Origin of the sequence: Daejeonella sp., assembly GCF_030684675.1 — a bacterium.
Classification (GTDB): domain Bacteria; phylum Bacteroidota; class Bacteroidia; order Sphingobacteriales; family Sphingobacteriaceae; genus Daejeonella.
On the sequence record NZ_JAUXXZ010000064.1, the window covers coordinates 1 to 86,011 of the forward strand.

At 38.7% G+C, this 86,011-nt stretch carries 77 protein-coding genes; 38 read left to right on the plus strand and 39 right to left on the minus strand.

Going from position 1 to position 86,011, the window contains the following annotated elements:
* Positions 1-181: 181 nt before the first annotated feature.
* The 5 genes from Q8M41_RS13825 to Q8M41_RS13845 form a co-directional block, all read right to left on the minus strand.
* Entirely contained in the window at positions 182-1,621 is a 1,440-nt protein-coding gene (locus Q8M41_RS13825; protein WP_305365870.1) for a sulfatase, read from the minus strand.
* Positions 1,622-1,695: 74 nt separating this feature from the next.
* Positions 1,696-3,582: a hypothetical protein gene (locus Q8M41_RS13830; protein WP_305365871.1), complete on the minus strand. Its 1,887-nt coding sequence runs from the start codon at positions 3,580-3,582 to the stop codon at positions 1,696-1,698.
* Between the two features lie 15 nt (positions 3,583-3,597).
* Positions 3,598-4,182: an LUD domain-containing protein gene (locus tag Q8M41_RS13835; protein WP_305365872.1), complete on the minus strand. Its 585-nt coding sequence runs from the start codon at positions 4,180-4,182 to the stop codon at positions 3,598-3,600.
* 16 nt (positions 4,183-4,198) lie between these two features.
* On the minus strand, positions 4,199-5,575 hold the full coding sequence (locus tag Q8M41_RS13840) for a lactate utilization protein B (protein ID WP_305365873.1): 1,377 nt from the start codon (positions 5,573-5,575) through the stop codon (positions 4,199-4,201).
* On the minus strand, positions 5,572-6,318 hold the full coding sequence (locus tag Q8M41_RS13845) for a (Fe-S)-binding protein (protein WP_305365874.1): 747 nt from the start codon (positions 6,316-6,318) through the stop codon (positions 5,572-5,574). Before Q8M41_RS13845 ends, Q8M41_RS13840 begins: the two co-directional genes overlap by 4 nt.
* Positions 6,319-6,537: 219 nt before the next feature.
* Between Q8M41_RS13845 and Q8M41_RS13850 the strand changes: the two genes are divergently transcribed.
* The 3 genes from Q8M41_RS13850 to Q8M41_RS13860 all read left to right on the plus strand — a co-directional run bounded on the left by Q8M41_RS13850 (position 6,538) and on the right by Q8M41_RS13860 (position 9,350).
* Positions 6,538-7,455: a PHB depolymerase family esterase gene (locus Q8M41_RS13850; RefSeq protein WP_305365875.1), complete on the plus strand. Its 918-nt coding sequence runs from the start codon at positions 6,538-6,540 to the stop codon at positions 7,453-7,455.
* Positions 7,456-7,599: 144 nt separating this feature from the next.
* Entirely contained in the window at positions 7,600-8,556 is a 957-nt protein-coding gene (gene moaCB, locus Q8M41_RS13855) for a bifunctional molybdenum cofactor biosynthesis protein MoaC/MoaB (protein ID WP_305365876.1), read from the plus strand.
* 368 nt (positions 8,557-8,924) lie between these two features.
* Complete coding sequence (locus tag Q8M41_RS13860) at positions 8,925-9,350, plus strand: nuclear transport factor 2 family protein (RefSeq protein ID WP_305365877.1); 426 nt, start codon at positions 8,925-8,927, stop codon at positions 9,348-9,350.
* Between the two features lie 51 nt (positions 9,351-9,401).
* Here the strand turns inward: Q8M41_RS13860 and Q8M41_RS13865 are convergent, their stop codons facing one another.
* From Q8M41_RS13865 to Q8M41_RS13895, 7 genes are all read right to left on the minus strand, one after another.
* The gene (locus Q8M41_RS13865; RefSeq protein WP_305365878.1) at positions 9,402-9,752 is read right to left on the minus strand and encodes an MmcQ/YjbR family DNA-binding protein; all 351 of its coding nucleotides are present in this window, start codon (positions 9,750-9,752) and stop codon (positions 9,402-9,404) included.
* Positions 9,749-10,261: a DUF4251 domain-containing protein gene (locus Q8M41_RS13870; RefSeq protein WP_305365879.1), complete on the minus strand. Its 513-nt coding sequence runs from the start codon at positions 10,259-10,261 to the stop codon at positions 9,749-9,751. The genes Q8M41_RS13865 and Q8M41_RS13870 overlap by 4 nt, the downstream gene beginning before the upstream one ends.
* 90 nt (positions 10,262-10,351) lie before the next feature.
* Entirely contained in the window at positions 10,352-10,801 is a 450-nt protein-coding gene (locus Q8M41_RS13875) for a KTSC domain-containing protein (protein ID WP_305365880.1), read from the minus strand.
* Positions 10,802-11,176: 375 nt separating this feature from the next.
* Positions 11,177-11,440 (minus strand): zf-TFIIB domain-containing protein, encoded by a 264-nt coding sequence (locus Q8M41_RS13880; protein ID WP_305365881.1) that lies wholly within the window; start codon positions 11,438-11,440, stop codon positions 11,177-11,179.
* A 14-nt stretch (positions 11,441-11,454) separates the two neighbouring features.
* A complete protein-coding gene (locus tag Q8M41_RS13885; RefSeq protein WP_305365882.1) occupies positions 11,455-13,599 on the minus strand; it encodes a xanthine dehydrogenase family protein molybdopterin-binding subunit in 2,145 nt (714 codons plus the stop codon).
* A 5-nt stretch (positions 13,600-13,604) separates the two neighbouring features.
* Positions 13,605-14,057 carry a (2Fe-2S)-binding protein gene (locus Q8M41_RS13890; protein ID WP_370870514.1) on the minus strand — a complete coding sequence of 151 codons (453 nt, stop codon included), beginning with the start codon at positions 14,055-14,057 and terminating at the stop codon, positions 13,605-13,607.
* A gap of 202 nt (positions 14,058-14,259) precedes the next feature.
* A complete protein-coding gene (locus Q8M41_RS13895) occupies positions 14,260-15,336 on the minus strand; it encodes an exo-alpha-sialidase (RefSeq protein ID WP_305365884.1) in 1,077 nt (358 codons plus the stop codon).
* Between the two features lie 187 nt (positions 15,337-15,523).
* Here Q8M41_RS13895 and Q8M41_RS13900 point away from each other — a divergent pair, with 187 nt between their 5' ends.
* The 26 genes from Q8M41_RS13900 (at position 15,524) to Q8M41_RS14025 (ending at position 41,244) form a co-directional block, all read left to right on the plus strand.
* The gene (locus Q8M41_RS13900) at positions 15,524-16,804 is read left to right on the plus strand and encodes an amidohydrolase/deacetylase family metallohydrolase (RefSeq protein ID WP_305365885.1); all 1,281 of its coding nucleotides are present in this window, start codon (positions 15,524-15,526) and stop codon (positions 16,802-16,804) included.
* Positions 16,805-16,833: 29 nt separating this feature from the next.
* Complete coding sequence (locus tag Q8M41_RS13905; protein ID WP_305365886.1) at positions 16,834-18,120, plus strand: amidohydrolase/deacetylase family metallohydrolase; 1,287 nt, start codon at positions 16,834-16,836, stop codon at positions 18,118-18,120.
* An 8-nt stretch (positions 18,121-18,128) separates the two neighbouring features.
* Positions 18,129-19,382 carry an amidohydrolase/deacetylase family metallohydrolase gene (locus Q8M41_RS13910; protein ID WP_305365887.1) on the plus strand — a complete coding sequence of 418 codons (1,254 nt, stop codon included), beginning with the start codon at positions 18,129-18,131 and terminating at the stop codon, positions 19,380-19,382.
* Positions 19,383-19,580: 198 nt separating this feature from the next.
* Complete coding sequence (locus Q8M41_RS13915) at positions 19,581-19,874, plus strand: type II toxin-antitoxin system HigB family toxin (protein WP_305365888.1); 294 nt, start codon at positions 19,581-19,583, stop codon at positions 19,872-19,874.
* Between the two features lie 5 nt (positions 19,875-19,879).
* Positions 19,880-20,239, plus strand: coding sequence for a type II toxin-antitoxin system HigA family antitoxin (locus Q8M41_RS13920; RefSeq protein ID WP_305365889.1), 360 nt, complete (start codon positions 19,880-19,882; stop codon positions 20,237-20,239).
* A gap of 374 nt (positions 20,240-20,613) precedes the next feature.
* Positions 20,614-21,216, plus strand: a complete 603-nt coding sequence (locus Q8M41_RS13925; RefSeq protein ID WP_305365890.1) for a TetR/AcrR family transcriptional regulator — start codon at positions 20,614-20,616, stop codon at positions 21,214-21,216.
* An 83-nt stretch (positions 21,217-21,299) separates the two neighbouring features.
* Positions 21,300-21,815: a thioesterase family protein gene (locus tag Q8M41_RS13930; RefSeq protein ID WP_305365891.1), complete on the plus strand. Its 516-nt coding sequence runs from the start codon at positions 21,300-21,302 to the stop codon at positions 21,813-21,815.
* On the plus strand, positions 21,797-22,378 hold the full coding sequence (locus Q8M41_RS13935) for a DUF1572 family protein (RefSeq protein WP_305365892.1): 582 nt from the start codon (positions 21,797-21,799) through the stop codon (positions 22,376-22,378). The genes Q8M41_RS13930 and Q8M41_RS13935 overlap by 19 nt, the downstream gene beginning before the upstream one ends.
* A gap of 37 nt (positions 22,379-22,415) precedes the next feature.
* A complete protein-coding gene (locus Q8M41_RS13940; RefSeq protein ID WP_305365893.1) occupies positions 22,416-22,937 on the plus strand; it encodes a DinB family protein in 522 nt (173 codons plus the stop codon).
* A 279-nt stretch (positions 22,938-23,216) separates the two neighbouring features.
* Positions 23,217-23,594, plus strand: coding sequence for a DoxX family membrane protein (locus Q8M41_RS13945; protein ID WP_305365894.1), 378 nt, complete (start codon positions 23,217-23,219; stop codon positions 23,592-23,594).
* 70 nt (positions 23,595-23,664) lie between these two features.
* Positions 23,665-24,108 carry a DMT family transporter gene (locus Q8M41_RS13950; protein WP_305365895.1) on the plus strand — a complete coding sequence of 148 codons (444 nt, stop codon included), beginning with the start codon at positions 23,665-23,667 and terminating at the stop codon, positions 24,106-24,108.
* Between the two features lie 81 nt (positions 24,109-24,189).
* Entirely contained in the window at positions 24,190-24,876 is a 687-nt protein-coding gene (locus Q8M41_RS13955) for a class I SAM-dependent methyltransferase (protein WP_305365896.1), read from the plus strand.
* Positions 24,877-25,063: 187 nt separating this feature from the next.
* A complete protein-coding gene (locus Q8M41_RS13960) occupies positions 25,064-25,528 on the plus strand; it encodes a MepB family protein (protein ID WP_305365897.1) in 465 nt (154 codons plus the stop codon).
* Positions 25,529-26,126: 598 nt separating this feature from the next.
* Complete coding sequence (locus tag Q8M41_RS13965) at positions 26,127-26,999, plus strand: S9 family peptidase (RefSeq protein ID WP_305365898.1); 873 nt, start codon at positions 26,127-26,129, stop codon at positions 26,997-26,999.
* Between the two features lie 236 nt (positions 27,000-27,235).
* A complete protein-coding gene (locus Q8M41_RS13970) occupies positions 27,236-27,577 on the plus strand; it encodes a zinc ribbon domain-containing protein YjdM (RefSeq protein WP_305365899.1) in 342 nt (113 codons plus the stop codon).
* Positions 27,578-27,592: 15 nt separating this feature from the next.
* Positions 27,593-29,125, plus strand: a complete 1,533-nt coding sequence (locus Q8M41_RS13975; protein ID WP_305365900.1) for a glycosyltransferase family 39 protein — start codon at positions 27,593-27,595, stop codon at positions 29,123-29,125.
* A 128-nt stretch (positions 29,126-29,253) separates the two neighbouring features.
* Positions 29,254-29,676 carry a hypothetical protein gene (locus Q8M41_RS13980; protein ID WP_305365901.1) on the plus strand — a complete coding sequence of 141 codons (423 nt, stop codon included), beginning with the start codon at positions 29,254-29,256 and terminating at the stop codon, positions 29,674-29,676.
* Positions 29,677-29,832: 156 nt separating this feature from the next.
* The gene (locus Q8M41_RS13985) at positions 29,833-31,329 is read left to right on the plus strand and encodes an amidohydrolase family protein (RefSeq protein ID WP_305365902.1); all 1,497 of its coding nucleotides are present in this window, start codon (positions 29,833-29,835) and stop codon (positions 31,327-31,329) included.
* 139 nt (positions 31,330-31,468) lie between these two features.
* Positions 31,469-32,101, plus strand: a complete 633-nt coding sequence (locus Q8M41_RS13990; protein WP_305365903.1) for a pyridoxamine 5'-phosphate oxidase family protein — start codon at positions 31,469-31,471, stop codon at positions 32,099-32,101.
* Positions 32,102-32,117: 16 nt separating this feature from the next.
* On the plus strand, positions 32,118-33,257 hold the full coding sequence (locus tag Q8M41_RS13995; protein ID WP_305365904.1) for a DUF3179 domain-containing (seleno)protein: 1,140 nt from the start codon (positions 32,118-32,120) through the stop codon (positions 33,255-33,257).
* Between the two features lie 86 nt (positions 33,258-33,343).
* Positions 33,344-34,678: a Gfo/Idh/MocA family protein gene (locus tag Q8M41_RS14000; protein WP_305365905.1), complete on the plus strand. Its 1,335-nt coding sequence runs from the start codon at positions 33,344-33,346 to the stop codon at positions 34,676-34,678.
* A gap of 83 nt (positions 34,679-34,761) precedes the next feature.
* A complete protein-coding gene (locus Q8M41_RS14005) occupies positions 34,762-36,294 on the plus strand; it encodes a M20/M25/M40 family metallo-hydrolase (RefSeq protein WP_305365906.1) in 1,533 nt (510 codons plus the stop codon).
* A gap of 176 nt (positions 36,295-36,470) precedes the next feature.
* Complete coding sequence (locus Q8M41_RS14010; protein ID WP_305365907.1) at positions 36,471-37,082, plus strand: FMN-binding negative transcriptional regulator; 612 nt, start codon at positions 36,471-36,473, stop codon at positions 37,080-37,082.
* A 108-nt stretch (positions 37,083-37,190) separates the two neighbouring features.
* Complete coding sequence (locus Q8M41_RS14015; protein WP_305365908.1) at positions 37,191-37,643, plus strand: GNAT family N-acetyltransferase; 453 nt, start codon at positions 37,191-37,193, stop codon at positions 37,641-37,643.
* Between the two features lie 28 nt (positions 37,644-37,671).
* Positions 37,672-39,441, plus strand: a complete 1,770-nt coding sequence (locus tag Q8M41_RS14020) for a c-type cytochrome (RefSeq protein WP_305365909.1) — start codon at positions 37,672-37,674, stop codon at positions 39,439-39,441.
* A gap of 129 nt (positions 39,442-39,570) precedes the next feature.
* Positions 39,571-41,244 carry a PLP-dependent transferase gene (locus tag Q8M41_RS14025; RefSeq protein WP_305365910.1) on the plus strand — a complete coding sequence of 558 codons (1,674 nt, stop codon included), beginning with the start codon at positions 39,571-39,573 and terminating at the stop codon, positions 41,242-41,244.
* Positions 41,245-41,300: 56 nt separating this feature from the next.
* Here the strand turns inward: Q8M41_RS14025 and Q8M41_RS14030 are convergent, their stop codons facing one another.
* Positions 41,301-43,079, minus strand: coding sequence for an ATP-binding protein (locus tag Q8M41_RS14030; protein WP_305365911.1), 1,779 nt, complete (start codon positions 43,077-43,079; stop codon positions 41,301-41,303).
* Between the two features lie 145 nt (positions 43,080-43,224).
* Here Q8M41_RS14030 and Q8M41_RS14035 point away from each other — a divergent pair, with 145 nt between their 5' ends.
* A complete protein-coding gene (locus Q8M41_RS14035; protein ID WP_305365912.1) occupies positions 43,225-43,800 on the plus strand; it encodes a Crp/Fnr family transcriptional regulator in 576 nt (191 codons plus the stop codon).
* A gap of 87 nt (positions 43,801-43,887) precedes the next feature.
* On the opposite strand, the gene Q8M41_RS14040 is transcribed toward Q8M41_RS14035, so the two are convergent.
* The 9 genes from Q8M41_RS14040 to Q8M41_RS14080 all read right to left on the minus strand — a co-directional run bounded on the left by Q8M41_RS14040 (position 43,888) and on the right by Q8M41_RS14080 (position 54,557).
* Entirely contained in the window at positions 43,888-44,463 is a 576-nt protein-coding gene (locus tag Q8M41_RS14040; RefSeq protein ID WP_305365913.1) for a YceI family protein, read from the minus strand.
* A 32-nt stretch (positions 44,464-44,495) separates the two neighbouring features.
* Positions 44,496-44,990 carry a hypothetical protein gene (locus tag Q8M41_RS14045; RefSeq protein WP_305365914.1) on the minus strand — a complete coding sequence of 165 codons (495 nt, stop codon included), beginning with the start codon at positions 44,988-44,990 and terminating at the stop codon, positions 44,496-44,498.
* Positions 44,991-45,125: 135 nt separating this feature from the next.
* Positions 45,126-45,617 carry a RidA family protein gene (locus tag Q8M41_RS14050; protein WP_305365915.1) on the minus strand — a complete coding sequence of 164 codons (492 nt, stop codon included), beginning with the start codon at positions 45,615-45,617 and terminating at the stop codon, positions 45,126-45,128.
* A gap of 66 nt (positions 45,618-45,683) precedes the next feature.
* Positions 45,684-46,718, minus strand: coding sequence for an exo-alpha-sialidase (locus tag Q8M41_RS14055; RefSeq protein ID WP_305365916.1), 1,035 nt, complete (start codon positions 46,716-46,718; stop codon positions 45,684-45,686).
* Positions 46,719-46,862: 144 nt separating this feature from the next.
* Complete coding sequence (locus Q8M41_RS14060) at positions 46,863-48,575, minus strand: FAD-dependent oxidoreductase (protein ID WP_305365917.1); 1,713 nt, start codon at positions 48,573-48,575, stop codon at positions 46,863-46,865.
* Positions 48,572-49,819, minus strand: a complete 1,248-nt coding sequence (locus Q8M41_RS14065) for a sugar MFS transporter (RefSeq protein WP_305365918.1) — start codon at positions 49,817-49,819, stop codon at positions 48,572-48,574. The genes Q8M41_RS14060 and Q8M41_RS14065 overlap by 4 nt, the downstream gene beginning before the upstream one ends.
* Before the next feature lie 71 nt (positions 49,820-49,890).
* Entirely contained in the window at positions 49,891-51,069 is a 1,179-nt protein-coding gene (locus Q8M41_RS14070; RefSeq protein ID WP_305365919.1) for an AGE family epimerase/isomerase, read from the minus strand.
* Between the two features lie 223 nt (positions 51,070-51,292).
* Positions 51,293-52,561: an NRAMP family divalent metal transporter gene (locus tag Q8M41_RS14075; protein ID WP_305365920.1), complete on the minus strand. Its 1,269-nt coding sequence runs from the start codon at positions 52,559-52,561 to the stop codon at positions 51,293-51,295.
* Between the two features lie 472 nt (positions 52,562-53,033).
* Complete coding sequence (locus Q8M41_RS14080; RefSeq protein ID WP_305365921.1) at positions 53,034-54,557, minus strand: PQQ-dependent sugar dehydrogenase; 1,524 nt, start codon at positions 54,555-54,557, stop codon at positions 53,034-53,036.
* A gap of 584 nt (positions 54,558-55,141) precedes the next feature.
* On the opposite strand from Q8M41_RS14080, the gene Q8M41_RS14085 reads away from it, so the two are divergent.
* The 3 genes from Q8M41_RS14085 to Q8M41_RS14095 all read left to right on the plus strand — a co-directional run bounded on the left by Q8M41_RS14085 (position 55,142) and on the right by Q8M41_RS14095 (position 58,687).
* The gene (locus Q8M41_RS14085; protein ID WP_305365922.1) at positions 55,142-55,300 is read left to right on the plus strand and encodes a hypothetical protein; all 159 of its coding nucleotides are present in this window, start codon (positions 55,142-55,144) and stop codon (positions 55,298-55,300) included.
* A 157-nt stretch (positions 55,301-55,457) separates the two neighbouring features.
* Entirely contained in the window at positions 55,458-57,098 is a 1,641-nt protein-coding gene (locus tag Q8M41_RS14090; RefSeq protein WP_305365923.1) for a DUF1800 family protein, read from the plus strand.
* The gene (locus tag Q8M41_RS14095) at positions 57,095-58,687 is read left to right on the plus strand and encodes a DUF1501 domain-containing protein (RefSeq protein ID WP_305365924.1); all 1,593 of its coding nucleotides are present in this window, start codon (positions 57,095-57,097) and stop codon (positions 58,685-58,687) included. Before Q8M41_RS14090 ends, Q8M41_RS14095 begins: the two co-directional genes overlap by 4 nt.
* A gap of 4 nt (positions 58,688-58,691) precedes the next feature.
* Here the strand turns inward: Q8M41_RS14095 and Q8M41_RS14100 are convergent, their stop codons facing one another.
* The 4 genes from Q8M41_RS14100 to Q8M41_RS14115 form a co-directional block, all read right to left on the minus strand.
* Positions 58,692-59,072, minus strand: a complete 381-nt coding sequence (locus Q8M41_RS14100) for a two-component system response regulator (protein WP_305365925.1) — start codon at positions 59,070-59,072, stop codon at positions 58,692-58,694.
* Complete coding sequence (locus Q8M41_RS14105) at positions 59,047-60,099, minus strand: PAS domain S-box protein (RefSeq protein WP_305365926.1); 1,053 nt, start codon at positions 60,097-60,099, stop codon at positions 59,047-59,049. Before Q8M41_RS14105 ends, Q8M41_RS14100 begins: the two co-directional genes overlap by 26 nt.
* On the minus strand, positions 60,099-60,524 hold the full coding sequence (locus tag Q8M41_RS14110) for a response regulator (RefSeq protein WP_305365927.1): 426 nt from the start codon (positions 60,522-60,524) through the stop codon (positions 60,099-60,101). The genes Q8M41_RS14105 and Q8M41_RS14110 overlap by 1 nt, the downstream gene beginning before the upstream one ends.
* 131 nt (positions 60,525-60,655) lie before the next feature.
* Complete coding sequence (locus Q8M41_RS14115; protein WP_305365928.1) at positions 60,656-65,221, minus strand: PAS domain S-box protein; 4,566 nt, start codon at positions 65,219-65,221, stop codon at positions 60,656-60,658.
* A 229-nt stretch (positions 65,222-65,450) separates the two neighbouring features.
* Here Q8M41_RS14115 and Q8M41_RS14120 point away from each other — a divergent pair, with 229 nt between their 5' ends.
* A complete protein-coding gene (locus Q8M41_RS14120) occupies positions 65,451-66,701 on the plus strand; it encodes a YaiO family outer membrane beta-barrel protein (RefSeq protein WP_305365929.1) in 1,251 nt (416 codons plus the stop codon).
* A 1-nt stretch (position 66,702) separates the two neighbouring features.
* A complete protein-coding gene (locus Q8M41_RS14125; RefSeq protein ID WP_305365930.1) occupies positions 66,703-67,857 on the plus strand; it encodes a hypothetical protein in 1,155 nt (384 codons plus the stop codon).
* Positions 67,858-67,859: 2 nt separating this feature from the next.
* On the opposite strand, the gene Q8M41_RS14130 is transcribed toward Q8M41_RS14125, so the two are convergent.
* Genes Q8M41_RS14130 through Q8M41_RS14145 form a run of 4 tightly spaced genes read right to left on the minus strand, consistent with a single transcriptional unit; the run spans position 67,860 to position 72,858 of the window.
* Complete coding sequence (locus Q8M41_RS14130; RefSeq protein WP_305365931.1) at positions 67,860-69,905, minus strand: LTA synthase family protein; 2,046 nt, start codon at positions 69,903-69,905, stop codon at positions 67,860-67,862.
* A 6-nt stretch (positions 69,906-69,911) separates the two neighbouring features.
* Positions 69,912-71,336 carry a glycosyltransferase gene (locus Q8M41_RS14135; RefSeq protein WP_305365932.1) on the minus strand — a complete coding sequence of 475 codons (1,425 nt, stop codon included), beginning with the start codon at positions 71,334-71,336 and terminating at the stop codon, positions 69,912-69,914.
* Positions 71,333-72,436 (minus strand): HEAT repeat domain-containing protein, encoded by a 1,104-nt coding sequence (locus tag Q8M41_RS14140; RefSeq protein ID WP_305365933.1) that lies wholly within the window; start codon positions 72,434-72,436, stop codon positions 71,333-71,335. The genes Q8M41_RS14135 and Q8M41_RS14140 overlap by 4 nt, the downstream gene beginning before the upstream one ends.
* Positions 72,437-72,489: 53 nt before the next feature.
* Positions 72,490-72,858 (minus strand): response regulator transcription factor, encoded by a 369-nt coding sequence (locus Q8M41_RS14145; RefSeq protein ID WP_305365934.1) that lies wholly within the window; start codon positions 72,856-72,858, stop codon positions 72,490-72,492.
* A 172-nt stretch (positions 72,859-73,030) separates the two neighbouring features.
* Between Q8M41_RS14145 and Q8M41_RS14150 the strand changes: the two genes are divergently transcribed.
* Positions 73,031-74,167: a GAF domain-containing sensor histidine kinase gene (locus tag Q8M41_RS14150; protein ID WP_305365935.1), complete on the plus strand. Its 1,137-nt coding sequence runs from the start codon at positions 73,031-73,033 to the stop codon at positions 74,165-74,167.
* A gap of 8 nt (positions 74,168-74,175) precedes the next feature.
* On the opposite strand, the gene Q8M41_RS14155 is transcribed toward Q8M41_RS14150, so the two are convergent.
* The 6 genes from Q8M41_RS14155 to Q8M41_RS14180 all read right to left on the minus strand — a co-directional run bounded on the left by Q8M41_RS14155 (position 74,176) and on the right by Q8M41_RS14180 (position 80,555).
* Positions 74,176-76,356 carry a DUF4838 domain-containing protein gene (locus tag Q8M41_RS14155; RefSeq protein WP_305365936.1) on the minus strand — a complete coding sequence of 727 codons (2,181 nt, stop codon included), beginning with the start codon at positions 76,354-76,356 and terminating at the stop codon, positions 74,176-74,178.
* A 215-nt stretch (positions 76,357-76,571) separates the two neighbouring features.
* On the minus strand, positions 76,572-77,252 hold the full coding sequence (locus Q8M41_RS14160) for a MarR family winged helix-turn-helix transcriptional regulator (protein ID WP_305365937.1): 681 nt from the start codon (positions 77,250-77,252) through the stop codon (positions 76,572-76,574).
* A 68-nt stretch (positions 77,253-77,320) separates the two neighbouring features.
* Positions 77,321-77,932 (minus strand): flavin reductase family protein, encoded by a 612-nt coding sequence (locus tag Q8M41_RS14165; RefSeq protein ID WP_305365938.1) that lies wholly within the window; start codon positions 77,930-77,932, stop codon positions 77,321-77,323.
* 2 nt (positions 77,933-77,934) lie between these two features.
* A complete protein-coding gene (locus Q8M41_RS14170) occupies positions 77,935-78,507 on the minus strand; it encodes an SDR family NAD(P)-dependent oxidoreductase (RefSeq protein WP_305365939.1) in 573 nt (190 codons plus the stop codon).
* Positions 78,507-79,193, minus strand: coding sequence for a GTP cyclohydrolase I FolE (gene folE, locus Q8M41_RS14175; RefSeq protein ID WP_305365940.1), 687 nt, complete (start codon positions 79,191-79,193; stop codon positions 78,507-78,509). Before folE ends, Q8M41_RS14170 begins: the two co-directional genes overlap by 1 nt.
* Positions 79,194-79,346: 153 nt before the next feature.
* A complete protein-coding gene (locus tag Q8M41_RS14180; protein WP_305365941.1) occupies positions 79,347-80,555 on the minus strand; it encodes a GAF domain-containing sensor histidine kinase in 1,209 nt (402 codons plus the stop codon).
* 311 nt (positions 80,556-80,866) lie between these two features.
* Here Q8M41_RS14180 and Q8M41_RS14185 point away from each other — a divergent pair, with 311 nt between their 5' ends.
* Both Q8M41_RS14185 and Q8M41_RS14190 read left to right on the plus strand, forming a co-directional pair.
* Positions 80,867-82,159, plus strand: coding sequence for a M20/M25/M40 family metallo-hydrolase (locus Q8M41_RS14185; protein ID WP_305365942.1), 1,293 nt, complete (start codon positions 80,867-80,869; stop codon positions 82,157-82,159).
* Between the two features lie 100 nt (positions 82,160-82,259).
* Positions 82,260-82,445: a twin-arginine translocase TatA/TatE family subunit gene (locus tag Q8M41_RS14190; protein WP_305365943.1), complete on the plus strand. Its 186-nt coding sequence runs from the start codon at positions 82,260-82,262 to the stop codon at positions 82,443-82,445.
* Between the two features lie 68 nt (positions 82,446-82,513).
* Here the strand turns inward: Q8M41_RS14190 and bcp are convergent, their stop codons facing one another.
* The 3 genes from bcp to Q8M41_RS14205 all read right to left on the minus strand — a co-directional run bounded on the left by bcp (position 82,514) and on the right by Q8M41_RS14205 (position 85,752).
* Complete coding sequence (gene bcp, locus Q8M41_RS14195; RefSeq protein ID WP_305365944.1) at positions 82,514-83,041, minus strand: thioredoxin-dependent thiol peroxidase; 528 nt, start codon at positions 83,039-83,041, stop codon at positions 82,514-82,516.
* 180 nt (positions 83,042-83,221) lie between these two features.
* On the minus strand, positions 83,222-84,487 hold the full coding sequence (locus tag Q8M41_RS14200) for a beta-galactosidase (protein WP_305365945.1): 1,266 nt from the start codon (positions 84,485-84,487) through the stop codon (positions 83,222-83,224).
* Between the two features lie 197 nt (positions 84,488-84,684).
* Complete coding sequence (locus Q8M41_RS14205; RefSeq protein WP_304758849.1) at positions 84,685-85,752, minus strand: IS110 family transposase; 1,068 nt, start codon at positions 85,750-85,752, stop codon at positions 84,685-84,687.
* Positions 85,753-86,011 lie beyond the last annotated feature (259 nt).

The following is an 86,011-nucleotide window of genomic DNA, read 5'->3' on the forward strand; positions in this document are numbered from 1 at the left end:
TCCTATATTTTATCGGACAAACCAAATGGTACAACAGCAAATTCTTATTATGACGTTTATGAATATGTTCACTCATAAAACAAATATAAGATTAGGCCAGAACCCCGAAGCAGAGCTTCGAGGAATTCTTTTGATTAAATCATCCTGGTTTAATCAAAGATTCAAACGAAAGCGATTACCATCAAAATTTCATTTCAGCAACTTCCTGCTCATCCGGAACAAGTTTTTCTGAGCTATATTTTTCTGAACGGGTATTTAATTGCTTCTTTAATTGATTTATAACCTTTGAATACCGGATGTCCCCCGCCAGATTAATTGTTTCAAGAGGATCATTGCGTAGGTCATACAATTCTTCAGGTGCCTTAATTAGCCTATAGCGGAAAAACTTCCAGCGAGCGGTGCGAACACCTTCGCTTGATGGAATTTCAGGTAACTTCCAAAGGTGTTCAATCAAAATAGATTTTCTGGCAGAATGGTAAGAATTCCCCTTAAAAAGAAATGGATTGAGACTCATTCCCTGATAATTTCTTGGTGCTTTCAAACCTGCAAATTCAAGAATAGACTTGGATACATCAATATTCAAAACCATCGCATCAATGGATGCCGGATTCCTTTTTCTTGGATCATAAATGATAAGAGGAATGCGAATGGAGGCATCGTACATCAGCCATTTATCGGCCAATTGGCGATCACCGGTAAAATATCCATTATCTCCCATCACAATGATAATAGTATTGTCAGCTAAACCCCTTTCTTTCAATAATTTACGAAGCATCCCTATTTCATCATCTATTTCACTAATCATCCGATAATACCCTTTAATACTATTTTGGTACTTATCCGGGGTATCAAATCGCCATTTCCATCTTGTTCTGTTAAAACCATTCTTTACCTCTAATGGCAATTGATTGAAGTATTTCTCATCAGACAAAACTGGTGATGGTATCAGTGCATCCTTATAAAGATCATCCGACTTTGCCTGCCAAAAATATTGCTCTTTTGCAGAGTCATGTGCATGCGGTGCACTAAAAAACACAGATAAACAAAATGGCTTATCCTTTGGAGCATTGATGATGAAATCCTGTGCCTGAAAACCGCTGTATCTGGTCAGATGTACCGTATCCTTGTTAATAGTTTTATAAAAATATCCTCCTTTGTCTGGTTTAGTACCCCGATCGTAAAAATCACTCTGATCAAAATATTGCTCCGGATTATCAATATTCACTCCTAATTTCCCAAAAAAACCAATATGGTAGCCATTATCCTTCAATATTTTAGGATACATCATTTCAGCATATGGACCTTGAAGTTTAGGTTTTTGAAAGGTGTATCCATGTGTACGTTCATACAATCCAGTAAGGATAGAGGCCCTGCTTGCTGCGCAAATAGGTGTAGTTGAAAAGGCATTCTTGAAATACGTTCCGGATTTTGCCAGTGCATCCATTTCCGGAGTCTTAATGATTGGATTTCCGGCAAAGCCTAAAGCATCCCAACGTTGATCATCCGTTAAAATAAATATGATATTTGGCCTGTTAGTTTGAGAAAAGCCCCAAAAAGGACCAATAAGAATGAGTGTGAAAAAACAAAAATTCTTAACTAAATGACAATCATAACGAAACATAATTGACTAATTATTAAATTAATTTCGATTTAGTTATATTAAATTAAATTTCAAAAAATTATTCTATCCTGAATTTATAATACAAAATCAGGATTTTCAGTGATACGTTTGCCTTCGTTTTTAAAGGCTAGAATGTAATCTGATATTCTTTTCTTAGCTTCCTGCAGATTCTCATTATTCAGGTTGATATTGAGCAGGTCAATGAACCATGGAATTTTAAATTCATTGAAAACATAGATCTCAGCAATCTCTCTTGCAATCGGCAAGGTCGTTGTTTTTGAAGCATCATACACATCCTTATTATTCGCTTTCAGCAATTTCCCATACTCCTCATCCATCAGTCTTCTGAGCAGCTCTTTTGTGAATATATCACCAGTCCTGACACCCGTTGCAGAATCATCTTCAGTAAATTTAGCTCCCTTGTGCACCCATTCCCAAACAATGCTTAATCTGATCTCTCCGGTTGCCATATCCTCCATCAGATAGAGTATATCATCATTCCCAAAATCATCTGCTGCCTTGAGAGCAGCCGCCTGCATACCCTGTGCGAAGGCATTTCCATACTGAATGGCTACACTCAGCAAATTTCTGGCTCCCCTGATTGTTATCGGTGCCGGTTGGAGTAAAATTAATCCGTCGGCATCCTGCTGAGTATAAGTCAGAGCCGGGAATTTTCGCCCAACCTGATTTGCTTCCCCAATCTTTTCCCATACAGGCCTTACAATATTCACCATTTTCCAATGAGCCACCCATTTGCCGCTTGCACCTTCACGCTGTTCCCGTTCTGCACCAGCTAAGGCTTTTTTCATACTTGCGGCAACACCTTCTGCCGATCCTACCGGGATATTGGGTTCCATTCCTCCCTGCCAAATTGCGCAGTTTCCATTGATATCCGGCGTGTTTACTGCCCGGCGAACCCGATCTTCATAATTCCGCATATAGCCGTAGGTCATGGTCACAGATTCAATATTTGGATTTATAAAGCTTTTATCCCAGGCCATCGCATCAGAAACGCTGTTAATATAATCCCAGCGACCGGTATTATAACCTACGAAATGCTTGCCCAGAACCGCTCTGATCTCCATCAGCTGATAGGTGGCTTCAAGCTGCTCTACCAGCAGATATACTTTAATCGTTCCGTTTTCAAGACCCAGATGGTCTTCCAGTGCACTTAGCATGCTATTCCATAAAGAAGCCTCTCCGGCAGTCTGTATTTTAGGTAAATACAACACTATAGAGGAGCCTGATTTCCGCAATTGTCTGTAATTATTCACAACATAGAGACAAAGGTCGGCTATTGAGGCAGCCAGAGCCACACCATCCGCATCACGAATATGCCTGTCATCTAAATGAAGTCCGCGACAGCGGAATATCTTTGTCGTAAAATCAAGCTGACTTTTCCAGTCCTTTACAATTTCCTGGCCCAGAAATCCTTCCGACCATCGGTTCATCTCAGCGGCAACCTGCTCAGCCACTTTTAAGAAAACCGGATCTTTGGAAATGGCAAGCTTTAGATTTCGCTGGTTATCGAGTGACATACTGTCGATCTGTCCTAAAGCATCTTCCCCGTCAAACATCCAGCCATCAGCACCGGATAAGAGCGCATACGCTGCATTCCTGATGCTGCTTTCCAGACTTGCATTTGGCTTCGCTGCCGGACCTGTTCCCTGAATCCATTGTCGCTGAAGATCATGTGGAATCACAGATCCTTCGAACCTTCCCTCCCGGGCATCTTTTACCTTTATTGAAGAGCCTGGGATCAGACTTTCAGGATCGTAAAATTCAATTCTTTTACTGTTTGCATGACGATCATTGCGGCGTTTGATACGCTCATTCATCAAACGCTTCACTGATTTATTGAAATGAGCCATTGTGTTTAATGCCAGCAAAACTTCATCAGTGTATATATCTCTGTACTGCTCTTTTAAATTATCACGAATGATGATTGAATCGTTTTTCATTTGTATTGATGTAAATTATTTAATTAGATAAACGGTCATGCTTAAGGGACCATGAGCACCAAGCACCAAAGCCTGCTCAATATCGGCTGTTTTAGAAGGCCCACCAATGAAGCCTCCAAATCCATAATCTTCTGAAGCTATTTTTGAATAAGCGTCATGCATGGTTGAAACAATGCTTTCTTCCCGAACAATCACTGCAAGATGCTGGGTAATGTATGGTAATACGCGATGCCCCATAACATCCTCTGTTAACCATACTGCACCATTTTCTGCAACGCCCAAATGTGCTTCTATTATAGCTAATTCAACATCCTCCAGTGTGTGAGGATCAGCATCAGGGTCAGACAGCTCTGCTACATCAGTCAAGTCCGGTAGAGTAGTTAAAATTCGCTTGTTTTGATCAAAATCTTTTCTGATAAGATCCTTTACATTCTCAAGACTTCCTGCCGAAACAAGCAATCCACCAATACCTGCAAACACATCACTGTACTTTTTAACTACATCTTCCTCATGCACTTTAAAAACCGATATATCCGGAAGTGCTGAAAGTGCTGGCTGATTCTTTTTTACCGCCGCCAGTATATTTTCTCTAGTGCTCATTCAAAATTCATTTTAATCATTTCTTCGAACCATTCTTTGCATACCATTCCCCGAAGGATTGCTGCGAGCTATCTGGCATATCGCGTTGCTTATACCATGGATTAAACTTATTGTTGATAGCAAATGGTGCATTATTCAATAACCAGCGTCCCGTTTTTCCGGCTGTCTTGTAAATTTCGGGAGAAGAAAGCGTTAATGCCATCGCCTTCATACTGAAGGTTTTACGGCTTGCAGAATATCCTTGTTTCACAATCTCCTGACGCCATTTATAGAGCTGATCATGGATCGGAATTTTAACAGGACATACATTGGAACAAGATCCGCAAAGTGTTGAAGCAAAGGGTAGATCTGCATGCTGTTTCATATCCAGATTTGGCGCCAGAATTGCCCCAATAGGCCCGGAAATCGTATTATGATAGCTTAAACCACCGCTTTTACGGTAAACCGGACAAGTATTCATACAGCCTCCGCATTTAATACATTTCAGTGACTCCCTGAAATCAGGACGGGCCAATAAATTGCTTCTGCCCTTATCAACCAGGATCAGGTGCATCTCCTGCCCCGGACGAGGTTTTTTATAGTGACTAGAGTAAATGGTTATGGGTTGTCCTATTGCACTGCGGGCCAGTAATCTCAAAAATACCCCAAGATGCTTGCGCTCAGGGATAATCTTCTCAAGCCCCATAGAAGCAATCTGAACTTCAGAAAGATGAGCACCCATATCCGCATTTCCTTCATTAGTACAAACCACATACTCCCCGGTTTCAGCAACAGCAAAATTCACACCTGTGAGTGCTGCACGTCGGGTAAGGAATACATTGCGAAGGTGCTTACGTGCCACGCGGGTCAGTAAAGTAGGATCTGAAAGGCCTTTCTCGGTACCAAGATGCTCATGAAACAGTTCTCCAATCTCTTCCTTGCGCTTGTGAATACAAGGCAATACAATATGACTAGGTGGCTCATTATCAATCTGTTGTATATATTCCCCCAAATCAGAATTGATTACCTCAATGCCCCGTTCTTCCAAAAATTCATTCAAATGACATTCTTCAGTAAGCATAGACTTACTTTTGACCATTTGTTTAATCTCTTTTGCTTTCAGGATCGAATAAACAATCTGATTATGCTCTTCCGCATCTGATGCCCAGTAAACCTTAACACCATTTTTCTTCAGATTCTCCTCAAACTGAATCAAATAATCGTGAAGATTCGAAATCACATTAGATTTAATTGCTGAGGCCGCTTCCCGCAATTCCTCCCATTGAGGAGTTTGGTGAGCAGAGCGGTCACGCTTTTGTCTGATCCACCAGAGTGCACCATCATGCCAGTCGACACGTTCTTCATCTTTATTAAATTCTTCTGCTAATGCTGCGTGATCTAAAGTACTTTTCATGCCTTTATGGATGAACTATTTAATATTTCTGCTATATGTATGATCTTAACTTTGCTTTTGTTTCGCTGAAGAATTCCTTCCATGTGCATCAGACAGGAGAGATCGGGCGAAGTAATGTACTCGGCTCCATGCTTGGTATGATCTGTAATACGGTCTTTACCCATTTTTACAGATACGGCTTCCTCTGCAATACAGAAAAGCCCTCCAAAGCCACAACACTCATCTACCCGGTCGAGTTCTGTTAACTCCAACCCGGATACCATGTTCAGCAAATGACGTGGCTTTGAAAAGTCTGGTGCGATCAGCTCAGACATCTGCGCCAGATGAAGTCCTCTTAATCCATGGCAACTTTGATGAATCCCAACTTTATGTGGAAAATGGGCATCCAGTTTCTCAATCTTTAAAACATCAGTCAGAAATTCTACCAGTTCGTAGATCTTTCCCCGAATCTCTGTTGCCGCAGCTTCATCAGCATGTGAATGCAAATGATCTTTGACATGGAGCACACAACTCGCAGATGGTGCTACGATATAGTCAAATTTCGAAAAATTTTCTACGAAAAGATCATTACAGGATTGAGTAAGGTGTTCGTAACCCGAATTTGCCATTGGCTGCCCGCAGCAGGTTTGTTTAGCAGGATAAGTAACATCAGCACCAAACTTCTGAAGTAACTCGAGTGTAGCTATGGCAGCATTTGGATATAACTGGTTGACATAACAGGGTATAAAAAGACCAATATTCATCTGTATATTATGTTTTTGAATTTATTTATCGGATGGGGGGCCTTTTAGATTAAATTTCGATTCCAGGAATTAATCAGACACACAATCATTCGCAGAACAAAATACACATTTTTTGGAAAGTTAAAACAGATAAAAGTCGATTTCTATCAGTTAAACGAAGAAAATTTCATAAATTTTCCTGATACTTGATTATCAAAGCCCCTAATGATTTTTAGCACCATGAAAATTAAATTTATTTGCCTTTTTATCTGCCTATACTGTAGCCAATTTAGTTTTGGTCAATCGCGATCAGGACAGGGTCTGCATACCGATTCCATGAGTTATGACGGCCTGCAGCGTAAATACATGTATTATATTCCATCAGGGATTGAAAACTTAGAGAAAGTACCGGTGGTATTTTTTCTTCATGGGATGGGGGCAAGTGCCCAGATTGGTGTAAATGTTCTGGGGCCACAATACCATGCACGCGCAGAGCGGGATAAGGCAATAGTTGTTTATCCGGATGCAACCTCAAAACACTGGAATGATAAATTGGGCGGCAGCTATCCTCTAACCGACAATATCAATGATGTGGGCTATTTAAGCTCTTTAATAGACCTCTTCATCAGGGATTTTAAAGGAGACCCAAAACGGGTTTATTTCTCAGGCAGTTCGAATGGTGGAATGATGACCTACCGATTAAGCTGTGATCTTCCTGAGAAGATCAGGGCAATTGCTCCTTTTGTTTCGACAATAAGTCCGGGCGTAGCCCGGGAGTTTGCAAATGCAAAACCAATACCTATCATAATTACAAGTGGAACTGCAGATTCTGTAATTAAATGGAACGGTGGTACAATTAAAGTAACACGTACTCCTGTAATTTTATCCGGAGATGAAAACGTAGCCTATTGGGTAGCCAGAAACGGAGCAAAGAAAAAAGCGAAAATCACATATCTGCCAGATGTTGAACCCGGCGATAACTCTACCGTTGAAATCCAGCATTATAAAGGCAAAAATGATGTGATCCTTTATAAAATCATTGGTGGCGCACATACCCATCCAACCCTCCGGGCTCCGGGAAAGGCATTGGTTAAGGGACTGAACATGGATTATAATTCTTTTGAAAGAGTATGGGATTTTATGATGTCCTATAAATAGTATCAAGGATCAAAGAGCCAAGAACCAGGAACCAAGACAAAATCCTGGTTCATTTGAAATTTGTACTCAAGGATTTTTAACTATTAGTAATACATTTCTAAACAACGGTAAATTACTAACCAACTAACAACTAACAACCCGAAAATGCGCGATATCAGTCATAAACAGATCACACTCCGTACGGCCAGGGCGGTGGGTATCATATTTTGTTCAGAAAAAAGCATAGATCTGATCAACTCAAATAAGCTTCCCAAAGGCAATCTGTTTGATGTGGCTCGTGCAGCCGGCTTTTTGGGTGCAAAACTGACTCCACAGCTCCTACCCCATTGTCATCCGGTTACCATCGATGGCATGGATTTCACTTTTGAATTCCTTGGCAGAAAGCTGCATTCTGACTTGTTCAATGATGACATCCTTAACCGCACAGGAATAGTCATTCAGGGTGAGGCTAAATCCATAGGCCGTACCGGGATTGAAATGGAAACACTTACCGCTGTTTCAGTTGCGGCACTGGAAATTTACGATATGCTGAAACCTGTTGATACTAGCCTGGAGATCGGGCATATCAGGCTTCTGGAAAAGAAAGGTGGAAAAAGTGACCGTAGCCGGTACACTGAAAGCTCAGCTGTATGCGCCGTTTTGGTTTGTTCTGATTCAACGGCGAGTGGTGATCGTGAAGATAAGAGCGGAAAACTTATTTGCAATATGCTCGAGAATTCAAATGCCAAAGTATGGCATTACAAAGTACTCCCTGACGATAAAGATGCTATACAAAAACAGATTTTGGATTGGGTGAAAGAAGATATACAGTTCATATTTACTACAGGAGGCACCGGACTTGGCCCAAGGGATAACACGGTCAGTGCCGTAAAAGAGATTCTTGAAAGAGATGCAGACGGTATTACTGAAGCAATACGCAGCTTCGGACAAATGCGTACCCCACTTGCGATGATGAGCCGCTCGGTCGCCGGATCCATCGGTAAAACATTAATCGTCACCCTTCCCGGAAGCACCAATGGAGCACGGGAATCCCTGGAAGCTATCCTCCCCGGCGTATTTCATGCCCGGAATATGCTTGAAGGGGAAGGACATGGGTGTTAGTTGCCTGTTATCTGTTGTCAGTTATCAGTTTGTCAGTTATCTGTTACCAGTTACCAGTTTAGGGGTAGCTGCAGTAATAATATTACCTTGAAACTTTATCATTCAATTTACATCCTGCTTTAAGCTTTCGCCTTTTAGCTTTTAGCCTATTGCTTTATGCTTTCGCCTTTTAGCTGCTAGCTTTATCGGTAAAAATCCCACCCCAACCTTTCACCTACCATTTACCGCCGTTTACCGAGAACTTACCAGCATCCGCCTAATTGCTATAGACCGGCTTTGAAATCCATTATACATTTGATCAAGAAAACAAACAAAAAAAATATTAACACACACCTAAACAAAAAAATTAAAACTAAAAAACAATTATTATGAAAGCTTTAAAAACTATCGCCGCAGCATTATTAGTAGTATTATCAACAAGTGCATTTGCATCAGATGATACCAAAAGTGAAAAATTAAACATCAACTATGCTCTTAAGGCTTACATTGATGCAGTAGCACACGGAAAAATCAATGGACTAAATGAAGTGATGGACAAAGACGTAAAATTCACTTCGACTCGTGGACAGCAGATCATTAATCATGACAGAAATCAGATGCTTAATTCATTGAAAAATCTTCAGAATGTTGAGCAAAACTGCACCACTGAGTTCAGTATTGTTGAATCAACTCCTACTCAAAGTGTTGTTAAAGTAACCATGAAATATGACGGATTTTCTAAAATAAATTACCTGAACATGTCAAATACAGGTAAGGGATGGAAAATTGTTAGTGTTGCAACTTCGTACATTTAATCAGTATTCCCCACAAACGAAAAAAGGCCTGCTTTGCAGGCCTTTTTTCGTTTAATCATTTCCGCGCTGCCCAACCTGTTCAGCAAGCTTCCGCGGGGCAACTGTACAATAGCCACAACTAAGAATATCCCTGAACAAATCTTCTCTGACCTTGTTCAATTCAACCAAAGTCCAGCCTTGTTTTCCCCATTTATTGGCAGGGGGATAAATAATCTGCTTATCAAAAGTCGTAAAAACATCCTGGTCAATGGGTGATAACCTGATACAGGCCAGATTATTCTTCAAATCCAGTGTAGCAAATATTTTATTTTTAACCCTGAAAGAAGTCTTTTCAAAATGCGGAGCTTCAGTTGCTTCAGGAAAGGAAAGTGCAAGCTCCCGAAAAATTGACTCCTTTATCATCTATTACTCTTTCGGGGAGGCCGGGGAGCATCAATATCTCCATAAAATGATATGGGTTGCCGCATATTACTGGTTACCCGTAACGTTGCATAACCAGAAGTAGAAATAGAAAAATTAAGCTGATCCGGATCACTGGGATCGTTCAAGCGGATTGTAATATCATAACTACCATTCTTCATGGTCTTGATCTCATAATCAAAATCATAGGAAGTGAATTCTAATGGCCTATCTGCGATTCCAAAGCTCGGCTGGTTGTTTACTCCATAATAGGGCAAATTACTCTCAAGCGTATCCTGACTAATCTTAAGGAAGAATTCTGAGGTTAATTGGATCATGCCCCCAGAACTTGGAGTAGCTGATTGCGGACTAAAAACAAAAACCTTGCTTTCAAGCAGTTTTTTGATTTGTTCCTGTTTCTCCAGTTTGTTTTTTTGCCCAAAGGCGCTAATGCTGAACAGAGCCAGTAGGCTCAAAAGGATAAATCCTTTTCCTAATCTGTTGACTTTCATAGTATTAATTTATGAATATTATTGATAAACAATACTATATACGATCGAAAATAATAAATCGTTAAAGCTAAACTTAAAAAGAAAAGACTATCAGGCCATAGCTACACGCTTGCTGGTACTCCTGTAGACATAGTTATTGTAAATATGTCTGCGCGCAAACCTGCCTGGAGAATCGGCATTGATCAGTTTGATGTAAACAGCACGGGGAACATCAAAATACTCGTATTCATTCCCATCGCCAAACTTTACAGTTAAAACCTGTCCCTGATATTCAAAATCAGCGATTCCAACACTGGATGTGGTCAGATTATAATCATCCAGAGTTTGCAAACGTGTTTCAGGTGCAATGCTTACCAGGAAATGATAGGCTTCAATAATGCTTTTGCTTTTTTCTTCGGCTTCAAGCTTACTTTCTGCAGATTCAGTAAATTTATCCGGGTGCCAGTTCTTCATTAGAGTACGGTAAACCGTCTTTAACTGCTGCAATTCAGCATTTTTGTCAACTCCTAAAACCTTTCTGTAATCAACGATCTTTCTCATAATTTAAGTTTAAATAATTGCGAAAGATTACAGGTGTATTGGCTGGACTTCCGGAAAATAATTTTGCAAAGGTATGCTTTTAAAAATAGGTTATGCTATATCCCTTGAAAATGAAGATTAAAAGAAAAGCCTTTATACTTTTGATGGTAAAAGGCTTAATAATTTAACGTGATTTCAATAAATAAATATCTATAGATCAATATCTAACCACATAGATTGTCTTATATTATGCTATAAATGACACATATATTGAAGTGAAGCTTCAAGGCTATCTGTGTCTAAAATGAAGGTTGGCAGCTATAAAATGCTATGTTTCTATGTGGTTTTTAAATATTATGTCGCGTTCAGGTTAATTTAACATTAAAGTACCCAGGATTAAAAATCAAAAATATCATCTAAAAAAGATTTTTTCTTCCGCTGAGGATGGCTTTTATGGTAATCATCATCCTGATCATACTGGTATTTTTTATAATCGGAATCGTAATTACTTCTGCTTGAATAATGTTCTACTGAACGTTCAAGAATCTTTTCCAATTCACCACGATCAAGCCAGATACCACGGCAATCCGGACAATAATCAATCTCTACTCCTTTTTTATCTGCAATCAGTAAGGTAGTCAGACAATTTGGACATTTCATAATTCATTATAATTTTATGAAACTGTTTTAAAGACATCCTCCTCAATAAAAGGCTGATTTCTCAAACGTTTACCTGTAGCCTTGAATATTGCATTTGCAACGGCTCCCCCTGTTGGCGGAAGAGCAGGCTCACCCAAACCGGTAGGATCAATTCCATTATCCACAAAATGTGTCTCAATTTCAGGAACTTCCTTCATTTTAATCAGGCGGTAAGTATTATAATTATTCTGATCGACTGCACCATCTCTGAAACTTAACTTACTATACATTGCATGTCCCAATCCGTCGACGATACCACCCATTACCTGATGGCTGGCACCATTCATACTAACAACCTGACCGCAATCAGAAACCGCACAAATCTTTTTAACCACCGGCAATCCGTTACGCATAATCACATCAGCAACCTGGGCAACATAAGAAGCGTGGGAGAAATAAACACTGAACCCTTGCGATACATCCTTCTTCTTACCCCAACCAGATTTCTCGGCCGCCATTTTAATTACACCTTCCATTCTGCTGATATCATAGCGAATATCTCCAACAGGTGATTTCTTAGCTTTTGCAAGAAGGTCGAGCCTGAACTGAACAGGATCTTTACCAGCTGCCTGAGCTACTTCATCAATAAAGGCCTGCTCTGCAAAAGCAAGAAAATTAGTAATCGGAGCACGCCAGGCACCAGTTGTGATTGGCGATTTATGCTCAACTGAATCAATTAACACATTATCAACTGCTCCTGATGGGAAATTATGTTCCCTTGTTGGATTACCTGAATTGATACCTACTCCTCTCAATTTATACCCAGTAAGGTTACCTGCAGCATCCAATGCAGCCTCAAAACGATAACGACATGCGGGGCGATAGGTTCCAGCAGTCATATCATCTTCTTTGGACCAGATCAACTTTACTGGTGCCTTGATTATACTTGACAATTCAGCAGCCTCAGTTGCAAAATCATTTTTTAATCTTCTTCCGAAACCCCCACCTAAACGGGTAAGCTGCAGGGTAATTTTATCTTCCGGAATTTTTAATAATTGAGAGACTTCTGCGCGTGCTCTGGCCGGGGTTTGTGTCGGACCAACAAGCTCAACTCCATCCTGACGGACATGAGCGAAAAAGTTCATTGGCTCCATCGGACTGTGGGAAATAAACGGACACTGATACTCACCTTTTATCACCTTAGCGGCATTTTTAAATGCAGCATCAACATCTCCATCCTTACGCCTGACAGTCGCCTGACCGTTATCCATTAAGTTCAGGAATAATTTATCATGATCTTCAGTGCTTTCCAGATCGAATTCCTTTTCATATTCAATCTTTAGCATTTTTCTTGCCTTAAGAATCTGCCAGGTAGATTTACCTACAACGGCCACATTGTTCTTAAAAGAAACTACGTCGATAATTCCAGGCATTGATTTAGCGATAGAACCATCAAACGATTTCAGCTTCATACCAAACTGCTCAGGACGCTGTATCATTGCATAAACCATCCCTTCACGGTAGAAATCTAAACCAAATAAAGGCTGACCAGTGACTATTTTACGGTTCTCAACATTCCTTACTGATTTTCCGATCAGTTTGAAGTCCTTCCGGTCTTTCAACTTCACACTTGAAGGTACAGGGATTTTAGACGCTGCTTCAGCAAGTTCACCATAACTTAATTTCTTGCCTGTACGGCTATGTGTTACGAAGCTATTTGCTGCGGTACATTCAGAGGAAGGAACAGACCATACTTTGGCCGCAGCCTCAATCAACATGAATTTAGCTGTTGCACCCGCATTCCGAAGTAATTTCCATGAATGTGGAACTGCGCCACTACCACCAGTAAGCTGACGGTCAAACTTATTATCGAGATTTGCCTGAAGTACTTTCACTTTTTTCCAGTCGGCTTCGAGCTCTTCGGCTACAACCATCGGAAAAGAAGTGATAATATTCTGTCCTAGCTCAGGGTTTGGAGACATAATAGTCACGACACCATCTGTAGCGATGGACAAATAACTATTAAAACCTATATTTCCGGCAGCCATTGCTGAATTGGAAATAACTACGGGCACACTGGCTTCGGCATTGAACCAATTAAATCCAAGTACAAGGCCACCCCCTGTTATTGCGGTCATTTTTAAAAAATCGCGCCTGCTGTTTGTTGTTTTACTTGTCATGATGATCAAATTTTAGAGCTGGCCAATTTCACTGCATCCCGAATACGGTGATATGCGCCGCAACGGCAGATATTACCATTCATCGTAACTTCAATTTCATCCATACTGGGCTTAGGGTTTTGCTTCAAAAGCGCCGCCGCGGTCATGATCTGACCAGCCTGGCAATATCCGCACTGAGCCACATCGATCTCATCCCAAGCCAGTTGTAAAGGATGATCACCTTTTTCGGACAATCCTTCAATTGTAATTACCTGTGAATTACCGACTGCTGAAACAGGGTATACACAAGAACGTGTTGCAGATCCATTCACATGAACTGTGCATGACCCGCATTGTGCAATACCGCAACCATATTTGGTTCCTACCAGGCCCAAATGATCACGCAATACCCACAATAATGGGGTATCGGCCTCGACATCAGCCTGCAGGGTCTTTCCGTTAACCTGAAGTTTGTAAATTGCCATAAGTATTAGTTTGATTCAAAGCTAAAGTTAATTAAAAAAGAAAGAATTAAACAAGAGATACTAATGTGATATTTTTGTTGCCTTCTCCCTGTTTGGATGTAAAATTTAAATAATATTGAAATTTCAGGATCAATTGATCATAAATGTGCCGAAACATTAATTTTCTAAAAATCAAGCCGATTTCAAAGTGAGCCTGCTAATCAATCATCCAATGGAATGGAAAGCTCAGGAATACATTTTTACTGTATTCATTCTTCTCGAATAGAAGTCCGATATCTCCATTCTTCATCACAACAAGATCCGAATATGCTGCAGAACCCGAATAAATAGTCTTTCCTTTGGTCCACGTTTTACCTTCATCATAACTAATTTTAATAGTCAGGTTTTTACGGGAATCCTTACTGTCCGCATTCACAAATAACAGGCAATTGATGCTTTTTAATTTGTATCGGATTATGGCAGCATTACAGGCCGGGTCCGTCAAAGCAGGCTCAGGTTTGCTCGTCCAGCTTTTTCCCTCATCCTTTGAAGTATGCACGTATCGCATTCCGGGTGAATTCACTCTGGAATTGACCATCCAGGAACCATCACGCAACTCAATAATTTTAGATTCATCAGCCGGCTTTAAAGGTGTATCACGTAAAAACCAGGTCATGCCATGATCATTGGATCCAAAAACAAACACACCGTGTTTCAGGTTTACCAAGGTATGTAATAAAACACCTGAAGAAGTCTGAATGCCTTTTCCGGAAGTGATAAACTTAAAATCGCCATGCCATTCCGGCTTACTAATCTGTGGGGTAATATCTTCCGGTTCCGACCATGACTCCCCATTGTCTGTACTTTTAAGAACATGCAGGTAGTAAATATCCTTCTCTTTGTTCAGATCCATGTAATTATAAAACATGAAGATTGTACCTATTTTGCTATCGTTAATAAAAGAAGGGTCGGATGCTGAATTTCCCAAAGGATAATCAACGAGGGTACGGATATCTGTCCACGTTTTACCATTGTCCCTGCTTTTTCGCATCACAATATTAATATTATCATTTGCTTTCAGATCTGCACATGAAGGACCTCTTTCATCTATCGCAGCTATCAGGTCGCCATTACTTGCCACTACCAATGCCGGAATACGGTAACAGGCAACATTGCTTTTCATTTTCACATTAAAAAGATCAAGCTGATGCAGACCACCAGCTGAACCTGGGATGGGTGTCTGAGCTTTCAAAACTGAAGCAGCAAGCAGAAAAAAAGAAAGAAAATATTTCATAGAAATGATGTGAGTGTGATTAATTTATTCCCTGAATCTAAATGTAATAAACATGTTATAGAATTAAAATCTTCAACAAATGGCAATTTGAGAACCTTTTCTGATTATTTGAAAGAAATTTTCAGGGGAAATGCCTGTCCTTAAAAATCTTGATTTATATTGGAGAAGAATTAACATTAAATAAACAATGAGAAACAGCAAAACAAATTTTACCCTATTAAGCATTCTGAGTTTCCTTTTAGTATGCAGCAGCATGACACTGAGTGCTCAGGAAATCGATCTTTTACTTAAAGGTGGTCAGGTTATTGACCCTAAAAACAAAATAAATGCCAAAATGGATGTGGCAATTACAGGTGGAAAAATAGTCAAAGTAGCAGCAAATATTCCGGCTAATTCAGCTAAAAAAACTGTAGATGTAAGTGGTTTATATGTAACTCCGGGCATCATCGATATGCATGCACACGTATTTCAGGGGAATGATCTGGGATCATATATTGCCGACGGACAAACCGCCGTTCCGGCAGATGCATTTACCTTCAGGGCAGGTGTTACCACTGTGGTGGATGCCGGATCATCAGGCTGGAGAAACTTTCGCCAGTTTAAAGAACAGAACATTGACCGCTCACAGACCCGTATCCTTGCTCTTTTAAATATCACCGGAAACGGAATGTATGGTCGTTTTGAAGAGCAGGACAAAGCTGATTTTAATCCTGAGATGACTGCCTATATGATCACCAAGCTCTTCCCAAACATCATCGTTGGTATCAAAGCTGCACACTACTGGGGTGATTTCACTCAGGTTGACCGGGCTGTAGAAGCAGGGAAACTTGCAAAAGTTCCTGTAATGGTCGATTTCGGCGAGCATCAGCCAACCAACTCGATAAAATCGCTGTTCCTGGAGCATCTTCGTCCCGGCGATATCTTCACACATACATTTGCTTATGGTCCAAAAGACCGTGAAACAGTTGTAGATGATGATGGTATAGTAAAGCCTTTTATATTTGAAGCTCAGAAAAAGGGAATATTGTTTGATGTTGGTCATGGAGGTGGTGCATTTTTCTGGCGCCAGGCAGTTCCTGCAATTAAACAGGGGTTCAAGCCTGATGTAATCAGCACCGACCTTCACTCCGACAGCATGAACGGTGGAATGAAGGATATGGCGAATGTGATGTCTAAATTCCTGAATATCGGTCTTACCTTAGAGGAAGTAATTGAGAAATCAACTGCTAGTCCGGCAAGGGTAATCAACAGACCAGACCTTGGTAACCTGAGTGTAGGGTCTGAAGCAGATGTTGCAGTATTCAGCGTAAAGAAAGGTGAATTCGGATTTACTGATGTTAGAAGAAATGTTCTGAAAGGAACACAGAAAATGGATGCAGAATTAACCATCCGTGCTGGTAAAATCGTTTGGGACCTGAATGGTGTCAGCGGACCAATCTGGGATTCTCCACAAGCAATTACAAGATAATTTATTTAAAGACCCAAATAATTAAAAGAATGCAAAGCTTTTTAAAAACAACAAAGAGCCTGTCGCTTTTATTACTAATCGCCTTTTTTGCGACAAGTGTTAAGGCTCAGGAAATTGACCTACTGCTCAAGGGCGGACATGTGATCGACGCCAAAAACAAAATTAACGGCAAAATGGATGTGGCCGTTAAAGACGGTAAAGTTTTTCGTGTAGCAGCGGATATTCCGGCGAGTTCAGCGAAAAAAATAGTCAATGTCAGCGGACTTTATGTAACACCGGGACTACTTGATATTCACGGACACGTATTTCACGGTACTGAGAATAATTACTTAAGCAATAGTCTGGATGCTCTTCCACCAGATGGATTCACTTTTCGTGCGGGAGTAACTACTGTTGTAGATGCCGGTGGTGCGGGATGGAAAAACATTGAATTATTTAGAAAGAACATTGTTGAGCATTCTAAAACCCGCGTACTTGCATTCATGAATATTGTAGGAGGGGGAATGCGTGGCACCGAGGCCTATGAGCAGGATGAAACCGACATGGATGCCAAACTCACTGGTGCCATTGCACTTAAGAATAAGGATATTGTCGTTGGAATTAAGCTGGCACATTATATCGGCCACAACTGGAATCCGACAGATAAAGCAGTAGAAGCTGGCAGAATTGCCAGCATTCCGGTGATGGTGGATTTCGGAAAATCACTTCCTCCCCTTCCGCTTGAAGATTTACTACTAAAACATTTACGCCCGGGCGACATTTTAACCCATGCCTATCGTTACGATCAGGAATTTGACAGAAGTGGAAAAATGATTGAGCATAAACAAGCTATTGTTGATGTTAAAACCAAAAAAGTAAAGCCATTTGTGTGGGAAGCCCGCAAAAAAGGCTTGATTTTCGATGTAGGTCATGGTGGAGGAAGCTTCAACTGGAGCCAGGCGGTTCCTGCAATGGAGCAGGGTTTCCATCCGGATGTTTTAAGTTCTGACCTTCACACCGGAAGTATGAACGCAGGTTTCAAAGATATGGCTAACCTTGCCTCCAAATTCCTGGTCTTAGGTATGCCTTTGGCAGATGTAATTGCAGCATCAACCTGGAATCCTGCCAAAGTAATTCAACGTACCGAATTGGGTAACCTGAGTGTTGGCAGCGAAGCTGACATTGCGGTATTCAGACTCAGAGAAGGCGACTTTGGATACATCGATGCAAGCGGAATGGCATTGAGAGGAAAACAAAAACTGGAAGCAGAATTAACTTTACGCAATGGTCGTGTAGTTTGGGACCTGAACGCACTGAGTGCCCCATTAGCAAAATAATAATGAATATGAATAAGTTCATACAAGCAGGCAGATCCGTATTATTCGCGATCTGCCTGTCTGTTTCCGCACAATTTGCAATTGCGCAGGAAATCGACATTTTACTGAAAGGCGGACATGTAATTGACGCCAAAAATAAGATAAGTGCGAAAATGGATGTTGCAGTAAGCAATGGCAAAATCCTGAGAGTTGCACCAAATATTCCAGTAGCCGGAGCCAAAAAAGTAGTGGATGTAAGCGGGATGTATGTGAGTCCGGGTTTAATCGATATCCATACCCATGTTTTCACCGGACCGAATCCTGGTTTCGGGCATGGCTCATCCAGTGTAAAACCCGATGATTTCACTTTTCGTGCCGGGATTACTACTGTGGTAGATGCAGGAACATCGGGTTATAAAACCTTCCCCCTGTTTAAGGAGCAAATCATCGACCGTTCCCGCACGCGTGTGCTTGCCTATCTGAATGCATTCGCACCGGGGATGGTGGGTACAGCTGCAGAACAGGAAAATATGCAGGCCCTGGAAATTGAAAAAGCAGATGAAACGATCAAAAAATATTCGGATAATATTGTCGGAGTAAAGATTGGACATTATTCAGGCAAGGACTGGAAGCCATTTGATGCTGCCGCTTCATTGGCGCATACCAATAATCGTCCCCTTTTCGTGGAATGCCATATCACTGAGTTTTCGCTCGAAGATCAACTAAACCACATGAAGGCCGGTGATATTATCACCCATGCCTATGAGAATGTTTCAGAACGTATGCCTGTGGTAGATGAGAACGGAAAAGTCCGGCCATTTGTGCTGGATGCCCGCAAAAAGGGAATTTTATTTGATGTGGGCCATGGTGGTGTTGGCTTCTGGTTTAACCAGGCAGTACCCTCGGTAAAACAAGGCCTTGCTCCCGATACTTTCGGAACCGACATGCACCATAACAGTGTCAATTCGGGCATGAAGGATATGCTGAACCTGATGTCGAAATATCTGAACATGGGCATGCAGACAGAAGATATAATTCAGCGGGCAAGCTGGGGAGCCGCTACTGCTATCAAACGCCCCGATCTGGGTAACCTGAGTGTAGGCTCAGTTGCGGATATTGCTATAATCAAAGTTCTGGATGGCAAATTTGGATTTCTTGATGCTGCCGATTTTAAGCTGGAAGGCAATAAAAAATTTCAGGCTGAAATGACTATCCGGGCAGGAAGGATTGTTTGGGACTTGAATGGGATGGCTGGGGTACCATGGAGTAAGGACTTGAAATAAGATTTAAAATGAAAATATTTAGAAGGCTCCGGGGACGGGGCTTTTTTTATTAGTGACGGGTCTGCTATTCGACATGTTCCGCAGGGCATGTCGAACAGCTAGATACATTTGATTTCTATTAAAAATCCCCAAAACAAAATATATTTAACATGATTCCCAATTTGGGAACTTTTTGTATCTTTGTCAAAAGATTAGCATGTGAGAATAATTGCAAAGAAAATATTGCGGGAGTTTTGGGAGAAGCATATGGACAGTCAGCAGCAATTGATTTCCTGGTTTCGGGAAACGAGTAATGTTATTTGGAAATCTCCTGCAGACATAAAAAGAGAATACCCAAGTGCTAGTTTCTTAAAGGATAATCGGGTTGTTTTCAATATCAAAGGAAACAAATACAGATTGATAGTTAGAATAAATTATGATTACCAGATGGTTTGGATCCGCTTTATTGGAACTCATTCCCAATACGACAAAATTGATGCAGCAAAAATTTAATTCATATGACCATTAAGCCAATAAAAACAGAAAACGATTACCTGGATGCACTTGAACGACTTGAATTAACCTTTGATTCAAAGAAAGGCTCAGCTCAGGGTGATGAATTGGAAATACTGGGTATACTGATTGAGAAGTATGAGGATGAACACTTTCCCATAGGGTTCCCGGATCCGATTGAAGCAATAAAGTTTCGAATGGAACAAATGGGATATACTCAATCAGACTTGGTGAAGCTTATTGGTTTGAAGAGCCGGGCTAGCGAAATACTAAACAAAAAAAGGAAACTGACGCTGGAAATGATCAGGCTCTTAAATGATAAGCTTAAAATTCCAACGGAAGTGCTGGTTCAAGCTTACAATTAGACTTACTCTGCTGTTCGACATGTTCCGCAGGGCATGTCGAACGCATAGATAAATTTGATTTCTAATCAAATACTCCAAAATATATTCAATTAATCTTCTCTAAATCCAGATTAATCGTTAAGTGATTGTTTCTAATATTCCTCCCCAATCTTAGGTATTGTTAGTTTAATGGGGTTTGTTTTAAATACCCTCAAGCTGAACAATGCGGGTTTGAAACACGCATTATCTGCATATTCGGGATGCCCTTCGGAACATCCCAAACAGCAGGTTCATTATCTAAATATGCAAATCCAATTCTAATAATGATTTACCATTTTAGAATTTAATAATAAAATATACCAATCGGTATATTTTATTATATATTTGTATTAATAATGAACAAATCAGAATCAAAAGCCGATCGCACCAAACAGTACATTGTTGAAAAAACCGCCCCGGTATTTAATATAAAGGGATATGCAGGGACTTCGATCAATGATTTGATGAATGCAACCGGGCTTTCCAGGGGGAGTATTTATGGCAACTTTGAGAACAAAGATGAAGTTGCCCTGGCTGCATTTGATTATAATTTCGGGAAAGTGGTGACCTATATCAGGGAAAAAACGGCAATACGCACAGGCTGTATAGATAAGCTTTTGGTTTATCCCGAAACTTACCGCGACCTGTTCACTCTTCCCTTCCTCGAAGCCGGATGCCCGCTTTTAAATACCTCTGCTGAAGCTGATGATACCCATCCCCTGCTCAGGGAAAAAGCAGTCAAAGCACTTAAACTATGGAAAACTTCGATTGAACTACTGGTTAAAAAAGGGATCAAAACGAAGGAAATTAATCCCTGCACCAATGCCCCCGAATTTACAGCAATTCTGATGTCGCTGATTGAAGGTGCTGTTATGCAGGCAAAACTTACCGGCCAATTAACAGAGCTAAACTTCAGTTTGAGTTTTCTCGAAGACATGATCAAAAACTTAAAGGTTTAATTTTTTTTAAATTAAAATATACCGAACGGTATATTTTAAAAATAGGATAAACACCGTAATAAAATTTTTATAAACAGGAACATATGGAAACACTAACGTTAGAAAAAGAAGTTGAAAGTCAGACCCTGGTCCGTTTTCCCGATTGCGACCCTTTTAATCATTTAAACAACTCCAAATACATTGATTACATCATCAATGCCCGTGAGGATCAGCTCCTAAAATATTATGATATCGACATTCATAAAATGGTAAAGGAAACTGGTCTGACATGGGTAGTTGCACAGAATAATATTTCCTATATCGTTCCTGCAGAAATTATGGAAACGGTGACCATACAAACCCGATTACTTTCATTCAATGAAAAGACCCTGCTCCTTGAAGCATTGATGTGGGATAAGGATAAAACGATCATCAAGGCAGTCATGTGGTCAAAACAGGCACATTATAATCTTCAGACGAAGAGAAGTCACCAGCATTCGGATGAGTTTATGGACTTCTTTAAATCTATTCATTATCCCTTGCCAGATAATATGTTATTCGATGAAAGGGTTAAATCTTTAAAACAACAAAATATCAGACAATGGAAGCAAGCTATTTAGACAGCGTAATCAGACAGTTTGAGTATTATAAATCACTCGGAGAAAAAACCTTTTCCCAAATCAGCGATGAAAAATTTTTCTGGCAATACAATGAAAACAGTAATAGTATCGCCATACTGGTAAAGCATTTATGGGGTAATCAAATGAGCCGCTGGACCGACTTTATGAATACCGACGGTGAAAAGGAATGGCGCGACAGGGATGCAGAATTTGAAAACAACCTGAACTCAAAAGAAGAGGTACTAAAAAGATGGGATGAAGGCTGGGCTGTATTTTTAGACACCCTAAAATCCCTGAAGGAGGAGGATCTTGATAAAACGATTTACATCCGTAACCAGGGACATTCTGTGATGGAGGCTATTAACAGGCAAATGGCCCATTACCCCTACCATATTGGTCAGATTGTGTTTATTGGTAAAATGAGTGCCCAAAACTGGAATACCCTTTCTATTGCTAAAGGAGATTCAAAAGCCTTCAATGCCGCTAAATTTTCCCTGGATAAACACCAGGAACATTTCACGGAAGAGTTTTTACCGTATTCTAAAAAACGCAATCTGAACTGAAAATCAGAAAAAATTGAACCATTAAATATTCTAAGAGATGTCATTTTCTATACCCAAAACCATTGCTATACTCGAAAGAACTCCAAATGTTCTCTCATCAATGCTCTATAACCTGTCTGCCGACTGGGTGCAATGTAATGAAGGCCCTGAAACCTGGTCGGTATTTGATATTATTGGTCATTTAATTCAGGGTGAAAAAACCGACTGGATGACCAGAACTAAAATTATTCTTTCTGACAAAACAGATAAAAACTTTGAAGCCTTTGACCGCTTTGCCCAATTCAAAACCAGTCAGGGAAAATCAATAAATGATTTAATTCTGGAATTTGCCAGCTTAAGAGAAGCTAATCTTGAGGAATTAAAAAGCCTGGAAATTAGAGAAAGTGATCTCAACATGACTGGAAATCATCCCGCATTTGGCGCTGTAAGCTTAAGGCAAGTGCTGGCAACTTGGGTAGCGCATGACCTGAGCCATATTGCACAAATCTCAAGAGTAATGGCTAAACACTACAAGGAAGATATTGGCCCTTTTGTGCAATATTTAAGGATTATGAGCTAGAGAAAGTTGAGTGCTAAAAGGGAATAGAAAATTGGAAATTGGAAATAAAGAATCCCTGCTGATACCTGATGCCTCATACCTGACTCTTAATACCTGATTCTAAAAAATAAAATAAATTTGCGAAACCGAACAGTTGCATATATATTTGCAATCAATTGGTTTCACAATAAATTAGAATTCGGAAAATTGAGTATTTTGAGTTAATCCCGGATATTTAGATGTGAATCTAAGTTCATGCAATCCCGCACATGCGGGACCTAAAAAACAAATTAAATCAATATGAAACAGAAAATCATTTTTGGGCTAAGTCTGCTTACCGGACTCATGCTCATTAACGCAGGTCTAAACAAATTCCTGAACTATATTCCTGTCCCGGAGGATTTACCCGAAAACATGAAAAAAATCAACGATGCTTTCATGGAAATAGGCTGGCTCCTGCCGCTGGTTGGTGCCGAAGAAATACTCGGAGGTATTCTATTCATCATTCCCAAAACCAGAGCATTAGGGGCTCTGGTAATTTTACCGGTAATGGTCGGAATTCTGCTGACACATATCATCATTATGCCTGCCGGTTTAGGTATGGCTATCGTATTAATGGCAATTAATCTGTGGGTAATCTATGAAAACAGGGAAAAATATTTGCCTATGATCCGGTAAAATAAAAGCAGAGGATTTATAAAAAACAATTTAACAACAGTATTTTTATAAAAACCTGTATTTAACCATCATGAATAAAATAATTTGGATCGCTTTGGCATTCCTATCCGGAGCATTATTACCCATTCAGGCCGGATTAAATGCCAAACTGGGAAAAGCGATTGAAAGTCCGGTGTATGCTTCTATGTTATCCTTTGTAATCGGAGCCCTGGGACTTATATCCTATATCTTAATAACAAAACAATCCATGTCATGGGCAGGTGTCAGAGAGGTGCCTGCTCATGTATGGATCGGAGGTCTCTTAGCTGCATTCTATGTCACTGTAATTATACTAGCCTTTCCAAAACTAGGCCCGGGATTAACTTTCGGACTGGTAGTAGCTGGCCAAATGATCATTTCGATTTTACTGGAACATTTTAACATAATGGTGGCTCAGCAAAATTCAATTAGTTTTATGAAAATGATTGGAGTTTTGCTCGTAATTGCAGGAGTCATCATCATAAGACGATTTTAATAAGGATGCAGCTGAATTGATGTCATGCATAACTTAAACAAATCCTTTTAATACCTTCGTCCATATATTTCAGTAAAAAACATGAATTCAAAGTCAGCCGCAGATTCAGGCTCATTATCCTTTAAAGAATTTTTTGAGTTGTGCTATTGGAAAACAGTTAAGCTGTTTTCTAAAAATCTTACTAAGAATTCTCACTACAAATATTTTTATACTGATAATTTTTCTATCCCTGAAGAATTTTATAAAGACAAAACTATTCTGGATATCGGTTGTGGTCCGAGAGGTTCTTTAGAATGGGCCGATATGGCAAAAGAGAGGATAGGCATGGATCCACTGGCTGATCAATATCTCAAAATGGGTGCAAAGGAGCATAAGATGAGCTATGTTAAAGCCTATGTTGAGAACATCCCCTTTCCCGACAATTATTTCGATGTTATTTGTTCGTTCAATTCGCTGGATCATGTTGAGAATATGGAACTTGCCTGTCAGGAAATTAAGAGAACCTTAAAAAATGATGGTTTATTTTTACTGCTTGTAGATATTCATACCATGCCAACATTAACAGAGCCGCAAACCATGAACTGGAATTTTGTCAGGGAATACTTTCCTGAATTTGAAGTTTTGGAAGAGAAGCATCTCGAACGCACAGAAACCTATAAAATTTACAGCAATGTCAGGAATAGCAAACCCGCTAAAGATGATGCTGTCAGGGGCGTTTTGACTGCAAAATTGAGAAAATGTATACTGCAGGGTAAAAACGAATTGTAAATACCAAAACTTGCCCTCTGTTATCAATAAGATTTCAGGGAGAATATTTATAGATTAGAATCACGTTTTCTCAAACAATTAAAACAAATCATTTCTGACAACGCAAAAACAGACTCTGAATCATGCAGGGGAAAAAGTCTTTAAGCAAATCAACATTTTATACAGCGATTTAAAATCTGCTAAAGAATTGGTCTATGATCCATGCGGGTATGAGCTGAAGAACCTTTTAATTCATACTGAGGGAAGTGGTTATAGCGCTTGTTCTTATGAACTGGCTGGAAAAATAATCGAATATCGGGCATCCAAAATCACACCGTCAAAAACAGGACAATTTGTGACAATCTGGAGAAGAAATAAAGAAGGAATAACCCAGCCATTCGATGGTTCTGAGGAGATGGATTTCATCATTATTTCATCGGGAAAAGATGATAATTTCGGTCTGTTCATTTTTCCGAAAACAGTTCTTCTGAGTAAGGGAATAATCTCACAAAATGGCGAAGGAGGAAAACGAGGTATCAGGGTTTATCCCCCATGGGACATGGTTTCAAATAAACAGGCAGAGAAAACTCAAAGCTGGCAGAAAAAATATTTCGTCTGGGTTAAGAATAATAATCAAAGCTATTTTGATTTGATAAAAACCTTATTAAAATAACCTGAGATCGGTATAAGGAAGATAAAAAATACGGTTATAATTGGTCAGATAAGGCTTTGGAGCCACAATGCTTTGATTTTAGAAACCAATAGCAGTGTGTTATAGGCTGGTTCAGCCCTTTCCTTTGGAGTATTTCCGGCAAGAAATTGCGTTCTGGTTCAAATTACGAATAGCCGGAAGATACCTCCTCCGGCAAGGTTTATTTTAGCCGGGGCTGTTTTTCATCGGAACGGCCCGGCAATAGTACCATCAGCCATTTGAAATAAACCTAAGGGGGGGGCAGCTCTAGATTTTTTGCAATACGGGATTTCATCATGGATATAAAACTGCTGCAAAAAACTAAGCCGAACACGGGACTTTCACGACCAAAGAATCACAGACCTTGCTTTCCAAAACAAAAAAAAATCTTCAATCAAATTAGTCCTGAAAGATTTTATATCAACTCGGGTCAAAATAGATCTTGGCATACCCAATTGAATCCGAGTCCGCTTTTTGACTATATCAACAATAGACAGTAATCAGGAGTGTCCGGACCTGTTTAATATGACATTAAATTCCTAAATTGATTCTTCGTAACCGACTGAAATTAAAAAGAAGAATGAGAAATTTAAACCCGAAAACATTCGAACCAATTTTAATTTTTACAATTATTGTGAGCCTTGTATTTCCAGGATTATCTGCTCCAAAGCCGATACTTAAGCAGAGCAGTAATATTTCTACATTAACTGCAACCAAAGGAGTCCAAAACAAATGGAATGGCTTTGAAATCATAGAGTTTAAATTTAATGGAGTTGATGCCAAAATTGTTTTTCCAAAAAAGTCTAATCTCTCAAAGAATTGGATATGGCGTACCCAGTTTTGGGCACATGAACCTCAAACTGATATAGCCTTATTGAACCAGGGCTTCCATGTAGTTTATGTGGATGTGGTAGATTTGTACGGAAATACAGTAGCCCTCAACAGACTAAGTGATTTCTATAATTTCCTGGTTAAAAACTTCGGTTTAAATAAAAAAACTGTGCTCGAAGGCATGAGCAGAGGTGGATTGGATGCCTTTAACTGGGCATCCGAAAATTCAGATAAAGTATTTTGCATTTATGTGGATGCACCGGTTTGTGATATTAAAAGCTGGCCGGGCGGATTGGGGAAAGGCCAGGGATCAAAAAACGATTGGGAAAAATGCCTGAAAGCCTATAGTCTGACCGAATTGTCAGTACGGGATTTTAAAGGAATCCCCCTGAATAATTGCCTGATGCTTGCAAAGGCTAAAATTCCCATCTTAAGTGTTTGCGGGGATGCTGACACGGTTGTACCCTTTGAAGAAAACAGTCTCAAACTGGCTGAAATTTATCGCGCTGCAGGTGGAAAAATCGAACTGATCGTTAAGAAAGGCATTGGGCACCATCCGCACAGTCTGAAAGATCCGAAACCCATTGTTGATTTCATTTTAAAGTATACCAAGAATCGATAAAAACTATCGGATTTTATTCCTGTTGATATTGTAATAAAATAAAAAGCAGTTTAATTTTACGCCCACCACTTATCAAATTGGTGTTAAACAAATTGTAAGTGCATAAGCAGGTTTTTTGTTTAGAATATTTCATCAGAACTATTCTAAAACATCTTGAAATACAGCTAATGCTTTTAAGTTTAAGCAAGATGGAATCTTAGCTGTTTTTTTAACTTTGCCGCATAAATAAAAAAATTATGAGCGATAGCAGTCCCTGCCCTAAATGCAAATCTGAATTTACCTACCAGGATCAAGACCTGATGATTTGCTCACAATGTTTCCATGAATGGGATCCGGCTGAAGAGCCCCTTGAATCAGAAAGCACACTTAAAGTGCTCGATTCTAATGGAAATGAGTTAAAGGATGGCGATTCTCTTATCATCATCAAAGATCTTCCCGTTAAAGGAGCACCTAAACCGATCAAGGCAGGCACAAAAGTGAAAAATATTCACCTCAGCGATGGTGATCATAACATATCCTGCAAAATTGATGGATTTGGCTCTATGGCTTTAAAATCTGAATTTGTAAAGAAAGCTTAAGAAATTTATTCCTTCATGAAGCAACTCTTTCAGCAAAGGAATTTAGTTTTAATCGGCTTTATTGTACTCAAATTTTTCCTGCAATATTTCCTGATCAGCCCTGAATATGAATTGCACAGAGATGAATTTCTGCATCTCGATCAGGCTCATCACCCGGCCTGGGGTTATCGTTCTGTCCCTCCTCTTAGCTCAGTTTTCTCAGGACTAATATTTTTGCTCGGAGGCAGTGTGTTTTGGGTAAAATTCTTTCCGGCACTTTTCGGCGCTTTGACTTTATTGGTGGTTTGGAAATGTATTGAACAACTCAAGGGTAATCTATTTGCATTATGCCTTGGAGCAACGGGAGTTTTAATATCGGCCTTATTAAGGGTGAATATGCTGCATCAGCCCAATTCATTTGATGTATTATGCTGGACCAGTTTGTATTTCATGATCATTAGCTATGTTAATACTGAAAATCGGAAATGGCTGTATTATGCAGCAATAATCTTTGCACTTGGCTTTTTAAACAAATACAATATTATATTCTTATTGGCAGGCATATTTCCTGCGATTTTACTTAGTAAAGAGCGAAAATTGCTTTGGAAAAGGGACTTCTATTTTTCTGTTTTTCTGGGCTTAATCCTAATCTTTCCAAACCTTTTATGGCAATATGAAAATGATTTTCCCGTTTTTGCTCACATGAAAGAACTAGCCGAAACCCAATTGGTTAATGTAAACAGATTGGATTTCTTAAAGGATCAAATGCTATTCTTCACGGGGTCAATGTTTACCATTGCCGCGGGTTTAATTGCTTTGCACATTTTTCAGCCCTATCGAAAATTCAGATTCCTGTTTTGGTCTATGCTCTTTACCCTATCAATATTCATAGTGCTGAAGGCTAAAGCCTATTATGCTATAGGGCTATATCCAATTTATATCGCATTGGGGGCTGTATATCTTGGTAATTTACTCAGTACAAATCGCCTGAAATACCTTCAGACAATTGTGCTGGCACTTCCAATATTATTCTTTATCCCGCTTTATAAACTCGCATTCCCCAATAAAAGTCCGGAATACATTGTTCAAAATCCAAAGCGATATGAGGAATCAGGGCAGCTGCGCTGGGAAGACGGTAAAAATCATGCCTTACCACAAGACTATGCCGATATGCAGGGATGGAAAGAATTAGCCCGAAAAACAGATAGCTTATACTCATTAGTTCCTGATGCTGAACACACATTGGTTTTGTGCGACAACTACGGCCAGGCTGGTGCAATTAATTACTACACGAAAAGAGGTCTCAGGGCAGTTTCATTCAATGCCGATTATCTCTACTGGTTCGATCTTGAACAAAGTTATTCCAATCTTATTCGGATTAAGGAATTTGATGAAATTGAAACTGAACTCAAAACCAGCAGCCCCTATTTTAATAAATCTTCTTTAGCGGATTCTATAACAAACCGATACGCAAGGGAATACAGGACTAGAATTTATGTTTTTTCCGGAGCTAAGATTGATATAAATAAGCGTATCAATCGCGAAATTGAAAGAGTAAAAAAGCACTGATCAGGATAAACCTTCGGGCTTAAAAAAGCAAACACTTGTTTTCACAATTTACAATCTTCTGATTTTCAAATACTTTTAATTAAATTTATTTTGTAATTTAATTGAACGGTAACATTTGAAAATCAGAAATGAATCCAATTTTTAAAAACATTATTGCTGTTATAGCAGGTTTTCTATGTGGAAGCCTGCTGAATGGAGGAATTATTATGATCAGTGGGTCTGTTATTCCACCACCAAATGGAGCAGACGTGACCACAATGGAAGGTTTGAGGGCAAGTATACATTTGTTCGAGCCCAAACACTTTCTCATGCCCTTTCTGGCACATGCATTAGGGACTTTTGCAGGTGCATTTTTGGCTGCAAAAATTGCTGCCAGTCATCAGATGAAATTTGCTATGGGTATCGGTATTCTCTTTTTGGCAGGCGGTATAACTAATGTTATTTTGCTCCCCTCTCCACTATGGTTTAGTATTCTGGATATAGCTGGAGCCTATATTCCAATGGCTTATCTGGCTTATAAATTAGCTGACAGTAAAAAAACTGAATCCTGACAATAAGGGCTTAGTGAATTCAAATCCCAGATCTAGTCAATAGATCAATTTCTCTATTATGTGATATTCAAAAGAGGATGCAGACTTTGTTCGAACACCATTTCTTTTATATTTGATAATACATTGAGAGAGATCTTTATACAGCTAAATTAAATTATGCAAATTCATTTTTTAAAAACAGGTATTCTAATTCTTTCAATAAACTTATGTATCCTCAATTCTGCATTCTCACAGTCAGAAACTGTCTATGATATTGTCCTCACAGGTGGTAGAGTAATTGACCCTGAAACCAAACTGGATACAATCAAAAATATAGGAATCATCAATAACCGCATTGCGCAGATATCTTCTATTCCATTGAAAGGTAAAGAGAATATCAATGTGGCTGGATTAGTTGTCTCACCTGGTTTCATCGACTTGCATGTACATGGACGAAACAATCAGGTTCAGGAATACCAATTGCACGATGGCGTTACAACTGCACTGGAACTGGAATGGGGAATAGAGAATTTAAAAGAATGGTATGCTACAAGAAAATCCAGGGCATTAATCAATTATGGTGCAAGCGTAAACTGGCCCTTTGAGCGATTCAAAGCCATGGACAAATACAAGGAAAATTTAAAAGAATCTATACAAACTACACTTAGTGGTGAATCAAGTCTGGAGACACTTTTTAAGATCATTGGTCCTTCATATACCGATAATCTCAGTCAGGAGGAAATGCAGAAAACCATTAATAACATTAAACAAGCACTCGATGCCGGAGGAATTGGCATAGGAATTCCTGTTGGCTATCTGCCTAAGACAAAATCTGAAGAATTATTCAGGATATTTCAACTGGCAGCTGAACTGAACTTACTGGTTTTTTCACATGTCCGCGAACCGAACATCCTGTCGATTCAGGAAGCAATATCAAATGCAGCAATTACAGGTGCTGCTTTACACCTTGTTCATATCAACAGCATGGCACTCGGGCAAATTCAATTGGCTTTGGATATGATCAGTTCAGCAAACGAAAGAGGCCTGGATATCAGCACTGAACTGTACAGCTATACTGCTGCATCGACCCTGTTAAATAGTGCCTTTTTTGATGAAGGATGGCAGGGCAGGCTTGGAATTTCATACGGTGATCTGCAATGGGTTGCAAACGGTGAGCGGCTGACTAAAGAAACCTTTGACAGTTACCGCAAATCTGGAGGAACTGTGATCATTCATATGATGAAGCCAGAATGGATTAAAACCGGCATTGCTTATCCCGGGGCAATGATCGCCTCGGATGGAATGCCCTATTCAGCATTGGCTCATCCGCGTACAGCCGGCACCTTTTCAAGAGTTCTTGGTAAATATGTACGCGAAGAAAAAGTACTCAGTTTAAATGAGGCCATCGGGAAAATGACTTTACTCCCTGCCAAAAGACTGGAGGGTACCTCACCAATGATGCGCTTTAAAGGAAGGATACAAATAGGTGCAGATGCTGATATCACTATATTTAATCCTGGGACTATAAAAGACCAGGCAAATTTTGAGAAAGGCTTGAAATTCTCTGCAGGTGTTGAATATGTTATGGTAAATGGGGCATTCGTTTTAAAAAATGGAAAAACGCTGAATAATGTTTTTGCAGGACAGCCGGTTTACGGGAAATTTAAAAAATAAGCCATTGAATAAACCGGAAAGAAAAAATAGTTTTTTAATATAAATTAGAATAAATAATTACAAAGCTTTTCAATGTTTAAGCAAAGCCAGGAGAACTAAATTATTTTGGTAAAAAAAGAATCAGAAATTAAAAATCTATATGAAGAATCAATTTAAGGAAATTCTGAGTTCTGAGGACCAGATCAGGGAAATCCTGGGATATCCAAGCGAACTTGTAAAAAGAAAAGTAATAAACAGAATAGATAGACATTGTTTAAATTTTATCTCCCTATCCCCTTTATTGTTCCTGTCAACAGCTGATGATAAAGGAAATTGCGATGTTTCCCCCCGTGGAGATGCACCCGGTTCAGTTTTGGTTTTAGATGACAACCATTTTGTGATTCCTGAAAGACCAGGCAATCGAAGAATTGATACATTAAAAAACATTTTACTTAACCCTAAAATTGGAATTCTGTTTATCATACCCGGTCTTGGTGAAACTCTCAGAATTAATGGACAGGCATTTGTGATTAAAGACGAAGAAATTCTTAAGAAAATGAAGGCCCATGAAAAGATGCCAGTTCTGGGAATTGGTGTTCAGGTTGAAGAATGCTTTATTCATTGCGCGAAAGCATTTATAAGATCTAAAGCATGGGACAGTGATTCATGGAAGAAAAAAGATTCCTTACCATCGATTTCATCAATTTTAACTGATCATCTCAATTCATCAGAATATACCGAAGAATCGATTAAACAAGGATTCCAGGAGAGCTATGAAAACAGGCTGTATTAATTATTATTTTTGAACAATGAAGAAACTATTTTATTTCGGCATTCTGTTTCTGATTGTATTCGAGATTGCCAATGTGTATTTCATCATGCCGATGCCCGGTAGTCAAAAAATGGAAAGTTTGGATGCAGCCTACTTCCTCTATTCCTGGCGCTGGCTATTCCGAATACTTTTTATGCTGATGATTCTTGCGGGCATTAAACATGCATTTTCCGTATCAAAATGGCTGGTTTCGGGAGCAATTTTAATGGTTTCGGGTATCGCAATTGCCTGCAACTTTATTATGGCCGCTGATAGTATGTTCAAACAGCCCGGTTCTGTAATATTTAAAAAAACAACAGAGAACAAGGTTGAAACAGGCCGTCTAATTTTAGGTATTAACCAAAATGGTGAATCGAAGGCCTACCCTATCCAGTTCCTTGGTTATCATCATCAGGTACGTGATAGCATTGGGGGAAAAGCAATCATGGTGACTTACTGTACAGTCTGCCGAACCGGAAGGGTTTTTGAGCCTCTTATTGAAGGTAAACCCGAAGAATTCAGACTCGTTGGAATGGATCATTTCAATGCTATGTTTGAAGATAAAAGTACCGGTTCATGGTGGCGGCAGGTTAGCGGCAAGGCGGTTGCAGGTCCGCTGAAGGGTAAAAATTTGCCTGAAATTCCCTCTATTCAAACTACTCTTGAAAAGTGGATTGAACTGTATCCAAATACACTCATCATGCAGGCCGACGAGAAATTTAAGGAAAAATATGAAGGGATGAGTAAATATGAATCCGGGACATCAACAAGCAAATTAACATTAAGAGATAAGGCATCATGGAAAGATAAATCCTGGGTCATCGGACTGGAGAGTGGATCTGAAAGCAAGGCCTACGACTGGAATCGCCTGCAAAAGGAAGGAATTATTCATGATGAACTGGGTGGTAAACCGGTAGCAATTATACTATCCCGGGACAAAAAGAGTTTTGTGGCTCTTGAACGACTGAACAGCGGACAATTATTTAGTATGAGTAATGACACCCTCATAACAGCCAATAACCGTTATAATTTTATCGGTATCTCGCTGGATTCGACCAAATCAAACCTTAAAAGACTCAATGCTTATCAGGAATACTGGCATAGCTGGCAAATATTTCATCCTTTAACAAAAAAATAATTTAGTTTGATTCCCGGTTGTTTTTGAACAATTTAGTATTTGTCAAAATCAGGAATCTTTTATGGTTCCATTCTACCTGAAAAAATATGAAAAGAAGAAATTTTATCATTAAGACAAGTACCGTACTTGCCGGTTCTGCCATTTTACCTGCTACGGCTGAGACTTTATTAAATCCGGTAAAAAAGAAGCGAATCGCTATTGTTGGTCTAGGAGTCAGGGCAACCGGCATGTGGAGTAAAACTGTACTTGAAAAGTATGGAAATGAAGTTGAATTCGTCGGACTTTGTGATATCAATGAAGGCCGTTTAAGGCTAATGAAATCAGGCATGGGAGTAAGCTGTCCCACCTTTACTGATTTTGACAAAATGATGCGCGAAACAAAGCCTGAAATTTTGATGGTGATGACTGTAGATAATACACATCATGAATTCATTATCAAAGGGATGGAAATGGGCGCAGATATTATCACGGAAAAACCCCTCACAACCGACGAAACGAAATGTCAGGCAATTCTGGAAGCCGAAAAACGAACCGGTAAAAGTGTTCGGGTGACCTTCAATTATAGATATTCTCCGCACCGGGTAAAGATTTATGAATTGCTTCGTTCAAATGCAATCGGTAAAATTACGTCTGTCGATTTCCACTGGTATCTCGATACAAATCATGGGGCAGAATATTTCAGAAGATGGCACCGTCTGCGTGAAAAGGGGGGATCCTTACTGGTACATAAAGCATCCCATCATTTTGATCTGTTAAACTGGTGGATTGACTCAGATCCGGAAGAAGTTTTCGCTTATGGTGCATTGGAGTTTTATGGTAAGAATAATTCATTCAGACATACCCATTGCCGTACCTGTCCGCATACTAAAAACTGTGATTTCTTTTGGGACATCACCAAGAACCCTGGCATGATGAAGCTCTATGTTGAAAATGAAAAATATGATGGCTACCTGCGTGATGGCTGTGTCTGGAAGGAAGATATCGATATCTTTGATAAAATGGCAGTTCAGATCAAATATGCAAACAAAGTCCAGGTAAGTTATTCATTAACAGCCTATTCACCCTATGAGGGTTACCGTATTTCATTCAATGGCACCAAGGGCAAAATAGACGCATGGATTAAGGAAAGACAACCATGGGAAGAAGAAGGTTTTGATGAAATCCAACTGACCAGCAACTTTGGAAAACGTGAAATCTTCAAAATATCAAATACCGAAGGTGGACATGGAGGTGGTGATGAGCGCATGAAGCAGCATATATTTTTACCTAACCAGACCGATCCTCACAGGCAGGCTGCCGGCTTGCGTGACGGCGCTTTGGCCATACTGACGGGTATTGCAGCCAGAAACAGCATCGATAGTGGTAAACCTATTAAAATTGCTGATTTGACAAGCATTAAGCCACAGATCAAGAAAGTTTGAGCTTGGTATCACCGTACCATAAGTACTCTCATATCTCCTGTTCGGCAATAACACCGATCAGAGGAAAAACAAGAATGAATTTTATGAAAAAACCTTCCCTCTTTTTCCTCCTGAGCCTTCTGATCAGCCAGGTAGTTTCAGCGCAATCGCCCGGGGTTCTGAGCATCCGGAAATTTATCCAGTTGAATGCCGACAAAATGATCTCTGAATATTCTGAATTTCTTGCTTTGCCAAATGTGGCTGCAAACCCTGTTGATTTGAAGAGGAATGCTGCATTCATTATGGAAATGATGACTAAGCGAGGAATCAGGAACGTGCAGCTTTTAGAAGCCAGTACACGCGGAATTCCGCCTGCCGTTTATGGGGAAGTGATCGTTCCTGATGCCACTCAAACCCTTGTTTTTTATGCCCATTACGATGGACAGCCGGTTGATCCCACACAATGGTCAAAAGGTCTGGAAGCGTTTAAGCCGGTGCTCTTTTCAAAAGCAATCCACCAGGGTGGCGTGGCTATCCCCTTCCCGTCTGATGGGAAATATGAAGGTGACTGGAGAATTTATGCCCGCAGTGCTTCGGATGACAAGGCCGGGGTTGCCGCGATACTGAATGCCTATGATGCGCTTATAAAAAGTGGATTAAGCCCGGGTTCCAATCTTAAATTTTTCTTTGAAGGGGAAGAAGAAGCTGGTTCAACCCACCTGAATGAAATTCTTGAAAAACATAAATCCTTACTCCAATCGGATCTCTGGGTCATTGCTGACGGACCTATCCATCAATCAGGAAGGAAACAGGTTGTTTTCGGAGTTCGCGGTGATACACATTTGAACCTGACAGTTTATGCTTCAAGACGACCCCTGCACAGCGGTCAGTATGGCAATTGGGCACCAAACCCGGCCATGATGCTCGCGCGCCTTCTGTCTACCATGAAAGATGAGAATGGACGGGTAACTATCAATGGATTTTACGATGATGTGATCGCATTAAGTCCGACTGAAAGAAAAGCATTGGAGGAAGTACCTTCGGTTGACGAAAAAATGAAAAATGAACTGGGAATTTCCGCAGTTGAAATGCCCGGAACGAGTTTGGGTGAAGCGATTAATCTGCCTTCGTTGAATATTAACGGATTACAGAGCGGCAATGTAGGCAAAATGGCAACGAACCAAATACCTGCTACAGCAAGCGCAGTGCTTGACCTCAGACTGGTTCTGGGTAACGATTGGCGAAGACAGCAACAAAAAGTAATCAGTCACATCAAAGCCCAGGGGTTTTACATCACCGAAAAAGAGCCGACAGATGAGGAAAGAAAGAATTACGGAAAGATCATAAAAATAAGCCCTGAAGACGGCTATAATGCCCAGCGAACCACTATGGATCTTCCCATCGTTCAAAAGCTCCTGGCAGCTCTTAAAACCACTACACCGGAACAAGTGATTTTGCAACCCACAATGGGTGGAAGCCTTCCGCTATATTTATTTGAAAAACACCTGAATGCGAAAACCATCACTGTTCCGGTTGTTAATCATGATAATAACCAGCATGCTGAAAATGAGAATATTCGCATAGGCAATTTCTTTGAGGGTATTGAAACAATGGGATCGTTGATGATAATGAAATAATTACCAGATTTATATCACGAAATTTAATTCCCGATTTAAGAAGGATATTTGAACAATGTTCTACTTTGGTCAATGTTTTCACCGTGCCATAACTCTCCTATCTCCTGGTCGGCAATAACACCGACCGGAGGAAAAAAGGGTAATAGACAATTATTGAACCTGCTATTATACATTTAATGCATATTCCTGAATTTAACCGCTTAACAGACAGAAACGAGATTGTTGACTTTATGAAGCAATTTAGTTTTGCCAATATTGTCAGTGCCAAAGACAATTTACCTGTTGCCACTCCCCTGCCTTTTCTAATAAAAGTAAAGGATGAGCAGATCATTTTAACCTCACATTTTGCAAAAGCAAATGATCATTGGAAGGATATAGAAAACAACCAGGTACTAATAATTTTCAGTGAACCACATGCTTATATTTCGCCGGTTAATTATGATAAGGATCTTAATGTACCAACCTGGAATTACATATCGGTTCATGCGTACGGCAAGGGGACGCTGATTACAGAAAGTGAAAAGGTAGCTGAGATTCTGGAAGCGACGATAGAAAATTATGAACCAACTTACAGAAAACAATGGGATAATTTTCCTGAGGAGTATAAGTCAAAAATGTCAAAAGGAATCGTCGCATTCGAAATTGTGGTCACAGATATAAAGGCAAAGGATAAATTAAGCCAAAATCGATCGGAAACAGAGAAACTACGAATCATTGAAACCCTGTCTAAGAGCGAAGATTCGAATGAACGGCAGATTGCCACTTTTATGAAAAAAGAGTTTCATTAGGGACCATTTCCTCACAGTATTTGTTACAAAAATCAAAAACTGTTTTATGTATGTTTGATTCATACAAAATAGAATTGTCTACTAGTCTGAATGAATCCGAAAAATTGAATGATCAGTTTAATTAGAACAGATTCCGCCAACAAAGATTTTATCAGGCTGGTTAAAGATCTCGATGCAGACCTTGCCGTGAGAGATGGAGAAGAACATTCATTTTATTCCCAGTTTAATAAAGTTGACCTTATCAGGCATGTTATCGTAGTGTACCAAAATAACATCGCAATTTCCTGTGGAGCAATAAAACAATATGATCCAAAAACAATGGAGATCAAGCGGATGTTCACCATTCCTGAAAACAGGGGTAAAGGATTTGCTGGCCTCATACTGCTTGAACTGGAGAACTGGGCAAGTGAAATGAACTTTGAGAAATGCATTTTAGAGACCGGGAAAAGACAGGCTGAAGCTATTGGACTTTACAAAAAGAGTGGCTATGATATTATTCCGAATTATGGACAGTATGTCGGAATTGAGAATAGTGTTTGCTTTGTGAAAAAGTTAAAATAAAATAACAAAATATAAAACACCTAAAAATATGATACTAAAAATTATTGGCGAGTCTCTTAAAAAACCCGCTTTATATGCCATTTCCTTATTATTTATCATCAGTATCCTTAGTCTCACTTTATTTAGAAATCCCGGCGGCTTGCCACCTTCAGACCCTGATAATGGCGGACTAACATTTCCTGATGGTTTTGAAGCGGTAGTAGTTGTTGATAGTTTAGGCCCTGCCCGTCACCTCGCTGTAAACAGCAACGGCGATATCTATGTAAAACTCAGATTTTCAACCAGGGGTGGCAATGTGGCTATGCGGGATACTGATAATGATGGGAAGGCTGATATTATCCAGCACTTTGGTAACTATAAAGATGTTGGCAGTTTAGCAAATGGAATGAGGATTCATAAGGGATACCTTTATTACAGCTCTTCGCTAGCTATTTACAGAAGCAAGCTGACTCCAGGCAAACTGATTCCTGATAGTCCGATGGAAACTGTTCTGACCGATGACCACGGTCATGGCGCACATTGGCATATTACCAAACCTGTGTCATTTGATGATAAAGGTTTTATGTATGTTCCATTCGGAACTCCGTCCAATAACTGCATGGATCTGGCAAATACTCCGGGAGGAAAACCTGGGCAACCGGGAATAACTCCTTGTCCTGAACTGGTGCAGCATGGCGGTATCTGGCGTTTTGATGCAAATAAAATCGGTCTGACTCAAAAAGACGGAACATTATTCGCTACCGGATTACGCAGTATCGTGGCTATGGACTGGAATAAAGCAGATAAGAGTCTGTATGTAGTGCAGCATGGCCGGGATAATCTTCATCGTCTCTTTCCTGAGCTTTACACCCCATGGGAAAGTGCTGTACTACCTTCAGAAGAATTCCTGAAAATTAAGGAAGGTGATGATGCGGGATGGCCATATTATTATTATGATCAGATCCAGAAGAAAAAATTAATGACTCCTGAATATGGAGGGGATGGAAAAAAAGAAGGAAAAGGCCGGGAACTGGCGCAGCCATTAATCGGTTTTCCTGGTCACTGGGCACCAAATGATTTATACTTTTACCAGGGAAATCAGTTTCCTGCGCGTTATAAAAATGGGGCATTTATCGCTTTCCATGGATCAACAAATCGTGCTCCCTATCCACAATCAGGCTATTTTGTAGCTTTCGTGCCATTCAAAAATGGGGTACCTTCGGGCGAATGGGAGGTGTTTGCAGACGGATTCGCCGGTGTGGACCCGATTGTTAATGTAAGGGATGCTAAGCTGCGTCCAATGGGCATTGCTGAAGGCCCCGACGGCTCATTATATATCAGTGAAACGGAGAAGGGACGTATCTGGCGGGTGATGTTTAAAGGTAATAAAAAGACCTTTGGAAATGCTCAACTCTCAACGATGGAAAAACATAAGCTACTTTCTCATATTCGTACACCCGATAAAATTAAAGACGATTTGGAAAAAGGAAAAATTAAACCGGAAGCTGCACTTTATAATACCTATTGCTCAGCATGCCACCAAAATGATGGTAAGGGCGATGGTAACCGCTTCCCTCCCCTCGGAGGAACTGATTGGGTAAGTGGCGATAAAACGAAGCTTCTAAATGTTGTATTAAAGGGTTTAAACGGAGAAATTGTTGTTAATGGCAAACCATACAATGGTCTGATGCCTGCCCATAATTTCCTGAAAGATGAAGAAGTTGCCAATATCCTGACTTATATCCGTTCCAATTTTGGGAACAGTGCAAGCGCAGTAAGTGTGCAGGAAGTGACTGAATTCAGAAAGTCTGATAAGTAAAATGAATCCTGACTGATGTAACATGAATAGTACCTATATTAGGTTGTATTTTTTATTGAAGTCCTTAAATTAGTTAATTCCTAAAGGGGTATCTTTTATCAAAAAAATAAACTTAAATCAAATATTTAAATGAAACGTAGAGACGTAATTAAAGGTCTGACGATGCTGCCATTAGCCGGCGGAATTGTTGGAAGTGCTCAGGCTGCCATCAATGCTGAAGGCACAGGCATGATTGGAATGCTGGGTGGAGAAAATAGCGCTGCAGGGCCAATGAAATTCGGGCCTGAAGTTTACCGATCATTGGGAGTTGAACCGGTAATCAATTGCCGCGGTACATTCACAATCATTGGTGCATCTACTTTAGTTCCTGAGGCTAAAGAAGCGATGTATAATGCACAATCAAATTATGTTCAGCTTGATGAACTGGCAATGGGTGTTGGAAAAAGACTTGCCGAATTATCGGGTGCTGAATGGGGTGTTGTTTCATGTGGTTGCGCAGGAGGTATGAAAATTACTACCATGGCTGCAGTAACCGGTGGAAATCCTGAAAAACTGGTTCGTGTTCCTGATCTTACCGGATTTGAAAAAGATGAGGTAATTATCCCGCGCAGATCACGTAACACTTATGACCATGCAATCAGAAATGTGGGTGTAAAAATAATCACAGTAGATACTCAGGAAGAACTTGAAGCTGCTATGAACCCAAGAACGGCAATGATCTACATGATGCCATCCACAAAACCGGGAGATACCGGACCATTGTCTGTACATGCAATCTCAAAAGCTGCCAAGCTAAAAGGAATTCCGGTACTTGTTGATGCAGCTGCAGAAGCCCTGACCTTAAATCCAAACGTTCACCTTGCTGATGGTGCAACAGTAGTTGCTTACAGTGGTGGAAAAGCCATTCGCGGTCCGCAGAGTGCCGGTTTATTATTGGGTGATAAAAAACTTCTTATGGCTGCTTGGCAGTCAAGTGCTCCGCACCATGGTGCCGGACGCGACAATAAAGTTGGTAAAGAAGAGCAAATAGGTATGCTTGCTGCCGTTGAAGCATGGACCAAACGGAATCATGCACAGGAAGAATTAACCTGGACAGGCTATCTGGAAACCATTTCAAAGCGCGTTTCAGCGATTAGTGGTGTTACTACCAGCATACGTCAGCCTACAGGTCTGGATAACCGTACTCCAACCCTTACTATTTCATGGGATCCGGCTAAATTTAATGCCAGCGGACAGGAAATGGCTACTTACCTTTCAACAACCAAGCCGCGTATTGCACTGAGTGCAGGTGGTGGTCGCCGTGGTACTCCAGCATCCGAAAATTTAACTTCAATTTCTGTAGCAGCATTTATGATGCAGCCGGGCGATGATAAGATTGTCGCCGATCGTATCTTCGACGCACTGAACATGAAACGTCCTGCAACTCCTGAGATGAAAGCTCCTTCAGCTGATCTGAAAGGACGCTGGGATGTGACCGTAGAGTACTTCAATGAAGTGAGTAAACATACTTTCAGTATCGAAGAGCAGGATTCAAACTGGCTTAAAGGTTCTCACAAAAGCGCCTTTACAACCAATGAACTTGATGGAACGATTGATGGAAATGCAGTGATATTCAGAAGTGCCTCAAGAATGCTCGCTGATAACGTTCCATTTACTTTCTCCGGAACAGTTAATGGTGATACGATGTCAGGAAATATTCACCACGGTGAGTATCTGACCTCAAAGTTCACAGCTAAGAAAGTTATTCAGCCTAGCAGCCGTCAGAGAATTAACGTTCCGGTTGGCCCGCCTTTATCAAGCTGATCAGTTTAACATTAAATCAAAAGGCCCCGTTTCAAATTGATGCGGAGCCTTTTGATTTATATTCTATTTTTTCTTAGTGAAATCTCCTTAAGTTTTGCATAAAGCTCTTTAGGATTGTAAGGTTTCGACAAATAATCATTCATCCCCGCTTCACGGATTTTATCACTCAGATTATTGGACACCGATGCCGTTAAGGCAATGATTGGCACAGTAGATTTTTCCTTATCCGATAGTTCCCGTATTTTCATCGTAGTTTCATAACCATCAAGTAATGGCATGTGAATATCCATTAAGATCAGATCATAATTATTGGCAGTAACTTTTACTAAAGCTTCATATCCATCTCTGGCAAAATCCGGAATATTACTCCATTTCTGGAAAATCTTTTTAAGCAGCAAACTGTTTACCGGATTATCCTCAACCACAAGTACTCTCAAACCATTTAGGTCGAAAATTTGCTCCTTGCTACTGCTATCATTGTCCAATGCCTGGTTATTACGTTTAAAGCTGATATCAAACCAGAATTTCGACCCTTTACCCTCTTCGCTTTCGAGATGTACAGAACTTTCAAACAGAGTTAGTAAACGCTTAACTATTGCAAGCCCAAGACCGGTTCCTCCATAATTACGTGTCGTACTTGTTGAAGCCTGCATAAAAGGCTCAAAAATGGCTTCCATTTTTTCTGCATTAATACCAATTCCTGTATCTGTGATCGAAAAACGAACACTGATTTTATCAGCATCCTTATCAAGAATCTTTATTTGAATCTTTACGCTACCACTTGAAGTGAACTTGATTGCATTACCTGTCAGATTAAATAAAATCTGACTAATACGAGTGGGATCAGTGGAAATCGGAATTTGCTCAATTTCTTCATCTATTTCAAGTAGTAGTTGAAGACCCTTTTCCTTTGCCTGTATCCTCAAACCTGAACAAATATTATGAATTAAAGAATGAAGATTGACTCCAATCGATTCCAAATATAGTTTTTCAGAACCTAGCTTATTAAAATCCAGAATATCATTAATTAATGTATGAAGACTTGCCGCAGAAAAATTAAGAATTTTAAGATTTTCTTCCTGCTCCGGACTCGTAAGTTCATCACTAAGCAGCTCAGCCATCCCAATAACAGAATTTAACGGGGTTCTTAACTCATGCGACATTGTGGAAAGAAAGTCAGACTTCGACTGAGCAGCAATATTTGCTTCTTTCACTGCGATCAGAAGTTTCTCATTCAGCAATTCCTTCTCTTTCACATTTCGGATCAGTGCCTGATAAAACAAATAATGTCCCAGTATCATTGTGACAAAATTCAGGAAGACCATTATCTCATAAGCAGGCGATCCCAAACCTTCGGTACTATTGTGAAGATTCTGGAGATCCCCATTTATAATCATAAACAGGATAACAGGAATAATCGCCAATATGGAATAAAATACACCAAAACCTCTGTTCAATAAGTAAAATCCACTTAAAATTATCATGAACATAAATTGCATTGCCATTATATTAATGGTTTTTGCAAGTCCAAAAAGCACAAAAATTACGATCACTAAGCCCATTAAAATCATGAAATGGGAAATCAGAACTGAATATCTTTTATGGCTCAGTAATAATTTAGTCAGAAATGTATAGACGATCAGTAAGATAAGTGCAAGTTTCAATTGCGGAAGCTGATTACTATGATAGGCAAGAGGAATAACTATCAATACCTTCAATATTGATAAAATCAGAAAGGTATACAGGATTTTAATCCGGGATTGCTCAAGAGGATCTGGAATAGTAGATAACAGATTCTTTAATGACCAATTGAAGAATTTAGGTTTTTTAGACATGGTTTTTCAGGTCACTAAAAATACTAATATATGCCAACAATTCACTTTAATCCGTAATTTCTTTCGAAAACATAGTTTGATTTGGATTAGATTTCCGTTTAATTAATCTAAAACGCCATCTTTGAAATAAATAATCTGCAATTAAATGTTCGAAGTCCTGTTTTCAAAAGTTGAAGAGAAAATTAAGCTTAGTGATGTTGAAAAAGACATTTGCAAAAGTCTCTTCAGCCCTAAAAAGCTAAGAAAACGACAATATATTTTACAGCAGGATGATATCTGTAAAAATCTTGTTTTCGTTGAAAAGGGAATATTACGCTCCTACAGTGTGGATAGTAAAGGAAATGAGCACATCCTTCAGTTTGCCCCTGAAGGTTGGTGGATATCAGATGTTTACAGTTTTTTGACCGGTGAGGCAGCGGTATACAATATTGAAGCTATCGAGGATTCCGAACTGCTGCTAATCTCTAAATCCTCGCTGGATGAATTATATGAAAGAGTACCCAAGTTTGAACGCTATTTCAGACTTCTGAGTCAGGCAAACATGGTTGCAACACACCGGCGGCTTACCGCATCATTAAGTGACAGTGCCGACGAAAAATATCTGAGACTCCTTTCTGCCTACCCTAATATTGTGGCAAGGGTCCCACAGCATATGATCGCTTCATATCTTGGCATAACACCCGAGACCCTGAGCAGAGTCAGAAAACGAATTGTGTCCTGAGAGCTGAATTGATATATGATTCATGAAAAGAAAATGGCTGCCTGATTGATCAGGCAGCCATTTTCATCATTAAAGATTTATAAATAATTATTTTGCTGCAAACTCACCATCTGCCTTAATCTCAACTTCATCACTGATCATAGGAGCTTTGAAATTCGGACCAATGTTAAAGTCTGAACGCTTTAATAAACCGGTTAACTGAAAACCGGCAACATTGGTTTTATTCATCGGATGTACGATTGTACCACGATAAAGAAGGTTCATACTTACTGCTTTAGTAATTCCATGCATCGTCAGATTGCCATTCAGTGTATATTTATTCTTAGCTGCAGGCTTTATTGATGTGCTTTTGAAAGTAATTTTATCGAACTTCTCTGCATCAAAAAAGTCAGGGCTTTTCAGATGATTGTCTCTCATTTCGATTTCAGTGTCAATTGATTTTACATCAGCAGTTAATTCAAAAACTCCATCACTAAAATCTGCTTTTGTAGAAGTAATTGTTGCATCAAAATTCCTGAACAGTCCTTCAACATCCGAAATTCCGAGGTGTACAACTGAGAAGGTTAATTTGGAATGTGCTTTGTCTGACTTCCAGCTTGTTTGCGCCTGAACCGTAGCCTGGCTGATCAATATTACAAGTGCAATAAAAATTGTTTTTTTCATTTTTGTTTGTTTATGGTTTATAATTAATTTGATTATGTTAATTCAAAGGGAGCATGTACAAACCCTGCCTGTTTGAGTAATGCTTTAGTTTCATCAAGCGCATCCTGGTCTCTTCCGGAAATAGAAAACAACATCTGTCCCCCATTGCTTTCAATAAAACTCAGATTGATCAGTCTGGAATAAGGCAGCAGCGATTCAAGTTCAATTTCATCACTCAATGAACCCTCTCCTCTTAATTCTGTTATATTTAGAACGATCTTTTTAGTTACGAATTCACGGATAGAGTTAACAAGTTTTAGCTGATTTTCTGCAGTAACATGCATCACAATAATATCTGCTTCCCAGCCTGTCTGAGCAGAACAATTCAGAACTTGAATATCTGCATCAGGGTAATCTAAGAACAAAGATGGACAATCATCGATCTCTTCAGATAGCACTAAAATCCTGAAAGGGTGTGCTGCCAGCTTTTCAGCCAGGACTGAACCATATGTTCTGTTTACTCCAAATACAGCTATACTTTTAACCATTCCGGCTCAAATTTCTATGCACAAAATTAGAGTCTGAAAAATGTTCAGCCAATGATTTCGGTTAAGAAATAGCATTGATTTAAATCAATAGAATGTAGAGAAAAGGATTCCCAAGCAAATAAAATAGCGATAAGCCTAGTCGATATAAGCGATACAATCGATCTGAACCAGAATACCGTCTCTGCCCATATGCTCAGGGCTACAACCAGTATAAGAACGCACTGGCTTAGGATCAGGAAAGTATTCCCCGTAAACCTCATTAAGCGCTGCAATGTTCTTATTTGGTTCGGCAAGCGACATATGCACCTTTAAAACATTTCCCATATTAGTACCTGCTTTTTCCAGAAGGGTTCTCATATGCTCCAACGCACTTCTGATCTGCACCTGTATATCACCAGGTTCTTTTCTTCTGTCGGCATACCAGCCACCAACCCCAGAGATAAATACCAGATGTCCTGATCGGATGCAAGCGGATAATGGACTTGTGCTTGGATAAGGACTTGGGATTGCCACTTTTTTAGGGCTCCAATCTGATTTTTGTACCGATTCAGCTTCAGCTGTTTTTGTCCCTAAAGCACCCGCTAATGGAAGAATGGTAAGACTTTTTAAAATTTCTCTTCTTTTCATGTTGGAGATGTGAGATGTGAGATGTTGTTAGCCTGATAAAATTTCGAATCAAATGTTTATTCAAAATCAGTTGTTTTCAATAACAAGATACTTAATGTTTTTCCGATCAAAGGTGTACGAAATATGCACTCTTCCATCACTGCTTTGAATGATCGCAGGATAGCTGTATTCCTCTTTTTTGCCGTCTTCAAGGAACATTATATCTTTCCAGCTCTTACCATCCGAGGACTGAGCTAAATTCAATTTAAACCTGCCATTAAACCATTCCTTACCCGGGATCAGTGGATTGTAAACGATAAGCTGAAAGCCACTTTTTAAAGTAACCGCATCAGTTCCGGAGTTTGGATTGAGTAAATCCGTACGTTTCATTTTACTCCATGTAAGTCCATGATCATCTGACCAGGATTCTATCACATTACCTTGCTTACTTCTGCAAAGGATCTGAAGCCGGCCATCAGGATAAGTCAGGATACTGGGTTGTATTACCCCAAATTCAGTTTCAGGATCAACTGGTATATTCTGCCATGTTTTACCCTGATCCGTTGATCGTTCGATATGAACTTTCCAGTTTTCCATAGTCTCAGTGCTGGAAGGTGAAAGAATAGTGCCATCAATAAGCTGAATCGGTTTATTTTTTATCGGACCAAGAATTCCTTCTGGTAAACGAACAGCTTCCGACCATGTTTTACCCTGATCAAGAGATGTTTTGTACATGCCCCACCAATCCCGCGGATTTGGTCCGGCCTTGTAAAACAAGAAAATCTTATTCTCTGAATTTTTGAAAAACACGGGATTCCAAAGCGGGAAAGTTCCTCCTGTACCAAAATCCCCATTTGCAACTTCAACAGGAAAAGTCCATTTCCCATTTCGATTTACTGAAGTCCAGATTTTCACATCCTTATTCCCTTCATGAGTACCCCCAAACCAGGCAGCCAAAATCTCACCATTCGCGGTTTCCAACAAGGTAGAAGCATGACATTGTGCAAATGGCGCATCCTGAAATATCAATTCCTCCTTAATTTTTACAAATGAATTTTGGGCAGATAATAAATCAGGCACCAGTATAAATATAAAAAATACAGCTAACCTCAAATTTTTCATGTTAATCCTTTCTACCTGATATTTAACCCATTAATTAAGTTTCCATTCAAAAAGCATTTCCTAAAACTTACAACCTATAACTTACAACCTATAACTATGAGCTTTAAGCTTTCAACTTTCTGCTTTAAGCTTTCTGCCTTCTCCCTACCTCCACTTCAACTCCACCCCCTGCTTCCCAATAAAGTCCTGAAACTCCTCCAGCAATTGCTTTCCTTCCCTGACTTTCTGTGGGATCACCTGCTTTTTCAAAGAATAGCTAACTAATAAGCCAACTGCTTCGCCTATACTCCATTCAACAGGATGCAAACGATAACAGCCATTCGTAATATGGGTTGTTCCGATATTTTTATTGGCTGGCAAAAGATTTTCCATCCGAACCGGCAATAAAGAGCCTAATGGGATCTGAAATGGAAGCGATGCAAAATCGATATAATTATTGCCACGACTGCTTGGATGAAGATCAATATGATAATACCCAATGCCTACACTATCATAAAAATCAGCTGCTTTTTTCCCTGCCTCTGCTCCTGCTACCTGAATCCGATTATCCTGGCCAACATGCTCTTCCAAAACAGTAAATAAAGCCTTTATACGTCTTGATTCACGGATATACGGATATTTAGCCATTCCATCTTCAGTTCCCATAATATCCTTTCTCAATCGAAGTCCGGGCCATCCCTGCTTTCCATCCGGACGCAGAGCTTCAGTTTGAAGCCAGTGAAACAAGGATAGACTAAGCTGTTTCGCTCGTCCCAGGTGATGATCAAATTCCTTTTGAGATACACCCACCAGGTTGCCCAGGGTATAATCATTCTGAGGCCAGTTTACTGTACAGATATCTCCCTTGAATGCCCCTGGCATGAAATTATCCTTTGCCAGAATCCGGCGATAATTCCATAGGTTAAGATTTGGAGGGGTCGGACTTCCATCCGGGTTAAATCCAAGTGTTTTCTTCTCGAGTGTTTTGGGATTTGAGTAATTCAGATCAAGTAATTTACCTGACCATGCCGGGCTCATTTTCGGAACCAGGTTACGCCAAAAATCATATTCAGCTGGTTTTTCTGCAACATTATTAGATCCTGGAACATAATCCATCGCAAAACATACCGTAAAGGCCTGTTGGTTATCCGGATCGGCCTTATCCGGAGCATGTAGCTCTCTGGTCTCGTTGCGGGATTCCGTTCCCATTACAAATTCAGTACCTGTCATCGGGAGCAACTCGCCGGTTTCGGTAGCATCTACAAAATATGTTCCGCTAAGTACATAGGAACGTCCTGTTCTGAGGCTTTCTACTTTTAAAGCCTTCACCTTATTACCTGAAAATTCTGCAGAACGTACTTTATGTTCAATAAGCAAAATCAGTTTACCCGAACTGATGAATGGTGCCAGCATCTCATTTAGAACCGCAAGCGATACTCTTGGCTCGTGGCAAAGAGCTGAAACCATCGCATTCCCTGGATTCAGATATTGCAGGGACTTAGCCGCGTCTGTGATTGGATAGTTCTTTTTATAATATTCTCTGACACCATTTCGGTAATTACGATAAGATTGAGGTGCTCCATGGGTTTCGATCCAGGCGTGCTCATCAGGAGGTACACCCTGAGAAGTTAACTGCCCCCCAATCCAGTCAGTTTCTTCGGTCATAATTACATCCAGTCCATTGCGCAAAGCGGCTAAAGCGGCTGCACAGCCCCCGATCCCTCCACCTGCAATTACTAATGTTGCACTAAGTTCAGAGGCATTTACATCCTTCTGTAAATTAGAAGCAAATACACCTGTTGGAAAGGCTGAAAGTGCACCTGAAGCTAAGCCTGTTGCCCCTAAGCCTGTCAGACCTATAAAATTCCTTCTTTTCATAAAACCTCAGCTTTTGACTTATAGCCGTTAACACCAAAAAATACGATATATAAATAACAAAGGACAGGAATCATAAATGCCACTGCCCATGTTGAATGATCTTTAACATAACCTTGTGAAAAGGATACTATAGCCCCGCCTACAATCGCTGTAGATAAGATACCTGAGGCCTTCGTGGTATAATTGCCCAGCCCCTGGACTGAAAGTGAAAAGATAATAGCAAACATAACCGAGTTAAAGAGTCCCACTCCTATCATTGACCAGATAGCGAATGCTCCCGAAGTGCTTACGGAAAGAACGATCAGCAGAATTGCAGCAGCTGCACAAACAGTCAGAATAAATGAAGGTCTTATTGTTTTAAGCAGGTAGGAACCGATCAAACGGCCGGCAAGCATTCCTCCCCAATAATAAGAAACATAAGAATTTGCATTCTCTACACCAACACTTAAGGTATCCGCTATGTAATTGGTCAAAAACGTTCCGACTGATACTTCCGCACCAACATAAGCGAATATTGCCCATGCCCCAAAGTTCAGATTGCGAAATGAAAAAATACTTACTCTTTCTTCAGGACTAGCCTGAAAACTCCCGGCACCGGTACTGATTTTGGGAAGTTTTAAATTATAAACCACCAAAGCAATGCAGATCAGTAAAGCAGCAATTCCCAGATAAGGATATTTCACTGCATCACTTGATGTACCTGATTCCTGTAGTTTTGACAGAATATAATGTGCGCCGAAAATTGGCGCAACTGTTGTCCCGATAGAACCAACTGCCTGAATAAGAGTTAGTCTGGAAGAAGCTGTTTTTGCAGGCCCCAATGCAGTAATATATGGGTTAGACGCAACCTGTAAAACCACAATCCCAATAGCTAAAACAAATAAAGCCGCCAGAAATAAATAATAAAGATGCATATCTGCGGCAGGATAAAATAATAAAGCCCCGATAGCAGCAATCGCAAAGCCGAGCACCATACCGTTTTTATAACCAATCTTCTCTACGATCATCCCAGCCGGGAAGGACATGAGTCCGTAGGTGAGGAAGAAATAAAACTGAACCAAAGATGAATCGGCATAGCTAAGGGTAAATCCCTCTTTAAAAAATGGCACAAGAGTATCATTCAGACAGGTTATAAAGCCGTTCATAAAATACAATACTGCCAGGGATATGAGGGCAGGCATGTAATTCTGTCCAGAATTCTCCTGTTCAGAATTTACGGTGCTATGTAAAGGTATATTTGCCATAATCTATTAGTTTTGAATTTTAGCTTTTGCTTTCAGCTTTAGGCTTTGAGCTTTTAGCTAAATTCTAGTTGTTATTTTGAAAACTTTCCCTCAATTTTTTCAAGGGTCTTCCAGCACTGGTATAAGCCTCTTGGAACATGGAAACATCCTTTCCATTTACCACCCTTTAAAGGAACCAATACTTCTCCTCTACGGTTCAAATAACCATACCACTCCCCCATATTTGCATCTGGAAAATGCTTCCAGGTATATTGATGTACCTTTTCAAACCAATCCCAGCAACGCTGATCTCCCGTATGGTAATATCCCTTTAGGAGAGTTATCAGAGTTTCCATATGTACCCACCATAGTTTCTGATCCCATTCCAGTTGCTGCGGAGGGTGACCTTTAACATCCATAAAGTATAAAATACCTTCGAACTCCTTATCCCAGCCGTATTCAAGAATATTGATGCTTATATCTACCGCCTTTTTGATCAGTGCCTGATCATTTCTGCGCTCTGCGATATCCATGATGAACCACATGGACTCCAGGCCGTGACCCGGATTAAGCAAACGGCCTTCAAATGAGTCGGAGAAGGAGCCATCCGGTTTCACATTTTCCAGAATAATTCCAAGGTCTTCCTGATAAAATACCTCCATTACCGAATGGATACCATCATTGATAGTCTTTTCAATCAGATCTCGTTCCAGAAGATGCTCCAATTCCAACACCAGGTTACAAAGGATCATAGGTAATGAAAAACCCTGAAGCGGGCGGGTTCCCGGGAAGGCCTTATTGTATTTTCCTTTTGGATCATCCCGCTTTCTGAGAATATTATTAAAGGTATTTACGGCAAGTTGTGCATATTCCTCAGTGCCTGTAGCTTTGAAAAGCTGTGCAAAGGCCATAGCAGCAAAACAATCAGAAAATATATTGTATGGCTGTATCAATGGCAGGCCTTCCCGGGTGAGTGAAAAGTAGAAGTTGCCCTCATTGTCTTTCCCGTGCTTCTTCATAAATTCAGCGCCCTGAATCGCGAAATCCAGCCATTCCTTTTTTTGTTCTACCTGGTTGTATAGCATACTAAAACACCATACCTGCCTGAATTGAAGCCAGACAAATTTATCTGTATCAAAAACCTTCCCTTCCCGGTCAAGACAAGTAAAATAGCCCCCGAATTCCTTATCTCCGGAATTCTTAAGCCAAAATGGAACTACATCGTTCAAAAGGTTGTCTTTGTACTTTTCAGCGTACTGTTTATAATTCATTTGATTATGATCATACTAAATTTTGAGGGAAGATATTCAATTCTCTAATTAATAGAAAAATAAGCATAAAACCAATTGAATTTCCATGAAGAAATGGCATTTCAGTACTGAAAAAATAATTTTCAACTCTGAATTGTACTTGGCTGGATTACAATAATCTACAAACTAAGATTCCTTTACAAGGCAAAGAATTAGGTATATTGTAAACAAAAAAGCAATGCTCTTATTTATCGAACAACTCCAGATAGATCAATGTTAGTGCTGCAACAGACATTAAAGTAAATGCAGTATAGCCAAGAATATTAGACTTTTTACTATTTGTAAACTCGCCCATTACCTCCTTATTATTGCCTATGTTAAGGATAATCAATATGAGGACTGGTGCTGTAATTCCATAAAGTATTGCAGACCATAACAAGGCCTGAATAGGAGAAATTCCAACATAATTCATCATTAAACCAAGCAGCAGAGAGATAATAGTGATTGTATAAAATGCTTTAGCCTGATGAAATTTTTTGTTCAGTCCCTTCTCCCAGCCAAAAGTTTCGGTAACAATATAGGATAAACATCCGCACAAAACCGGGATAGCTAATAATCCGGTACCAATTATACCTATGGCGAACAATAGATAAGCTGAATCTCCGGCTAATGGCCTGAGAGCTGTAGCTGCCTGCTCAACTGTATCAACTCTATGAATTCCAGCATTATACAATACTGTTCCAGAGGTCAGTATGATAAAAAACATGATCACATTTGAAAACAACATTCCGAAATCAACATCCTGCTTCAAGTCTCCAAGAATTTTCTTATCAACAATGATTTTTTTACGTTTTGAATTCATATCCTCCGCTACCATTGTTGCCTGCCAGAAAAACAGATATGGAGAAATTGTTGTACCCAGAATGGCAACAAGTATTCCTATGAATTCCTTTGTGAATTTTATATCCGGGATTAATGTTCCTTTGAGAATAGCAATTAGATCCTGCTTGTATAAAAAAGGAACAATTAAGTAAACCAGAAGTACCCCACAAAGGTATTTGAGAAGGGAAGCAAACTTACGATAGGGCAAATAAATAAATATGCCCATCAGCATAATAGTAAAGCCAACACTGAAAAAACCGGCATGAACAGATGGAACCAACAGATTTCCGACGGCTCCCATTCCGGCAATATTTGCACCGATATTCATCACAATGGCAGGAAAACTAAATAAAAGCATCAGATACAATACCGGTTTTGAATAATGCTCCTTTAAAGTACCTGTCAGCCCTTTGGATGTTACCATGCCAATCCTGGCACACATTTCCTGTACTGCGGCCATAAGCGGAAAAGTGATTAGCGCAGTCCACAGTGTTGAGAGACCGAACTGTGCTCCTGCCTGTGAATAAGTAGCAATCCCTGAAGGGTCATCATCACTGGCTCCGGTTATTAATCCGGGTCCAAGCTTCTTCCAGAATCGAATTACTTTATTCCAATTACTCCGTTTAGTCATACCTGTTTACCTTGCTTTTCGATTCTTCAATAAATACAGCATTTTTATCCTTGCACTCAAAATTCATTAATTATCAGTTAAATTAACGTGAGTTAGATATATAAATCTATAAAGATCAATATCTAACCACATAGAATGAATTATATTATGCTTTAAAGGAAACATAGAATGTAAATTATATAGATTGAAGCGAAGCTTCAAGGCTATCTTTGTCTAAAATGAAGGTTGGCGGCTATAAAGTGCTATGTTTCTATGTGGTTTTTAAATATTATGTCGAGTTCACGTTAAATTAATGCTATACCCTCCTTATCCTGAATGAAAATACTTCCCTGGATCATCGCCGCCTTAATCTGGGGCCCAAGATTAGTTAATCGTGCATCAGAGTTTTGTGAATATGAAGTAAATGAACAAATCGTAAAAATGATAAGCAAGCCTAATGATCTCAATTGGAATAGCATTTATTTCTATGATATTATTTATTTAAAGTAGTCCGCACCTGTTTAATTAATTCAGCCTTAATCGGAGCAGCATGATTGGAGCCTAAAGAACGTACATAAGTGGTGATATCAATCAAATCCTCATCTTTAAGAAAGGCAAAAGAAGGCATAGGAGTATCATAGGTAACACCACTGATTGTGGCCGAACCATTGGAACCGGACAATATCTTCTTTATAAATTCTTTAGGATTATTTACTACAACAAGGGAAGTGAGTAAAGAGGGAAATGTACCCTTTACACCCATGCCATTATCTTTATGACAGGACGCACAATACTGCTGGTATAAAAGTGCAGATTTCGATTCCGGAGGGATTGAAGAAAGCATATTTTGGGGATTTTCCGGATCTAGTTTTGATATTTTAATGATCCTGTCGTCAGAAGGGAGTGGAAAACCTGAAACCGGGTTCCAGTCGCGGTTACTGGTTGCCAGATAAACATCCCCTGCCGGGGACACACATAAATCCCTTATTCTGCCGAATTTATTTTCAAAATAAACCTGTTCGCTAAGAACCTTTTTTCCTTCATTATCCAGTTTCAATGCTCTGAAGCTCTTTCCCTTTAGCGTAACCAATAAAAGTGAATTCTTCAAAGCTGGTATTTTATCGTAAGAATAATAATCAAGACCTGCCGGGGCGATGGTAGGCGTCCATGCTTTAATTGGATCAATAGTGTTATGTAGTCCTTTGAATGTGGTTTCTTCAACACTTTCAGCAAAACCCTGTACTGTTGGCCAACCATAATTTTTAGCTTTACCTATCAAATTAATCTCGTCATCAGTTGCATCACCATGCTCTGAAGTATATAATTGGCCACTTTTTGAAAATACCATGCCCTGAATGTTGCGAAAGCCCCATGCCCAAACCGGATTTCCTTTCATAGGATTATCAGAAGTTGCAGATCCATCAATATTCATCCTAAGAATCTTACCATTTGGCGTTTTGGGATTTTGCGAATCAGTCAAACTAAGAGCATCGCCGGTAGCCCAATACAAGAGTCCCCCTTGCACAGCTATTCTGGATCCATTATGCCCATTAGCCGCAGGAATCTCCATTAGTATTTTTGGATCATTAAGGGTATCCAGATCCGATTTATATCGTACCAGCCGGATTAAATAATTTTTATCTTTCTGAATTGTATAGCATAAAAAAACATAAGGAAATTTCTTCATATCAGAATGGAGTGCCATCCCAAGCAAACCGGCAGTCCGGGATTGCCAGATATCTGTTAATTTTAAAAGCACTTGTTTATTTCCGGTCTTAGGATCCATTTTGCTTATTAGGCCACCATGTTCAGCAATCCAGATCTGATTATCGGGCCCCCAGGCAATTTCGAGAGGTACGTTCAGGTTGGATGCAATTGTTTTAATTCCATCCCCCTCCTGTTTCTGATAAGATAAGGGCCCCTTATCCTTGCCAAACTGATCCCGACCAATAGAATAAACCAAAACGAACCAGCCAAAAGCTATGAAAAGTATGATATTCAAGTAAAGATATTTCATAAATAATCTGGTTAATCACGGTTTTGTTTTGTGCAGAAATAATAAACGGAATTTATCATCTAATCGGCTTATTAAAGCCTGTACCAATTAATCGGAAAAGATATAAAATCTACTGAAATAAATTTACCTGTTTTTAAAATGATACAGATTCTTAAAGGGAGAGCCTCAGATTTATCTCAAAATCTCCGGTAGTGCTGAATCCTCTCAAACAGACGTACCAGTGGTATACATACTGGAAATTCCAATTGCAGAATTATAATTGAAACCAATCCCAAAAGTAGTATTTTCTGTACTATGATAAATTCCTGACATATTTAAACGATCATCGGGACTGAAAACACTTCTTTCATTATTCCCTAATCAAATGGTTCTAAACTGTTTATAATCAGATCCAGACTTTTAGAGCTTAATTAAATGGTCGGTATATTAATTGACGAGAACAATTTAAGTAAATAGATAAATTGTTAACATTAGATTAACTAATCGATTTAGACTATAAACTTGGCATAAAATGTATTTATATGCGTATATTCAAATGGATTAATATGCTTTAAATTATACCAATAATATTCAATTTTACAGCCATGGAAACAAATTACCTCATCATAGCACTGGTTTTGATTGCTGCAGCATTTGTGCTATTCCTTCTTATCCGTAAAAACAGAAAAGACCAAAAGGAATTTGAACAGAAAATGAATCAGGAAAGTATTGATCCTGAACATCATAAGGAAGAAAAAATTTGAATTAACCGCACAGGAGAATCAATTAACCAAACTCTTTTAAAATTGACTGTAATAAACAGATATTTTCAGCTTAGGAATTAATTACATCATTTCAACTGAATTTATCTTATGTTTATATGTTCAATTGGCAGCAAAATTTTAACATATACTATCCTTTATGGATCGTCGTAGTTTTTTATCTGCAAAGGCAAATTCTAAAACGGATTTATCTTTTAAGTCCCGTACCTATACGGGATTATCTGCATTTTTCCCTCCATTTGGCAGACAAGAAATCATCCATTTGTTAAAGCGCACCTTATTTGGGACTAAACAGGCTGACATTAAAATACTAAGTGGTAAAACTCTTTCTGAAGGGTTGGATATTTTGCTGAATGCTGAGATAGTACCTGCCCCTCCACTTAATAACTACAACGACACCAATTTTACGGACCCCAACGTTACTGCAGGTCAAACCTGGGTAAATGCAGTGTTTGACGGCAATGCAAATAGTCGAAGATATACTTCATTTAAGTCGTGGTGGACTGGCCTTATGCTCAATCAAGGTACATCAATTCACGAAAAAATGATCCTCTTCTGGCATAATCATTTTGCTACAGAAACTCTGGACATTGGGGATGCACGCTATGTTTACAAACATCATATGTTGCTCAGAAAATATGCTTTGGGCAATTTTAAAGAGTTTGTAAAAGAAATAACTATTGATCCGGCTATGTTAAGGTATCTGAACGGATATCTAAACAATAAAAATTCACCGGATGAAAATTATGCCCGTGAATTACAGGAACTTTTCACCCTTGGAAAGGGTCCTAAATCAAATTATACCGAAGGGGATGTAAAAGCAGCTGCGCGGGTTTTAACAGGTTATACCGTAAATGCAACAACAATATCATCCGTATTTGATCCCAACAGACACGATACTGGTATCAAACAATTTTCTTCATTTTATAATAATGCTACAATAACAGGTAAAGCAGGAGCAAATGGAGCGGGAGAGACAGATGAGCTTATCAATTTAATCTTTCTTCAAAATGAGACCGCCCTTCATATTTGCCGTAAATTATATCGCTTCTTTGTCTATTATGAAATAGATGGGGCGACAGAGGCCAATGTAATTACACCGATGGCAAATCTTTTCAGGACAAGCAATTATGAAATAAAACCCGTCCTTAAGGTGCTTTTTAGTAGCGAACATTTTTTCGACCTTGTAAACAGAGCTGGTTTGATTAAGAGCCCTGTTGATTTATGTATCGGACTTGCCAGAGAATTCAGTATGGTATTCCCGGATACTTCCGACTATGTTAATCAATATTTTATGCATGATTATATCCGTACGCAAGCCTCCAATATGCAGCAAAATATTGGTGATCCACCAGGAGTTGCAGGTTGGTCTGCATATTACCAGGAACCTCAATTTCATGAACTTTGGATCAATGCCGATACACTGCCCAGAAGGAATCAATTCAGTGATGTAATGATCGGTAATGGATATACCAGAAACGGTAAAAAGATCAATATCGATATCCTGGCCTTTGTAAGTGCATTATCTGATCCTGCAAACCCCAATACACTGATCAATGATAGCCTGGAAATACTTTACACCATCGATATCACACAGCAGGTGAGAGATTTCTTAAAAAGTATTTTATTATCCGGACAAACATCCGACTCCTACTGGACAGATGCCTGGATAACATACAAGGCCAATACAAGCAATACAACCAACAGGAACATTGTATTAAATCGCCTTCAGTCCATGTACAAGTATCTCATGAATCTTCCTGAATATCAGCTATCATGAAAAGAAGGGATTTTATACGAAGTACGGCACCGGCTGGAATAGTATTCCCGGCACTGATTAATGGCTTCACATTTAAGGCTTTTGCCGAATCTCCATTAGTCTCGGCGCTTACTCAAGCTCCAACAGAAACGGATCACGTATTGGTTATTATTCAACTTAACGGAGGTAATGATGGGTTGAATATGGTTATTCCGATTGACCAGTATGATAATCTGGCCATTGCCCGTTCAAATATCATTCTTCCAAAAAACAAGATACTCAAACTAAACGGAACCAGTTTTACGGGTCTGCATCCATCTATGACGGGACTGCAAACGCTTTTTAACCAGGAAAAGCTTCAGATCATCCAGTCTGTAGGTTATCCGCAGCCAAACTTCTCCCATTTCAGGGCAACGGATATATGGCTTAGTGCTTCTGATTCCAACCAGACCATAAACTCAGGCTGGGCAGGGCGTTATCTGAATGAAGAATACACCAATTATCCGATGGGTTTCCCGAATACAGTGATGCCCGATCCTCTTGCCATACAGATTGGTTCATTTGTTTCTCCCGCCATGCAAGGTCCTGCAGTAAACATGGGAATGGCTATTTCGGACCCTGTCAATTTTTACAACCTGATCAATGGAATTCAGGGCAATGCACCAAATACACGAGGCGGAAAAGAGCTGACCTATATCCGTCAGATCGCTCAACAAACACAGCAGTATGGAAGTGCCATAAAAGCCGCTGCCGCGAAAGTCACGAAGCAATTTGCAGGATATCCAACAGGAAACAGCCTTGCAGATCAGTTAAAAATCGTGGCCCGATTAATTGCAGGCGGATTAAAAACAAGGATCTATATGGTTAGTCTGGGAGGTTTTGATACACATGCTCAGCAGGTAAATGCAACAGCAAAGGAAACAGGTAATCATGCAAACCTTCTTCAAAAAGTTTCAGAAGGAATTAAAGCCTTCATGGACGACCTCAACTTTTTAAGTGCTCAAAAACGAGTAATAGGAATGACCTTCTCCGAGTTCGGCAGACGTATCAAATCAAATGGTAGCGGTGGTACAGATCATGGAGCAGCTGCTCCCTTATTTGTATTTGGACATTATGCTCAGAATGACGTTATTGGGAAAAGTCCGACGATTCCTTTAATTACCAATACCGGAGATAATGTTCCAATGCAGTATGATTTCAGATCAATCTATGCTTCCATCCTGCAGCAATGGTTCTGTGTTCCTGAAAGTACACTTGAGAATGTGATGCTCAAAAACTTTCAGAATATTAATGTGATTAAAAAATCAGCGCCGTGTATGTCTACAAGCCCTGAAATTATCACTGTAAATGCCGGAAAAAATCTAATTAGTAATTATCCGAATCCATTCCAAACCTCAACTACAATATCCTATGAGAGCTTTGGCGGACATACATTAATCCAGGTATTTAATACCGAAGGAAAACTAATTAAGACTCTGGTAGATATGGAAATTGGAGCCGGAAATCATAAGGTTACTTTCGAAAATGAAGGATATTTGCCGGGTGTATATTATGCAAGATTACAGAATAATGCTATTCAGCAGATCCGAACCATGCTTCTGGTGAGGTAAGAAATTAAATTATAGTTTTTAGTGCTGTTAAACTTTCAGGCTTAATGGGTTTTTCCAGATAAGAAATTACATGCCTGTACTGATTTGCTTTCTCCTTATCCACAACATTTACTGATGAACTCACCACAACAACGCGAACTCTATCTATGGAAAAAGTACCAGAAATTGTATCCAGGAATTCCCACCCGTTCATTACCGGCATATTAATATCAAGTAAAATCAAAAAAGAACGGTCTTCATCGGCAGAAGCTTGAATAAAATCTAATGCCTCCCTGCCATTAATAAATACCAATGGACTATCATGCAAACCACTCATAACTACCATTCGCTTTTGAATGATCAGGAAAATTCTATCATCATCAACGATCAATACCTCCGGATTCATAACTTTTAAACTCTATATTATAAGCCTCAGACTTTTTAGTAATATCTCTAACTATATCGTCAAGTTCATATGCCGATTGAAGAATATAATCAAGCATTTCTAATTTTTGTTCTTCAGAAATATCGGGATTTTTAATCAAATCAATCAGACCCATGAGGCGTGCTATGGGTGCTCTGACTACGTGGGATTGAATCCAGGAAATCTCACTCAACTTCCTGTTCTGATCTTCAATTGCACTGACGTATTTAATCTGATCTGTAACATTTTGAGCCAGTATTATTTTTGCCACACGCCCCTTAAATAGAATTAAAGAACTCTGAATTTCAACATATATTACTTCTCCGCTCTTACGCTTATGCCTGAATCTATTCTCAAAAAGTTGATTTATACTAATTTTGGATTGTTGTAATACCGCTTTCAAAAGCGGAATGTCTTCCTCGGGACGGATTTGCTCAATAGTCATTGACAAAAATTCTTCAAAGCTATATCCGTATTGCTTAATTGCAGCCTCATTGACATCTAGAAATTTAAGAGTTTCAACTTCATAAACCCACATGGGCTGTGGACTTAAATGGAACAAATCACTATACTTTTTTTCGGATTCTTCAAGTTCAAGCAAGGATTTATTACGCTCTATACTATAGATGATACTTTTATATAGAAAAAAAGAATTAAGGTCATCCTTGAGCAGATAATCAGAAATCCCCATTGCTAAAGATTTTACACTAAAATCAAAATCTGCAAAACCAGTAAGTACAATAATCGGACTTCCTGGACAGATTTGCAACATCTCTTGAATCAGATCACTACCGCCCTTATCAGGAAGGCTAAGATCAAGTAAAATTAAATCGAAACGCTTAAAATCCTTTTCTTTAAAAAGTGATTTGGCTTCTACAAAGCTAACAGCGTGGGTAATCAAAGGAGCGGTAATGTACTCCATAATGTAGTCTTCAATTAATAAATAATCGCCAGGATTATCTTCAATAATCAAAAAACTATATGGCCTATTATCCTTAGGAACGGGCATTACTTTCGTTTAGGTAGTTGTACTATATTAATCCAAAAATCTTCAATCTTTGTAACTGCTTCAATAAAATCTATAGCATCAACTGGCTTTGTAATATAACAATTAGCGTGACTCTCGTAAGAAAGCTTAATATCTTTATCAGAAGAAGAAGTAGTAAGCATAATTACTGGTAAACATTTAAGTTTATCATGCTGTTTTATATGCTGAAGCACCTCATGGCCATTTTTTTTGGGTAAATTAACATCCAGAAGAACCAAATCGGGTAATTCATTGATTAAGGATGTTTGCTCTAAAAAATCAATCGCACTTTTACCATCTTTGATAACTGTCGTCCGGTTCATAATTTTACCATCTTCGAGAGCTTCAGTTGTAAGAAGGATATCACCTTCATTGTCTTCAACAAGTAATATGTGAAATGACTTCATATTTTAATTCTCCTGAATCCGTAAATATAAAAATTCCCAATGGTTAAAATTTATCTAAATACTATTTTTACGTAAACATTCAAACACTTGTCTCTGATTTGAAAAGCCTAAGGTTTTGTATCTTATTGTAATTAATCTGAATTTGTAGCGACTAATTTAGGTATAGTAAAATAAAATATACTTCCTATGCCTTCAGCAGATTCAACCCATATCTTCCCTCCTAAATTCTCAATAAGCTTTCGACATATGGCCAATCCCATACCAGTTCCTGAATATTCATCTTTATTGTGTAGCCTTTGAAAAATAATGAATATTCTATCGAAATACTCCTTAGAAATTCCAATCCCATTATCTTTTACTGAGAAAAGTACATGATCTTCAAATTCTTCAGAATCCAGCTCTATTATCGGGCTTGAGCCCTTAATGCTGTATTTAATGCTGTTAGAAATCAGGTTTTGAAATAATTGTCTGATTACTGTTTTTGTTACATTAATTATCGGCAAATTATGAATTATTAATTCTGCATTTTGCTCCTGAATTTCCTTTCTTAACAAAAGCGAAATTTCATCTATTACCTCATTAACATTTACCTGTTCAATTGTCTGATCTAATCGGCCAGCACGCGAAAAATCCAATAAATCAAGAATGATCTGCCTCATTCTTTTCGCTCCATCTACAGCAAAATGTATATACTGGTGTGCTTTGTCATCCAACTTATCTGAATACTTCTTCTCCAGTTGAGTCAAAAAACTTGAAATCATTCTCAAAGGCTCCTGGAGATCGTGAGAAGCAACATATGCAAATTGTTCAAGTTCCTGATTAGAAATTGCAAGATCCTTAAGGTTCTTCTTAAGGACAATATTCATTTCATTTATTTGCTTATCATAAATTTTACGTTCTGTTATATCCTTGAAATATACAGAAAGCCCTTCAACTGAGGGATAAGCACTTATTTCATACCACTTATTCATTGGCTCATAATAATCCTCAAAACTAACCACCTTCCTGCTTTCAATAGCCTTCTTATAATTTTGATGTGATATTGAATCCTTACTATCAGGAAATATGTCCCAAAGGTACTGATTCACAACCTGTAGCTTTTTTGGGCCTAATAGATTTTCAGATTGTTTGTTCCAATAGGTAACAATCCAATTCTTATCTACAGCAAAAAATCCATCACCTATGCTTTCAAGTATATTATTTCGCTCATCAAAAGCCTGCTGTAATTCATTTTTAGTTTTTACCTGCTCAGAGATATCAATACCTGCACACTGAATTTCAAAAGGCTGATTTTCATTGCCTGTCAAACAGATAAAATCCCATAAAGTTGTGATAATTTTCCCTTTGACCTGTGATGGTTTATCGATCTCCACCTGAAAAACTTTATTAGGATGTTTAAAACATTTTTCCACTACTTCAAAAATTCGTGGGTAATGGTACTCCATAACCGCATCCATTGCTGATTTACCTAACATATCCCCATCAGGATAGAGCCATCCAAATTCCTGCTGATATTTATTATTACAATAAGTTAAATTACCTTGAATATCTGTCCTGAAAATAAAATTGGTTTGTGATTCAATAATCCCCCGATAGCGGGACTCACTGATTATCAACCGTTCCATAGCTAGTTGCGATTCAGTAATATCCTGCGTTGTACCTTCAAAAACAAGAACCTTTCCATTTTCATCCCTGATTAAATTTCCTTTAGCATGAACCCACTTTATAGAACCGTCAGGCAAAATTATCCGGTGCCTGATATCATGATCTTCTTCTCCATTCAGCGCCTTCGTCCTGCTGGCAAGAAACACCTTAAGATCCTCTGGATGAATACTCTTAATCAGATAGTCATAATCAATAATTACTTTGTTTTTATCGATTCCCCATATCTCATAAAGTTCATCCGACCAGTACAATGATTTAGTCTCTGGAATTGATTGCCAATAGCCTAAATGAGCAATTTTCTGAGCATTCAATAATTTAGTTTCATTTTCCTTAAGTTGCTGAAAAATCCTGTCTTTCTCGGTAATGTCGTTATGTATTACCATCATACATGCTTGACCCATGTAATCAAAACGATGACCAGAAACCTCTGCTCTGATCGAATCTCCATTCCTTTTGGTTTGCCAGGAAGTGCCAAAAGATATTACAGAATTACTATTCTCAACACCGATATGAGCTGAAAGCATTTTTTCGGATTCCATTTTAGTGCATAAGTCGAGTATTGACATCTTAAGTATTTGCTTTGAAGAATATCCATAAAGCAAAAGTGCAGAATTATTACAATCAAGGATTCGGTAGGTATTCAGGTCATAAATAAATTTAGGAAGTGGGCTGGACTGAAACAATAGTTTATATTTTCTTTCTGATTCCTGAAGCTGTTTGAGAGTTTTTCTTTTTTCAGTAACATCAGTTATTGTCACAAAAACACCAATTACCTTTTTAGACTCATCAAGGGCAGATTTATATCGAAGAGAGAAAATCAACTCATTTATACCCTTTAATGGAATAACCAACTCCGACTCCTCATCTTTACCCTTTAATACACGTTGATATCTTTCAAATACTTCTGAAATCCGGCCTGGAGCTACATAATCCATAATAGAATTTCCTCTTTTTACCTCCAGACCATAATATTTTTTGAACAACCGGTTAAACTGTTGGTTAAACGATACAATTTTCAGATCAGTATTTAATAAAATAAAACTTTCTTCGGAATTATTGATCAACAGTTTCATTTCAAGTTCATACTGTCGCTTTTCGGTAACATCCCTGAAGTTATCCACTATCCCATTAATTTCAGGATCATGCAAGAGATTAGTTATTGTGGCTTCCAGCCATCGCCAGGAACCATCTTTATGCCTTGTTCTTGAAGTATGACCGGCAATGGGAATACCGGGTTTTTTCAAACATTCCTGTATCCTGTTAACTACTTCCTGACGATCATCCGGATGTAAAAGCCCAAACAAGTTTAACTTAAGGGCTTCTTCTTCTGAATAACCCAAAATATTCTTAACGGAGGGTGAAATGTAAGTTGGTAAACCCATCGAATCAAGAATAACAATTGCGTCAGCACCATTTTCGACCAAACTGCGAAAGCGACGCTCTTTTAATTTTAATTCAGTTTCTGCCTTTTTTATTTCAGATGCGTCTTTTGCGATGCAATACATTCTCGCAGATTTTGCATCCCATCTTACTGACCATAACAAGTCGACAAAGGTTCCGTTCTTTCTGATATAACGATTTTCAAAATTAGTCATTTCAAGTCCCTGCATGATTTCATCAGCTGCCTTTAAGGTACGTGCAACATCTAGAGGATGTACAAAATCTGTGGAATTTCTTCCTTCGAGTTCCTTGGGCGTATAGCCTAATATTTTTAATGAAGCGTTACTTACATTAATAAATACTCCTGAACGACTCATCGTACAAATAATATCAAGCGAAGAATCCATGATGCTGCGCAGTTCAGTCATTGCCTTTTCATAGGCGGTTAAATTTTGAGTTTCTGCTGTAACATCCCTGCTATAACAGGCCACACCAAACTGCTTGTTCTTATTATCCCTGATTGGAGAAAATGAAATTATTGTATAAATTTTTTCACCGCTATGAGGATCTACACTTTCCCTATTTACCTTGAACTCCTTTCCTTTAAAAGCTCTCATATACAGCTCATTCCACTCTGAAACTATCTTCTCACCAAAGGCCACATCAAGCAAAGAATCTCCCTCCACAACTTCCTTACCGGTTCTTAAAAGAAATAATTGGATAAAAGCCTGGTTAGCAGTAATTAACTTACAATCCATGTCCACTGACCAAATAAGATCTGAGGATGAATTGATAAGCGCCTCTTGATTGATTTTAGTCCGCTCAATCTCATTTACCTGCTTTGCTAAAATAGAAATATCAGTAACAGTTGAAATCATCAGATTATGATCAGGCAATGGAATATTCTTTGCGTTGACAATTCGGGTTTGTCCGTCAGATCCGGTTACTTTTATATTTTCCCAGCTCATTTTCTCCGGAATTCCGCTATTTAAATCTGACATTACAGAATTAAACATCTGTTTCCGATAAAAATCATCAGGATAAACTCTTTTAAAGAAGGTTTCTATATCCGAAAGATCAGCCGAGCTCCAACCATATATTTTACTGAATTGAGGGTTAACGAGTGTTGCTTCGCCGGTATCAATTTTGTTTACTGCAATCCCGATCGGCAAATTGGCAAGTATAGTTTCAACAAGTTCATATTTTAGCTGAAGTCCTGTATAATCATCTTTTGAAGGATTCTGATCAGATATTTCGGGATTGGAGGCAACTTGTTTATGCCAATATTGCAAGATGTACAACTCAGCCTTTTTAACAAGATATATGGGAATTTGCTCTACGTCATAATATTGTCCCTGAATTAGAAAACCATCATGCTTTTTTAAAAAATCAGTCCTTGATTTTTCCTTTTGAGCAGTCCCTGGAATTAAACTAAGAGAGTCATAAATGCTCTTTATATCTTTATTCGGAAGTGTCATTAATTGGTATAGCGTTGACAGGTCTATATTGTGTATCTCATTCTCTGACAGATTAAACTGTTCAGCAAAAGATACATTACCATTAAAAACAGCATATCCAGACATTTCCCTCCTTATCAATAAAACAGGAACAGGACTAGATTTAAATACTTCAAGTAATATGGAATTATTCATTTCAATTTAAGTAATACGAATAGCTATCTGGAAAAACTTTGATGAGTGAACATATCAAAAGTCAATAATCGTTGAATAATATTAAAATCCATAAATTCGAATGAAATAATCCTGATTTACTTAAGGAATCTAATGATTGATAATAGGGTTAATTTTTCAGTAAAATGATAAAGTAAAAATTCAAATTTTAGATGAGATAATTGAACTCAATATCAATTTACAACAAATCATGAAACATTCAACATTCATTTATTTTATATTTTTTAATCTGGTTTCAGTTTTAGTTTTTGCTCAAAACAATAATCCATCTTCTGATGAATTGTTTGTTCAAGCCAGAAAACTCGCTTTCGACGACAAGAATTATACAAAAGCAATAGCTTTAACCAAACAGGCCTTAAAACAGAGCCCGGATTATGCAGATATCAGAATATTTTTAGGCCGTTTGTACACTTGGACTGACAAACCTGATAGTGCCAGAATTGAATTCAAAAAAGTTCTCGAGAAGAATAAAGGATATGAAGACCTCTACCTCGCTTATGGTTCATTAGAATACTGGAACAATAATTCAGAGGAGGCATTTAAAATTGTTTCTGAGGGAATAAAATACAATGAAAAATCAGAAAGCCTGCTCTTGCTCGGCGCGAAAATATTTTTGGATCTGCGTAAATTTGAGGAGGCGAATATTACCTTAAGACATCTGCTGAAGCTAAATCCAAATTTTACCGAGGCCCGTGCACTTGCAGGTTCCATCGGAAACATTGGCTCAAAAAACAAAATTGGCTTCAGTTATGATTATGTATATTTCGATAAACAATTCGATGATCCCTGGCATTTAGGAAGTATTGATTACAGCCGGCAAACCGGAATTGGTTCCTTAACTGCAAGAGTAAACTTTGCTAACCGATTTAAGACGAATGGCACGCAGTTCGAACTTGATTTCTACCCAAGAATATCCGAGACCTTTTATGCCTATGTGAGCGGAGGATATTCGGGCGATGTGGGGGTATTTCCTGAATACCGTGCAGGATTTTCGTTGTATGCAAATCTGCCTTCAGCATTCGAGGCCGAAGCAGGTTTCAGGATGCTGAGTTTCAGCGACCAGACCTGGATCTATACAGGTTCTATAGGCAAATATTATAAAAGCTTCTGGTTTAATCTGAGAACATTCCTTACCCCATCAAATAATTCAATCTCACAATCGGTAGCATTCAGTACACGCTATTATTTTGGAGGGGCCAATGATTATCTGAGTTTTGGAATCGGCACCGGCCTTTCACCCGATAATCCAAGGAACAACTTGCTGTATAATAATGGAAATACCTATAAGTTAAAATCAAATAATATTTCTTTAGGATATCGCAAAAGTATTAAAACAACAAATATCATTTTCTTTAAAGCCTCTCTCGAAAACCAGGAATATATCCAGGATACAAGGGGAAATCAGGTAGAATTAGGAATTGGATATATGAAACAATTCTAATATGATCAGAAAATTCCTATACCTCATCATTCTGATTTGCTTCACGCCCCTGATTATGTGGTTATTTTGGTTTCTGACACCCAAAACCAAACTGGTGGCTGCAATCATAGATAAAACAGTATTAACAAAAGCCGGACAAGAGCATAGCTCTTTGTACTGGATTCTGAATCAGGAGCGATATACAAAAACCAGTAAAAAATCATACACGATTGACCGTGATTACTTTGGATTTTTCCCTCTTGAGGATGAAAAGTTTAAGCTCAAAGGTCTTGAAAGATTTTCCAATAAACAGATCAATCAATTGAGCATGGACGCAGATCTGGTTTATTTCACTGATACCTATGGGATCTATAATAATGAGTGGTTTAAGAAAAAAAACATCAATGAACGATCGGGAATGCTTTATGGCGGTTTGAGTAAGAATGATGTTGCTTTAGCCCGGTTAATGAAAGGCCGTAAAAAATTGGTCATTGCCGAATTTAATACCATTGGTGACCCCACAGATTCAGCTGCCAGAGCAGGCTTTGAGAATGAGTTTGCCATCAAATGGACTGGCTGGACAGCCAGGCATTTTGAGAGTCTTGACACCACAATAAACATGGAACTTCCACGCTGGCTAATTAACAACTACAAGAAGGAACACCAAAATCAGTGGCCCTTCAAAAAAGCGGGTATTGCTTTTGTTAGCAATACTGACAAGGTAGCAATACTCGAAGATGGCGTTCATCTAAGCAACCCGATGCCTCATATTCAAACCAGTGTGCAGGGGCAAAGAGAGCTTGGTTTACCTGCTGAGATTAAATACCCCTTTTGGTTTGATGTTATTGAATACGATCCACAGGTTAATCAATCAGCAGCTAATTTTAAGATCAGCATGAATGATCGTGGATTGGCAGAACTTAAAAGACAGGGAATTCCTCCTGTTTTTCCTGCCATTACCTTTCATAAAGGCGACGATTACCTTTTTTATTACTTTTCAGGGGATTTTTGTGATAACCCGGTTTCGATCAACTCATCCTATTTTAAAGGGATTAATTATTTAAAATGGATGTTCTATGATGATAAAAATCCAATGGAAAGACATAGTTTTTTCTGGAATTATTACCGGCCACTCATAACTAATATTCTTGAAGAGTATTCTGTGAATAAAAATTAATTCTATTTTGGGAGTGTGTAGTTTTTATACAGGCTGTCGGGAATAATTTTCCCGCCGTTCGTAATCACAGCGTTTCTTTTCTTGAATAGGTTAAATTCATTTAACAATTGATTCTTTCTTGCATCATCATTAAGCCTCTCTTCATCCATTCCTGGATTTAACTTAAATAGATCATTGCCATTCAGGTGGTACTCTCCCATCACAAAATCAATAATATCGGTTTTATTCTGGATTAAAGGTATCCTATGCAAATTCCTGAAGTTTCTGCTGGTATCGAGTCCCTCCCCGATCCAGCTATTGATGCCAGGGAGTTTTATTTTATAGTTGTTCTTCAAAAAAGCAAGAAGAGTTGGCGGCAGATCAAAATGACTCGAAACAGAAGAAAACCTTGCAGTCCTTTTTAATAATGGTGAATAAACAATCATCGGAACATGATACCTGTCAATTTTTGTACTCATAGGAATTTCAGGCATACGGTGATCACCGGTAATGATGAATATGGTATTTGCAAAATCTGCACGCTTTTTATACTCATTCATAAAAAGTCGAATTGCATCATCCATGTATAGAATACTTACATACTGAATTCTATTTTTTCTGTGTAATAGTTTTTTTGAATCATTAAATTTCAGAATGTTCATATGTTGCTCAAAGACCCGGGCATATTTATCAGATTCGTTGATCAAAAAATTATTATGAGTAGAAACCGTCAGAATGATATTAAGCTGAGGCTTTGCATTCTGAATTGCTGGACGACTAGCCAAATAGTATCTGAATAGCTCTTTATCGTTATATCCCCAACTGAAATTATTAACCTTGGGTAATTTGAGGTATCCCTTTGGAAAGGTCTTTTCATCTCTTATCTCATCAACATCATTGGCTTCCAGATATTGTCTCATCCGGTCAAAGCTGGCATCACCACTATAATAGAAAGATGTTTGGTAACCATTAAACTTTAACAGATTAAGCAATGAAAGCTGATCAGGCATTTTTTCAAGTTCAAGAAATCCACTTTTAGCGAAAGGTAAAGAACCCAATATAGAGGGTAAAACTGCAAAGGTTCTCCCTCCCTGACTTAATGCATTATTCCATGAGAGACTTTGGTCAGAAAGCGAATCCAGAAAAGGGGTAAAACTTCCGAGATATGCCCCTTCATTAGAGAAAGCCCTCCCAAGGCCTTCTGCAATCAGCATTACTATGTTAGGCGGAGAATCTCCAGTATTAAAAAAAGGTGAAAGAACATCCTGAGAGGCATCTTTATGTAAAAAGGGATAATTTATCTCATCAACATATTCATATTCAATATTACTTTCCTCATTATCAGCAAAGTCTCCGATGTAACTATCATCATAAATATCAATTTCAATTTTTTCGGGAAATAAGAAAGTATATGAAGATTTGAGAAAATAATCAGATTTATTTTCAATCAGATTATTTTCAAACTCTGATTGAAAATCTGGCTTAAAGTTATGTTCAGATATACCACTAAGGAGATAAATAGCTGACAAAACCGGAAGAGTAATAGCAGGAATTCGTTTTAGTTTGATCCGCCTGGAAAGAAAATGCAAAGCAGCAATAACCCCTATAGTAAGAATAATGAAAACGCTGACCGATAAAAAACTCACACCACCTGATGCTCCAAGTGTCTGATTTATATCTTCCATCGAATAACTGTATAAATCAGCCCCAAGAGGCACAAGCGAAGTGTTAAAATAGAGTAACAGTCCTAATTGAATAATGAAAAGAAAGACGATAAAGGCCTGAAAAAAGAATCTGGCAAACTTCGCTGAAAAGAAATAAATAGCTGTAAAAACGATAAACAGAAAGAAGAGCAATTTCAACCAGTATAAAACATTTAATACTGAGCTCCAGACCATAATTTCAAAGAAACCAGATTCCAAGCCATGGGTAATGCTATTGAAAATATTTTCAATTACGCTAAGCAATAAAATAAGAATGAGCCAAAGGATTGCAATACCTGCAAAAGCCTGACAGGAATTATAAAATTTACTTAGAATTTGATTTTCTGATTTTTGATTTTGTTCCATAACCAGCTATTTTTTTGCGCCCGACAAACCTGTCCTGGTCATTTCACCCCAGGAGGATTTTTTCCTTAAAAAATCAATATTACCCATAATGGCTGACCATACTCCAAAAGGGTGTAAAATAATAGGCTCCAAAATAGCTGTTAGTAATAATCGGACCATATCTCTGGGTTCTTTGTATTGATTATAGGTATGTACCTCCATCAAAATTGCAAACACTGAATACAAAAGTCCGAAGGAATAAATCATAAACAATAGGGAAAAGAAATTCACAAAATTAACTAGTCCCAATATTGCAGATAAGATAAAATAAATTATTCCAACGAACTCAATTATTGGTGCAAGAAATTCAAAAAAGAACCAATATGGATAACTTAACATCCCCATCAAATGATATTTAGGATTAAAAAACATCACTTTATGAATCTTTAGTGTTTCAATAGTACCACGGGTCCAGCGGTTTCTCTGCCTTCCCAAAATTTTAAAATCTGAAGGCGCTTCTGTCCAGCAAAGTGGATCCGGTATAAAACTCACCCTATAGGGAAGTCTCATCTCTTCCATATATCGGCGCATGCGTACAACCAGTTCCATATCCTCACCAACTGTTTTATGATTATAACCGCCGCATTTTATCGCTATCTCTTTATCAAAAGCTCCAAAAGCACCGGAAATCAGCATCAAACCGCCTAAACGGCTCCAGGCCATCCGACCGAGCAGAAATGCACGGATGTATTCTAAAGTCTGCATACGTGGCAATAATTGATGAGGCAGATGCACTTTTATCAAGCGTCCGTCAGCAATTTCACAACCATTGGCAATCCTAACCACTCCACCAGTTGCGATCACTCTATGGCTGGCAGATTCAAGAAAAGGTTTTACCAGCTTTAAGATTGCATCCTGTTCAAGGATACAATCCACATCAATGCAAACAATAAAATCGTTTTTCGAAACATTGATTCCAACATTAAGCGCATCTGCCTTACCACCATTCTCCTTGTCAACTACAATGAGCTTACTATATATTGGATTCCTGCTTTTATATACTCCCCTAATAGGTTTGGTAGATAGCCTCTCATCAACAAAATGCTCTGATTTATAGAGTTCATAAGCAGGAATAAGCTTTTGTAAAGTATCATCCTTGCTACCATCATTGATAATGATTACCTCCAGATTGCTGTAATAAATGGAAAGAAGAGAACGGACATTTTCAATAATATTTGCCCCTTCATTATAGGCAGGAGCGAGAATACTGATATGAGGTGCATCAGCAGAGTTGGCCAGCAAACGATAATTTGTAAAACTGTTCTTATTCAGATATTTTCTCAACTCACCTATCGAATAAAGTCCGATAAAAATGTACCCGCAAATCAGAAAAACAGAAAAAGAGAGAAGAAAAGTTGTAAAAACTGTAATAATTATGTCAATCCAATTCATGCCGCCTCCTCTAGTATTTGTGCAATAATTTGTGCAAGAGGATATTCCTTTGAAGCTGAATGGGATTGAATAGCCTCAATCCCGGTTTGCCCCAATGAGGCAAGCGCCTTGGCCGAAGCAATCTTAATTGCAATAACATCATCTGAAAGTAGACTTACCAAAAAAGGAATTTCAGCATCTGTACTAACTGACTCAAGTGCATGCAAAATAGCCAGTTGATTATTAGCAGTCTCAGAGAAATAGATATCAATTAATATTGCTGCCGACTGCTCACTTGGCAGTTCTTTTAAAACTATTATCGCCTGTTGCCTGACCATTGGATTTTTATGCCTGAGACAGGCAACAATCTGATCATAGAGTTCAAACCGGTGATAATTTTTCACCAGTTTCAATGCAAACAGCACAATTGTATCATTTTTGGATTCAAGCCAAATTTCAATTCCGGTAAAATTTTCTGTATGTAAGCTGGCTAATTGATCCAATAATTTAATCTGCTGCCATTCAGTGATTGGATAAGTCGCATTATCCAAAAAGCGCAAACCTTCAAAGCCATAAAATTTCAAAATAGCATTTTGAGCCTCAACACGGATTAATCCACGTTCATGATCAATAAATTCAAATAGCCTTTGTTTATATTCATCCAACTCCATTATCCCAATCTGCTGAATGGCAGAAGCCATTTTATACCAGGAAGAACTGTTCAGCATTTTTAAAATCTGCTTGTCAAATTTAAATTGCCTAAAAAGCCTTGTAAGATTCTCGGAGGCAGCACCAGACATATTCAGCTTAACTGCAATTAATTTTTGAATCAGAATTTTCCTAAAGCTCTTGTTGGATAGGTGTTGAGTCAGCCCTTTAGGTATCTTGATATCTGTTCTTGAAATTATATCCAATAATTCACTGGTCTGATCACCATCAGGATTATCATCTTCATAAAAAATTACTTTATAGATTACACTGTCAGCAAGAGCATTCCATCGGTCCAATTTCTTTTTTCTGGCTCTCAGAACCCCCTGATAAATTAAAATGTATAAAAATAAAACAGTAATGAGATAAGAGAATAGAATGCCGGCGATGAGAGGAAGGGGTAATCCTGACAAAAAATCAAATTGAATATTTAAATCGGACAGCCTCAATGGGAATATATTAGACCCTAATTTTTTACACTATCAGCAAAGCGTCGGATACGCACAGATAATTCATTCGGGCTGAAAGGTTTTGTTATGTAATCATCTGCACCAAGCCGAAAAGCTTCCAGGATGACACTTTCCTGCCCCATTCCTGATAAAACTATGACTTTTATTTTATCAGGATACTTCTGCTTTACTGAACCCACGATCTCCAGACCTGTCGAATAGGGCATCATGATATCTGTAATTACCAGATCCGGCATATATTGGTCAATCAAATCCAATGCTGCTTTACCATCACGTGCTAAAAAAATTTCATGTCCATCACGCTTCAGCCGAAACTCAAGTGTTTTCAACATTAATTCATCGTCCTCAGCAATCAAAATTTTCATTTCAGGTAGATATATTCAGATGCAGAATAATTTTGCTCTAAAAAAGCAAAGTTTACACTCAAAAATACATTTATTTGAAGATTAAACCCAATTTGAGCTGATTTCATTTTAAAAATAAAAAAATAAAAATAATTACTGATCTAAGTATATTTACGTAACAAAATCTAATTTGATGATTCAACCATTGCCGCTTAATGAGGCGGAAAGAATTCTTAGTCTTTCAAATCTGGATATAGATTACAGCACACTAGAGAATGATTTCAAACATCTGATGAAACTAGCATCCCAGATAACAGACATGGATGTGACCCTTCTAAATCTCGTAGATTCCTATACTCAATGGACTATTGCACAGCACGGTATTCAACTATCATCAATGCCCAGAGAGGAATGCGTATGTCAGTATACGATTGCACAGGATGAAGGTTTCGAAATTAAAGATCTTTCCTCTGACCCGAGATTTGAACTGGCCTCTTATGTTAAAAACGAGCCGAAACTACGCTATTATTATGGTGTACCTTTGGAAATGGGCAATGGTGTACATATTGGTTCTCTATGTGTAATGAATAGAGAAACCAAGACCCTGAGTGCTGATAAAGTTGAACTTTTAAAAATCATTGCTGAAGAAATTGTCTGTAAACTAAAAGATTTTCAAAAAATTAATGAGTTAAAGAATGAGCTTTCTGATGCGCGAAAAATGCAGCGAAAAATTGCCCATGACATCAGAAATCCTCTCGCAGGAATTATTGGAATTTCAGACATCCTCATAGAGCCTGATGAAGAACACAATCAGGAAGAGGTTTTACATTGTCTTAAACTGATCAACAATAGCAGTAAATCAATCCTTGAGATTGCTGACAATATCTCAATGGAACTCTTTGAAAAAGGAAGTCAAACATATAGTTTTAACCTCGAGACACTCGCAGAGCGAATTCGTCACTTGTATTTACCTCTGGCAAAAAATAAAAAAGTAAGTCTTGAATTTTTTATTGACAAGAGTAAGGAACATATTCACTTTTCTAAGAACAAAATTCTGCAAATCATTGGAAGTCCGGTTTCAAGTGCTCTTAAATTAAGTAAACCAGGTGCAATTATCAATGTCCGGCTTGGACTTTCTATACAATCGGACCGAAATATACTTCATGTCCAGATCAATAGTAATGCACCCCTCAGCAAGGAGGTTAACTCCGAAAGTAAAGTTTTAAATTTCACTAAAGAGCTTATTGAAAGTAAAGAAGGATCTTTTGACTTTGAATGTAATGAAATGAACGGGCTTTCGTATAAGTTAAGTATACCCCAGGCAGGCTAAAAAATTTCTTATTTGATTATAATTTCATCTATCATTAGCCATGGTTTCCGGTCTTTTCTTTTGCGCCAGGCTGGTAATTCTGTCTGATTGGTTGCTGTTACTTTAATGTAACGTGCTCTTTGGTTCTCCAGATTAAAATTAAATTTTCTTATAGGTGCTGAAACATCTTCAAATGGCCCTTCAATAGTCATAGCGGCCACTTCATTGTAGTTTTTCCCATCATCTGATATTTCAATGTGAATTTCCTTGGGTAAAAACATATAATGCCTGTGGTTCTCGAGAAATGACATTTCAATTTTACTGATTCCGGTTTGCGCTTCCATATCAATTTCAACCTTCATGTCAGTTTCATTCCATCCAAGCCAGTTATACTGAAAATCTTCAGTACCACCAATTCCATCAACAAGTGTTCTTGCTCCTTTGCTTACAAATTCAGGAGTATTTTCAGTTAATAACCTTACCGGTTTATTTAACGCTTTATGAATCACAGGTCCAACTTCAAAAATATGCTCCCACTCGGTCTGGTATTGTTGGGGACTTAATCCTGACTCATTTAATTGAGTGATCTGCAATTCTCTAAGCAACTTAAGAAAATGTTGAACCTTTCTTCTGATCTCTTCCTGTACCACCCATTTTTCATCCTGCTTTATGAACACTCCATTCTGATCAATTCCAAAGAACCTGGCTTGTTGTAAAACCGCAAAATGCAAGGGCATAGCAACCATTTGCACCCGTTTTGTTAATTCAGTATCCCCTTTAACGAGAGTTTCTGCTGAATCCAGAATATTCAGATATTCAGTGAGCAAATTGGGACTTAGATAATTTTGGTAGGGCATGATCGGGTTATCATAAATATCCATTCGTCTCCAGGAGGAACGAACATGCTCATGGATCAGGTCTATGTATTGCCCGACTAACACTCCGGCGTCTCCATAATAGTTATTCAGAAATTCAGTTTTGATTTTATCGATGTCCGAATCTTTATCCCACAGAAGCTTTGATAAAATATAAGCCCTCAACTCAGCCAACTCTCCTGGTATCTCAACACTACCCTGTATGAAAAAACCTGCTGGTTGATTTTTAGAGAAATAATCAAAATTGGGTTTCAGTGTATGGAGGTTTGGAAAGGGACTAAGGTAATTTGTGAATTGCACGACATAATCCCAAACAATGATATTAGAGGTAAGTTTCTCCCATTCATCATATTCCTTTCTAAATCTCTCAGAACGCGGATCGGTATCAAACGGCTTACTGCGATTAATATCAATTGCCGAGAACATAACATTTACATTCTCCAGTGGCTTCAAACCTACCGGTGGTTTTCTGGAAAAGTTATAGGCCAGAGTCGAGATGGTCCTATCCGGAAATTTAGCAGCAATCCGATTGACAAATGTTAACAGTGATCCCTGATAACTTTCATGCTTCTTATTTAAAGCAGAGCACTTTTCGCATTCACAGGCACCTATATCGTCATTCTGACTAACTGACCAATATTTTAATTCAGAGGCACCCTTGATTCTTTTACCTAATTCATTTATAACTATTTTCAGAACATCCGGGTTTGTCAGACATAACTGCATTGCTGTTCGTTCCCCATTTACCAAACTAAAATATTCAGGATGTTCATTAAAATAAATCGCAGGTGAAACTAACTTAAAGAAGGAATGGCCCCATAAACCCCATTTATCTTCGATCCGGTTAAGCTTATGCCAGTCAATATATTCCTGATCAGTTTCTGCATCCCAATAATGTAATGATCTGAAATTAATTTTCGGGTTTTGCAGATCGTTTATTGCTGGGAGAATTATAGAACTTTGCTTAGGAATCAGCTTAGATCTGGAAGAATATTTACGGCAGCCCAGGTATTCTTCCAAAAAAGAATATACGCCATACAGCGTACCTTTCCCCTTGCCTGAAATAATCAGTTTTTTTGACCTGATGGCTATCAGAAACCCATCATTTTGAATACTTTCATTCAGCTCAGTACGGCTGGTATTTCCAATTAAGATCTCAAATTCGGAACCGGGAATACTATCATCAATTATCGGAATTAATGTGCCGGATATTTGATGAAGATAATTCTGTAAGTTAATAGACGCAGACAGTTCATGTAGGGAGGCATTTTTTGACCTGACAATCGAATATTCAGACTTCCCATTTTCAATCAGGGTAATGGAAAAAGACATCATTGGTATAAAAGAAAATATAAGAATATAGAGAAAGCGAAAATGAATCATAGGAAAACAATGAATTCTCATAACTATAGTAAAACAATGCTGTTCTGAGCCAAAGTATATGAAATAAAAGTACTGATTAACGAGCTTGCACTATTGTCTAAACTAAGAAAATAATAGTAATTATACTGTTAAATACTGTCGTAATGTGTAAATTAATCAGGAAGAAATTATTTACTATTCAAAGCAATTGAGCGGATATCCTCTTTCGTATTAATCACCTTATCTTCATGCAGCTGAAAATGAAATGTTTCAAGCTTTTGAAGCAGGTATTGGAGATTTAGTTTCTCTGAATAAGATAAATTTCCAGTCACCATTTTTCCAACATAATTCATATCATCAAACACCCGGTGTAAAAGCTGTTTGCCGCTTTCTGTAATTGAAATCCTTCTGGAACGCTTATCTGTCTGATCATCCCATTGCTTAACAAGGCCTGCTGCGAGTAATCGACGAATGACTTCGGTGCCTGATGTTTTTTCCTGAATGTTTCTACTAATCAGTTCGCCTTTGGTCAGACTTTCGTGGGTTAATAATATGGCAAGGGCGGTAAAATCTTCCGGACTTTGTAATGGAGTACCTTCCAGCGTTTTCTTGATATAAGATTTAGCATAACGGCTCATGTAAACAAACAGGCGTCCAATTGCATTATCAATTTGATAGGCCAATTCCTGCGTTTCTGCCTCCCTTTTCCCAAAACGGACATCAGACGAACTTAATGAAACTTCTGAATGCTCCAGATGGTTGACTAAAAAGCCTGTAAAATCATTAAGGAGGAGTTCTCTCCCATTGCTTTCTGTCTCAAATTGTTCCAGAAGACTTAATAACTGATGACCCAGTTTGTATGATTTCATTTAATGGCTGTTTTATTCACATTGTACTGTCCGTCTAATTTGTTTAGCCGTACGCTGATTCGGATATCTTAAGCAAATTTAGCACAGGCTAATCTACCCAAATGTTCTGTTGTAAAATAGCTATCTAATCCTGTAACAGTAACAGTTCTAGCCTTAATATGATCTACATAACCATCGCCGGCAACAATTCCATCATCCATCAAAACATGGACTATTTCACCAATCAGAATCTTAGTATTGTTCAATGATAAATCAATAATTTCACGAAGTTCCAATCCAATTTTTATACTTGCTTGAGCTACAAAAGGAGCCTTAAATGGATCCAAATAAAACTCTTTAAAACCGCAGGATTCAAACTCAGATACACCCGAAGGAAAGCGGGCACTCGTTTGATGAGCCTGTTTAAACCACTCGGGTAATACATTATTAAGGGTGTATTCTTTGGTTTGAATTATATTCTCAAGTGAGTCATGGTCATTACTTTCTGGCCTGAATACCATACCCAACAAAGGGGGATTGGCTCCAACATGAAAAATCGAGTTAAACAAGCCCAGATTACTTATCCCCTCTTTATTTACAGTACCCAGCATATGCAGCGATTTATAACCCGGTAAACTATTAATGAAAGTAGTCCGGTAACGCTTTTCCATAGCAGAAATATGGCTTTGATTAAAGTTCATTTTTACAAAGTTTTTAAATTTCCCATTCCTCCATCAATTCCTAAAACCTGTCCGCTTATCCACCCACTTTCATCAGATAATAAAAATGAAATTGCTGAAGCAAACTCCGCCGCGAGTGAAAGAGCCAGACCTTCAACCCCACCCTTAGCAGCAGCAATACTGGCATGATAAGGCATACCTGCTTTTGCGGCTACAGAACTGATGAGTACTATTGAAGCTGCACCCGAATTTCTCAAAGACCTGTATGCCAATTGAATAGTTCGGACTGCTCCAGTTACATTCAATTTATAATCGTGAATAAAATCATCTTCGGTGTAACGACTGAAAGGTTTCAGGTTAATACTCCCGACAGCGTAAACCAAACCATGCAATTTTTCGGGTAATTGATTTCCAATCAAATCAAGGTTTGTTAGGACATCAATAGGAATATGAATCAATCTATCTGACCATTCTTCAGATTTGGTTCTTGAAGCATTGTATACCTGAGCACCCTGAGAGGTCAGCATATTGACCAATCTGAGTCCGATGCCTGAACTACCACCAACAACGAGTATATTTTTACCCTTAAAATCCATTATCCTATATGCTTTAAAAACTCATTTCTGGTTTCGGGTGATAAAAATCTGCCACTATATTCTGCCGTAATGGTTGAGCTATTCATATCACGTACCCCTCTCGATGAAACACAATGATGGTGGGCATCTATAACTACTGCCACATCTTCTGTCCCCAAAGCTGTTTTGATTTCATTCGCAATCTGAATTGTAAGCCTTTCCTGGACTTGTGGGCGCTGTGAATAATGCTGAACAATCCGGTTTAGTTTGGACAGACCAATTACTTTGCCATTGCTCATATAAGCTATATGTGCTTTACCTGTAATTGGCACGAAATGATGCTCGCAATTGCTGTAAACAGCGATATTCCTCTCCACCAGCATCTGATTATACTTATAGTGGTTTTCAAACAGAGTTACTGATGGTTTATTCGCGGGGTTCAACCCGCTAAAAATCTCCGTAACATACATTTTTGCAACTCTTTTCGGGGTATCTCTTAAACTGTCATCATTAAGGTCTAAACCAAGAATATTCATGATATGACTGAAATGCTTTTCAATAAGTTGAATTTTAGTTTCATCATCCAGGTCAAATGCATCCTCACGCATTGGGGTATCAACAGAAGCGGAAATATGACTTTCAGCCATCATACTTAATAAATCCTGCTCTGTAGCGTGCAGAATATGATTCGGATTATTTTTATCCATTGTATATTTTCGTATTATTTTGATACAATTATAACAATAACATTCTATTATTATTAATTAGATAAGTCGCCTAAATGTCAAATAATCAGAGAGGAAATAAAACAACAAAAGCCTGAATTCAGGCTTTTAATCTTTGATAAGTTAATTCGGAATTTAAGTAGCATTCCCACTAATCACAACTTCAAAAACAGAACCCTCTCCAGGAATAGAACTTATATTTAGTTTTCCATTCAAACCACTAATCAGATGCTTGATTAATTGCAAACCAAAGCCATAACCTTTTTCGCCTTCAGTGCCCTCCTCTGAAGAAGCATTCCCATTGAGGATGGCATCTATCTTCTTCGGGCTTAATCCCTCACCAGAATCCTTAACCTTGATATTTAAATTATGTTTTGAGTTTGAAATATCCATATCCAATCCTACACTAACCTTACCTCCATTAGGAGTGAATTTAATAGCATTGGAAATCAGGTTTCCGGTAATTTGAAGCAGCTTATTTTTAGGAAACGGTATCCCCATGGCCCTTGGGATAATATTTACATCAAACTGAATATTTTTTGATTTTGCCTGAGGGATATACAATTTTTCAAGTTTCTCCTTAAATGATTGCATATCCATTTCATTTCCCTTAATGAGAACAGATTTATTTTTCTCAGCACTTAAAATTTCATCCGCAAGTTCAAGAATTGACTTGCCGCTTTTGTGAATCAGGTTAATAAATTCAAGCACTTCGTCAATTTTATTTTCCTTGCCCTGTTCGCTGATAATTTCTGTAAGTCCGATGATGCCTCCTAAAGGTCCGCGGATATCATGTACAACCTTGTTTTGGGTTGCCTGCACCTCTTTGACCCTATTTTTTAATCCTTCAATTGCCTTGTATGCCTTAAGGCGGTTAACAATTTCATCAGCAATAATCCTCAATAGCTCTTCCTTCTCTGGCGAAAGTGTTTTAACCTCCCTGTCAAGTACACACAATGCGCCTATATTTAAACCATCTGATACAAGCGGTATTCCAAAATAATAACGAAGTAAAGGATCTTCCTTTACATAAAATTTATCTTTGAAACGGTCATCCTTTGATAAATCCTCAATTTCAAACGGTTTTTCATCATATTTAATTGTATACTGACAAACTGAGTCTTCACGTGGCATTTGCTCTAGATCAAGACCATAATTGGATATCGTCCACTGTGTATAAGAGTCTATTAAATTGACCAGTGATATAGGAGTACCGGCAACGCTTGCTGCCAGTTTAGCCAAATCCTTGAAGTTATCTTGAAAATTAGAATAATCAAGATTAAAATCAGAAAGATTCAGGACTCTTGCATATTCATTTTCCGGAATAGGTGGATTATAGCTCATTGTTATTTTAAGAAATTTGGAATAAAGTTAAAGTTTATAGGTTGAAAGATTTTTATTTGGCAGCCATTATTTGAAATTCGGGAAAAAATTTAGAATCATTTTAGATTTGTTTTATTTCCCATTATGTATGTGTACCAAAAAACAGGCCAAATGCAACCCAAAATGCAACAGACCTGTTTCTTTAGGTAAAATCTAATATCTTAATATTGCTGAATAATTAACGGTCAATGTAATATTTTATTGAAGAAGAATATTATTTATAAGGTTTAGAAAATTTACATTTATTAATATTGATTACCAACTCCCCTTTCATGAAAAAAATATTCCTGATTTCATTTTTTTTAATCAGTGCGCTTTCAGTGAGTGCACAAAATGAAAAAGCAATTTCCGCTCAATCCATATACAAAGTGCAGATCGATAAAATTAGTAACGATAAAAAAGTCCAAATGGCTTTTAATATTATTCAGCAGCTTGAACCGACAACAATGAAGGAATTGATAGAACTTACAGAGATTCCTGCTCCCCCATTTATGGAACAAAAAAGAGCGGAAAAATTCAGACAAATGCTTCAGAATGCCGGGATAGATTCTATATGGACTGATGAGGCGGGAAATGTTCTTGCTTTGAGAAAAGGAAAAGGCAATGGTAAAACGGTTCTCATTGAAGGACATTTAGATACGGTTTTCCCTTTAGATACTGATGTCAAGATAAAAATGAAGGGGGATACTTTATTTGCTCCGGGCATTGCTGATGATACCAGGGCAATCAGCGTAGTTCTTACGGTAGTTAAAGCAATGAACCAGGCAAAAATTTCAACAGAATCGGATATATTAATTGCCGGAACAGTTGGTGAAGAAGGACTAGGTGATTTGCGGGGAATCAAACATATTTTCAAAACGGGGAATCAAAAAATCGATTCACATATCGCTTTAGATGGTGGTGATATTAGCGGACTGGTTACAAATGGTTTAGGATCGGTACGTTATAAAATTATCTTTAATGGGCCGGGAGGTCATTCATGGGGTGCTTTTGGATTGGCCAATCCGCATCATGCAATGGGCAAGGCGATTGACTACTTTGATAAAGAAGCAGCATTATTTGTAGCCAGCGGTCCAAAAACCACCTATAATGTAGGCAGAATTGGTGGAGGAACTTCAGTAAACTCCATTCCATTTGAAACATGGATGGAGGTGGATATGCGCTCACTAAGTCCGGAAAAGTTGAAAGGAATTGAGCAAATCTTGTTAAATCAGGTTAATAAGGCCCTTGATGATTATAATTCAGGTATCAAAACCGGAGCAAAACTTACAGCCAAATTCGAAAAAATTGGGGAACGGCCATCCGGCGTTCAGAGTGCAGAGCTTCCGCTGATTCAGAGAGCAATGGCGGCAATTGAATACTTTAAATTGAAACCCTCATTAGGTACAGGATCTACAAATTCAAATACCCCAATTTCACTTGGGATACCGAGTATTACGATTGGAAGAGGAGGCAAAGGCGGAAACGCTCATTCCCTGGATGAATGGTGGATCAACGAAAATGGAGCTGAGGCAATTAAGTTCGCATTATTAATACTGATTGCTGAAGCTGGTTTGGTCCAATAAGTTGATTTATATCCCTATACTGAATTGTAACAGGTTTATGTGCAATCTTTTTTAAATTCAATATTATTCCCAAATTCATAAAAAATTAAAAACGGAAATTATGCCAAATTTAGGTGGGCCAGAAATCATATTGATCATGGTCGTAGTATTATTAATGTTCGGTGGGAAGAAGATTCCTGAAATGATGAGAGGATTGGGAAAAGGCATGAAAGAATTTAAAGATGCCAAGGATGGGCTAAATGAAGATCCTGAACCAAAACAGGTACATGCAATTAAAGAAAGCTAATAAAAAAGGATCCGAAACCGGATCCTTTTTTATTAGACATTTTACCTGGCACACAGGTATAGCGGTGATTACTTCTTCTTTAATGTCAGTATCTGACCCGCGTGATTTTTTGTATCAATTTCGGTTATCACTTTATTAATATAGCCGCTTTTATTAATCAGAAAAGTGGTTCTGGTGGTACTAAAGGATTTTACCCCATTTCTTTCCTTCTCAGTCCAAACACCATATTTTGTCACAATTGACTTATCTGTATCGGCCAAAAGCGAAAAAGGTAAATTATTTTTTGCTATAAAATCGCGGTGAGAAGCCTCATCGTCGATACTCACACCTAAAATGGTATAACCTTCTTTCTTTAAATCCTTGAAATTATCACGTAAACTACAGGCCTGAGCAGTACATCCGGAAGTATTATCTTTTGGGTAGAAATACAGTACAAGCTTTTTGCCTTTGAACTGTTTCAAAGAAACCGTTTTTCCGTTCTGATCTTTGGAAACGAAATCGGGTGCTTTGTCGCCCGCCTTTAATGATGTCTGTGCCTGACTAAGCCCCGGAGCAATCAGACTCAGAAGCAGAATTATCGAGAATATTGATTTCATATTTTGTTTTTTATTGCAAAATACGGTTTTTGAAGGATTAGTATTTGTAATTGTTCAGTTACCTACTATCAGTTGTCTGTTACCGGTTGTCTGTTGTCAGGGTGATTATGATTCATTTGACAATCAATTTTTTATGCTTAAACGATTTCCATTCGTAATTCGTAATTCGTAATTCGTAATTTAAAATTCGTAATTATATATCACAACATCCCCTGCCTCCACATCAATCGTATTGGCATAAGCACTTGCAGGAACGATCGACCCATCTTTGAGAATACGTTTCAATGATGGATCACCTGAAAGTGTTAAGCTCATTTTTTCGAGGTAGTCCGTATTAACAATTACAATGAATTGCTTGCCCCCATTTTCCAGTAATGAAACCAATGCAGTTTTACCTTCGGTCGCAAAAACCTTTATCGCTGCCGGCAAAACAGACATTCTTTTAGTGCCCGAGGGTATATTGTTTCCAAAAAACTGCAGGGACTTAACTTTTGCACCGTAAAACACCCCTGAAAGGCTTTTTATTTCCTGGTTCAATGTTTTGATATGGTCATAAACCGTACTTCTTTTACCTTCAAGAGTGATTGGTCCGCCACGAAAATCTTCAGCTGACGATACGGGAGTCCAATAAGTAAAATACTGAAGTCCCTGGGCTCCATAGGCAAGGTTGGTAAACATTTGAACCCGCATTGTTGCCAATGTAGGATCTTCATGCTTACTATCAAACAGGATCGATTGAGCAAATCCCCAGAAAGGCTTATTTACTTTTTTGGCCTCATCCGAAAATATTTCCAGATTCTGATGCCATTTCTCATATACACCCTCTGCTGAAGTTAAGGGATAGGAATCAAAAGAAAGAAAATGCAACGGGACTTCCTTCGCGAATTTATTCACATAATCCCTGTAATCCGCAGTTCCAAGCTGTACTGGAGTAGCATAATTCGGAAAAAGGTTAACATAACAAAAATGCTTCGGATCAACAGCATTCACCCTTTTCGCCCAATTGCCCAGATCTGTAAATGCATCTACTGCGGGCTCATCCCGTAGAAAATAACCAGCCAGAGCCGGGTGATCCATGAAACGCTTTACAATTTTTTCAGTATCAGTTTTTAATTCCGGGCAACTGATCACGATCTTCATACCCGCCTGATGAGCTGCATCCAGTGATTTTTGTACATCCTGCGGACTTCCAAGAAAAGAGAAACTAATATCGAAACCTGCTTCTTTCATTTCAAGATATCTGGCTTTAGTAGCTTCTTCAGGAGGGATACTGTACCAGCCTAGTATTGGAATATGCCCTTTGGATTCGAGTTTTTCTTGCGCAGAAGCAGATTGCAGTAGCAATCCTGGTAGAATTAAAGCTAAACAGATGAGCCTGAATGAGATGCAAAGAATGTTAGTCTTATTCCTTTTAAAACTTTTCTGTACTTGAAGATCTGTTGACATAGGCTTGTTTTATTGAACTTAATTATGGAGAGTTTAGGGCTGTTTAATTATTTCCAAATTAATGCTTAAAATCGCATTGGCTATCCTGAACTATCCTGAAGAATATTTGCGAGCAAAGTTGATAAAAAAATTATTCTCGCAGAGATTCTGTGTTGATTTCCAAATAAAATTATTTTTATCTTTGTTCTTTAAGACGGTCAAGAACCAGTCTGTGTAGCGTACTGATCCTTTTGGCTTAGTGCGCTACTCCTTTTTAGATCGATATAGTCTTTCTGGTATTCATTTTTGCTTTTGTAAATCACGTAGATCATTTCCAGCAGTTTGCGCTGTACAGCTACCAATCCTTTCATTTTTATCCCCTGCCTGGAAACAATCCGCACATATAAATTCCGGAAGTTTTCATCATACTTTACTGCCGAGAGTGCTGGTAGGTGCATGGCCTTTCTCAGGTGCCGATTGCCTTTTTTAGATATACTTGGCTTTCCTTTGACCGATGTTCCGGACAATTTTTCCTTAACATCCAACCCGGCATAGCTCGTGAGTTGCTTTTTATTTCTGATCATCTCAAATCCATTCGTTTCAGCCAGAACAATCGTGGCTGTTAATTCACCTATCCCAGGTATGCTGCAGATATTGGTTATTTCACTTTTTAAGATACGGTCACTATTGATGATCTCAGTTAAATCGGATTTTATCTCTTTTTCGTGTTTATTTAACAATCGCATCCGTTCATTCAATCGTGCCACACTTCGCTCATTGGGTTCGGCTTCAGCCTGCTCGGCATGGAGCTGGTTCTTAACGATTACCCGCTCCATGACGATCTGATCACGTTCACGGGTAAGCTGCTGCAGGCTTCGATAGGTCTTTTTAGGTTTATGCCAGCGGTCCAGATTTCTCTCCAGTCCGAACTGTGCGATGGCTTCTGAACAACTCTTGTCCGTGATTGTCTTGTTCTCCAGAGTCCGCATATAATTGCTGATCTTATTGGGAAGAACAATACTTACTTCGTAATTCTGAGCATAAAGATAAAAGGCAAATTTCTGGTGATATACTCCTGTAGCCTCCATCACGAAGCGAACGTTCACTTCAGGGTCGGTCAGTTTTTTTACCCAATCCAGTAATGTTAAAATGCCATTCTCGGTGTTCCTGCAAACTTTGTGTGCATACAGATCGACCCTCAGATCATCAAACATCCTGCCCAGGGTAACCACCAGTTCGCCTTGGGCCACATCTACGCCCAATACTTGTTTTAATACTTTCTTCATCAGCTTAAAGGTTTAGTTTATAAAGTGATGAATCTCCCTTCGTCTTTTCTCCTGGTTGGATATTCTGGATACTATGACTTGCATAATTCCTTACATTCTGTTCAAACTCTAAGAGATAAAAGGAATGAGGCTATTTCTCTACGACAATATACTTCCTGAGTTATTTAGACGCTAATGTGCTCTCATTCCTTCTCACTTTAATTTCATAAATTTAAAGCTTTGTAAACATAGGAGACGCTGCGCTTAAACTACGGACAGT

Coding starts and splice junctions, on each gene's coding strand:
- Q8M41_RS13825 (WP_305365870.1), bottom strand. CDS start 1,621: ATGTTTCGTTATGATTGTCATTTAGTTAAGAATTTTTGTTTTTTCACA.
- Q8M41_RS13830 (WP_305365871.1), bottom strand. CDS start 3,582: ATGAAAAACGATTCAATCATCATTCGTGATAATTTAAAAGAGCAGTAC.
- Q8M41_RS13835 (WP_305365872.1), bottom strand. CDS start 4,182: ATGAGCACTAGAGAAAATATACTGGCGGCGGTAAAAAAGAATCAGCCA.
- Q8M41_RS13840 (WP_305365873.1), bottom strand. CDS start 5,575: ATGAAAAGTACTTTAGATCACGCAGCATTAGCAGAAGAATTTAATAAA.
- Q8M41_RS13845 (WP_305365874.1), bottom strand. CDS start 6,318: ATGAATATTGGTCTTTTTATACCCTGTTATGTCAACCAGTTATATCCA.
- Q8M41_RS13850 (WP_305365875.1), top strand. CDS start 6,538: ATGAAAATTAAATTTATTTGCCTTTTTATCTGCCTATACTGTAGCCAA.
- moaCB (WP_305365876.1), top strand. CDS start 7,600: ATGCGCGATATCAGTCATAAACAGATCACACTCCGTACGGCCAGGGCG.
- Q8M41_RS13860 (WP_305365877.1), top strand. CDS start 8,925: ATGAAAGCTTTAAAAACTATCGCCGCAGCATTATTAGTAGTATTATCA.
- Q8M41_RS13865 (WP_305365878.1), bottom strand. CDS start 9,752: ATGATAAAGGAGTCAATTTTTCGGGAGCTTGCACTTTCCTTTCCTGAA.
- Q8M41_RS13870 (WP_305365879.1), bottom strand. CDS start 10,261: ATGAAAGTCAACAGATTAGGAAAAGGATTTATCCTTTTGAGCCTACTG.
- Q8M41_RS13875 (WP_305365880.1), bottom strand. CDS start 10,801: ATGAGAAAGATCGTTGATTACAGAAAGGTTTTAGGAGTTGACAAAAAT.
- Q8M41_RS13880 (WP_305365881.1), bottom strand. CDS start 11,440: ATGAAATGTCCAAATTGTCTGACTACCTTACTGATTGCAGATAAAAAA.
- Q8M41_RS13885 (WP_305365882.1), bottom strand. CDS start 13,599: ATGACAAGTAAAACAACAAACAGCAGGCGCGATTTTTTAAAAATGACC.
- Q8M41_RS13895 (WP_305365884.1), bottom strand. CDS start 15,336: ATGAAATATTTTCTTTCTTTTTTTCTGCTTGCTGCTTCAGTTTTGAAA.
- Q8M41_RS13900 (WP_305365885.1), top strand. CDS start 15,524: ATGAGAAACAGCAAAACAAATTTTACCCTATTAAGCATTCTGAGTTTC.
- Q8M41_RS13905 (WP_305365886.1), top strand. CDS start 16,834: ATGCAAAGCTTTTTAAAAACAACAAAGAGCCTGTCGCTTTTATTACTA.
- Q8M41_RS13910 (WP_305365887.1), top strand. CDS start 18,129: ATGAATAAGTTCATACAAGCAGGCAGATCCGTATTATTCGCGATCTGC.
- Q8M41_RS13920 (WP_305365889.1), top strand. CDS start 19,880: ATGACCATTAAGCCAATAAAAACAGAAAACGATTACCTGGATGCACTT.
- Q8M41_RS13925 (WP_305365890.1), top strand. CDS start 20,614: ATGAACAAATCAGAATCAAAAGCCGATCGCACCAAACAGTACATTGTT.
- Q8M41_RS13930 (WP_305365891.1), top strand. CDS start 21,300: ATGGAAACACTAACGTTAGAAAAAGAAGTTGAAAGTCAGACCCTGGTC.
- Q8M41_RS13935 (WP_305365892.1), top strand. CDS start 21,797: ATGGAAGCAAGCTATTTAGACAGCGTAATCAGACAGTTTGAGTATTAT.
- Q8M41_RS13940 (WP_305365893.1), top strand. CDS start 22,416: ATGTCATTTTCTATACCCAAAACCATTGCTATACTCGAAAGAACTCCA.
- Q8M41_RS13945 (WP_305365894.1), top strand. CDS start 23,217: ATGAAACAGAAAATCATTTTTGGGCTAAGTCTGCTTACCGGACTCATG.
- Q8M41_RS13950 (WP_305365895.1), top strand. CDS start 23,665: ATGAATAAAATAATTTGGATCGCTTTGGCATTCCTATCCGGAGCATTA.
- Q8M41_RS13955 (WP_305365896.1), top strand. CDS start 24,190: ATGAATTCAAAGTCAGCCGCAGATTCAGGCTCATTATCCTTTAAAGAA.
- Q8M41_RS13965 (WP_305365898.1), top strand. CDS start 26,127: ATGAGAAATTTAAACCCGAAAACATTCGAACCAATTTTAATTTTTACA.
- Q8M41_RS13970 (WP_305365899.1), top strand. CDS start 27,236: ATGAGCGATAGCAGTCCCTGCCCTAAATGCAAATCTGAATTTACCTAC.
- Q8M41_RS13975 (WP_305365900.1), top strand. CDS start 27,593: ATGAAGCAACTCTTTCAGCAAAGGAATTTAGTTTTAATCGGCTTTATT.
- Q8M41_RS13980 (WP_305365901.1), top strand. CDS start 29,254: ATGAATCCAATTTTTAAAAACATTATTGCTGTTATAGCAGGTTTTCTA.
- Q8M41_RS13985 (WP_305365902.1), top strand. CDS start 29,833: ATGCAAATTCATTTTTTAAAAACAGGTATTCTAATTCTTTCAATAAAC.
- Q8M41_RS13990 (WP_305365903.1), top strand. CDS start 31,469: ATGAAGAATCAATTTAAGGAAATTCTGAGTTCTGAGGACCAGATCAGG.
- Q8M41_RS13995 (WP_305365904.1), top strand. CDS start 32,118: ATGAAGAAACTATTTTATTTCGGCATTCTGTTTCTGATTGTATTCGAG.
- Q8M41_RS14000 (WP_305365905.1), top strand. CDS start 33,344: ATGAAAAGAAGAAATTTTATCATTAAGACAAGTACCGTACTTGCCGGT.
- Q8M41_RS14005 (WP_305365906.1), top strand. CDS start 34,762: ATGAAAAAACCTTCCCTCTTTTTCCTCCTGAGCCTTCTGATCAGCCAG.
- Q8M41_RS14010 (WP_305365907.1), top strand. CDS start 36,471: ATGCATATTCCTGAATTTAACCGCTTAACAGACAGAAACGAGATTGTT.
- Q8M41_RS14015 (WP_305365908.1), top strand. CDS start 37,191: ATGATCAGTTTAATTAGAACAGATTCCGCCAACAAAGATTTTATCAGG.
- Q8M41_RS14020 (WP_305365909.1), top strand. CDS start 37,672: ATGATACTAAAAATTATTGGCGAGTCTCTTAAAAAACCCGCTTTATAT.
- Q8M41_RS14025 (WP_305365910.1), top strand. CDS start 39,571: ATGAAACGTAGAGACGTAATTAAAGGTCTGACGATGCTGCCATTAGCC.
- Q8M41_RS14030 (WP_305365911.1), bottom strand. CDS start 43,079: ATGTCTAAAAAACCTAAATTCTTCAATTGGTCATTAAAGAATCTGTTA.
- Q8M41_RS14035 (WP_305365912.1), top strand. CDS start 43,225: ATGTTCGAAGTCCTGTTTTCAAAAGTTGAAGAGAAAATTAAGCTTAGT.
- Q8M41_RS14040 (WP_305365913.1), bottom strand. CDS start 44,463: ATGAAAAAAACAATTTTTATTGCACTTGTAATATTGATCAGCCAGGCT.
- Q8M41_RS14045 (WP_305365914.1), bottom strand. CDS start 44,990: ATGGTTAAAAGTATAGCTGTATTTGGAGTAAACAGAACATATGGTTCA.
- Q8M41_RS14050 (WP_305365915.1), bottom strand. CDS start 45,617: ATGAAAAGAAGAGAAATTTTAAAAAGTCTTACCATTCTTCCATTAGCG.
- Q8M41_RS14055 (WP_305365916.1), bottom strand. CDS start 46,718: ATGAAAAATTTGAGGTTAGCTGTATTTTTTATATTTATACTGGTGCCT.
- Q8M41_RS14060 (WP_305365917.1), bottom strand. CDS start 48,575: ATGAAAAGAAGGAATTTTATAGGTCTGACAGGCTTAGGGGCAACAGGC.
- Q8M41_RS14065 (WP_305365918.1), bottom strand. CDS start 49,819: ATGGCAAATATACCTTTACATAGCACCGTAAATTCTGAACAGGAGAAT.
- Q8M41_RS14070 (WP_305365919.1), bottom strand. CDS start 51,069: ATGAATTATAAACAGTACGCTGAAAAGTACAAAGACAACCTTTTGAAC.
- Q8M41_RS14075 (WP_305365920.1), bottom strand. CDS start 52,561: ATGACTAAACGGAGTAATTGGAATAAAGTAATTCGATTCTGGAAGAAG.
- Q8M41_RS14080 (WP_305365921.1), bottom strand. CDS start 54,557: ATGAAATATCTTTACTTGAATATCATACTTTTCATAGCTTTTGGCTGG.
- Q8M41_RS14085 (WP_305365922.1), top strand. CDS start 55,142: ATGGAAACAAATTACCTCATCATAGCACTGGTTTTGATTGCTGCAGCA.
- Q8M41_RS14090 (WP_305365923.1), top strand. CDS start 55,458: ATGGATCGTCGTAGTTTTTTATCTGCAAAGGCAAATTCTAAAACGGAT.
- Q8M41_RS14095 (WP_305365924.1), top strand. CDS start 57,095: ATGAAAAGAAGGGATTTTATACGAAGTACGGCACCGGCTGGAATAGTA.
- Q8M41_RS14100 (WP_305365925.1), bottom strand. CDS start 59,072: ATGAATCCGGAGGTATTGATCGTTGATGATGATAGAATTTTCCTGATC.
- Q8M41_RS14105 (WP_305365926.1), bottom strand. CDS start 60,099: ATGCCCGTTCCTAAGGATAATAGGCCATATAGTTTTTTGATTATTGAA.
- Q8M41_RS14110 (WP_305365927.1), bottom strand. CDS start 60,524: ATGAAGTCATTTCACATATTACTTGTTGAAGACAATGAAGGTGATATC.
- Q8M41_RS14115 (WP_305365928.1), bottom strand. CDS start 65,221: ATGAATAATTCCATATTACTTGAAGTATTTAAATCTAGTCCTGTTCCT.
- Q8M41_RS14120 (WP_305365929.1), top strand. CDS start 65,451: ATGAAACATTCAACATTCATTTATTTTATATTTTTTAATCTGGTTTCA.
- Q8M41_RS14125 (WP_305365930.1), top strand. CDS start 66,703: ATGATCAGAAAATTCCTATACCTCATCATTCTGATTTGCTTCACGCCC.
- Q8M41_RS14130 (WP_305365931.1), bottom strand. CDS start 69,905: ATGGAACAAAATCAAAAATCAGAAAATCAAATTCTAAGTAAATTTTAT.
- Q8M41_RS14135 (WP_305365932.1), bottom strand. CDS start 71,336: ATGAATTGGATTGACATAATTATTACAGTTTTTACAACTTTTCTTCTC.
- Q8M41_RS14145 (WP_305365934.1), bottom strand. CDS start 72,858: ATGAAAATTTTGATTGCTGAGGACGATGAATTAATGTTGAAAACACTT.
- Q8M41_RS14150 (WP_305365935.1), top strand. CDS start 73,031: ATGATTCAACCATTGCCGCTTAATGAGGCGGAAAGAATTCTTAGTCTT.
- Q8M41_RS14155 (WP_305365936.1), bottom strand. CDS start 76,356: ATGATGTCTTTTTCCATTACCCTGATTGAAAATGGGAAGTCTGAATAT.
- Q8M41_RS14160 (WP_305365937.1), bottom strand. CDS start 77,252: ATGAAATCATACAAACTGGGTCATCAGTTATTAAGTCTTCTGGAACAA.
- Q8M41_RS14165 (WP_305365938.1), bottom strand. CDS start 77,932: ATGAACTTTAATCAAAGCCATATTTCTGCTATGGAAAAGCGTTACCGG.
- Q8M41_RS14170 (WP_305365939.1), bottom strand. CDS start 78,507: ATGGATTTTAAGGGTAAAAATATACTCGTTGTTGGTGGTAGTTCAGGC.
- folE (WP_305365940.1), bottom strand. CDS start 79,193: ATGGATAAAAATAATCCGAATCATATTCTGCACGCTACAGAGCAGGAT.
- Q8M41_RS14180 (WP_305365941.1), bottom strand. CDS start 80,555: ATGAGCTATAATCCACCTATTCCGGAAAATGAATATGCAAGAGTCCTG.
- Q8M41_RS14185 (WP_305365942.1), top strand. CDS start 80,867: ATGAAAAAAATATTCCTGATTTCATTTTTTTTAATCAGTGCGCTTTCA.
- Q8M41_RS14190 (WP_305365943.1), top strand. CDS start 82,260: ATGCCAAATTTAGGTGGGCCAGAAATCATATTGATCATGGTCGTAGTA.
- bcp (WP_305365944.1), bottom strand. CDS start 83,041: ATGAAATCAATATTCTCGATAATTCTGCTTCTGAGTCTGATTGCTCCG.
- Q8M41_RS14200 (WP_305365945.1), bottom strand. CDS start 84,487: ATGTCAACAGATCTTCAAGTACAGAAAAGTTTTAAAAGGAATAAGACT.
- Q8M41_RS14205 (WP_304758849.1), bottom strand. CDS start 85,752: ATGAAGAAAGTATTAAAACAAGTATTGGGCGTAGATGTGGCCCAAGGC.